This is a genomic window from Enterococcus sp. FZMF (genome assembly GCF_030263915.1).
Classification (GTDB): domain Bacteria; phylum Bacillota; class Bacilli; order Lactobacillales; family Enterococcaceae; genus Enterococcus_D; species Enterococcus_D casseliflavus.
This window is the reverse complement of the sequence record NZ_CP127160.1, coordinates 1557130-1670720: the sequence shown is the minus strand read 5'-3', so window position 1 is coordinate 1670720 and position 113591 is coordinate 1557130. Positions and strand designations below refer to the sequence as shown.

The following is a 113591-nucleotide window of genomic DNA, read 5'->3' as shown; positions in this document are numbered from 1 at the left end:
GCTTGATTGGGCACAATACAGACGGCATCGGCTTTATGCGAGCTCTTGAGGACATTCAAGTATCCATCATTGGCGACACCATGACGGTGATTGGAGCTGGCGGAGCGGCGACAGCGATCATTAGCCAAGCCGCACTAGACGGCGTCAAAACGATCCATGTCTTTAACCGCAAGGATGAGTTTTATCCAATCATCCAAGAAAAATTAACACAGATTGCACAAAAAACAGCTTGTGAAATTACCTTAACCGACTTAGAAGATCAGATGGCTTTAAAAACAGCCATCGATCAAAGCAGCTTATTGGTAAATGCCACGGGCGTGGGAATGAAACCAAATGATACCGTAAGTCCTCTGAAAGATAAAACACTCCTGCGGGAATCATTAGCTGTCTATGATGTCATCTATAATCCAAGAGAAACGCAGCTTTTGAAAGATGCGAAAGCAGTCGGCGCCAAAACTGCAAACGGCTTAAGCATGCTACTCTATCAAGGTGCAGCCGCATTTGAACTTTGGACTGGCAAAGCGATGCCTGTTGAAAAAGTCAAAGCACTCATCGAATCCATGTAAAAAATAAAAAACAGAAAAAAACGAAAGTAGGAAGAAAAAATGATCGTAATTATGAAACCAGGCGCTACGCCAGAACAAGTTGAAGTTGTTGTAACAAGAATCAAAAAAGAAGGCTTAGATGTTCAAGTCAACCAAGGAAAAGAACAGGTCGTTATCGGCTTAAAAGGGGATACCCGCCGCATCCAAGATGTTGCTTTTCGCAGCTACGAGGGTGTCGAAGATGCCATTCGGATCTCAAACACCTACAAATTGACCTCTCGTGAGTTCCATCCGCAAGATACGGTTGTGGATGTGGATGGCGTGAAAATCGGTGACGGCAACTTTGTTACGATGGCTGGTCCATGTTCGATTGAAGGCTTAGACCAAATTCGTGAATGTGCCCGAATCGCTAAAGCTGGTGGTGCACAAATCTTACGTGGTGGTGCCTTCAAACCACGCACGTCGCCATACGCATTCCAAGGGCTGGAAGAAGAAGGGCTAAAATACATTCGTCAAGCAGCGGATGAAACGGGCATGAAAGTCATCACAGAAGTCATGGACGAAGGACATATCGATATGGTTGCGGAATACAGTGATATTTTGCAGATTGGTGCTCGGAACATGCAAAACTTCAAATTGCTAGCTGCCGTTGGGAAAACTGGGAAACCAATTGGCCTTAAACGAGGCATCTCTGGCACGATCGACGAATGGTTGAATGCAGCGGAATACATCGCCGTTCAAGATAAAAGTGAAGTGATTTTCATTGAACGTGGGATCCGAACTTACGAAACAGCAACCCGTAATACCTTTGATCTAAGTGCGGTACCAATCATCAAAAAACTGAGCCACTTCCCAATCATCGTTGATCCTAGTCATGGAACAGGTATCTGGGATCTCGTACCGCCTATGGCTAGAGCGGGTGTTGCTGCTGGCTCCGATGGGATGATCGTTGAGATCCATCCAGATCCAGCCAATGCTTGGTCTGATGGTCCTCAATCACTTAATGAAAAAACGTACATGAACATGATGAAAGAAGTCCATATCATGGAAAAAGCGATGAAAGAAATCAAAGCGTTGCAAGACTAAGCGTCAAGACAACCAATAAAAGAGGTGCAAAAATCAATGTTACACATTCATTTAGAAGAACATTCCTATGATATCCTCATCAAACGAGGGGCGTTTCAAAACGTCGGAACCTGGGTGCAACAGTTGTGGGACAAACAGCGTATTGCCGTCATTACAGACAGCAACGTCGCACCCCTGTATGGCGGACAAATCGTCGATTCCTTAACCGCTGCAGGGTTTGAGGCAACACTGTTAGTCGTACCAGCTGGCGAAAAAAGCAAATCACTAGAGCAAGCAGCTAATTTATATGATGGTCTTGCCCAACTTGGAATGACCAGAAGCGATGGGATCATTGCCCTTGGTGGCGGTGTGATTGGTGATCTTGGAGGATTTGTTGCTTCTACTTATATGCGCGGCATTGATTTCTTGCAGATTCCAACGACGTTATTGGCACAGGTCGATTCAAGTATCGGCGGAAAAACAGCTGTAAATACTGGCAGTGCCAAGAATCTCGTCGGGACATTTGCACAACCAGCCGGTGTGATGATCGATCCAGATTTACTTACAAGTTTGCCCCTCAAACGCGTCCAAGAAGGCATTGCTGAAATCATCAAGTCGGCCGCTATTGCAGATCCTGAGCTTTGGGAAACGTTAGCAGGTTTGAAAGATGAAGTCGATCTTTTGGCACATGCTGAGAAAGTAATCACTGCTTCTTTAAAGGTAAAACAAAAAGTAGTAGAAGAAGATCCTTTTGATCATGGCAGTCGTCTGACACTGAACTTCGGTCATACGATCGGGCATGGCTTAGAAAGAACAGCTGCGTTTGACACCAGTCATGGCGAAGGGGTTGCAATGGGGATGATCATGATCACCCGTCATGCAGAAGCCATCGGATTAACACCAAAAGGTACGACCCAGCAGCTTACAGAAATGGTTGAGAAGTTTCATTTGCCGATCACACCAAGTGAAATAGATAAAGAGCAATTATACCAAGCAATTACTCATGATAAAAAAGCCCGCGGGCAACAATTGAAGATTATTCTATTAGAAGCGATCGGACAGGCGAAAATCGTGACGATCCCGACTGAAAAAATCAAAGACTACCTATTATAAGAAAGGAAGGTAACGGATCATGCGTTATATTACAGCAGGCGAATCACATGGACCAGAGTTGACCGCCATTATCGAAGGTTTACCGGCAGGATTGCCATTAACAGCAGAAGACATTAATTTTGAATTAGCGAGACGACAAACCGGCTATGGCCGTGGGGGACGGATGCTGATTGAAAAAGACCAAGTCCGTATCACTTCGGGTATCCGTCATGGAAAAACACTAGGCTCTCCTGTGACTTTAGTGGTTGAGAACAAAGATTGGAAAAACTGGACCAAGGTCATGGCGATCGAAGAGGTACCAGAAAAAGACCGCAAACTACGACGAGTGGCACGACCAAGACCTGGTCATGCTGACTTAGTCGGCGGCATGAAATACCATCATCAAGATTTACGAAACGTTTTGGAACGCTCATCTGCTCGTGAAACGACCATGCGGGTAGCCATCGGAGCAATCGCGAAGAAAATTTTAAAGGAGCTTGGCATCGATGTGGCGGGGCATGTAACAATGTTAGGCGGCATCAAAGCGGAAATTCCTGAAGGGTTGACCGTCAAAGAAATCGCAGAACGCTCTGAAGCTTCAGAAGTAAGGGTGTTAGATCCGTCAGTCGAAGAAGAAATCAAGCAGCTGATCGATCAAACGAAGAAAAATGGCGATACGATCGGCGGTGTAGTGGAAGTACTTGTTGGCGGCGTTCCTGCTGGTTTAGGCAGTTACGTGCAATGGGACAAAAAACTTGATGCGAAAATCGCCCAAGCCGTGGTCAGCATCAATGCCTTTAAAGGTGCTGAGTTCGGCGTTGGCTTTGAGGCTGGTGTTTTGCCAGGTTCCAAAGTCATGGATGAGATTTTATGGGACGAACAACGAGGCTATACCCGTCGAAGCAACAACCTTGGCGGGTTTGAAGGCGGCATGACGAACGGTGAACCAATCGTGGTTCGTGGTGTTATGAAGCCGATCCCGACCTTGTACAAGCCCTTGCAAAGTGTGGATATCGACAGCAAAGAACCGTATAAAGCAAGCGTCGAACGCTCAGATAGCACCGCTGTACCAGCAGCCAGTGTTGTTTGTGAGAGTGTGGTGGCGACAGTGGTGGCCAATGAACTATTAGAAAAGTTCCCAAGGGATTCATTCGCAGAATTGACCGCATCTGTTCAGGCGTATCGAGAATACTTGTTAACCTACTGATTAAAGAACTAGCCAAAATTCCAGTAGAAATGAGGATTCTTTTCATGAACCAAAATATCTTTGTCGCCGGTTTAGGATTGATCGGCGCTTCCTTAGCAAAATGTATCAAAAAGGCACATCCGCAAGTGCATTTGATGGGCTGGGATTGTCAGGAAACCAATGAGATCGCATTAGCAACAAGTTTAGTAGACGAAGTGCCCCCTTCATTTTCAGAAGGTGCTGTCCGTGCCGACGTGATTTTGTTGGCATTGCCGGTAGAGATCAACAAAAAATATCTTTCCGAACTGGGGGTACTTTCATTAAAGCCTTCGGTGCTAGTAACAGACACCGGCAGTACCAAAGCGGAAATCACCCAATTCGCCGAGTCCTTTTCCTTTGATTTTATTGGGGGCCATCCGATGGCTGGCTCTCATAAATCAGGGATCACAGCAGCCGATGAGAACCTTTTCGAGAATGCTTACTATATCTTCACACCGACGAAAAGTCAGCGGATGGAAGAGCTGCAAGAGCTTTTTCGCGGCACCAGAGCCAAATATGTGGCGCTTGCGCCAAAAGAGCATGATCAAATCACAGGGATGTTGAGCCATTTGCCCCATATTATTGCTTCTGGATTAGTCAATCAGGCAGACGCTTTCAACCAAGCCCACCCCAGAGCGCAACAACTTGCAGCAGGCGGTTTTCGCGATATCACTCGCATCGCTTCTTCAGATCCTCGCATGTGGACCGATATCTTATTGAGTAATCGACAGGAACTACTGCAGCTGATCGATGAGTGGCAAAAACAAATGACGACCATGGCTCACTGGTTGCAGGAAAAAGACGAACGGGCGATCTTTCGGTTCTTTGAATCCGCGAAGGAAACACGGGATCAATTGCCGGTTCATCAAAATGGCGCGATCCCGGCATTCTATGATCTATTCATCGATGTACCGGATCATCCCGGTGTTGTCGCTGAAGTGACGGGGCTATTGAGCGAACATCAGCTCTCTTTGATCAACTTAAAAATTCTTGAAACTCGAGAAGACATCATTGGTGTTTTACAGATTTCATTCAAAACGCAAAATGATTTGCTGCAAGCAGAGCAGCTGATCCAAAACAAGACGACCTATTCGTGTCGAAAAAAATAGGAGGCTGGGATGAAACTAAAAAAAGCAACACATTTAAAAGGGACGATGGCGGTCCCTGCTGACAAATCGATCTCGCATCGCAGTATCATGTTCGGGGCGTTAGCTGAAGGAACAACGACTGTCCGAAATTTCTTACGTGGAGAAGACTGCTATAGCACCCTTCATGCATTTCAATCATTAGGGGTTCCGATCCATGATGACGGTCAGACGATCACGATTGAAGGACAGGGCTTCAATAGCCTTAAGCCTGCCCACGAACCAATCGATATCGGTAATTCTGGTACAACGATTCGTCTAATGATGGGGATTTTGGCTGGACAGCCATTTACAACTACCTTATTCGGTGATGACTCATTGAATAGACGACCAATGAATCGCGTGATGCTGCCATTAAGAGAAATGGGTGCCAATGTGAGAGGGCATGAACAGACGGAGTTCCCACCGATCACCATCAATGGCACGGCTTCATTACATCCCATCAATTATCAGATGCCCGTAGCCAGTGCTCAAGTAAAATCAGCGCTGATTTTTGCGGCACTACAAGCACAAGGTACATCTACGATCATTGAAAAAGAAACAAGCCGCAACCACACCGAAGAAATGATCCGTCAATTCGGTGGTGTCATCACAACACAAGGCAAAATGATCACTGTGACGGGACCTCAAACACTCCAAGGACAAGAAGTAGTTGTTCCCGGTGATATTTCCTCCGCTGCCTTTTTCTTAACAGCCGGCGCGATTATGCCAGAAAGTGAGATCGTTTTAAAAAATGTCGGGATCAACCCCACTCGTACAGGAATTCTTGACGTGCTAGAGGAGATGGGTGCTTCGATTGCTTTTTCTAATCAAGACGATCAGAATCAATCAGCTGACCTTACCGTTCAAAGTTCTACCTTGCAGGCAGTAACCATCGCTGGCGATATTATCCCACGCTTGATCGATGAATTGCCGATCATTGCGTTGTTAGCCACGCAGGCGCATGGCAAAACGGTGATCAAAGATGCGGAAGAACTAAAAGTAAAAGAAACCAACCGAATCGATGCAACTGCCGAAGAGTTGACAAAACTAGGAGCGGACATCACTCCCACCGAGGACGGATTGATCATCAACGGTCCAACCCCTTTGCATGGCGGACGTGTGTCAAGTCGGGGGGACCATCGTATCGGCATGATGCTGCAAATTGCCGCCTTATTGACAGATGAAGAGGTAGAATTAGAAAAAGCCGAAGCCGTAGCAGTTTCTTATCCTGATTTTTTTGAGGATGTCGCACGTTTGGCTAAAGGAGGAAACAGCGAGTGAAAAAAGTGATATTAATTGGCTTTATGGGTGCTGGAAAAACCACGATTGGTCGTCTTTTGGCTGAAGAAACAAAACAGTCTCATGTGGATTTTGATGACTTGATCGTTGCTGAGATCGGCATGACCATTCAAGACTTTTTCGACCAACACGGTGAGGAAGCCTTTCGCAAAATCGAAACGGATATTTTAGCTAAAACTTTGGCGAAGGAACAAATTATTTCCACTGGTGGGGGCATCGTATTAAAAGAAGAAAATCGTCAGCTTTTAAAAGAGATGCCGCTCGTCGTGTATTTAAAAACAGATCCAGAGGAACTGATCCATCGCTTAAAGGCGGATACTGGCAGCATTCGCCCCTTAGTCGTCTCAAAATCACCAGAAGAAATATTGGCTGTTTACCGTCCTCGGATCCCTCTTTATGAAGAAACTGCTTCATTGATCGTTGAAACGACGAACAAAACACCAGAAGAAATCGTACAGGAAATTTTGATCAAAGCAGGTGCATAAAATGAAGATTGGTTATTTAGGACCGAAAAGTTCCTTTACGCATTTAGCTGCGCAAGAAGCGTATCCAGAAAATGCCTGTATCCCTTATGGATCGATTCCACTTTGTATTCAAGCGCTAGCTAACGGTGTGATCGATCGTGCGGTCGTTCCGAACGAGAACTCATTAGAAGGGTCCGTTCATGCCACTATTGATACACTGTTTCGTCAAAATCAATTGAGCATCGAACAGGAAATTATTTTACCGATCAATCATCAATTGTTAGTTTCTCAGCAAACAGCAAAAGACAACCGTCCCATCACTAAGATAATTTCTCATCCGCAAGCCTTGGCGCAATGTGCCGACTTCATCGAAGCCCGATTTGCTGGAGCTACTGTTGAGGCGGTTGCTTCCACAACGACTGCAGCAGCCTACGTAGCAAAACATCCAGAAGAAGCAGTTGCGGCGATTGCTTCCAAAGAAGCCGCTTTGGCTTATCAGTTATCGATCAAAGAAACCAATATTCAAGATGTTGCCTTTAATCAAACCCGTTTTTGGGCTTTGACGAAGAAAGCAGCAAACACCCAATTACCAGAGCAGACCGTCGAGAAAGCAACGATTTTTGTGACGCTGCCAGCAAATCGCCCGGGAATCTTGCACAAAATCTTAGCAACCTTTGGCTGGCGAGAAATTGATTTAAGCAAAATTGAATCGCGGCCGTCAAAAACCACCTTAGGGGAATACTTTTTCGTGATCGATCTGGTGATGGACAAGCCGTGGCAACTGATTGTAAATGCCTTTGAAGAGATTCAGTTGTTGGGTGGACACGTCCATCTTCTCGGCGTGTATTCGGTAAATGTTGTTGAGGAAGTGACAAAAAATGACTCAAGTCAAAATAAAAATTAGCCAAGATAAAACACTTTTAGCAACGTTTCATAAAGAGATCCAAACACAGCACCATCAATGGTACCCAACGATTTTTGAGCCCTTTGATCAGACAAGATTTGAACAAGCAATCACACAGCAGCTGCAAGAGCCAAGCCACCACTTTTTTATCGCTTGGTTGGCGGAACAGCCTTGTGGCTTTGTGCATCTTCAAGAGGTCTGTTTGCCACAAAATGCGATGATGCATGAACGAAAGTGGCTGGAAATTGCAGCGATCGCTGTTGACCCTCGGTACCAAGGGATGCATATTGGGAAACAATTGTTGGCATTTGCTGAAAATGTTGCGCTGGAAAAAGGCTTCGATAATCTCTCACTAAACTTTTGGTCGGCAAATCAAGTGAAATCATTTTATGAGCAAGCAGGATTTGTGAGCACACGACAAGGAGCATCAAAGCATCTAAGGTAAAAAAATGAAGAAATTTCCTAGAAAAAGGTTAAAATTTCAGAAAATAGCTTTCTTTCTATAAGGTCTAGGGTATCCTTATAGACAGAGAGCTATTTTTTAGTTGGAGGATCAGAAGCAATGAGCAGGATGGAAAAAAATAAAAAACTGCATGAACGGCTAGAAAAGGAATCCAGTCAGGCAGCCAAAGAAAGTATCTTTGCCCGCCGAGAAGCCAAAAGAAGAAACCAGCGCGTCAGACCAAGTGATTCTACTTCGTCTGCTGATGAGCCAGTAAGAGACATTTTGTCTCAAAACACCGAGCATCCTAGGGCAAGCGACCCTCGTGCGGCTCAAAGTTCCCGAGAACAGTCACAAGTAGGAATAAAAAAATCTGAGGGACGAAAAAGCGCAATCCCCCCGCTATCTGCTCAGGGACCTGCGATGCATCAAGGCCAGGAACAAAGCAAACAAAAACCGCAAAAGCTTAAGAAGACCAAGCAACCCAAACAAAAGAAAAAGCGGAAGCACCCAGTTCTACGTATTGTGGTCCGGGTACTATTGGTGCTTTTTGCCTATTCATTGATTGCGTTTCTTGTCGGTCAGCAAGTCGCAAGAAGTGACGCTGCTTTTGCTACGACTGATAAAGAGTCCTTTAATGGTACGGCCGCTGCAAATGGTGCTCGTAATATATTGCTCATTGGTAGTGATAGTCGTGAAGGAGAAGCTGGACGAGCAGACACTATTATGGTTTTGCAATTAGATGGTCCCAGTAAGCAACCGAAGCTGCTTTCCTTTATGCGGGATACTTTAGTTACGATTCCCGGTTATGGCGAAAACAAGATCAATGCGGCGTATGCCTTTGGTGGTGCTGATTTAGTCAGACAAACGTTAGCGGAAAACTTTGGGCTAGAAACCAACTATTATGCAAAAGTTGACTTTCGTTTCTTTGAAAAAGTGATCGACACACTGTTTCCCTCAGGTGTTGCTATCAATGCGGAAAAAGATATGAGTAAAAATCTTGAAGTTGCCATCAAACAAGGGCAACAACAAATGAATGGACTTGAGCTGTTGCAATACGCACGCTTTCGGATGGACGAAGAAGGTGACTTCGGTCGTGTAAGACGACAGCAGCAAGTAATGGATGCGATCTTTAGCGAAATGAAAAATCCTTTAGCTATTTTAAAATTGCCTTATGCAGCAGGAAAAGTCTTAGGCTATGCTTCCACCAACCTGCCAATGTCTTTCCTATTAAAAAATACCTTCTCGATTGCTCGAGGGGCGGGAGGAGTCGACAGCTTGACTGTCCCAGTCGCTGACTCTTGGCAATACGGTTCAAGTGCGAGTGCTGGAAGTGTGTTAGTCATCAATCTTGAAACCAATCAACAAGCGATCAGGAATTTTCTTAATGAGTAAGCAGAATGAAAAGTTCTGAAAACCATTTGAAAGTAAGTAAATTTATGCTATATTATTAATGACGTTTGAAATTTGTTGAAACGAGGAAAAAGAATGAAATTAGCCGTTGTTACTGACAGTACAGCTTATCTGCCGGAACGGATCAAAAACCATGAAGATTTGTTTATCATACCGATCCCTGTTATTTTAGATGGAAAAGTCTACAATGAGGGTATCGATATTGAAGCTGATGAGTATTACGCTTTGCTGAAAAACAGCAAAGAATTCCCAACCACTTCTCAACCGGTATTAGGAGAAGTGTTAGCCTTATATGAGTCATTGAAAGATCGCGGTTACGACACGATCATTAGTATACACTTATCAAGCGGGATCTCTGGATTTATCGGAACGCTTTATGGAATCACCGATGAAATCGAAGGCGTTCAAATCATTCCTTACGATTCGAAAATCACAAGTATGCCGATGGGTCACATGGTAGAAACCGCTCTTGATCTATCAAGTCAGGGCAAAACCGTCGAAGAGATCATTTCCCATCTGGACACTATCAGAGACAATACCTATGCCTATCTAATCGTGGACGACTTGAATAACTTGGTTCGCGGCGGTCGCTTAACCAATGGGGCAGCCTTGATTGGCGGATTATTAAAAATCAAACCGATCTTGACCTTTGATCAAGGAAAAATTGTGCTTTACGAGCGCATTCGTTCCAGTAAAAAAGCATTCAATCGCGCAGAAGATATCATTGGTCAACGGGAGCAAGAAATCGCATTGCCTGTTAAATTTTATGTAATCCACGCCAATAATTTAGAAGTAGCGAAAGAAGAAAAAGCGAAGCTACAAGCGAAATACCCAAATGCAGAAATTGAGATTGGTCACTTCGGACCAGTTATCGGCACGCATTTAGGCGAAAAAGCCATTGGGATCGCTATTTCAGCGCAATAATTTTTATTTTTTCTATGTTTATCACGCCATTATCTTTTCAAGACGATGGATGTATGTAAGAACCAGTTAGACGTTTGTCTAGCTGGTTCTTTTTTCTGCTTTTTTGAGATTCGCTTGTAAAAAATCACACAAACTCGTACAATAGGATCAAAATGAAGGACTGATAAAGGAGGAATTGCTATGAAGTGTTCCTTAAGAAGGTGGCAAATGAGCGATGCACAAGATTTAGCCCATGCGTTAAATAATCAAACCATCCACGATTATTTACGAGATGGGTTGCCATTCCCCTATACGGTCGCAGATACACAAGCCTATATTCGATCTGTGGAGGAAGCAGAATTTGCCTTTGCGATCACTGTGGATGACCGAGCAGTCGGCAGTATCCGTGCTGTTCGCAAAGAAAATATCCATTATAGAACGGATGAGATTGGCTACTCGATTGCACAAGAGTATTGGGGAAAAGGCTTGATGACCCAAGCTGTTCAGCAACTATGTGACTATGTATTTACTACATCAACTATTGTTCGTATTTCTGCTGAATCTTTTGCGAAGAATCATTCCTCTTGTCGTGTGTTGGAAAAGGCAGGTTTTACGTTAGAAGGCGTTTTGCGAAAGCATGCGGAGAAAAACCAGCAGCTGTTCGATATGAAGCTCTATGCGTTGATTCGTCAAGAGAAAGACGGGCAGAATGACCACAATCAAAAAGGAGAAACCTATGAATGAACTGCAAAAATTACCAAATGTAGGTCAGGTTTTAGCGGATCACCTGGTTCGTATCGGCATCAATACCCCTGAACAACTACGCACAAAAACGGCCGAAGAGGTTTTTCTAGCTATCCGCCACCAATGTGATGCGGACGCTTGCTTGCATATGCTCTACGGCATTGAAGGGGCGATCCAAGGCATTCCTAAAGCACAGCTTACATATCAGAGAAAACAAGCGTTGCGCCTTTTTTTCAATCAATTGAGTTAGTGAAGTAATGCGTCATAAAAAAGTACTTTTTAAGAGCGTTTGTTTTTAGATGCTTCTTATCAAGTGCTTTTTTACGACTTGTTTCCTCATTCAGCGAAGACACATTGGTCACATTGGTATTGGTTCCTGAAATCGCCGCAGTCATGGACAGAATCGTTTGCCACTGAAAATCAACTAAACATCTGTCCCTAGCTACTAGAAAAGACCTTTTGCTTGTTCCAAACCAGCTTCCTCATTATACTTACTCTATCTAGTAAATTACTAATTTACTAAACAAGGAGTGAGAATAATGAAAATACCAGAAAACTTGAAACATAAGCCCGTCATTAAAGTGGAAGACTATGATACTGTTGACGGAAAAAATGCGTTACATACAGATGCAAAAGGCCTTTCCCTCGGATTAGCACAATGGAATGATCGCGGAAAAGTCGATATCTCAGGCAAGGTTTGGCGCCATACAGGTGAAAAATGGTCTCGTCAGTCAGAAGAACTACCCCTCACTAGAATCTTAGATCTAGCAATCTTAGTGGCGCAATCTAGTTTGTATTTTCAAGAGGCCTATCGCCATGAAAAGTTTTACGATCCTGAAAATCCGTTGATCGAGATCATTGGCCTGCAAGGAAATCGTATGACCGTTGAAGTAGACACCGAAAATCCTAAAATCGACGAAGACATTCTGCTTTTTTATGATTCCTTGCAAAAAGATGGCGAGCTATACGGCGAACGCTTCAAAATCCTAAAGCGGCTTTTAGATGAGCTAGGTTATTAAGAAAAGGAGCAGATTGCCATGACAAAACATCAACCGTCTTTTGTCGTAACGAAAGGACGCGCTTTTAGCAAATTAGAACAAACCATGATTTGGAAAAAACCACAAAGTCATCAGACCAGTGCTGAAGAACTGCGAATTGCTTCAGAGATCGCGTTGAATTGGGCGGATCCAGAGATGAAGATCTTCAATGTGTTGCTGGAAGGCGATGCTGGGTCGGGTAAGACTCAGTTGGCAAAGGCACTTTCTGCCGACTTGCAACTGCCCTACACCAAAATCACCTGCTTTGCGGATATGGATAAGTCAGATGTATTTGGTGCTTTATTACCAGTGATCAACACCGACCAAGAAGAGGACAAGGACTTGCTGGATGCGATTTATCAAAGTGATTGTTTTGAAGATGTCTTGGCTTTGATCCAGCGGCATTTTTCCTTGACTCGTGAGCGGGCACGGGCGAAATTTGCGGAACTGATCGAACGGATTGAAACCAGTGATCAGCAACCGACGATTCAATACAAATTTTATCCCTCCGAAATCGTACGGGCGCTGGAAAAAGGCTATTTGCTTGAGATTCAAGAACCAACGGTCATTCGTGATGCTTCGGTACTAGTGGCACTAAACTCGGCCCTTGAACAAAACGGGATGCTAAATATCCCGACCGGTTTTGTTCGACGACACCCTGACTGTGTGGTGATCATCACAACGAATCGGAATTACCAAGGCAACCGCCCCTTGAACGAATCCTTGCGAGATCGGATGCAGCATGCTGAAAAAATGGATTTACCTGAGCTAGCAGTCATGGTGCAGCGAGGCATTGCCAAAACCAATTATCCGGACAAAACGACTGCAGAGAAAATGGCTGAAATCATACGATTACTAGACGTGACCGCCAAAGCCAACGCTATCAAAGGGGTGGCGGGCATGCGTTCTTATTTTTATTGGTTAAATGCAGTCAAACAAGGACAAGATCCCTTTACAGCAATTGATAGCAAAGTGCTCTACAAAATCACTACCGATCCAAATGAGCTTTCTCTGTTACAACAGGCGTTAGAAGCTTCAGGGTTATTGGCGCAATTGCGGCTTTTGTTTTCTGGACAACCGCTAAATGCCTTTAAAGAACAAATCAAAGGACGCCGAATCAGCAGTGAAGAGGCTGATCAACGCAATGTAGTGGAAGAAGGCACGCCCATCCTAAAAAATGAGCAAGTCCTTGAGACCGTCAATCAAGAAACTGAGGCGGAAACGATGGAAACCAGTGATTCTGAAAAACAAGAAGCGAAAAGCGCAGCAACTGAGGCGACGTTTTCAGAAGAACTAGAACGCAATAGTCATGATGGCCAAGCAAAAGCTGGGAGTGAGACACAAGAGGCAGCTCCTGCTTCTCATTCTTTGTCGATCGAAGCGTATGAAGCCCAGGAGAAAGAAAAGAAAACCACGGCATCAAAGGCAGCACGACAAGCATTGAAAGAATCGATCCATGCCAAAGAAGGGCTGATCGTTCATCGACCACCCGTCGATTTAGAAAAAGCGACTGAGGCCCAACAGCGTTTGCAGCCGTTGCTGCCGATCGTAGAGTCATTGATCAAGCAAACCCAAGAAGTATTGGAAAACGAACAAGCTTCGGCATACAGTAAAGGTAAGTACAGTGGTACACGCTTTGATGCCAGCAAGGTTGCGTATCAGGATTTCCGGACCTTTGACAAGAAGAATCCACCTCACGAACAGCCTTCCTTAGCTCTTGCTTTGCGCATCGATGAATCAGGTTCGATGATTCGAGAAGATCGGATATTGTATGCCCAACAGGCGGTCTTAGCGGTGAATACTTTTGCCGAACGTTTATCTTTACCATTGATGATCTATGGCGATACAGCGGACGTGACCGCTCGTGAAAAAACCTCGCTTTTTGCATACAAAGAATTTAATGAAGGCTTTGAATTTGTGCCAGAGAAACTCATGACAATGAAGCCTCGGCAAAATAACCGTGATGGAGCTGTCTTGCGCGTGCTAGCTGAAAAGCTCGCTCATCAGCCGGCAACCACTAAATTACTCTTGAATATCAGTGATGGCCAGCCAAAAGCTCTTCCTGATTATACAGGGGGAAAAGCCAAAGAAGATATTCAGCAGGTGATCGCTGACTATGAACGACAAGGGGTGCTGTTTCTTGCAGCTGCTATTGGGCAAGACAAAGAGGTGATCAAAGCGATTTATGGGGAAGAACGCTTTATTGATCTTTCCAATCTAACAGAATTTCCGCAGCGTTTGTTGCAGCTACTGACAAGGTATTTGTAAACGTCGATAGCGAAAGGGAAAAGAGTGTGGACTGCATGCCGCACTCTTTTTTTGATCATAATTATATTATGTAAACAAGATGATATTTGTCTAAATTTGGAAAGTTCTGTAAAATAGACGCCAAAAGGAGAGATATCATGAACAAATGGCGGTACTTCTACTATCCTTGCCAATTCGGCTGGCACGCGGCTCTTCGTAGGCGCAGTTTGCTGATGAGTGGTGTATTGGCGATTCTTCTACTGATCATCGCCATCTTTGCAGAGCATTGGCTAGTGTTTTTTCATCAATGGCTTCAATATGAAACAAATAGCAGTGAGAATCAGATGGATCTCACGTATGCCAGTTGGCTTTTCTTTTTGCAGTTACTACGCTTCGTACTAGGCGTTCTAACTGTAGGCTTGATCGCCGCCTTTTTATGGCACTGCAATCACATGTATCGTTTTCATTTGTTGGGAGAGGAGCAGCAATCTCTGAGTATTCGGTTGTTGTTAGGACAGTCTCCGTTGTTAATCACCTTAGAAGAACTTTTTTTGTAGGCATTCAAAGCATTGTTATTAGTTTGATAGGGCTTGTCAGCGGTTTGTGGCTTAGTCATAAAGCACTGCAGGATTTTTTCCATTTCTTTCATCTTCCCGCAGGCTTTACTTTTGAATTTCCCTTTAAAGGTCTATTAATCGCTCAACTTGGTGTGCTCTTGCTGCTTTTTTTGTTACGATTCCGCGGTACAAAGAGGACGGTTGAAGAGATTCTCGTTAACGGATACCCGAATGGGTGAGGGGATGATAGGCTGCTTTTATTTCCCTCTTCCAAAATGCGAACATATGTTTTATAATAGGTGAAACAAGACAAAGGTCGTGAATTTGTGAAGACATCCTTAACTTTAGAAATGGAAGAGGCACTTTATTATTATTGTCGTGAAAACAGTGATATTGTGGTAGAAGAGGTAGTCATGCCAGATGATCACGGCATCGTGGATACTTTGAGTTGTCGCTTGACGACTGAAACTACCTTTGAATGGCGTTGCTACGAACTCAAGGTTAGTTTGGCAGATTTTCGCTCAAAAGCAAAACTATCCTTTATTGGGAATTATAATTATTTTGTCTTACCCAAGGCATTGTATGAGAAAGTCAAAGATCAGATTGGACCTACAATTGGTGTTCTGGTCTATCATGCATTTCTTGAAAAAGAAACGGGCAGCAAAGGGTATTTCAGTGTCGAAAAGAAGCCCCAACGGCAAGAGCTGCAGGTTCCAGAAAATGCCTTATTGTTTCGGTTGATTTCGGCACAAGCGCGAGAAGTCGGCAAAGCAAAACAGACTGCTCGAGGATTGCGGGTATTTTCAACAGAACGTTTGTACCAAGAACTGAAGAAACGTCAGCCTGAGTATGACTTGTTCGGTGGTGGAGTCAATTACTATGATCGATTTATTGAAGATACTCAGCTGCAAGCGATCGAAGCCTTGAAAGAAGAATTGGCCGCTACGAGAGCAGCCTATGAAGCGCTGGAAAAACGTTTTTTATCAGGCGAGTAAGAAGGAGAGAAGAAGATGTACTTCCCGTATATTCGTGGAAAACAATTTGATTTATTGGCGTTGAAAGCACTGTTGGAACAAGATTGTTTGTCAGACGCGATCCAGCCGATCATTGAACCAGTCAAGCAATCAAAAACGTTTTGGACGACCATTGAGCTGTTTCAAAGGAAGCAGCATCCTTTTTATCTGGTTCGCAATCCACAGGCGGGGGCTTTTCTGACGGCAGAGGGATTAGCTGAGTTGCAAAATGTTGCTGCCCCTAAAGCAATGATCGTAGATCGTCCCATTGAAACAGTGGAAGAAAAGCCTGATCTTTGGATCATTCATCAAGCGGACCAAGCACTCGCTAGTGATTGGCGGGAAAATACGCTGCCGGTGCTGGTAAGCAAAGAGTTTCGTTTGTTAAATAAAATCAACGGCCCGAAACTACTGATGGAAGATCCGTTTACCCGTTTACCTAAAAATAGTTTTTATACAGAATGTCCAGACGAAGGATTTTCAAAAACCCATCATCTTTATCATAAATTGGGCTATGCGGGATTTAGTGATTTTTCTGTCGATAGCAAAATTTATTATGAGCACAGTTATCCCTCAAAACGGTTGGTTTTGCATTGGATCTATCCGACAGCAGAGCAAGACTTGCGAATCGTTCACTTATTTTCTGAGGAAGAATTACCAAGTCAGAAAGAAAAGTTTTTTGAAGTCATGGAAGCTTTGTTGCAGCATGAGGAAGAGTATCCTACACAAACAGCTGGGCTGCAGCTATTAGTTGCTGCTTATCAGCAAGGGGCGTTTCCTGGTATGGGCGTTATTCGGAAAGCCGCCGTTATGAATCACTTGGAACTCGTCAGTCGTCTTATTTAGTCGCTATACGCATACGATTGTAGGCTCTAACAAAATACTGCCATTTATTGTACAAAATACCTTGATTGCACCCATTGTTTTCAGGATAGTGATAAAATCAGGGAAAAGGAGTTGGCGCTCGTGGGAACAAAAGATAGAGAATATTATCGAAATGAAGGAAAAGAATTTGAAAAAAATAAGAAAAATCTGCTTATTCAACGTTTAAATCAACTAATCGTTGTCTTGGTCATTTTGATCATTGTCTTTTCAGCGATCCTGTATTACATAGTTTGAAACTTTTGTTGCTGCCAATAAAGTAATGACAGCAACAAAACGAAAATTGTACTTAGATGACTGTGAACCCTTGATTAGGACTCGCTATGGGAATCTGATCCGTTTAGGTGAAAACTGAACGCAACGAAACGTTTCTTGTTTATAGCGCTGCTGGTTTGCCTGTGATCAAGATTCCCATTAGGCTATTAGTTAGCACAAATTTGCTGGGTTAAGTGCGAATCATTACTGATAAGATCGTGAATAACGATACTTGACTGATTCATTGAGTTTGGCCAGCAGCTGCAAACAAAGCTTGAATTCAAAGATTCAAGAATCAACAAGATCAAATACAGACAAAGGTACAGCCATAATTTGTCAGTTGCATGTTGTTTCACTCGTAGAACCAACAAAAATCTAAAACTATCGCTCAAATGACCATTTTTTTGGATTATGCTGCCAATTAGGTGAATTTGAAGGAAATATTCCTAAATAAGAGGGAGGGGAGCCGTAAAATTATCCACTAAATACGGTGTTCGAAAAATTTTATATTTTAGTTTACATAATATATATTATACAAAGTTGTATTCGAAAGGCGAATGTTAAGATTAAGCGCAACTATACATTACTTTTATATAAATATAGTTCGTCTTTTGCTCTTTTAAACCCTGTCGGTAAACTTAAATTGATACGATTGTTCGACAAAAACATTTTATAACAAATGAAATAATCTCTTGAAAATATCATGTAATTCTCGCGTATTCTAGTTTAAACTTTTGAGCTGGTGTTTTCCAATTTAGAATTTTTCTTGGTCTAGTATTTAAGTTTTCTACAGCGTCATCGACGATACGTTGCGAGACATTCTTAAAATTAAACGGTTTAGGGAAATATTCTCTAAGTAATCCATTATGATTTTCGTTAGAACCACGTTCATGAGGTGCATACGGATTTGCATAGTAAATTTTGCACCCGAAGGTGTCTTCAATAAGACCGACTTGAAATTGATTTACAAATTCAGTTCCTCGATCACAAGTAATAGATTTTACCCCTTGAGGATACATTTCTATTAGTTTTTTAATCGCTGCCATCATAGCGCGGCCTGTTTTATTAGGGAGTTTAATTGCTACGTATTGTCGTGTCTTTCTTTCGATAAAAGTTGCTAGACAGGTTGATATGCCTCGTTTTGAAACTACTGTATCAGCTTCCCAATGACCAAATTCTGTACGAAGCTGAACAGCTTCTGGGCGCAAATCAATGGTTCTATTTTCAAAGAAAGCTCGATCAATGCGAATCTTCGATCCAGATGACTTTACTTTATATCTTTTTCCATGTCTCCTAAGCTTTTTGATGTTGAAATCAATGGTTTTTGAGTAAATCCAGTTATAGATCGTGGATGTACATACCTTTACGCTTTTAATGGAATGTGCAATTTGTTCTGGAGAATATTTTAGATTCAGATATTTTAAAATAGTTTTGGTATTGTGAATCGTGGCTTTTTTAGTAACTCCACAGTTTTTTTTCCGCAATTTAGCGATATTTTGTGCACTTGAAGCTTGATAAGGCAACCGTGCGATACTGTTGGCTTTTCTAGCTTCAGTCCCCCGTTGAATCTCCCGAGTGATTGTTGAACGATGGCGATCTAATCTACGTGCTATTTCAGCTGGTCGTAATCCTTCGTCAAGATAGGCTTCAATTTTTCCACGCTCTTCAGCGGTTAAATGTTTATATACCATGTATCAAACTAGCTCCCTTGCTCTATTAATTACTACGGCAACGAATGATTTGACAATGAACCTTCACAGATATGAGATCCGCTTCCAACTAGGAGCTAACTTAAGACAAGTCAGCTCAGCCGATACAAGGCTATCATATCTGTGTTCATAATCAAATCGTACTCCCTGCAGTATGCAGGCAAATCGTATCATATTAAATAACGAGCATCAATATAAGTTTGTGGAGGTTTGTTGCGCTTTATTTTACTATTCAGGAGTTGTATTCGAAAAAGAGTTCGTGATATTTTAGACAGTTCAAGTCAATTTTGCATCATTTTACCTCCCTCCGAATGACTTTTATCAGGAAATTGTCACTAATTCATCTAAAATTCAACTAAAGCTAAGAATTTCTTATTTTACAAGTTTCTTCAGATTCTTTTTTTATGATTTACTGATCAACAGATTGTTAACGGTCTTGTAGCAAGTTACATACGGATTCGTCTTTTTTATCTCAGCAAATACAGATTCAAGCTATCAGCCTTGATTCACGAACCAATCGGTTTGATTGTATGCTATAATCATTTTGAAAATCTTTGAGCTTTTTTACCTAGAACTTTATTCATATAGCAAATCCGTTTCAAAATTCTGACACAAGTAGTTAGACGTTGCAAATGCCAACAAATATCTATTACATGATTCGATAAAAAAGAACCCTAAAATCATGTAGATAACTTAGGGTATTTCGTTATTTAATATAATTGTAATGTTCATAGGTCGCCATAAACGTCCATATTTTGCTAAAAAAGTCTGAATAAAGCGCCGTTGATCATTCCTTGGAATACTAGAACCATGGCAAGTAAAATCAAACCAGCAGCTATCCATAAGCTTATTTTTCCTTTTCGGCGACTGCTGAACGGGTTTTGCTTCAAGTTGCCACTCGTCAGGATGAAATACATAATCATGCTGAATGATATGAGCAAAATAATTTCTATCCCTATACCTAACCATAATCGCTGATTGTTTATTATTGTCATTTTATCACCTCAACTCATTTTACCATTAATGAGGTGCAGACTACTGATTTGCCTGGTTTGCAGCTTGTTTTTTCCATTTGTGTAATTAACACCCGATAAAAGCAATTCCATCCGTATAAGCTGACAATTCTAAAAGGAGAATAAAAATGAAAAAGAAGAACCAATTAAAGCTAGTCTTTTTACCAAAAATCTGGGCGTCACTCCTCTACTTGCTTTTCGTGTTCATAGCCCTCTTCCTCTACTTATCAAAGTACTTGGACATTTCTTTCTTTACTTCGATGTATCCTGACTTTTATCTTCATATCTCCAATTTTTCGATTAGTTTGATTATTGGCTTACTGGGGTACTTTTGGCTTCTCGTAGGTGCGCCATTTAAAGCCGTCACACTATTGACCCTGCTCTTACTCATTGCCAATCTATTGAGCGAGACTATCTTTGGCTTCATGAACACCCCTGATCGAATCGATTTACTTTTTGGAATTACAGGAACGCTCGTCGCATATTTTACTTTGGCAATGATCAAAAGACACGGTTTAGTCAAGAATCAATCGGTTTGATTCAAACAGTCGTGACTTCTCCTTATATGATCCCTTTGCTACTTAGGTCCAACCCAATTTTTGGGAAAAGAAACATCTTGCTGCAGTGATTTAGCCGAAAAAAAGCACTCAATAAAGGGAGTGTTTTTTTTCGTTTCCATTGGCGATACTTTCGTATGGCTAGTCACTTGGTAGCCAATACAATGGACTTAGCTGTAGATTTTCCCAATACGGGTTGTGAAACCCTATCAAATAGTGCATAGCTAAATACCCGAAAATCATAAAGCCAAATGACAAAGTCACGATCCGTCCCCACCGTGGTATTTCTTTGATAAATAGACCTAGCATACATATCAATAAGGGGAACGAATAATTAAACAGTAAATCACTTCTAATATTTTGGTTCCTAGGATCCTTCATTATTTTGTCATTTAAGCCCCAACTTATGCCGACGATCACAAACATAAGCGCCAGAATAGTCAATCGTTTGCGATCAAAAAGCCACTGTTCTTTATCTTTCCTACTTGCAAAGTAGATCGTAAGCAGGACCACAATTAATCCAGACATACTATTCTCCTTTTTCGCCAGCTATTTTCTAAAACGTTCATGATTCCTTCAGGATAAATTATAACATATATAGTATAAAAAAACGATACCCGCCACTATCCCCTTGTTTGATGCACTTTTTAGATGTTTCATAGAAGAATCAGAAATTTAAAAATCTGTTCGCTTTACAAAAGAGAACGTATGTTTGTATTATATAGATAAGAGGTGATTGCTATGGGTATGCTGCAACCATATGAAGATCGGAAAAAGCTAAAGTGGCAAGGATTCTTTTTATCTGAGCATACAACTGAAATTGAAGAAGAGCCGACACGCACGTTTGATTGTCCGCCTAAGCCGTCACTCACAACGGAAGAAATCAATCAATGCTTATTCGAAGCGATGAAAAAGAACGTAACTGTGGCGATCCAACGAGAAGAAGTCAATGAAGAAGGCGGCTATCCCCCAGATATTGTCGGAAAAATCAGCGGATACGACACATTGGGCATTTATTTGACGGGAGAAACCACAGAAAAAATCCATTATGATGAGATTCGTCATGTTGCTTTTTATAAAGAGAAAAAATGGTTTGATCTCAACGAATGATCCGCTTTTTACTACTTACTAAAGGAGGAATACCTGATGCAAACACAAAAAGGCGCTGTCTCAAAAATAAGGATCGTCTCCTTTGCCCCCTCCCCTTTGGTCCGCTTTACACTAGGCACCACCAACTGTTTGATTGCGAAGCACAGTTTGAATTTTTTAGGGGATGTTGATGAGGGCATGTTTCTAACTGTGGGTGGCTATTGGAATAAGCGCCACCAATTCGTGGTGCAAAAGTATACGGTGTACGGCAAAACAAAAATCATGTTGGATATCGATGCCTATCGACAAAAAACAGTAAAGGCGGGTTCACTATGAGAGCAAGAGACCTCTTGACAGCACTGACAACGTCGTCGAGTGCAGCAGATTACCAAGGAATTTATTTAACTTACAAAGAAAACCTGATTCCTTTTACGACGATCGCACAAGATAGTCATAACCAATTGATTTTATTTTTCGAACCCAAAAAGCCTGCTCTGACTCTGAAAGAATTATATACACAGCTAATGCTGCATAAGAATTTGGACTTGCTCTATTGGGATGGCGAGTCACGACAAAAGGTATTGGGGTTTCGTGAACAAGAAGAAAAAATCATCCTTTAGTCCCCTCGCCTATTTTGGCACACAACAAACGTTGAAAATCTCGGCAAAAAGAAAAAAATGAAGTATACTTTGTGTAAAGACTAAAGGAGTTTATCATGAAAAATCAAAAGATTACCCAAATGAGTTTTGCGAAAGTCTATCCTCTGTATATTGCCAAAGCAGAACGGAAAAATCGGACAAAAGAAGAAGTAGATCAGATTATTACCTGGCTGACTGGGTATGACCAAGAAACACTCCAACAGATGGCTGATGATGTTTCTTTTGAACGCTTTTTTAAGCAAGCCCCTCAGCTCAATCCTGCACGAAAACAGATTACTGGTGTGATTTGCGGGATTCGGGTAGAAGAGATCGAAGAGCCAATAGTTCAAGAAATTCGTTACCTAGATAAACTGATCGATGAATTGGCGAAAGGAAAAGCCATGACGAAAATTCTGCGCTCTGCTGAATGAGGCGTTTTTTTCGAGTTGCTATTTAAGAATCAACGCTTTATACTAGAAATACCTTGGCAGGGGCAAATCATTGCTCAAAACACAGTGGGACAACACCCCACTGTGTTTTTTTATCCTGCTTTTCTTGACGACAGTTTGTAACCAGGCAGGCGATCTTAGTTTAGTTCAACCACTTAGCATGTAGTGCCCTTTGAAATTGGCCGCCTTTTCATGAAAACACAAGAACATTGGCTGCGGCTCTCCTCTTCTTTACTCAACAAGGCGCTCTTGACACGTACAAAAAAGCACTCCTCTTATAGAAAGGAGTGCTAACTATTACTTTTTCATTTCTTTGATCTGTTCTTTTCGTTTCAAATACGCCAGCTCTTTTTCCATTTTGCGATAGCGAGCGAAGGCTGCTTCTGAAAGCTCACCGGCAGCAATAGCTGCTTTTACCGCACATTTCGGTTCTGTTTCATGCTGACTGTCTCTGAAGAAACAACCTTCAGCATATTGACTGATCGCTTCAAAGGATTGCTCGATCGAAGCTGACCGAACGGTACTGATGCCAACTTCCCGCATGCCAGGAGTATCGATGATCATTGCGCCAGAGGGCAGTGTGAACAACTGGCGACTCGTCGTCGTGTGTCGTCCTCGACTATCCTCTCGTATGTCATTGGTTTTTTGAACGGCTTGTTCCATGAGCTGATTTAATAAGCTGGACTTCCCGACGCCTGACGAACCGATAAATGCACTGATTTTTCCGTCTGAAAAGTAGGCTTCTGTCAGCAATTCGTTCGGTTCATGAATAGAAGTAGCGAATGCTTTCACACCAAAAGCATCGTTTAATGCTTGCAGCAGCTCTGCTTTTTCATCAGCTGTGACTTGATCGGCTTTGGTCAAGAGAATCACTGGGTTAGCGCCACTGTCCCAAGCGATCGTGACAAAGCGCTCTAACCGAGCGAAATTAAATTCTTCATTGGCGCTAGTTGCAATAAAAACCGTGTCGATGTTCGCAGCGATCCCTTGTTCATCCGTCCGATTTCCGGCTACTTTCCGTTGTAAAAAACTCTTTCGTGGGAGCAAAGCATCAATCAAGAAATGATCTTGATCATACACCTGCCCTTGGACAAAATCGCCAACAATAGGATAATCCTTTGGCGCTCGTGCCTGTTGACGAAATTTTCCTGAAACGGTTGCTAAACATTCTTCTCCTGTAGTCAGGCGGACTTTTGCGATATCCTTAGCCTGAAAGACCACGATTCCTTGTTTTTCCATGATTTCCCTCCAGTTAATTAGGAGGCCGCACTTAAAAAGAGAAACCTCCGAGTTGATGTTGCTTCATTTGATTTGTCATAGGACATTTCCCCTTTCTATGTTGTGCTCATCATGTGATGTCGCTTTATTATACCACTGGAACGGACAGTATGCTAAAGCAAATGACCCAAAAGAACATTTACTGAAACGAAGTAGATAAACAAGCCAGCAATATCTTTGATCGAGGTGATGATCGGTGCCGAACCGGCTGCTTGGTCGATGTTTAGTTTAATAAGTACAAACGGGACTAAAAAGCCAAGTGCTGCGGCTAAGGTCATAGCAAAAACTAATGAAATCCCAACAGCGACCCCTAACATCGGGATCCCTTGCCAAAGTGAAGCAGCGGTTCCAGAGATGATCCCGACGATCAAGCCTAGACTCAAACCGATCCAAACTTCTTTAAAGAAATGTCTGGTGAAGGTTGAAAGATCAATATGCCCTAACGACATCCCCCGAACAAATACAGTAGAGGATTGTGTACCAACGTTTCCACCCATATCCATGATCAAAGGAATAAAAATCGCAACGGCTGCCACCGACTCTAACGTTTGTTCAAATTCATCAATGACGACCCCAGCTAAAAGTCCAGCCACTAAAGTGATCACTAAGAATGGCAAGCGGACTTTCCAGATTTGCCACAGGCTGCCATTGATCAAAACATTACTACGGTCTGCTTCGTTGGAGGCGACATCGACCAAACCAGCGGCATTAAACATGTCTTCCGTTGTTTCCAACTCGATGACATCGATCGCGTCATCGACGGTAATGATCCCAACGATTCTTGATTCCTTGTCTACGACTGGCAGCGCAATGATATCTAGTTCATTTAGCAAACGGGCTGCTTCTTCTTGGTCAGTGTCAGTGGTCACATAAATAACTTTTTGGGACATGATCTCACTGATGCGTTGATCCCCTTGTGCCATTAAGAGATCTTTCAGCGACAAAACACCTTCTAACGTTTTCGTTTGATCAGTAACATAAAGCGTATAGATTGTTTCTTTTTCTTTGGCTTGCATTCGCACTTTTTCCAATGCTTGATTGACTGTCATATCTTTTTTCAATGTAATGAATTCCGGTGTCATCAAGCGACCCGCAGTTTCAGCTTCATACCCTAGTAAGAGGTTTGTTGCAGCTCGTTCATCAGGCGCCAACGATTGTAAAAGTTTTTGTGTTACGGTCGCTGGCAACTCATCTAAAAGCCGTACACGAACATCTGGCGCCATCTCATTCACAAATTCGGTTGCTCGTTCATCGGTGAAAGAGCGTAATAAGTGTTGTTGGGTAGCTGGTGTCAAATCTTCAAACAGGATAAGGGCTTTGTCTTTCGGTAACAGTCGGAAAACGATCACTTTTTCATCCGCGGATAAGTTGCTGAATAATTGTAATAGCGGCAGCTCTTCCATTCCTGATACGAGTTCTTTTAACTTTTCAGAGTCTTTCTTATTTAAATAATGTAAGATGGTTTCTTGCTGGTTCATGGGATACACTCCTTCTCCTATAATTTTGGTCAAAGAAAGAAAGGCAATCGTTCAGAAAATTGTCCAGTTTTCTTTCGTTTGAACGTTGTCTGCTAGACAGCTGAAAGTTTGTTCCGCAGCTGGAGATGACTGTTATTAAAACAGGCATCAAAGGGATATAGCAGCAACTTTATTCATTATATCACATAGTTTTTTTAAAATATGAAAAATATCACTCGCAGACGAAAAATTCTTTTAAAGGACATCGCTTGTAAAGAAAATTGACTGAAGTTTGTCAAGAACAAAAGGCAAAAGAAGCTAGCAGACGCTGTAAAACATCCCCCGCAAATGGTATGATAAACTAGTTGTGATTTTTTTACTCACCGTTTATTCTAAACCTATATCAATGAAAAGAGAGGCAATAAAGAGATGGCAAAGAAAAAAACATTGATTGGATCGGTCACTGCGCTTCTCGCACTCGCAGCAGTTGGCTTTGGTTTCCTACAAAACAATGACCTATTTCCAAAGCAGGAAACGCAACAATCAGAGGTAAGCACCCCTTCTGCTAAAGATATTCGCGCAGACGAATTGGCACAGCTAACCTACCAAGGCACCCAAACAATTGAAGTCAATCAAAACATCCCTGAGTTTTCAGAAGACGACCTTTCACTTGAAAATGGTGCCTGGGAAGCATACGGCGACCTTGACCACCTCAATCGAGCTACTTCGGCTGAAGCAATGTTGAATCAATCCTTAATGCCTACGGAAAAACGTGGCGATATCGCCAGCGTGAAACCGACAGGCTGGCGTAATAAACAGCTCCCCAATGGGAAATATTTATATAATCGGACGCATTTGATTGGATTTGCTTTAGCTGCCGAAAATGCAAACTGGAAGAATTTGATCACGGGAACTAGTCAATTGAACAATCCAGAGATGTTGCGCTTAGAAATGGATATCAACTACTATCTCAAGCAAGACAAAAACCATTATGTTCGATATTCTGTCACTCCAATCTATCGTGATGACGAGCTGGTTGCCCGTGGGGTACAGATGCAAGCCCAATCTATTGGCGACGATACGATCCAATTTAACTATTATATCTTCAACATCCAAGATGGTGTCACGATCAACTATGCGGATGGCAGCAGCGAGATTTCAAACGAAGATATGACGCAACAGGAGAATGCTACAAGTAGTGAGAACAACACGACAACAGCCACTTCTCAAAACAGTGAAACAGAGGAGAAACAGAAAGAATATGTCGATCAACAAGGAAATGGTTTGATCAAAGGATCAAGAAGCGGCATCTATCATTTGCCAGGATCTAAATACTATGATGATACGACGAATCCGAAAGAATGGTTCAAAACGATCGCTGAAGCGGAAGCTGCTGGCTACCGTGCACCAAAATAAAAAAGCCTCTAGGCTTTTTTATTTTGGTGTTAAGCTATTCTTCATTGCCATGCGTTTGTTTTTCGTCTGCTAAAAGTGCTTGTCGCAACGCTTTGACATAGGCCTTCCCTTCGTCTGTAAAACGAACCGAACGTGACTTAAAGCGATAAGCTCGGTAAATTAGGCCTCTTTTTTCGAGACGCAGCAAATGACGATAAACCAAAGAGGTCGTTTTTATTTCTTCATTGGCACAGATTTCTCGTATGGTAGGTGCGCAACCTTGAGCTTGCATATATTCGTCAATGAAAAGTAAGATTCGATCTTTTCTAGGCATAAGTCCTCCTTTCCGCAAAACAGTCTTCACTGCTGCAAATTCGTAAAAACCTATAAACTGCTACCTGGTCTGCTTTTTGTCCGATCAATACACTGAAAATCTATTGATCTGTCTCTTTTCCCCTTCTTCCAACGAGTAAAAGTTCTTTTTATACGCTGAAATTTTCCCCTTAACGAGAAAAGCATCGGCTAGCAGCGCTCTTTGGTATTGATTTTATCAAATTTAGCAGCAAATAATAGCAAATTTCAAAATTATTTTCCTTTTTATTGACATAAAAATAAATAGAGATATTATTTTTTCTTAGAATTTGTTATTCTAAATTTAAGTAAAGGAGGATTTTATGTTAGGGATCGGTTTATTTTTTGTAGGAATTACTTTGATAATAAATGGCTGGGGCAGCTTACTTCACATTGACTACCGCTCACTTGCTTTGATCAATCTTTTTACAGGTACGTTATCTTTTATTATCAATCTAATCTATATGCTTCAAGGCGTTTATTATGAAGCAGGCACTGGCTTTCTCTTTGCCTTCACGTATTTGTTGGTAGGGATCATTTACCTTTTTGATTTAGATCTACGTATTTATGGGATTTTCGCACTATTCGTAGCCATCAATACCTTACCTTTTGCTTGGGTCTCTTGGCAATGGGAGCAAGATCCCCTCTTTGCATTGATTTGGTTAACATGGGGAGCGTTATGGTTTTGCGGCTTTTTGGATACGATCGTGAAGGTAAACTTCGGTCGTAAGATTCATTATTTTGCGATCGCTTGTGGTATCTTCACTACATGGGTCCCAGGCTTGCTGATGCTAGTAGATCTCTATTAAAAAAGAATGATTATCTCAATGATTATCGCTCTTTTTTAATATATATCGAGTCCATCCACTCGTTTCTTTCAAGTATACTAAAAGTAGGCACATGTAGGAGTAGTTTTTTGCAGACCTTCTCGTTCATCTTTTTACATTATTTAACTAAAAATTTGCTATAATAAAGAAAACCTTTCCAGGAGTAAACCAATGCAAAAAAAAATATCTTCCTTGCGGCTTAGTACATTATCAAGCGGGCTCATGCTCTTTGCTTTCTTTTTCTTGATTCAACAATTTTGGGAAATGGTTGTTTCTGACTTTGCACTTTTGCCTTCGCTGGCATTCATCCAAATTCTCTTGATGATCCTTTCAACCTTTCTCATTAGCAAGTTTGTTAAAAAACGCTCGTGGCGGCAAGTGCTTTTTGGTAGCTACCTATTCATCATCGGCTCGCTATTTTCTTTCTGGCTAGCAAATAATCCATTGGAGCTGCAAGCAGTCATTCTTTATATGATAGGCGCTTTTTTTGGCGGCATTCTTTGGGAGTATTTGGCCCAGCGCTTGGCAACAGATCTTCTGGCCAAAGAACATCAACCTCGTTAACAGAGGTTTTTTTCTTTTTCTGATAGAAAAGGCAAACATTCTTCGTATATAGTGTGAAGGGGTGAAAAAGGTGCAGGATGAAGAAATCATTGAACGAATCAAAAAGAAAGACTATGCCGGCTTAGAAGAACTGTTAGCTGTTTATGGTGATAGCATGCTGAGGACGATTCATAGTGTCCTCTCCCAACCGCATGAAGTGAGCGAGCGCCAAGATGTAGCGAACAAAGTTTTTTACGAGGTTTGGCAAAAGATTGCTGCGTACCAACCAGAAAGAAGCCGCTTGATTACTTGGCTGCTTTTGATCAGTCGTAGTCGTGCGATTGACCACAAGCGGAAGTTGAACAAGTGCTCACTGGAAGAAAAACCTGTTGATGAGCAGGAACTAGCTATTGAAGAATCACCTTTGACAAAGGAAAACTTTTTGGGTTTTATTGAAGACCTTGAATCCCTCGATCAAAGGATCTTTCTGCTCTACTATTTTTACCAAGAGTCACCCGAAACCATCGCAGAGCAGACGGACTTAAATGTCTCAGCGATCTACAATCGTCTTTCCCGTGGCCGCAAACGCTTAAAAGAAAGGATGACTATCGATGGATTTTAAACAGTTAGTCTTAAATGAAAACAATTCACTGACAAAAATATCTGAACAAGAAAAAGCAGCAACCTTCGAGCTGTCCAAACAATATGTTTTCTTGCAAGATCTATTAGAGGAGCTTCGGACGCTTTTAGCAAAAGACGAAACGATTCTTGGCTATCTGCCTTTGACGCCAGATGGAAACCTCGCCTTCGCCAATCAAGGACTTGGCGCCTATGCCTATGCAACAACCGAGAAAGCAAAAGCATACCGTGACATCTTTCATGATACCCGCGGCAATCGTTTGTTAGTTTTCACAGAAACCCGCATGCTTTTTCTGGTCATCATCGACTATTTAGAAAGTAACACCTATTTCAGTTACCCCTATGAGACCATCAAGGCGTTCACGATCAAGCCAAGAAAGCTGATGAAGCACGAATCACCAGAAGATAAAGAACAATTCCATTGGGGCTATTTCGACTTTCAGGCAGGGACGCACATTTTCTCAGAAGTACTGACGAAAAAAGACTACGAATTATTTACGTCCTATCATGAATCGATCCCTGCACTCAAGAAAATTCCGATTCAAAACAAAGTTTACCGAGCAGCGAAATATCAGTATTTCCTGAGTAATTGGCATTTCAGTTTTCGCTTGATGACCGCTTTCAACCTGGTTTTCCTGCTGCTGTTTGTATTAATGATTCTCGGATTTTTCTTACACATTGGCCCACTGAAAGGATTTTATTATAAGGATCTGTTGGACATAGGTATGGTCATTTCCCTTTTTTATAGTAAGAACATCTTGCCATAAAAAAGGACTGCTGCTCCTTCCTAAGCATTTCTTTGGTATCAATTGAATAAAGCACCAGATTTTCTACAAAAGAGTACCCCTTGCAGGATTCAAGTCAAAATGAATGCTGCAAGAGGTATTTTTCGTCTCGGACTATTGGGATATTCCTAACCGTTCGTTTTTTTCATTTCCTTTTGAAATTCTCAGATTTCTTGTGAACTTTTCAGAAGACTCCACTCATAATTTCATACATGCCTAATGGGATTATTTTTTCCTTCACGCTTGCTTTTTAGGAAGAAACGTTATGATGATTTTACTTGCTAGGAGGTGTGAAAAATCGAACTTATCGGACATTTGGTCTTTTGGATCCCGTTTTGTCTTTTTCTAGTGATTGGATCGTTTTTCATACAATGGCGGAAACGTTTCGTTTCAACCCTTATTGCAGCGATCCCATTTCTCTTTTTTATGGTAAAAATATTCAATTATCGGCATTATGAGCCAGATTCTGTTTTCATCATCTATTTGGTCGGGCTCTTCTTGTCGGCGATCTTACTGATTGCTGCTGTCCGTCGGCTGTCAAAAAAAGCCTAAACCTAGGGTTACTAGAAAACAAAGATATTGCTTAAATGAAACCCAGCCTAACTTTAAGGTTCATTTAAGGTTCACGGACTATAGTCAATACGGACATAATAATTTAGAGCCTGTGCTAGCGGAAACTAGCGCAGGCTTGTTTGATTATTTATAGAAAATAGGACAAATCGCTAGCAGGTGTTGGGTAGGCAAAAATCATTTGGGCCAGCGCTTCTTTCGATAGCTGATTCTCCAACACAAAAACGAAGTGGTTGATCAACTCATCGGCCAATGCAGAAACAATTGTGACAGCAACGATGGTATCAGATGTGTCATAAACCAATTTGATTTTTGCATCTTGATCATTGATTCGTCGATAGGTATACCAAGAAGAAAGATCCATCACCTCGCTATGATACTCTGAGGCATGATCGGCAATCTCTTGCTCACTGATCCCGATTCTTGCTAGTTTTTCCGCACCAAAAACCAGCGTAGGGATCAGCGGATAGCGGATAGGTGTTTTCTGGTCATCTATATGATCAACAAGATAGGCGGCTTCAAAGCTAGCAACAGGCGTCAGTTTGGGCTGCTTTTTCGCTAGCACATCCCCAATTGCATAGATGTGTCTTTGACTAGTCTGCAAAAACTCATTTATTACGATCCCTTGTTTTGACGTTTCTACCCCTGCCTTTTCCAGTTGCAGCTGATCGCTATTGGGTCTGCGTCCCGTGGCACCAATCACTGCTTCTACGGTTAGAGACAATGCTTGTGTCTGGATCGTATAGTGGTTTTGTTCTTTCGTGATTCGCTGCGTGCTCTGATTAAAGTGGAACGAAACGCCTTGGTCCTGCATTGAACGAACCATTTCTGCGGTCAATTCAGCATCAAATCCTTTTAGCGGCTGCTCATTATGATGGATCACATGAACTTCAGCACCTGCTGCTTGAGCGATCATCGCCAATTCGAAGGTAATATACCCAGCACCTATGAAAGCAATCGTTGCTGGCATCTTTTCAAAGGAAAGAAAATCAGTACTGCTTTGTAAATGCTCCTTGCCGACGATGGGCAGTACGGCTGGACGCTGTCCTGTCGCAATAATTATTTTTTCTGCTTGAATCTCTTCTGCGTCCACGACGACCGTATGGGTATCACGAAAAGCGGCTTGTCCGTAGTAAGTAGTGATGCCTTCTGCTAGTAACCCTTGTTTGGTTGACTCTGGCACCCGATCGGTATACGAGCGCTTAAACGCCATCAGTGACGGCCAATCAATGGCTACCTGTCCTTGAACACCATTGCCTTGCATACGTTTCGCCTCTGTTTTGGCTTCTACGCCTCGCATCAGTAGTTTTTTCGGATCACACCCGCGATTGGGACAAGTGCCACCCCATAAATCGGCTTCAACGATCGCGACTGTCTTACCTTTGGCTTTTAACCCGTAGGCAGCAGCCGTTCCAGCTGGACCCGCTCCGATAATCAGTACATCCACCTTTTTCATCTGTCTCCTCCTTCTCCTAAAAAAAATATTCCTGCGCTTTCTCTTCCCTTCAAGTATAGCGAATCACGGCCAGTCGACAAAACAATTCGCCTTTTGCGGATCCTGCGAAAGATCACAATCAGCCCTTGAAGTTGCGTTTGATGTGGTATACTTTTCTTGTCAGTTTAACGACAAAGGAGAATGAATGACTGTGAGTTTTAAACGTTTTTTTCAGCTCTTTCTTTTTTATTTTCTCTCGATTCTGGTGGCATATGGCCTAATTGCATTTCTAGCAGTAGATAACTTTTGGCTGGTGGTCTGTTTGATGACGATTGTCGGCTACCTCACCTTGGGTATCCCACTAACCTTATTGAGTTTAAAGAAGAAAAAATAAGACAACAGACAAAGACACCAGCAACTTTTCTAAGAAGCTGGTGTCTTTCCTCATTGATGCGATTATCCTAATACGATCTGGGCATCTGCCAATGCTTTTTCCACGACTTCCATCACCAGCTTGCTATGGGCAAGGCGTTCCTTGACAAAGGCCTGATCATTTTCGTGAATGGCTTGTGCAAAGCGGACAAATTCTTCAAACATACGATGTCCGTGAACGCTGCGATCCTGATGGCTTTTTGCCCCATGAACCGGCTCAACGTCATAACTGGCAAGCATATTCGTCGGCCCATTGACGATGATCGATCCTTTCGTCCCTTGGATCGTTGAACGAATCGTCGCTGTCGAATCTTTGGCACCGATACAAACGACTTTTGTTTGTTCATAGTCTAAAAACAGCATGCCAGAAGTATCGATCCCCTGTTCGACATTAGCAAAATAGCGGACACTTTTTGGTTTTCCTAAAAGCCCGACGACAAAATGAATATTATAGATATTGATATCCATCAATGCCCCACCACCCATTTTCGGGTTAAATGCAGGTAAAACGGTTCCCTCTTTGAATAAATCATAACGAGAAGAATACTGCGAATAGTTGCATTCAATCACTTTCAGCTCTCCCAATGTTTCAAGCTGCGCTTTTATTCCTTGATAGTTGGCTAAGTACTGATTTGTGATGGCTTCCATCAAAAGCACTTCGTGGGCAGCAGCTAATTCTGTTAATTCTACTAATTCTCGTGTCTGCAACGTAAATGGCTTTTCACAAATGACGTGTTTGCCAGCGAGGATTGCTTCTTTGGCAAAGGAATAATGCAAATGATTGGGCAATGCGACATACACGGTGTCAACGGATGGATCCGCCAAACATGCCCCTAACTCTGTGTAGACGGTTTGAATCTTGTATTGCTGTTTTAAGTGATTCATTTTTTCTAAATCACTTTCTGTCCCAAAAATAGCGGACAGTTCAAGCTGCGGGACATCCCCTGCCACCGTTAAAAAATCATGGACGATCATGCCTGCCCCTAAAATCGCTAAGTTCATCTTGCTTCCCCTTTTCTATCTTCTTAGATCATTTGTTTCAATACTTCGGTGATCACTTTATGATCCTCTAAATGAGCCAAACCTGACACACAGATAGCACCCGTGACTTTTCTGTCTTCGATAATTGGAAAACCACCACCACAAATTGCATAATGTTCGTCTTGTGCCCATTTAGCAAATTGTATATCTCGATCTTTTTGCGCATAGACGTATAGTGAACTATGCCCGCTTTCTAGTACCGTTCGTTCTTTTCTTTCAAGCCAAGGGCTTTCTTTTCGCCCTGCCATTAAAAATCGAATGATCGGCAAGCCCTGATGAACAACTTTGATCCCTACCGGCTTCGGATAGTTCCTTTTAACGTACTGATCGATGGCAATAACCAACCGCAATGCGAGGTCATTGTCAAAATGAGCAAACTGCAGCTGCTGTTCTTCTTGCAGGATTTCTGAAGGTTCGATTCGGATCTACTCCTTTACGTTGAGTCAGTTGATGCCTTTAGACGCTTTGTTTGTCAAAAGCCCCCTAATCACTCTGCCTTATGACTCAGTGATCACTTGATTGATGCCTGTTTCTAGCATTTCGATTTGTAAAATCGTTTCTTCGTCTTTCACGATTTTCTCTTTGCCATGGATGATCGTTTCATAGACGCCCTCATACACACGGCTATAATCACCAATTTCAGAGATGACTTTTTCTTCATGGTAGTTCCCGTTAGCATCCATATAAGTTAGTGTGCCATAGTGCTCTGGCAAATCGATCCCAAAATCGGCATGATCTGGGAGATAAAACTGTTTTAGATGCTCTTCTTGTCGATCCTTCGTTTGTTTTACAAAAACGCCGTTTTCGCCATAAACGACAAAACTAGGCCGCTCTTTTAATCGGAAGTAACTAGATTTGACTGAGACTTTCATTCGACCATAAAATAGATCCAAATCGAAGTAATCATTCATGCGATTTTTTCCAAGTAATTGCCGGACCTCATAATGGACATCGTCTGGCTGTCCAAAATACGAGATCACTTGGTCCAGTGTATGACAAGCGTGTCCGTACAAGTAGCTAGTATTCAATGAAAATTCGGTCACTGACCGTGGAATCTCTGGACGAAAATAATCATAATGCATCTCTACTTCTAAGAGATCTCCGAGCACGCCGCTTTCGATCACTTTTTGCGTGGTCAAAAAATCGGAATCAAAACGGCGATTTTGATAGCATTGCACAAACAAGCCTTTCTCTTGCGCCAGTGCGAACAATTCCTTTGCTTGTGCCGAAGTTTCTGTAAAAGGTTTTTCGATCAAGACATTTTTCCCATGAAGCAAGACATCCTTGCCTAATTCATAATGCAAATGACTGGGGGTCGTGACCACAACTAATTGAATTTCAGGATCACGGTAGATATCCTCTAAGTCAGAGGTGTAATGAACACCTTCTAGTGTTGGCCAGGTCAGCTTTCCGCTTGGTGAATAGATCGTCTTTACTTTGATCTTATCCTGCAGCTTGGTTGAAAAAGGCAGATGGTAGCGATTGGTGCTTTTTCCGTTTCCGAGATATGCGATAGTTAACATTATGACGCCTCCTATAAATTGATAGCTTGATTATTGCTGATATCCTTCGAAATGAGAAGTCTTTTGCCAAAAACAGGTTCTTTTGACCAGACTTTTTCGCAAACTGCTCAGTGGTTCTGAACATTTTTACCAAATTGACAAAAAGGTACAGTTTTTGCTTTTGATTTTCTTTGTCCTAGGCTATGATTAGAAAGAGGTGGTTTGATGTTATTAGGAGATAAATTACGGCTTCAAGAAGGATTGACCAATACGGAGAAACGGATTGCCGATTATATTTTGCAAAACATCAATGATGTGCCTTCGTTGACGATTGAAGTCATCGCCAAGCATACATACACATCCCACTCTTCCGTCATTCGTCTAGCCAAAAAGATGGGGTATGAAGGATTTAAAAGTTTTCGCTTAGGTCTGGCTGAAATTGCCCATAATCAGATGTTCAACCCAACCTTTGTTGACGCGAATTTTCCCTTTTCGCCTAAGGATCAAACACCTGATATTTTGAAAAAAATGGCCGATCTAACGATCAACTCGATCCACAAAACCCATGCTCAGGTCGCTCCAGAAATGATGGAAGCAGTAGTGCAATCGTTGGAAGCTGCGCAACGGATTTTCTTATTTTCTCGCGGCGATTCTCAGATCCGAGCAAGAAGTTTTCAAAATAAGTTGGTCAAAATCAATAAGTATCTGATCGTAGCTGATGAATATGGGGATGATGCGTGGAATGCATCGAACGTCACGCAAAATGATTGTGCCGTGTTTATTACCTATCGGGGGAAAAATACGCAATACGAAAAAATCATGCAGCACTTTCGTGATGTCGGCGTACCAGTGATCGTGATTTCTGGCAACGCCTATGCGAAAATTATCCCATTAGCGACCCATGCGATCATCGCTTCTCATGATGAACGTGATTTTCTCAAAGTCGGCACCTTTTCTTCACAGGTCGCCTTTGAGTATATTTTAGATTCACTGTTTGCATTGCTGTATGCCAAAGAATACCAAAAAAATATTGTCGAGTTAAGAAAAAAACAAACTGTTTTGGAATCAGGGATTCTCTCAGAATACCCGTCAACTGAAGAAAAGAGGGAAATGAAATGATCAATTGGGGAATTATTGGTGCCGGAAATATCGCCAATCGCTTTGCTGCAAGTTTAGAAAATTTTCAAGACGCCCAGCTTTATGGGGTTGCTTGTCGTACGATGGAAAAAGCGCAAGCGTTTCAAGCAAAATTTCCGTGTGACGCCGTCTTTGATGACTACCAAAACCTATTAGATGATCCAACTATCGATGTCGTTTATATTGCTTTGCCACATTTGTATCATTATGAATGGATCATCAAAGCCTTTCAAGCGAAAAAAGCTGTTTTATGTGAAAAACCAGCAACCTTGACTGCACAAGAAATGCGCGATGTACAAAAACAAGCGCAAGCACACGAAGTCTTCTTTATGGAAGCCATGAAGCCACGCTTCACCCCAGCGTATCGCAAACTAAAAGAACTTGTGGATGGTGGTCATATCGGTGAGCTAACAAGTGTCACGACTACTTTTCGCCGCCATTTACCAGTCGAAGGCAGTTCTTACCATTATATGCCAAAACAAGGGGGTGCTTTACTGGATATGGGGATCTATAACTTAGCCTTTATCCAAGATTTTTCACCAGAAAATTTAACTGCCGAATTGCTTGATTACAGCCTGTATGAAACTGGGGTTGATACCTATGTTGAAGCACGCTTTGTCAGTGAAGACTTTGTTGCAGTGATTGAGACTGGATTTGACCAAACAAAAGAGACGGTGGCGGAGTTACAAGGAACAAAAGGGAAAATCACGATCCCCAACTTCCATCGCCCCGCTTCTTTTACCGTGACGATTGACCAAGAAGACACGGTCTATGATATTGGGTACGAGATCGATGATTTCCATTCAGAGATTCAAGCAGTTCACACCGCTCTTGCACAAGGACAACTCGAAAATCCCCTGATGTCCTTAACGGATAGTATTGCCTGTATCGCTTTAGCAGATGAACTAAGAAGCTTACTAGATGCGGAAAAAAAAGACAATTAAGATCATGCCCCATCGTTTTTGAATAGAACTGACCAGTGGCTACCACTCGGTCAGTTTTTTGTATCAAAAATTGAGCGCTTTCTTTGACGGTAGCGAAATGGTTATATTATATTTATTGAGTATATTTTTATACAAATAAAAAAAGAAAGGAAAACGCTTATGACTCCAGAAATTATAACGTATCTTATTTGTTTATTGACCTTCGCTTATCTAGCTGTGACGGTTTTTACTTTTGTAAAAAATCGTCGGACAGGTGACGGCTATCGCCTCCGTATTTTTTACGTGTTGGCAGCAGCACTCGTCTTTTTGCTTTCCGTTTATGCAATCGCTACCGGTCAAACCTATGACGACTTAGTGACATCGATAAATGATCTTTTTCAATAAAACAACGACGGCACGAACCCCTGCGGATCTCTTCGTTTGTGAACCTGTGGTTGAGGGAAGGATCAAAACAGAAACGAGCCAATGAAAGACTGCTAATCGATGGCTTTTCCATCAGGATCTGCTAAGCCGAATCAATGTCTTTCAATAAATGATGTCTGATTTTTTATGGAGGTGTGCATGCTCATTCAGCTTAAAGAAGCGAAGCTTTCCGATCTGCTTTCAATCTACTTGATACAAAAAGCGGCCTTCAAATCCCTCTTTCTCCGTTATCAAGACAAAGAAACTTCTCCCTATTTACAAAGTTTCGAGAAGCTAAACGCAAAGTTTTCTGCGTTGAATACCACTTATTATTTAATCATGACCGCTCAGAAAACCGTGGGCTTTATAAAACTGACGGTTGAGCAGGAACATACGACGAAGCTATCTTCCATCGCCCTTCTTCCCTCCTACGAGAACCGCGGGATTGGTAGACAAGCAATGATCTTGATTGAAAGGAACATACAAACAGATACGATTCGTTTGAATACGATCCTGCAAGAACCCAAGCTGGTTCACTTTTATCATTCTTTGGGGTATTTCCCAACTGGCAGGTTTCAAAGCCCCTCTTCAGCAATCTGCTTTGTCTCCTTTACGAAAAAAATTGCTGCGAAATAAAAAAGCCATCTCGCCTTTCATCGGCAGAGATGGTTTTTTCTATCAATTGCCATCCTTTACAGCAATCATTTTTATTGGTCCTGCAAGGTGTCATCGGTTTTTTTACGCAATCGCGGAATCTCTTTCACATTCATTAAATCTAAAAAGAAAGTGAACAATGGGATCCCGATGATCAAGCCCCACAAGCCAAAGAGATGTTCGCTAAGATACAGGAGAATAAACGTGTAAAACATCGGGATCTCTGTTTTATTAGCCATCAAGCGGGGATTTAAGATATAGGATTCCAACGCATGAACAAACACTATGATCAATAGAATGTAGATCACGTCATTAAATCCGCCGATAGAATAGGCAATAAACGTCAATGGAATACACGAGATGATCACACCAGCAACAGGAATCAAGCTGAGAAAGAAAATCATCAACGCCAAACTCAACAGCTGTGGAAAGCCCATCACCGCTAACGCGAAAACAGTGATCGCTGTATTGACTAAGGCGATCACCAACTGCGTCTCGATCACATTTCCGAAAGCCCGCGTGAACTTAGCCCCTAAATAGTAAACATCTTCAAAGAACCACGCCCCTCGCCCTTGCAAAAATAGCCGAGAAAACGCAACGGTCTTTTTGTTATCGATCATAAAGAAGAAACTAAGCAGAAAGGAGATCAGCACAGTCAACGCCAACTCACCGAAATTATACAGATAATTGATCACGACTAGAACGCCGCTTTGTAATTTCTGGATGTATTCGCTGGTCTGCAATAAATTCAAGACATATTCGATCAATTCATTATTGGAGTCTGTCCGTTGGTAGAAATCAGCAACGGAATTGACTAATTGGACGGATTGTTTGATGATGATGGGTACATAATTTGTTGCTACTAAATAAAGAATAAAAACAATCAAGCTGTAAGTCAGGATGCTCGTAAGCTTGATGGGCAGATGACTTTTTCGATGGAGCAAAAGAACCAGCCGATAAATCAGATACGTAAAGATAAAGGTCAGCAAAAGAATGGTCATCATACTGCGAAACAAAAAAAGAATGCCCGCAAGCATAAACAGGACCGTCCAGCGCCGCAACACAAGATTTTGAAGAAAAGCATTATAGTATTTCATCTGTAACTCCTTTATTCGTTGCAATGGAGCAACGAAGCATTTCAGTAGTGCCTAAGAATTATCTAATCATTAAACTATGCAAATAGCAAGAGATTTTATTTTTCTTAATCGAGCGAAAAAATGAAACAAAAAATCCTTAGAAGAATCGTTGCCTTTCTTCTAAGGAAAAGAGTTATTGGTAAACGGTCTTTCCTTCGTTTACGGGTAAAACCGAGTTGATGGACAATAAAAAGAAGCTGGCAGCCAACAGATCAGCACTGCCGCCGGGAGACACATTTTCTGACTGGCAGAAGGCTGCTAGTGCATGAAATGCTGGGTTCGGCAACGCTTGCTGATTGGCTTTTTGTGCGAGTTGCTGAACTAGTGCCAGTACCTCTTGATTGCTGCGGTATAAAATACACGTATCGTCCAGCGTAGCGATGATCGCCAACAGCATGTGGAGTCTTTTTTTGGTCTCATTGGAACAATCCCGAGAAAAATAATCTGCTAGAGCGATTTGAACATGAGGGAACCCAGCAGCAGCTTCCCCATACGCACCGAGATGTCCATATTTGGCTTGAACCGTTTTGCCATGACTTTCTGTTTGTTGAGTCAGTGCACGATCAGGAAATGCAGTGAGAAGCTGGATGTCAGAAAAGACTTCTGGTAAAAAAATCCGTTGTTTGCGACTAAGTTGGCTACTGACGGCGCTGATGAGCAAGCCTAATGCCCAGATGGCTCCTTTATGGGTGTTGATGCCACCAGTGGCTGCCAACATCGCCTGTTCTGCCTTCCGACCGATTGCAGCGATTGCTTCCCGCAACTCTTGAGACATGCTGCTGCCCCAAGACACCAAGGCCATTTCTTCAAAGTATGGCGTCAATGCTCGAGCTGATCGTAGAAAGAGTGCTTTATCCATATCGTGATGGGCACCTGAATCAATGGCATCCACTAACCCAGGTTTTGGGGACAATGTCACTTCTGCAATCAAGGCTTCTTCTACCAATTGGGCGAGTCGTCGACAATTTTCTTCTACAGCTAATGCAAACATCCAACTCCTCCTCTAGTTTTTGATTTGACCTTTGATCGTTACCCATAAAACATGCAAAACATAGCTTGTTAAAAAACCACAGCTGGCAGTTGCCAAATAAGCGACGATGATCATGATGCCCATTGGCAGTTTCAGCAACAAATCTTTGAAGCATAGCAACAAGACTTGAAAGACAAAAACATTGGCAAAATAGGTTCGATACGCATAAGTAGACAGCCACTTAAACGTCCCTAACTGTGGGGCATTGTTTTTGATCATGGTTGATCCAAACATAAAGACTGCAAAAATCAATACTAAGCTATATAAGCTTTGCAATGTATTTAAATACGGTGCATGAGCGAAACTTAGATCACCTGCATAATGTAGCAGATGATTGGCAGATAATAGCCCTAATGCGAAGCCCACTGGCAAGAAAGCGTAGCGAATCTTGTATAGGAAGCGATAGACGGTTTCGTGATAAATCAAAGCGGCTTCGCCATAGATCCCATAGATCACAAAGCTAAAGACAAACCGATCCAATAAATACCAGCTTTCATGATGCGGTCCTTCAAAAACTTGGCGATCGTAAAACACATACCAAACGACATACAAAGCAGTTGCGACGATCAATACTGGCCAAACAGCTTTTTTCTTCGTCAACACTTTGTAGCCTAACCAGACGAAAAACGGCATCAACAATTGGATCTGCAGCATCATGATCGTATACCATAAGTGTGGCGCCGCATCCCCCGTCACATATTTCAGTAAAAACGTTGCTGTGTCAGTATAAGGTTTTCCTTGTTGGACAGCGGGAAACAGCCATAAATAAGCCGTCGTCCAAAGCACATATGGCACGACAAGTTCAAAAAACTTTTCTTTCAAAAATTCTAGATAAGACAGATGTTGACTTGTCTTAACCATGTTATAAACAATAGCAAAAATAAACAGGGTTGCGGTAAATTTCACCAAGACATAAAAGGTACCGATGAATGCTGCAGTCTTTTCATCTTGGGTATTGGATAAGGCAAAAGTCAAAATCGTTTGCATCATTACTGCTGTCACGGCAAATACTTTTTGGAAATCACTGATGTTGATTTTTAAATCGTTGTTCTCAAACATGTTTTTCGCTCACTTTTCTAATAATTACCAAATCTCAGTGGTGAGTTTTGGCCCTTCGTCTGTTTTTACTAAGATTTTTTTTGATGGATGTTCCAAATACTCCTTTAAGGCAAACCCGCCTTGTTTTGTGATAACTTGAACATCGATCTGTTGAAAAAAGGCTGCCTGCTTTTCCAATAGTTCCAGTGGCAGCTTTTCTTTCGTGTCGGCATAAAGCAACAGATCTAAATCACTTGTCGGCTTGATTGCTGCCTGTTTTGCAGCCAATTCAAAACCCAAGCTGCCACCGATTCCCCAAGAATAGTGCTTCAATAAAAGTCGTGCTTGTTGATAGCTGCGGTAAACTGGATAATTGGCTACTTCATTGAATCGGAAGCTCTCACGAGTGATCAATTCCCAAGGATGGATCGTTCGTTTGATCATGTTGCAGGGTGCCTCAAAGGCAAACCGTTCTTGCCGCTTTTCCCCGCGCAACCCCACTGGTAAATAGCTGGGGTTACGGGGTTTCCCATGACGGACGGTCGCAAAAAGCTGTTCTTTTTCAGAAAACCATTTGGGAATATCAATCATATCAAGAACATCTTTATCTAATTGAACGATATCGTGGGCACGGTTCATTCGTTACTCATTCCATTCTGCATTCATTTTTTCAAATACGTTATTCGTTTCCAGCCGGCCGCTCTTTTTAGCGATCGGATTGGTGTAGCGACTGGTCAACATCGTGTCATTCGTTTTACGCACATCATCAAACGCCTCATTGATCGCTTCAATTACAGTCGCTTTGCTTTCAGAGGTGACAGACTGATCCGTAATGGAGGATAAGAAAGTGAAGATTGCCCCAAGTTTCGTATAATTTTTGATATCATAAGCAATACTTGGTACTTTTTCCGCCGCGGCTTCAATCGCTGCAATCGACCGTTTGGTGACTCGACTTGCACTTTCTTTTGACATTGCTTGAACAGTGATCTTTTCACTATTTAATGCGATCAGACGACTTGATTGCAAGCCATGCGCTAAGAAAGCCCCAGAGATCGCATTACCAGCGATAAAACCGATCACTGGATGACCCGCTTGGCGTAGTTTGGCATAAGCTGCCGCACTATTTGCTAAAGCTGCATGAATACCAATCAATTCTTCATTGTAGCCATACGCTTGGCTAGGGACATCGATGACCGCAACGATTGGCCGTTTGATTGCTTTCTCTTTGTCTTCTTGATAAACAGTTTCTAACAGATGGCCCATCTCGTACCCTTCGACTAAACCAACTTCTCCATTGCGTACCCGATACATCGGATTATTTGCGTTTGGCACGATCGCTGTAACAACGACTTCTTCAGTAAAAAGGTCAGATGCAGCTGCACAGACTGTTGCACTAGTTGAGGTTGGGAACTGCAGATTCGTCAATGCTGAAAACCAATGATAACCGATACTGTCAGCAGCAGCTTCTTGGCCTTCTGTTACAGTAATAGGTGCCACTTCAGTTGCTTTATGCGTTGCAAGAGCCTTATTGTATGCCTCGATAGTCAGCGGCTTTGATAGATCAAGTTCGTTTAAAAGAGAAAGATAAAAACCACTTTTTCCGCTGCGATGACTGTCTTTCTTTTCAACCATCGCCGCAATCACTGCTTCTTGGATCGATTCGACACTGTCAGTCACTAGTTCATCGATCATTTGTGCTTCCAAACGTTGTTTGGCGCCAATGGTATTCCAAATCAAATCTTTATCACTGGAATCAAATTCTCTCACGCCAGCTTCTTGTTCGATGACTTCAGGACCGTTCAAACCGATACGGGCTTTCTTCGTCGCTATCAAGTAACTCATAAGTGCTGAGGTAATCGACATACCGCCAAAAGAACCCACCCGACCTGGCACTAAGCCAATCACTGGCACATACGATTTTATTGCAACGATCAAATTGCCGATTTCTGCGATCAACAATAAGCCGTAATTCGCTTCTTGGAGGCGTACCCCACCAGTATCGAGGATGATGATCGGTGTGATCGGATTGCCCTTTTGGTTTTCTTCCAACACATGCGTCAATGCAGCGATGATTTTAGCACCAGAAACTTCACCGATACCGCCACCTTGGAATTTCCCTTCCATAGCGATCACGACCACGTTTTCTCCAGAAATCGTTCCACGACAAACAACGATCCCATCATCGCTTTGTGGCACGATGTCTTGAGCCACCAGATTGGGTGCGATCATTTGGTCGAATGGATCGATCAATTCACGACCGCTCTTGGCATCCAATAAGGCGTGCACCCGTTCTCGAGCATTTAATTCTACAAAACTATTCTTCATCTGCTAGTTCCTCCATTGCTTGGGTTAATCGTAGGTAAACCACACCGGGAGTGGCGCCAAAGTCGTTGATCACTATTTGCGCACTGATTGGATAGCGCTCAAAAAAACGCGTCAAGACATTTTGCCACACATCGCCAAAGCCGTCACTTCCTGTACAAACTGAAACGGTGGTTTCTTGTTTGTCTGTTGGAAAAAGCAGAATTTCCAAGTCACCAGAACCCACCACGCCAACATGGACTTTTTTGGTGACTGGTTTCGTTGTTTGATACGTATAAGCTAATTTTTCCATCTCTTCTTCTCTCCTCTTGCTCTTATTAAGACCACGTTCTGAATTTCATTGGCGGTTCGTACAACCCATCGGACCATTCGATCAAATCATCAACGGTTTGAGCTGCTAGCAATGATCGTTTGGCATCACTGCGTTTGATCCCTAAGTCTTCTGGTAATTTCACGATCCCCGCTTTGCGCAAGGCATCCAGAGAAGCTTTTGTGCTGGTCATTCCTAGTGGGGTTACACCACCGATGGCTGCGATGGCTGCTTGTTTTTCCTCTTTTGAATTTGCTTTATAAAGATAAGCGATGCCTTCTTCTGTCACGATATGCGTCGTATCTTCGCTATAGATCATAATTGGGGCATTGGCTAAACCAGCTTGCTTTTGGACAGCCAACGCATCTAACGTTTCTACAAAAACAGGTTTTTTATTGGACCCATACGTTTCAACCATTTGAACGACTAATTTTTGTCCTTTTGCTAAAGGATCTGTTTCATCCCGCAAGGATTGCCAAGCTGGAGTCGAATGCCGACGGCCCCCCGGATTATGCCCCATATTTGGTGCACCACCAAACCCAGATAAGCGGCCTTTCGTCACTGTAGAAGAATTTCCTTGATAATCTAGTTGTAAGGTCGAACCGATAAACATATCGATGGCATATTGACCTGCAGTTTGGGATAATGCTCGATTGCTGCGCATCGTGCCGTCTTTTCCGACAAAGAATACATCGGGTCGAGCGGCAATATATTTTTCCATACCAACTTCCCCACCAAAACTGTGGATGCTTTCGACCCAACCAGATTCGATAGCTGGAATCATCGTTGGATGAGGATTCAAAACCCAGTTTTTCGCTACTTTTCCTTTGATTCCAAGCGTTTCTCCATAGGTTGGTAAAAGTAACTCGATCGCAGCGGTGTTAAAACCGATCCCATGATTCAACGATTGTACTTCATGTTCTGCATAGATTCCTTTTAATGCCATCATCGCCATCAAAATTTGTAATTCCGTAATGTTTTGTGGATCTCTCGTAAAGAGGGCTTCTAATTGATACGGTTGGTCTGCTACCACGACGACATCGATCCAATCGCTGGGAATGTCGACCCGCGGCAAACGATCGACCACTTCATTAACTTGGACGATCACAATCCCATCTTTAAAGGCTGCTGCTTCGACGATCGTTGGCGTTTCTTCCGTATTGTAACCTGTATAAAGATTTCCTTGGCGATCGGCTTTGTCCGCCGCCACAAGGACCACATTCGGAATCAAGTCGATAAATAAGCGACCATATAATTCCAAATACGTATGAATGTCCCCTAATTTCATAGTTTTGTCTTCAATCATTTGGGCAACGCGCGTACTTTGTGCGCCTGCATAAGAAAAATCGATTTTCGCTGCAATGCCTTTTTCAAATATCGTCAAATGTTCTGGACGGGAGATACTCGACATGATCATATGCAAATTGTTGACTCTTTGAGCATCGACTTGTTCTAAGCTTTTTGATAGGAAGCTTGCTTGTTTTTGATTGTCGCCTTCAAGGACCACTTTGTCTCCCGGACGGATCAACTGTTCTAAGACTTCAATGATCTCTTCCGTTGGGACATATTTTCCATCGAGAAGATGCTCGATTTTTTTCATGGTTTGGGCCTTCTTTTCACGTTTACTTGCCCAGTTTCTTGCAGGTTTTTCCATTCTATTCATCTCCATTTTTGATATAGGAATAAAGCATCATCCAAGCCATGTTGATCCAAATTGATCACACGGATCGCTTTGTTTTCACCAAATTTTGCTTGGATCAGTTTTGTTAGGGTATTGCCAGGAGGAAATTCAAGAGCCAAATCAAGTCCTGCTTCGTAGGCAACATCCATGATCTTGTTCCACTGCACCGGATAAGCAATATTTTGCAGCAAATCACGGCGGATCTCTTCAGGGTTCATGGTCATCCGACCATCCGTATTTTTGAGGTACGGACAGATAGGCACATCAAGGGATACCGTGTTCATAAATGGCGCAAACCGTTTCACGGGTTCTGCCATCAACACACAATGGGACGGGACAGGCACTGCTAAAAGTTTGGCGGTTTGCGCATGATAATCTTTCGCTTGAGCTAGCGTCTTGCGCAAGCCTTTGATATGACCAGAGATCGTATGCTGCATGGGGCAATTTTCATTTGATAAATAGACGGGAGCAGCAGGATCAAATGTTTTTGCCACGAGCGCTTCTGCTTCACTTCTCGTTACACCAACCAGTACCCCCATGGCATAATCAGTCGGATAGGCTTCTTTCATCAATGTCGCCCGATGATAGACCAAGCTAGCGGCATTTTCGAAACTCAAGCTTTCACAAGCTAACGCAGCGGAAAAAGCGCCAATCGAATGCCCCGCCACAAGCTGAGGTTGCACACCAGATGCTTTCATCTGGTCCGTGTAAAAAGCCACTTTTACTAAAAGGGCCAACTGAATAGAGACGGTATCTTGTTTGAGATCCCCCAATACAGGGTGTAAATCAAAGCCTGTCGCCTGTTCTAGCCGATGGAAATAACTGGCAGGCACGTCCTCAAGCATCTTGCTGGTCTGACTGCCTTGTCCTGGGTATAAGAAACCTGTACTCATGAAACACCTCCTAAACAATTTCTCTTTCCTGTGTCATAATAACGGAAGTTTGTTATAATAAAAAATACCAGTTTCGTGAATATCCATAACCAAAAGGTATGGAAAGAGGAGTATCTGATGAACCTTGATCATTTACGCTACTTTAAAAAAGTAGCCGAATCGAAAAATATTACCCAATCTGCACAAGAATTATACATCTCACAACCTGCCTTAAGCCGTGCCATGAAACACCTAGAAAGTGAACTAGGCGTTCCTTTGTTCTATCATGCCGGTCGGCATATCGAGTTGACGATGTATGCTGAAGAATTTTATCCCTATGTCGTTGAGACGTTAGCACGTTTCGACGAAGGAATGAGTGCGATCCAAGCCTTAAATGGAGAAATGGTCCCTGCAGTGACGATTTACTCTGAAGTCGCTTCTGTTTCCTTGCCCAACTTGGTGGCGACATTCGTTGAAAAGCACCCTGAGATCCAACTTTCGATCAAGCAGCACGGCAGTAAGGAGACCAACAAAGAACAAGCCTTCTACATTACCTCTGAGCCAAAGAACGGCTTGACCAATCTGCCAATATTCACGGAACCCATCTTACTGGCGATCCCCAAAAAGCATCCCTTGGCAGAAAAAAAAGATTTGCAAGTTGCCGATATCCAACACGTGCCTTTGCTGATGCTGGTTGAAAACAGCCCGCTGCGTAGAACCATCGACGAAGCTTTTGAAGCAAAAAAAATCAGTTTGGCTATCGGTTCAACGACGGACGATCCGGCGACGTTGCGCTCCCTTATCAATCAAGGACTAGGAATCACGTTCTTTCCTAAAATTACTTGGGGCTATGAAGATGAGGCACCTTTCGTTTTACGTGAACTAGCAGATTTCCCCTTATCAAGGACGATCTATTTAGCATCAAGCTTTACTAAAGGTCATCCCATGACAAAACTAATTGCAAAAACGTTGATTGAATTTTATCTTGGCTAAACAAAAAGAAGCGTCCATTCGCACGTTAGCTGTGCAAGTGGACGCTTCTTTTTTCTCTCTTATTTACATAGGTTGAATCATCGGCTCGACCGTACATTCATTCACATTGATCACTCCGATCTCTTTTGACTCGCCACACTATTGGCTGCCCCAATCAGGTGAGACCCCATAAGATTTGTTACACGCCTTCCAGTACGGCTGCCTTATCATCGCTTATGCATCGGGCAATTGATCGTATTCTTCATCACTGACTGCTTCTAACCATTCTGAAGCACCAGCAGTAATCGCTACATGGGCAAACCAACTATTTTTTGCTGCACCATGCCAATGTTTGACCCCTTCCTTGATGACTACGACATCACCAACAGTAAGTTTTTGCGGTTTCTTGCCTGCTTCTTGGTACCAGCCTTCTCCTGAAGTCACCAACAACAATTGATACCCACCATCGATATGCCGATGCCAATTGTTGCGGCAACCTGGTTCAAAGGTCACATTGCCAACGTTGACTGGAATCGCTGGATCAGCTACTAAAGGATTCAAGTAACTCTGACCGCTAAAATATTGTGCATAGGCGTCATTTGTGTTGCCAAATGAAAAGATTCCAGCTTCTTTTGCTGCATCGAGTTTTGACATTTATTTTTCCTCCATTTCAGCTAGCTCTTCTTGATAAACCGTTTTGGCGATGTTAAAAGCAGACCAAGCTTTGGGCCAGCCAACATAGAAAGCCAGATGAGTGATTACTTCTGCAATTTCTTCTACTGTGATCCCGTTTTCTTTGCCAATCGTCAGATGGGCAGTCAATTGTTCAAAATTGCCACCCGAAATCAAGGCAGATATCGTTAATAAACTTCTTGTATGAGGAGCCAATTCTTCCTCACGTGACCAAACTTCACCAAATAACACATCATCATTTAATTGCGCAAATTTCGGCGCAAATGTCCCTAGTTTATCTCTTCCTGCAGTTTGTTTCTTTACCATATCGATCGACTCCTTCTTCTATTGTGATGAAATGCGGGTTCAGCCAATTTTGAATGGCAGTATCCGCCTTATTCACTCGTGACCCACGGATGGCTAATCCAGGATAAATGAGGGGTTCAGAACAAGTTTTTTTAAAGTCTTCAAGGCTAGAGCCGAATCCTGAGCCTTCATGGGTACAAAAGGGAAAAATAATCTTCCCATCGAAATGATGGTCTTTTAAAAAACTCACCACGATCCTCGGATAGCTCCCCCACCAGTTGGGAAATCCAACAAATAGTACCCGTTCTTTAAAAAACGCAGACGGTACTGTTTGATAACGGGGAAAATCATTAGTAGCTTTTTCTTTTTGTGCTTGTTCGACCATCGCCTGATAGCTTTCAGGATAAGGTTCCACAGGGGCAAGGGTATAAAGGGGGCATTGCAGCTGCTCTGACAGTTTCTCTGCTAGAATCTGCGTATTTCCTAAGCCCAGTTTTTTTAGCTGTCCCTCAATCAGATTTTCACCAGCTCGTGAACAAACAAGTATTGCCGCCATTGTGTCACCTCCTACTCTTTGTTTCCTGATAGATTTAATGGTAAGCCAATCGAGTTGGATTAGCTAATGCTTTTTCACACAAGACCTTATGCTTACAAAGCATAGCTGGTTTCGATATACAAAAAAGAAGCGGATATCACCGCTTCTTTTGATGTTTACACTGAGACTATTGAAAGGAATCGCGAAATCGCCGAATAAACTCGATAACGACTGGTGACAGCACACGATTCTTTTTCCAGACCAATACACAGCTGGTCTCGATTTGTGGTACTAAAGGTAGAAACTTGATTGCCTCATTCCTTCGTTCTCCGACTGCTCCGCTGATGGTCAATGCCGAACCAACATGGTTTTCTACTAAGGAAAAGACATTGAATATTAAATTGTAGGTGCCCACGATCGGCAACTCTTCCACTGGTGTCTTCGACCATTGACTGAACATTTGCTGTACTTCTGGACGCTTGGAGATCAATAAAGGCACACCTTTGATGTCTTCGGGTGTTATTTCTTCTTTATGCGCAAGAAAAGAATCAGCCGATGTCAAAAAGCCCCATGTTTCTTTTCGTGGAAGAACGATTTTTTCGTACTTCTCGATTTCAATCGGTTCGATCAAGATCGCTAGATCCAACAAGCCTTTCTCCAGGCGATCGCTGATGTCATCTCCCGTACCACTATGAATATGAAAGCGAACATCAGGATAGTCATTGATAAATTCTTCCAACATCAAGGAAAGCGTATCGGAATTATCTGCTTCCACACAACCAATCGTGAAGTGACCGCTAAATAAATGTTTTTTACGATCTTCAAACGCTTGCATTGTCTGGTCTGTCAAACTCAAAATCTCTTCTGCACGGCTTTTTAAAAAACGCCCCGCTTCCGTTAAAACCATTTTACGATTATCACGAGTGAATAGTGCCGTCCCTAACTCGTCTTCTAATTCTTTTAATTGTCGACTCAATGTCGGTTGTGTGATGTGGAGCACTTCTGCAGCTTGAGAAATCGTCCCTTCCTCCGCAATCGTGTAGAAATATTTTAATAACCGAATTTCCACAAAATCACCTCCTCATTTTTTTCTTTTGCATTCAAGGTGTTCGAAACAAAAGAGAACCTCCCTCTCCAGTCTCCTTATCAATTCTTATGATAACAAAGAATCACTGTTCCAGCGAATCTAGCTAAAAAAGCGTAGGAAATTGCAGAATTGTAAAAAGATTCGTCAACGACATGTAAAAACTGTTCGCTTAAACGAACAGTTTTGTCAGCTGCTTGCTTTTTACGGCTTTTGGCGTAGGATATATGAGTATCTTGGTATGAGTTCTCATACAATGATTTGGAGGAATACAATGTTAAATTTATCAATTCTTTTATTTTGTGTAGCGATCGCTTTACTCGGACTTGCAGGATTCATCTTTAGAGTGCGCGTGTTGCTGAACAAACGTCCGTGGAATGATCCAGTGTTGCCATTGTCGGTTATTGGTGTGATTCTTTTGATCGTCTCTTTGGTCATGATCTACCTTTCTTATCCGAAATAACAGAATTGTAGTCAACCTAGAACGAATAAATCGGAAAAACTGACTATTCTCGGGAATAAGTAGAAGCTCTTGCTCCTAATCCATCAGCGCATCCCCAAATGATTCATAAATCAACTGCATTAGTTTACCATAATTATATTATGATTATTTCGGTTTGTGGTACATCATGAACATTTAGCGAATCGAGAAACATCTACTCAATAAGAATGTTACTCATATCCTAGTTCATCGAGCCAATTCAACAGATTCGGTTCAGCGTCTTCAACACTTCCCGCTCTTGCTGCAAAGCCTTCAAGAAAATCATACGCTGGATACAACGTTTGAAGTTCGTTTTGACTATTGGTCAGTCCACTTCCCCCATGGGTTGCAAAAGGAATGATTTGTTTATCCGTAAGATCATAGGTTTCAAGAAATGATAAAACGGCTCTTGGGGCACGGTTCCACCAAACGGGAAAGCCGATAAAGAGAACATCCACTTCAGTCATTTCGGCAACGTCAGTCATCAACGTTGGTCGGGCATCTTCTTCCACCTCTCTAGTCGCAAAAGCTGTATGTTCATCGTAAACGTTAGGGTAACCTACTTCTGTTTGAATCGAGAACAACGCACCGCCGGTCTGTTCAGCAATCATTTCTGCTATCACCTGGACATCTCCTACCAAGGTGTCATCGATTACATTAAAACTACTTCCAGAAACTGCTTCGACCGCTGGTTCATGCTCTAAATTTTCTGGTCTTGTGAAATAGGCAATCAAAATATCGGCCTGTCCATCAATCCCTGTTTCTCTCATTTGTTGCGTAACGGTGTCACTAGTACTTGTTTCCGTTGTACCAATGTCTGGCTCGTCATTCATTGAATCACTGCTGCATCCTGCTAGAAAAATCATTGTCAGAAAAAGTCCTTTTGTCCATTTGTTCATTGAATTGCTCCTTTCTTTTCCCATCAAAAATGGTAGTTCCAGTATAATTCTTGAAGTGGACTTTAAGGCAAGGCTCTTGAGCAAACCTTCCCCTATTTTTTACATCTTTCTCACAACTTCCTCACAAAAAAATTTCCTTCCCAGCATACTGAAAAAAGCCGTAAACAAAGCTTTGTTTTACGACTTCTTCATTTAGTTATCGATTTTTCTCAAACTGGCAGCGACAAAATGATTTGTTCCTACCTGAACCCAATCCGGGTCCGCTGTTTCTTCTGTTTTAAATGTGGTGAAATCAAAGACATTGTTTTCCTTACTGTAAAAATCATCAGGCGCTGTTTTCTTGTTTCGAATGTCGGTTCTTAAAAACGCAGCAAGTAAGCGCCTTGTGTACGGATGGTAAGCATTTTTGAATATCTCATTGATTGGGGCACTCTCGACGATTTTTCCCCCATGCATCACGATCACATCATCGGCCATTTTACTAATGACACCCAAATCATGGGTAATAAATAAAATACTTGTATCCAGATTGTCTTTTAACTCATTCATTAACTTAAGGATTTCTGCTTGGATGATCACATCGAGTGCGGTAGTCGGTTCATCGGCAATCAAAAGCTTCGGATTGCAGGCTAATGCCATTGCGATCATTACCCGCTGACTCATTCCTCCAGATAACTGATGAGGATATTGCTTGGCTACTCGTTTAGGATCTGTGATCTTGACAGCTTCTAACAGCTCATATGCCCGTAAAGTCGCCGTCTTATTGTCGACGTGCTGATGAAGTTTCAAGGCTTCTTTCAGTTGTGCTTTGATTGTAAATACCGGATTCAAACTTGTCATAGGCTCTTGAAAGATCATTGAAATATCATTTCCACGAATTTTCAAAAGATCTTTTTTGCTTAATTCGAGGATATTTTTTCCATCAAAACGGATCTGCCCTTCCGCTATATATTGATTTCTCTGAAAAAGTTGAAGGATCGACATGGCTGTTTGACTTTTGCCACTCCCACTTTCTCCAACGATTCCTAATGTCTTCCCTCTTTTTAATGAAAAAGTAACGCCTTTGACAGCTTTGACAGTGCCCCGTTTCGTATCAAAATACGTATGCAGATTATCAACTTCTAGTAAATCCATCTGGACCTCCTTTTGATTTTTTCCCATTAAACCAATCGTATCATGCTTATGGTTCGATTGATTGACTCATCAACCATGTTTCAATTTCTATGTTCTAAAAAAACTATTTTCGCGTACACTTCACAAAATGATTCGGCTCGACTTCTACCCAATCTGGATCAGCATCGGTTTCTTTTGAATAGTTGAATGCCAAATCAGGATGGGTTTCATCAATAGGCCATGGGCGATACTCTTCGTCTAGCGTTGGAATGGCATTTAATAATTGCCGTGTGTACGGATGGATCGGGTTAGAAAAAATCGTCTCAGCTGAAGCTAATTCTACAAGATGCCCAAAATACATCACACCGATCCGATCAGAAATAAATTTTACGACTCCAAGATCATGGGTGATAAACAAGTAAGTCAAATTGAGTTCTTCCCGCAAATCATGAAGCAAATTGATGATCTGTGACTGAATCGAAACATCTAACGCTGAAACAGCTTCATCGCAAACAATGAATTTGGGCTTTAAAGCTAAGGCACGAGCAATCCCGATTCGTTGTCGTTGTCCACCAGAAAATTGATGCGGATAGCGATGAATAAATTCTTTCTTTAACCCACATTTTTCCATGATATCAAGAATATAGGTTTCATAGTTTGGGTCCTTTTTACTAGCAAAAAATTTGTGTATCAACAAACCTTCTCCAATAATATCACCCACTGTTAACCGTGGATCTAGTGAGGAGTAAGGGTCCTGAAAGATAATTTGCAGGTCTTTTCGTAAAACTCTTGATTCCTTTTGAGTCAAAGCAGCTAGATCGATGCCAGAATCAAGCTGCTCTTCATAGTATGAAAAATCTTTTTGGTTCATGACATCTTTTTTTAGTTGTGCGACTTGCTTATCAATAGCTGCTAAGTCATTTTGTTGTTCAGCGATCGTTTTTTCCAAATTTATGAGCTCTGATTGATCCACTGCCCCATTCATCGCTTGTTTTTGCTGATTAAATGTTAACGCTCGCTTGCTAGCGGCAACTTTTGCTGCAGCTTCGTAACGAGACGAAAGAAGCTTACTGACCTTTTGTAGATCATCATGCAAAATCAAGCCTCCGACTAATCGTAGGGTATTGCCATATTCATTTTCAAAAGCGATTTTCTTTAGACTCAACCGTTCCGTTGTTGCTTCTACATCAGCAGCTGAATCAGTAGCGTGTTTTGATTCGATCGACTGGAGCTCATTGACAGAATCAGTAAACTGTTTCATCTTCTGTGGCAGTTGTTGATAGACTTTTTTTACGTAACGAGGCATGAAATCTTCGATCGTCTCTCCATAGTAAAGGGTCGAGCCTCCGGTTTGTCGCTGGAGCTGAATAATCGTGCGTCCAAAGGTCGATTTTCCACAGCCACTTTCACCGACGATGCCTAATGTTTCTCCTTCATAGATATCGATCGTAAGATCTTTATTTGCTTTCACATAGTCTTTTCCCACCCCAAAAAAGTTTTTCTTCTTCACAGGAAAATACTTTTGTAGATTCTTGACGCGCATGATCGTGTCCATAACTGCTTACCTCTCTCTCATCTTCGGATCGATGGCATCTCGGATTCCGTCACCGATCAAATTGAAGGATAAAATGGTCAACATGATCGCGATCCCTGGATAAATCGTCAGGTAGGGATGTGTTCGGATATAGCCTCGTCCAAAATTTAACATCGTTCCCCATTCCGCAACGGAAGCCTCCATACCTAAGCCAATAAATCCTAAGCCAACAGCAGATAAAATTGCTGTGGCAACGCCCATTGATGAATGCACGATGACTGGTGAAAGGATATTTGGCAAGATGTGTTTAAAAATCAGCAATCCATTATTTGCGCCCAGCGCTTTTCCAGCTTCAATAAATTGCTTCTCTTTGACCGCCATCACACTTGCCCGAATAATACGAGCAAAAATGGGGATATTCGCCAACCCGATCGCCAAGATCATGTTCGGCAGACTGGATCCCAAAGAAGCCACGATGGCGATTGCCAACAAAATGGAAGGGATGGATAGTAAGATGTCACAAAAACGCATAATCAGCGTATCGATCCACCCTCTGAAATAACCGGATAAGACACCTAAGATGCCACCAAAAAAGAGTGCCAGTAACACCGCACAAACGCCTACAGTCAGCGATATTCTCGTGCCGTAAATCAAACGAGACAATACGTCACGTCCCAAGTCATCTGTCCCAAACCAATGAGAACGACTTGGAAATTGCAATGCATTGGCTAGATTTTGCTCCCGCATACCATAGGGAGCTATAAAGTCTGCAAAAATCGCAGTAATCGTCAGTAACGTGATAAATAGTAACCCAAACATTGCTCGGCGATTTGCTTTTAAGGAAAGCCAAATCTCTTGTTTCGATCCTTCTGGTACGCCTGCAAGTGCTTGCGTTTTCGCAATGGCCTTTTTTCTAGAAAACATGAGTTCCTCCCTTAATCATATGAGGTTTTAATTCGCGGATCGATATATGCATAGAGAATATCGACACATAGATTAACCATCGTAAAAATAAATGCAATAAATAAAACGCCGCCTTGGACGATCATTGTGTCTCTTGTACGGATCGCATTCACCATCAATGTCCCGATCCCATTGATACTAAAAACAGTCTCGGTCAATACAGCCCCACCTAATAAAGCCCCAAACTGCAAACCAATGACTGTCACTACGGGAATCAAGGCATTTCTTAAAGCATGATGGAACGTCACCTTTGAACCATTTACTCCTTTGGCTTTTGCCGTGCGAATATAATCTTGGTCTAAAACGTCCATCATACTCGACCTTGTGATCCGGGCGATCGTGCCAATTGACGAGGAAGCCAATGCAAATACTGGCATGATCATTTGCTGCCAAGTATCAAAACCAGATGCTGGCAACCAGCCCAGGGTAGAAGTAAAAAGAATAATTAAAAGGAGTGCCTGCCAAAAGGTTGGCATAGAAACCCTAACTAGTGAAAGAAACATCACGAAATTATCAACCTTGGAATAAGGTCTCGAAGCAGAGATCACTCCCAGTGGAATACCAATCAGCGAGGCAAATAACACACTCCATACTGATAATTTGATTGTGTTGGGCAAACGGACTAGGATTTTCATCCATGACCACCCGGCCAGAAAAATACGATCTCCCAAGATCAAATTCGACAACAACATTTTTTATATAATGAAAAAATTGTTCGATAAAACTACGGTCAAGCCCCATTTGCACACGCATGGCCTCATATTGTTCAGGAGTCGCTCCTTCCCCCAACACCATCGTTACAGGGTCTCCAGGTGATAGATACATAATCGTAAATACAATAAAAGAGACGCCTATCAGGATAGGAAACAACCACAGAATTCGTTTTACAATATATTGGAACATCTATTCATCTCCTCAAAATAAAGAGCCATTGCGGCTCTTTATTTTATACTCTCAATCCAATTTAGTTTTTTGACACCGTATCTAAGAAGTAACTTCCAGTTGGATGATGTTCGAACCCTTGCACCCAGTTGCGGATACCTGAAACATTTTCTCTGGTTTGTAAGTAAACCCATGGCATCTCATCATTGATAATCTCTTGCGCCTCGTGATAATAGGCCAAGCGTTCCTCTTGGTCAGAAGTGCTACGAGCTGCATCAAGTAATTCATCTACCCGTTCATTATGATAGAACGTACGATTTCCAGCTTCGCCAAAGCTACTTGAATGGAACAGTGGATACAATCCATAGTCAGCATCTGTTGTGATCGTTGTCCAACCTAGTAAGAACATATCTGGTTCACCAGCTGCTGCAGCATCTAAAAATGCTCCCCACTCCATTTGGTTGACCTCAACAGTGATACCTAATTCTTCTAAAGCAGCGGAAACAACCTGCGAGACACGGATTCGTTCTTGATTGTTATCACCGACATACAACGAAAGGGAGAACCCGCCATCTGGATAACCAGCTTCTGCTAATAGTTCTTTTGCTAATTCAACGTCATAAGGAGTAGCTTCCAAGTTTTCATTATATCCAAAAACCAATTCGTTGATCGGTCCACTCATTTGAGTCCCGATCCCCATATGAACCGTTTGGATAATCGATTCGACATCGATAGCATGGGCAATCGCGCGACGTACCCCTACTTCTTGCAATGGTGTATCATTTCGAACGTTGAAACCTAAGTATTCCGTTCCTAAATTTTCTGTCGCTAATAAAGTCAATTCATCGTTTTCTTCAACCTTTTCATTATCAGAAGGAGCGATATCATAAACAATATCGACGGTTCCTGACTCTAGTTCAATCAAACGAACACTTGAATCTGTAATTGTCCGAAACTCAATTCTTTCCATTCCCGCTGGCTCATCCCAGTGATCGTCAAATCGATCTAACGTCACGTGACTACCGGTTGCCCATTCAACAAATTCAAAGGGACCCGTTCCCACAACGCTGTTGATACCATAATCTTCACCAGCTTCTTCCACAGCTTTCTCACTCAAAATTCCAACCGCAGGATGTGCTAAATGAGTCAAGAAAGGCCCGAAGGCACCATTTGTCCCGATATGTATCGTATGATCATCGATCACTTCGATCGTATCAGGATCGATCGAACCAATGATATGACTGATCGAAGGTGAGTCAACCGCCCGTCGAAGGGTGTAGGCAACATCAGAAGCTGTCATCGCTTCCCCATTATGAAAGACAACATCTTCTCGCAACTTGAACTCATAAAGGTTCTCTTCAATTTCTTCCCACTCTGTTGCTAACCCTGGCACTAACTCAAGATCGTTGGTCTGTTTGATCAGTGTTTCGTAAATCTGTCTTGCTACCCTGGTAGTTGCTTGGTCGTTCGTTTGATGGATATCTAATGTCACTGGATCCGCACCTGATGCGACCACTAATACATTAGGATCAGAACTAGCTCCCCCTGTCACATTCCCTCCCGAACTATCTGTTGGGTCTTGGCCTCCACTACCACAAGCACCTAATACCATCAGACTTGTTAACAATACGAGAGCCCAGCTTGTTTTCCTTTTTTTCATGTTATCCTCCATTTCGTCCCCTGTAACTTAAGGATTTTTTTTTGCGCTCTTCTTCATACCAGCAAATATAGAAATTAGACGCATTGGCGTGTAACTTGGATCGAAAACACATACGCTCGTCCTGTTTTCTATCAACTAACTATAAAAAATTTGCTCATAATGAAGAAGCTTTTATCTGAATGATGAAAATTTTCAGATAATAGCAAACTTTAGCTTGGAAATGTGATAGATTTGTGATGAATACCTAATAAAATTGTCATTTTGTTAGAATAAAATGAAGAATTGCGATTTATTATCATTAATTTGACTTTTTCTTATAAGAATCCATTCAGTTAACAACTACTAATTCTTATTTTTGTTTCATTTGCTTGAAAGTGTGACAACGATTCTGTACTAGGAATTTTTAAGTCTCTAAATTTTTATCGTTATCAAATATAAACGTCATATATCATTATGTGATAAACTATTTTTGAATAAAGATGGGAGTGATTGAATGAACGTTTTCTTCAGACCACCACAAGAAGAAGATATCGATCGAATCATGCAGATTGAAAATGCAGGATTTACAGCTGATGAAGCAGCATCTAAAACTGCGATGATGAATCGAATACATACAATAAGTGATAGTTTTATTGTTGCAGTAAATGAAAAGGATTGTCCGATTGGCTACGTTGTAGGGCCCATTATTTCTAAACGTTATCTCTCTGACGATCTCTTTGAAAGTACTTGTCCTAATCAGCCTTTTGGTGGCTACCAAAGTATTCTGAGCTTAGCTGTCGCTCCTGATTATAGAAACTGTCAGATTGGTAGTAAACTACTGTCAGTCCTCGAAGAACAATGTCGTCTTCAAAACAGAAAAGGAATCACCTTAACTTGTTTAAAATCATTGATTCCATATTACAAAAAGCATGGCTATCAACTAGAAGGACTGTCAGATTCCCAACATGCAAATGTTGCTTGGTATAATATGGTGCTGGAATTGGACGATACGCCTAGTGAATTCTAATAAAAACTGCATACTAGATGAAACACCATTCAAAAGTAAGATATTTAGTCTTACTTTTGAATGGCGTTTCATCTCAATTTAATATTAATTAGGAACTTTTCTAAAACTTACTCTGATTTTTCTTGCTAACTTTTCATCCGTCAACGCTTTTTTAGTATTTGAAAGCAACATAACTCTTGATTCAGTGGGATCCATAATATATTTTCTCTCCCACTGATCTTGATCTGGACCATCGCCAATGATGCGAATGTAAGACAACAGACTTTTGATCATCTCTTTTGACAATGTTAGATTAGTATAGCCGTCGTTTTCATAAAAATCATACCATGTATCACTTGGATTTTCCTTCAGTATTTGAATTAGTTGATGGATTTCTTCTAACGCATCGAAAACTTTTACAAATACAAAGACCATTTCTTCCCGATCAAAGACCTGATAAGCGTCTAACAAATGGAGCAGTGCTTTTAACGTTTTGCATTGAACGGCTACTGAGAGATAAATATCATTAAAAAAGCGAGCATTTTGCGAATTTTTATCCTGAAGGGATAATGTAATCTGCTGGCATCTCAGCAATAGATTCTCCCAGGCTGCTATCTTTTCTCCTACCATAGAGAAAATTTCTGTGACTTGCTCCTTGATTTTTTTATCACCCGTCAACCATTCTATCCTCGGAATTTTTGTTTCTTGCTTGAGCCATGATTGGATAATTTTTCGAATCAAATAACAGGCAAACTCGTCCCCAGCGGTTTGATCCTCATGTGTTCCATAGCGGATAACCGCTTCAAAGTAAGCTTCATAGACAGCTTGGATCTCTTCTTGCTGATTTTGATAATATTGTGTTACATGCTCTGAAATTATCTCTTGATTGGTTCGTAACTGATAATCTGCTCGCCAGAAATTCGCTATTTCTTGTAAAAACAAAATATGCGGTTTTATGTTGCCTGTATTGACTAAGACAAACTTATCCATCTTGACTTCTCTAACCGCCATTAACTCTCTAGAAACAAATTCTGGGCTATTAGGCAAGATCGTCAAGAAATTAGATGCTTGTAAATCATGAAAGGCAACATGATAATAGATTCCTCTTGATTGATTTGGTTTTGATGTGTTTGTTAGCACCTCATCTCGTGGATCGTGATTTTCTTGTCTACGAGAAACCATTTTGCCATAACCATTATCCGCCCAAATCTCAATCACATCATCCGGAAGCTCAAGTAAGCCAAGATTAAATAATTCCGTCATCTCCCCATAAATGTTCATTGAACATACTGCATGAGGATCGACTTATGATATTGCAGATGGACGATTTCGTTGATCACTGCTGCTTTTTCCGCTGCTGACCACTGTCGATCAAGATCTTCTGCCCAAAAAGGACAATCCCCTTGTCCACGAAAACCGAGTGTGTAAATAACGTTGGTACCCTTTTGCTCGTGTAAGGCTTTTTTCCATAATTCCTGAAATAACTCAAAATGTTCCTCGTATGAAGCCTTCAAACCAGGATACCTTCTAGCAAACATCTCTGCGCCTAGTGGCTCGGCATGATGATGTGTATAGATCAACCCCATCGCTTGCGCACTTTCTCGATGTCTATGACTGTTCTTATCTTTTCCAGGGATGATGACATTTCCGCCTAAACGTAACAATGTTTCATAAATACGTTCCCATACGTATTCATTCGAACCATTATCTTCCCATTGATCCATCAGCAACTCATCATTGACAAACCAGCCCCGATAATCCGTTGCAAAATCAGTCAATGTTAAGTCAAAATCTGTCCATTCAATAAATGGCTTTTTTATTGGAGGAATCTCCATGAAATACCAAAAAGGTTGAACATCTAAAATTTTATGAGAGATTTCAAGAACCCCATACATTAATCCTAACGGCGTTTCAGCACACACTTTTACTTTATCTGGCGATACGAAAAGTATATGAAAAGCATCCGTTTCATTTTTTTCATCAAGTAAAACCAATTCAATTTCATTTGCCTTCCTCGTGTCTGTCACAACGGTTAAAATGTCACGCTGCAAGATCTCGCAAGCATGTCCAATCACTTCATTTTCCAACTGTTTTGACGTGACAGAAGTATTTTTCGAAATGAAAAATGTTGTTTCCATGTAATCACCCGTTTCATCTATATAGTTTATTATTTTATCTTCAATAAAGAACTTTCTACTATGTTGTAATAGACAATCGAATTGCTCATCAGCCATAAACCTCTCGTCACTATTTTCTGCAAAGATGTTTTTCAGATGGTCTAAACGTTTTGTTAACTGTTTACTATGATACCGCTCATAAATTTAGAATAAGCGAAAAGCTTGTCTAAAAAAATAGAGAAAGTCGATGAAAAATACGAAAAAACAGACTTTCTTTGTTTTTGGATTTTTCTCCGTCCCCCTTTAACTAATGTTTTATCTAGTCGTTGTAGAACATGATCTTCCATGCCTATTCAGCTTAGGGTGGTTAATCCTATGTACAGCAAACAAGCCCACACTCATACGAGCATGGGCTTATTGAGATCATTGTCAATTCAATATCTTCAATTGAAATCTGGCTTTTATCAGTTCAGATTTCAATTGCTGAATAATGTTGACAACTTCTTATTTTTCATCAATTACATATACTTCTCAACTTCATCAATTTCTTTTTGTAGTGCTTTTTCATCGTACTTTTCATACTTACCGGCTTCGTGTGCGATCTTTTTGATTTCATGAATCGCTTTTTTCTCAACGATCCATTTCTTCATACTATGTTTTTTTGCGTCTGCATCTAGTGTGTCTAATTCAGCTAAATTCTCATCTAACTTATCAAGAACCTCTGCAATCTTTACCAATGCTTTTGCTTCCTTTTCTTCATAGTTTGTCATAGATATCACTCCTTAAGTATTTGATATATTTATCTTACTGCTGTAATTAAATATTTTCAAATTAAATGTACTGTTTATCACAAAGTTTTATCTTATTCTCACTGAATAGATAGAAACTATAATTTTTTTGCAATATTCTATTCAATTTACATTTATTTTTATCCTTAAAGATGTATCATAAGAGAACTATCGATTATATAAAAAAATGCCTTAGTGAAACATCAAACATTCGGTGTATCGTTTGCAATAAAATCATTTAGTTTTGTTACTTTCTTATGGTTGCAAAAGAATTTTCCCGACACTTTTTCCAGATTCTAAATAATCATGGGCAGCTTTTCCGTCAGCTAATGAAAAAATGGTTGGTTGACTGATTTTCATTTGATCCTTGCTAAAGTAGTCAAACAATCGAGAGCTTCTTCTCTCCCGCTCTTGAAAACTTGTCAAGTAATCCCACAGATCTCCTGTCAAAATACTTTTTGATTTAGACAGCAAGGGAATGAAGTCGATCGCTGGCGGATTTCCGCCGGCCATGCCAAAAAAGACAACCTTCCCTCTATTTTTGAGCAAGTCGACACTTTCGGCTAATGTATGCCCAATGCCATCATAAACGGTATCAAAGAAAGAAGTATAGGTATCTTGCCATTTTGTATTTCTTAAAAAGACTTGTTTTGCTCCTTGGTCTAAAGCCAGTTGTCGCTTTTCTTCCGTAGAAGTGACGCCATAAACTTCTAGACCATCAGCCGTCAATAGTTGCGATAAAATTTGTCCGACGCCACCACTTATTCCATGGACGAAGACCTTACTATGATTCACATTATTGCCAAGATCATGAGCTAAAAAATCAGCTGTCAACCCTTGCAGACCAATACTGGCTGCTAATTTAGGTGGTATACCTGATGGGATACGGATGGCATTTTCCTCAGGAACAGCCACCAATTCTGCATTAGCAAAAGGAACATCCACAAAAAGAATCGTTTCCCCTAGCTGAAACTTGGAGACAGATGTTCCTTTTTGAATAATCCTCCCTACCCCTTCATAGCCATTAATAAGAGGGTCTCGGGATTCAATATGATAGCTGCCCTTTCTTCGATAAATATCTGCAAAATTCAACCCAATATACATCATCTCTACCAATAGCTCATTTTCATGAATGATGGGATCAGGCAAATCCCCATATGTTAAAACAGTTGAATCACCAAATTCATTAAAATACAACGCCTTCATGCGCAAATCATCTCCGATCTTCAATCTATCAAAAGCCACGCATCAATCGATTGAAACTATCTACTAAACAACCAGTGTATGTCCCTTCGGTCATTTTATATTTTTCCTTTTATTAAAAAAAGCACCTTCTCTCGAAGGTACTTTCATTTTATTCCTCTTACTGACATCCGTCAAAACAGATTATTTCTTCGGTTCGTCCTCATCCATTTTCAGAACGGCCATGAAGGCTTCTTATATCATTCTGATATTTAATAGTATTTATACGTCCTCCTTATTCCTTGTTCGTCCTTGATATAATTATATTCATCAATCCCTTATATTCTAAACAATGCCTATACTGCATTAAGAATGTTTATCGATACTTGTCAGATGGGCGGAATATTGGCGAAGAAAATGAAAAATGCTTTCAAATATCTGAATTTTATAATTCTGTTCGCTTTACAAAGAGAACAAACGTTCGTATACTTTTTTCATAAGGAGTGATAATTATGGGAATGATTAAACCCTATGAGGATCGTAAAAAATTAAAGTGGATAGGATTCTTCTTGTCTGAACATACAACCGATATTGATAGAGTTGACAAAGAGTTAGCTTATGTATGCCCTCCTAAACCAGAAATGGATGAAGAAGAAATAGGAAAGTTTCTTCAAGAAGCGCTTATGAAACACAAAAAGTTAGCGGTACAACTAAATTACACTCTGTTAGGGAAATTTATGCCTGATATAGCTGGATTTCTGTCTGGTCATAATGATTTGGGAATCTATATCGGATCTACCCTCATAGAATATGGTGAAATTCGAAATATAGATTTCTATTATGAGAAAAAGTGGTTTGATGTGTGATGAATATCATCAGCCAATACGAGCAAGGCTATTTATCCTATTCCGAGTTTATAAATGAATTTCCTGACTCTATTTCTGAATCACAGGAAGCATTATTCGGCGGAAAATGTGTCGAGTTTTATGTTGCTGTCACTTTAGGCAAAACAGATTGTTACTATTATGTACAACGCTATGGAGGCGATTGTTATGAAATCGATGAAAGGTTATGTATCAAAGATACGTATATTGGAGATGAGCAAGACCCCTTTGGTGCGATTCTCGCTTGATGGAGTGAACTGCTTAATTGTTGCACATAGTTTGAACTTTTTAGCAGATGTCGATGAAGATATGAGAATTGTCGTTGCTGGTGAATATAATTGTAGGAAACAGTTTGTAGTCCGTAAGTATTCGGTGATTGGTAAGACAAAAATCATGATAGAATTTGAATCACTAAATAATAACTCGGTGGTCGGGCCTAGCTCTTCAAAATAATTGACTACCTTATATCGTGCAAGAACAGTATAGCCACCACAGAAAAAAAGTTCTATCTTATGATAGGGCTTTTTTGATACAATAGAATAAAAATATGAAAAGAGGTTAAAAAATGAAAGTAGGTCTTAGAAAATCGAGTGTTAAGAAAAGTTTTAAGGCTAGAACTACTGGGAAAGCAAAACGGAAAATCAAAAAAGCGGTAATCCCCGGTTATGGAAAGAAAGGTATGGGATTTGCTAAATCACCTATAAAATCAACAAAAGCAAAGATTTATAGAAAAACAACGTTTAGTATATGGGATATTTTCAAATAGGTTTAGGGGGATAAACATGAAAAAGATTAGTTTAGGTGTTTTTGCTTTAATTGCTATTTTCTTTCTCGTCGCTTGTGAAAAAAAGATTACAACAGAAGATTTGAAAGCAAATGATTGGATTGCAGAATCTTCAAGCGAAGATGAACCAAATATGCTTTTATCTTTCTCTGAGCATGTAATGTCGGTATCCATCGATACTGACAGTATGACATCTAGTGCAAAAGATGAATGGGAGCAATTAGGTGAAGATATAGCAAAACAACTCATAGATCAAATGAGCTATAAACTTGAGTATGTTTTAGATAAAGATTCGATCAAGATTCAAGATACAGATGATGAAGATGCTTATGTTTATTACACTGTTTCAAAAGAAGATGATAACATAGTCTTCACACCGGATGAAAAAAAGAATAAAGACGATTCCGATGCGGAAAAGCTTGTTTTGAAACCTTACACGAAAAAGAAAGAAGTTGAATCAAGCTCATCATCTACAGAACAGACTACTGTATCATCAGAATCAGCTGCTGCAAATCTAGACGATATAATTGAGGCATTCTCGCAGCAATCGCTTGTGGTCTACAATCCACGGGATATGACGAAGGACGACTTTGGTATTGCGCCTATGTCGGCCACGAGTGCAAAGATATTTTCATTAGTTGAAACCGACAACGAAGATGATCAACGTAATGCTCGCTTGCTGACTTTTGATAATTTGGATGACTTAAGAGCGACTAAACAGTATTATGATGATCTTGGAAAAGATTCAGCAATGCTATTCTCCTATACCGCCGTTAATGAGGATGATTTGGTACTGATGCAGTTCAATGGCCAGCTCTCTCAAGACCTGGTTGAAAAATACGCGAAGGCAGCTTCTATGGAATTAACTGAATCACCTTTCGCTTCTAATTCTACAGAATCCGAAGCATATTCATCCGAAAGTGTGGCTGCTTATTCAGAAGAAAGTACCCAGCCTGTTGAGGTTCCTGCAAGCTCTGAAGAAACAGTGCCCGAAAGCAGCGTTCAAACTCAACCTGTTGAAGATTATACGACCGTTCAAAAAGGCGAAGGCCCTCCAGATATAGCTGCGCGGGTTGGGATTTCTGTCGAAGAGCTTTATGAACTAAACGGAATGGATCCAAATAATTTTATGCTTTATCCTGGTGATACTTTGAGGGTGAAATAATGGTTAACTATCAAACTCATCTCGATAAAATATTATCATCATCTACTGAAATTAACATTTGGAGAGACGGAGTAATATCTGAAAAACATTATTTTTCCGAAGATAATACAATTAAGATTTTATTCATTCTTCGTGAACCGGTAGATCTTTATAATCGTGAAGATATACTTTTAAACTATCTCAGAGACGGTGGTTACTATCGAGGTACCGCTCCTATGATTACAAGATTAACTCAATTAATCTACAAATGGAATGATGACCAACAAATCAACTTGAGTCTTATAAACGGTCAAAAACACAACCGAATTGCTTATCTAAACAAAATTGCATGGGTCAATTTAAAGAAGTCTCCTAATACAAAAAGTATTTATACTGATTGGAATAATTTTGAACAGATTGCTATAGATAATGCTGAGTTAATTAGAAAGCAAATTGAACTATGTAGTCCTGATATAATTGTTTGTGGCGGAAACTACGGTATATTAACGAATTATGTTCTTGAAGACGATTTTAAAAATAATGAAGTGATTGTTCAAAATGGGTTTAATTATTCTATTTCACATGATATCCCTATTATAGATTGCTACCACCCTTCGAGCAGAAAACCAAAAGAATTCATGACTAAGTTCTTATTTACATTAAACAGTATAAAACCTTTTAAAACTAACCCCTTTATGTAAGCGATAAAAAAAGCCCCCTACTCAAAACGATTAAGAGGATTTTACTATGTACCTTATAGGATTCGAACCTACGACCGGACGGTTATGAGCCGTCTGCTCTAACCAACTGAGCTAAAGGTACAAAACAACCCACCCTTGGAGAGAGTGGGCTTGAAACAGGGTTAAAAATGTCAGGATATTAGCCCCGGTTAAGGCTATTATCATTCTACAAGGTATCTTATTTAAATTCAACAAAAATCCACCCTACTATTCATAGAGCGGAAGTTTCGAAAGAGCAATTACAATAAAATGGATTAGTTGGTATAAATCCATGATACACTTTAGCTTTTTTTAATTCAAGAGATTTCAAGCAGAAATATTATTGAATTTTAGAGAGACAAACTTTTCTATTTTGTCATGAATTTACAATTATAATATGCTGAAAAACATAAAAATATTTTAGATGATATTCTGAAAAATAATATCTATTAAATAAAAATAATGATAAAATAAACATGAAGAGTATTAGGCACACTTCCCCAAGCTACCATCGCCTAACTACTCTTCATAAAGTATTGCACGCACCTACTAATTTATAGTATAAACTTATTTACTGCAAGTAAAATGAATATGATCTATGTACAAGCCCGCCAAAGCGGGCTATTTGTTTACCACGGAAGCTTGTTGTTGTTCAACGCTACTTGCAATGCTTTGACCATGTTAGATACAGGGCTGATAATACCGTCTTGCGTGGTACCCAAAGCTTTTTGCATTGCCTTAATTGTGTTCTTTCCGCACAATCCATCAACTGCACCATTGTAGTAACCTTTTGCTTTCAATCGTTTCTGCCATGTTCGAATCAACGTTGATCCTTTTAGCGTATTATCGAATTGCGCTGCATAAAGGTTCTTGTTGCACGCTTGCCGATACTGATGGCTGATTTCGTCATCTGGTGTGATACCTTCGTACTTCATGGCTTTATTGGCAGTACTTGGTCCAAACATTCCGTCTTCTTGGATTTTATTGGTATTTGGTTTTACAGTAGGTATGCTAGGTTTAGCTGCTGAATTAGAACCGCTAGTCTTGCCAAACACCGCATCTTTGAATCGTTCTAGCTCACTTGGTTTAGCTACCCATGGAGCTGGGCAATTCTTTCCAGTAACATCATAATGTCGCCAGATCTTATTACGAGTAATATTTGGATATTTTGCGATCAGTTCTTTGACAGCTTTAACGGTATTTTGGAATGTTTTTTCAGTGATATTCCCATTTTTATCCAAACACATCTCCACACCAATAGCACCATAATTAGCATTTCCGATTTGTGAATACAAAGGCTTGTAGATAGATCCATCAGAATTGTATCTAACCGTATCATTTGCATGGTAAGCGACTTCGTCTAATGGAATGATGCAAATAGCTTCATTGTCATCTACAAACAAATGAGCGGAAGCATAAACACCATTTAGATTATTGAAGTAGTCTTTGTGGTTTCGGGCAGTGCCGCCATTGTTTGCCGTGTAATGCATGATAATCCCTTTGACGCCATAGTTCTTGATTCCTGGACGAGAAAACTTGTTGATTCTGATATATTCGTATTTGATGAAACTCATTTATATCATCCTTTCTAAATTAAAAAAAGAGCAGCCAGTGGCTAATCCTTCTTTTCTGTAAACTCTTGTCCGTCACCGTAATCTGGTTTCGATTTGTTGCCTTTAATAAATCCAGCGCCTAAGTCATAGAAACCGCCTGCGGCTAAACCTGACAAGAATCCTGCCCAACCAAACACAATGAGTTGATCTGGTACCATTGTTGCGGCGTAAACAACCCCAACCGTAGTTCCTAGCAAAATATTGATTACTGGCAATAACTTATTGTTTGGGATCATTTGTTTCACTAGCCCCGTAACCGCCATAACCACCCCTACAATTACTGTTGCTGCTGTTAAAATATGTTCCATGTTAAATTCCACCTTTCAATATTGCATTTTCATTTTTCAACTCTTCGTTCTCGTCTTCTAGCTCTTCAACCAGTTTTTGATAGTAAGCAATTTCCTTCTCATACTTATTTTTGATATCTGAAATTTCTGCTTCGAGTTTATCGACTTTCTTTTCCAGCTTATCCACCATCTCCTGATACTTCCTGTAGAGAACGTCGGCGTTTTCGGTATTAGTCTTTTCAAGATTTGCTTTGTTAGAATATTTAGTTCCTAGATAGGTAATAAACCCACCACCAAGCGCCACAATGATCGTAGTCAAGTTGATGTCTTCCACAGTATCAGTCCTCCTTGATGGCAATCCCCATCGCAAGGAATGCCATTGCCAAGGATAAAATGCCGATTGTATTTGGTGGTGCAGATAACACAAAAGACACTCCGAAAAGTGTCCAAAAGAATGTTAGTAGTACTAGCACTGTATGCTTTAATTTCTTGTTATTGATCACAATTCCCAATATTTTGAGAAAACCCAGTATCATAAACACTGCGCTGATTGCTCGATAATCGAACAGCTCGTCAACCAACTGATATACTCTGTATTCCTGTAAGATTGAGGGATGCAAAAGCAACTGCAAACCGTATAAAACCGACACGATACTGAGAACTAAACTATCCCATTTGAGGATAATTATATTTTTCATATGCCACCTACTTTCCTAAAATAAAAAGCACACTCGATTGAGTATGCTTAATTTACTACTTATCAAAATCTTCGGGTGTAAGTACTAGATAATTAATTTTTTCAGAATCCTCTATAGTACTCATGTCAAATATATCTTCAAGCTCAACTTTCTGATCAAACCTCTTTAGAATTTTAAGATCAATCAGTTTAATTTTTTCTTCATCGCTATAATTCCAAAAATTATGGACTAACTCTTCAATTATTACAGCAATTCTAGCGCTCTCATTTCTAACATTTGCTAATTTAGAGTAATCTATGACAGAAAAACGAATGTAATTACCTATACTACTCATTTTCAACTTAACTTCTCCTGAAGCAAGGATGATTAAGTTCGTACCCTTTAGTTTTTCAATATTGATTCCTTGCGACTCCATTTCTAACTCTACAAGTTTTATGGCCATTAGTATTTCCATGTTTAATTTTTCTGGCATCTCAAAATCTGCGCTTATAGAAATTCTATTTCCTAATGGAGTGTCTAATGTTTTTATCATTTGTTCTTTCATCCCTAAAATTTCCATCATTATCTCCTTTGGTTTTTACAACAATGATATCATTTTTAAAGGATTCAATAAATTTCTTTATTATCTTTTTCTTCTCAATATTATCTTCTCTAAACGCTTCAGTTGATAAGTTTTCAACTTTCATCATTCATCACCTACTTTCCTAAAATATAATCCACAACACGATTAGCCAAAAAAGCAGACAACCAAGAATGATTGTCCGCCAGATCTGATATTTTTCTAATAATCAAACTGTCTATTTTCTCCTGCACCAAAACGTTTAATTTCTGCGTGTCGATTTTCTAAATCGATACAAAAAATATCCCACGCGTCTTCTGTGATTGTCCCTAATGTTCGTTCTAAAATCTCACTAGTTGTAGCAGATGTCTTTTGAGCTATTGTTTGGCTACAAGTTGTTGATATTTGATAGAACCCAAGTTCTTCATCTAGATACAAATTGTCCGCATGCACATGACCACAAAGTGTCGCAATCAAGATATGCGTTTTCGCATAGTCTACATCTATACCCAACGTTTCATTTGTGTAACTCGATCCTTCTTTAAAAGCTTTTAAAATACCTAATAATATATCGCCGTTTTTAGCAAAAGTCGCATCAACAGATAGAGCAGTGGATAAGTTGTGGTGTGAGATAACCAACACTTGCCATTCTTGTTCATTATTTTGCTTTTGGGTTAAATCAAGTGCGTTTTCGGCTATCCATTTTAATTGTTGCATGTCAATTCCCCATCGTTTTGAATTACCACTCGCCTCACTACAACTGTTGACGACAACAAGTCTCACCTTATGTTTATCATCATCCACGTAATAATACCCTAGTGTTTCGTCATCCGGGAAAACTACATTTGTATTTTGTTTTTGACTTAGAATAAACCTATTAGCAAACTCGCTTTTAGGTAATGTTCCGACATCATTCCCACCTGTACCTGCCTGATCGTGATTGCCCTGAGCAACATAAACCGGCACTTTTATTTTCTCTAATGCAAGTTGACATTGATTATAGTAATTGCGCACCTTTTTTTTATCAGATTCTGTTAAATTTATATCACCCGCATGCACATAAAAGTCGCAGACGCCAAATTTACTTGAATAAACCAAACTATTTAAATGCCGCGAATCTCCGTGAGTGTCTGATATCAATCCAAAAGTAAGCAATTTTTTGTTTTTGGTCTCCGAAATTTCGTCCACTATATCATCGACACGCGCGATAGCATAGTTAGGCACACCATCAACCGAGCTCGATAAAAATCCATTTATCGTATACTCGTAGGGCGTTTGTACAGATCCTGTATTAGCATTTAGATACAACAAAAAAGTAATGTCTCCTGTAAGTGCTGGGTCTCCCAACGGTACGACAGAAATAGCTCTAGTGGAATGCCTAAAATATACCACTTGTTCGCCACTCAACATATTTAAGCTAAACAACGAAGGTTGTACATTAGTTGATCCATCGATAACTCTAGTGAATCGAGGAATTATAATTTTCTTACTAATAAAATCAATATTCACAGGGTCAACAGTTGTTGATAACATGCGATTTTGATATAAATCCCCATTTTTTACAGCGACACCATCTACAACTAAAGGGACTGTCAAATTACCCAGACCTGTTGCCAAATCGAATACACCAAAGTTGACATAATTTTCATCCATTGCGTTGTACATAGTGATGGATTTAACTGTAAATTTTCTTGTAGCAATATCCAACAATAATGTCAATTTATTGCTCATTCCTGTTTCAAAAGCTTCCGCAACGTCAGTAGAATGATTGGCAATGTTATAACGTGTTAACCCTTGAAAAACATCCCCTGCACCAACTGTCAGCGTTTTTAAAGTTGTATCTAGATTTAGCGTTCGATTTAAAACCGATGGCAAGTAAAAACCAGGTTTTGAAATCCCGGTTAAATTGCTGTTTGTAACTTCTCCGTCTGTTATTCTTTCATTCCTGATCTTCTGACCATTCAACGAAAAGGGAATCCTTACGTTTCCTGCTAATGTATCTATTCTGAAAAAGCCACAAAAAACAACGTTTTGGTCAGTTAAGGCGATATAATCAGCACGAGACAACAAGTCGAAAGTAGAACTCGATCTAACAAAAATCAAAAACAAGTATGTCTGATTAGTTAGCAAATTAGACTTATCTTGCGTTCCGGAAGCGGTGACATACGGTTTATTGGCAAAGAAAAATTGTCCAGAAGGCGTGGTCAAAACACCGCTTGTCGTGTCAAAATTAACTTTTGCTCGCCAATCATTCGGAATAAAATAGCCACTTTGTACAAGTGGGGTTACTTTATTTGTATTTACCGATGAATCTACTATGTTATCTGTAGAAACAGAATTTTTTCCTACTACAGCAGGTTGATTAGTGATGTTCTCTCTAGCGTCTTGAGCAATCATCCCCCACGTAACTTGACCAGCTCCGTTTTTATCGACCTTTCCAGCGGCAAGGCTGTCTACTTTCTGGTTTGTGGTACTTAAGCTCGTTTTGTCTGCTTTATTTGTATCTAAAGCGTCGATATCTGTACGGAATTTATTAGAATCAGCCAGTACAGCAACCAATGCACTAAATTCTGCCTTTTCAACAATCCCTACAGGTTGCCCAGCTAATTCTTGGACAGTCAATTCAAATTGTTTTAAATTTGTTACTTTTCCATCTTGAATTATTTGAATGCTTGCAATAACTCTCCCGGGTGTCATCATGTGCTGCGGGTATTCGATTCGGTAAATACTATTGGCTTTATCTAAAACAGAAAAAGCCGACAAATCTGTCAATCCGCTTGCTTCATTATGCCAATTAAGATTTAACATCAATCCCGGAACTTCTCCGACAACGCCTTTGTTAGTCACCAGAACAGTAAGTGTTCGCCCCTTGTAATCTCCTTGCGAAACGAATTGCTTTTCTATAAACGTATAGTTCGCATAATCAATCACTAAATCGACATCTCTAAATTGATCTAGTTCCAAATCCATCACTCCTAAAAATTAATATAATTGCGCGGATTGATAAAATCATCCGAACTTGGCCAAGGCCCATTTGTAAAAAATTGAAAATGAAGATGCGGGCCAGTACTTGGACCAGTTGTTCCCATATTGCCTATTTTCTGCCCTTGGTTAACTGTATCACCTTGGCTAACATTTAGTTGGCTCAAATGTGCATATCCTGTGTAAAGTCCGTCAGAGTGCTTAATAACAACATAGTTTCCATACCAATCGGGGTAACTTCCTGCTATAACCACTTCGCCAGCAGCAGATGCATATATAGGCGTGGTAGCATTTCCGTTTACAAGGTCAATTCCATTGTGAAGCTCATATGATCCAGTAATTGGATGGTATCTATAGCCAAACTCACTAGTCACTGTAACTGGTTTACTAATAGGAACTACATACCCTACACTTTCGTTTACTTTTACATACTGTCGGATCATCGCAGCATAGTGGAAGTTACCACCATTTACATACAGATAAGTTCTGCCATCTGCTTGAGATACTGCATTCACATATGGATATGTTGCACCAGTTGTATTTCCTAGGGATGGCGCAACAACAGTTCTTGAATAAACCTCAGCCAAATCGGTGGTATTTACTCCACCTCTGTTTGAGAGCCAAGGGATATAGGCACTTCCGAAGTTGTAACCTTGCATTACACCCCATATGTCTACGTTTTGATCGTGACCGTTTTTAATCTGTTGTGCTAAATGCTTACAGCCTTGCTTTACTGAAGATTCACCTGTAAGATAACCGGGACCAGGATAACCTGCTGATTCAGAAGACTGCATGATATCATCTGTGCCGTCTGTACCGGGATTTTCTACCATTATCAGAGCATAAGCTAAGCCAATATAATCCGAGATACCGTATAGTTTTGTATACTTTTCAAGCCAAGCAACGATATTCACATTGCCGGTTATGTTGCTACCGATATTAATTGGATCGTACGTTGATCCACTAGGGCCAACACCGCCACCAGATCCACCAGGATATACTTGCTGTCCATTTATTTTTAAATCTCCACGAACATCAAAGTTTCCAGACAAAGTTATATCTCCGATAATTCGAATATTATCATCAATTAGGTACAATCCTTTGCCATTTCCTAAAATGATCCCTGTGCCAGTTTTTGCAGATAGTGCAATATAATCATTATCCGCATCACCACGAATCATCAAGGCTTTCCCGTCCATCAAAACAGGTCCATCTTGATCCACCAAGTCCGGAAAAGGTTCGCCAGCAGTACCGATAGTTCCTAATGACTTATCTCCACTCCAAAATTGCAATCCCTTCTTGGTCAGCTCCATAATTTTGAGTTCACCATTCCATAGTTGCAACGTTCCAGATACCATTCGTAATAAATCACCCATGCCGTTGAATGAGACTTCCATAATATTCGTACGAATCTTCCCTGCTCGAATAAAGTCGGCATTAAGAGTGCCATCAATCCCCCAAGCATTTACAAATGGTCCTAACCATCCAGTTCGTGAAAATCCAAGTCCTTGATTATTAATAGCTATAACGTCCTTTGCAGTGTCCCGTGAATCAGTATCCATATAATATGTGGTATGTGGCTTATTCTTGGGGTATTGCAACACGCTACCGCCCTCAACACCATTGATTAGGTTAGTTACATAATCGACAAATTCAGACATGTAACCTTTCTTTGTCAAGGTTTTGATAGTCTCTTGTAGCTCATAATTTTGTTTGGTGTAAAAAGCCATCTGGGCGTCGCCTGCATAGATTTTTTTGTTTTTCTCAGTTAAAGAATCGTACACAACACTCGTGATTTTTGTGTCAATGTGGATGTCATAGAGCCTGTGGTAAACCGAAAAAGTATCAAACAATCCATAATTTTTGATTTTAGCAAATTCTTTTGCTTCTTCGGAATCAGTCAGTTTTTCAATTTCTAACTCAATGCTGATTTTCGGCTTGTCTGAACCCGGATTGATAGACCTAAAATAATTTGCAGCAACTCGATTTAAACTAGCTAAATCTTTTACCCCTTGTTCTTCTGTAAATTGAATATGTTTAGCGTAAATATCCGGATAATTGGTTGCTAATTCTGACATAACTGCATTTCCATAAATCCGTTTAGTCGTTCCATCCTCGCTATTTTGCAAGTCAGCATATGGTAGCACCTTTGTTACGATACTTGACCAATCAAACTTGATTTTCAATCCATTTAAATCTTTTCCGTATCGAACAGTACCGACATTATCTCGGCCTCGTCTTCTCAACAGAGAAAGTTTGAACGGTTCTCGTTTGATCTCTCCGCCCCAATATTGAACCATACTTCCTTGTTCTCCTGAAATACAGCTCAACACATTACGGGCTTCAAAAACTGTGCTGGAAGTAGTTTGAATATCAGAAAATAGTTTCACATCACTGGGTTCATCCATTCCATTTTCAATAGCAACCATTGCTTCTGCGCCATTTTTTGAATCGATTTCAACATGACGCACTTCACGATTTCCAATTTTATACGTACGTGACTGCCCATAAATCAGTATGGTGTTACTTATGGTGTCTTTATAGGTATTCTTGATCTCAAAGATATGATAGTCCTCTTGATCATTGGGTTTTGCTTTGATTTGGTACCCATTTTCAAAATACTCCGAAAATCTGCTGATTAATGGATGCTCAATTTCCACTTCATATTTCCCATTTGCTTCTTCAGTAACATCACAACGACTTGTATCAATCATAATCCCTAACCCATTATGACTGAAATCCTTCTCAAGTGGATCATATATTCTAGGTTTCAAACTTTTGTCCACCACCTTGGCATCAAATTAAACTCCTGTACATTTCCTTGCCACTTTATAGTTGTCATACCTTTAGGCAAACTTGGAAAATCAATAAACTTGGTTTTGTTATCTTGGCTCTCAAAAATCCCATCAACAATGTGATAAGATTCTTCTAGTTGAGAATCGATGATTATTTCATTTCCAATATTTGTTAATTCAAACTTGTTATTGTTAATCCAAAAAGAAATATCCCCCGAGCCTAAAATTTGAATTTTAGGCTTCGAAGGATAATGTTCGTTATTGTGTATTTTCGTTTCATTGCTCAACCATTTAAGTCCTGTTCTTGACTGCTTGAAAGGACGTAAGCTGATTGTGAACTCAAATGGTATCCAATTGGCGTCTTTATGTGTACCCGTAAACACAGGAGGACTTACTACAATCGCTTGGTAGATATACTGCGTATCAAAACTGTAGGTGAAATCAGAGTAATTTGACATATCTAACCAAGACCGAATACGGTCCTCTAAATGCGATACATCATCTACATTATCCGCTTGTGCATTGCAAAGGATTTTCCATTCTACGTTTTTGTAGTAAGCAAAATCTACAACAATCGAATCATTGCCTGGCCTTGGCTTGAGTTCTATAACACGTCCTGCAGAAAGGCGTTGTGGTCTAGAACGTAAGTAAGTATTGAACCCTTCGCTATCCAAGCCATTGATTTTAAACTGTCCTGGTCTAAATACCATTCAATACGCCTCCTTTAGGTGCATCTTCTCTATCCTTCAATTCCTTGATGAATTTTACAAGTTTTTTAGCCATATCCATCAATTGGAAATCTGTCAATTCACCTAGCGCTTGCAAAGTGATATTAAAGTTGTCGCCTGATTTACCCTTTTCTTTTCCACTTGTAAAGTCATCCGAAATATCTTCTGTGTTCAAGGCGTTCGGATTAATTTGGCTCAAATCGACATTTGCTCCTAAACTGCTTGTGTCAAAGGTTAGTTTATTCGCTGCTTCAGTCAGTGCGTCTTGCATAGTGTAAGCATCTTGCTCAATTCCGCCTGCAATACCACGAGGAATCCATTTACCAACAGCGTCTCGTCCCCATCGTGAAGGAGAGTGAATACCAAAGAAACCAAGAACATTATCTTTGAATCCGCCAAGAACCCCTTTGGCTGCATCCCAAAGACCACCAGCAGCATTACTTATCCCTTGACCAATCCCCCTGATAATATTCATACCGACTTCACCCCAATCCACAGAAGTGAATTCATCGATGAAGCCTGTAATTAATTTCCACCCTACATTTCCTAATTCAGAAAGGTAGCTTAGAAAGCCGTCAATAACCGCTATCATAATTTGTGGTATTGCCGCCACAATTGCAATGATAATCTGTGGTAAATTCTCCACCAATGCGATAAATAGCGTAACGCCTGCATTAATTAATTCTGGAGTTGCATCACTAAACGCACGAACCACTGAGGTTATAATTTGAGGAATGGCTTTAACAATCGCTTGAATGATCGTTGGTAACGCCTCTACCAAAGCAACTAATAATTGTATACCTGCTTCAATGATCATTGGAATCGAACCAATAAAGAAACTTACCAAACTATTAATAATAGTCGGTAATGCTTGAATCAACATAGGTAACGCTGTAATTAGTCCTTGCGCTAAACCTACAATCAATTGCAACGCCGCATCCAACAGCATAGGCAAGTTATTGATCAGTCCTTGCACGATTGTTATCAATGCTTGAACTGCTGCCGGTATCAAGGTTGGTAAAGCTTGCGCGATACCTGTAACCAACGCTGTAATAATTTGCATAGCTACATCAATAAACAATGGTAGATTGTCAACAATCGTCTGCACAAGGCTCAATAAAGCATCAATTACAACAGGAATCAATCCCGGTAGTAGTGTTAACAATGTTTGCAATACTTGATTAAACAGATCGGTAACCGCCGATAGTAAAGTTGGCAACAAATCAGCAACCGCCGTGAGTAATCCATTCAAAAGCCCAGGTAAAGCAGATACAATATTTCCCAGAACTGGCGTAATATTTTTTACAACATAACCGAACTGTTCAACTAGATTATCAACCAGTTTACCTACGTCAGCGTCCGCATTACCCATTCCAGCTAGGAGATTTTGCCACGCTGATCCCATACCAGCGAGCGATCCGCTGATAGTTTCTGTTGCTTCTTGTGCTGTAGTCCCTGTGATTCCCATTTCTGTTTGCATCACGTGGATGGCTTCTGTGACATCAGCAAAACTAGAAATGTCATATTTAATGCCAGAAATCTTTTCAGCGTCAGCTAAGAGGCGTTTCATTTCTTCTTGAGTACCACCATATCCGAGCTTTAGGTTATCAAGCATCGTATAGTTTTGCTTAGCGAACCCTTGGTAAGCATTTTGGATACTGCCTATGTCTGAACCCATTTTATTGGCGTTATCGGACATATCAGTTACAGCTTGATTCGCCACATCTGCTGCTTTTGAGGTGTCTCCACCTAGGGATTGTAGCAAACTGGCACTAAAGCCTGTGACGGTTTCCATATACTCATTTGCTGATAGACCGGCTGTTAGAAATGCATCATCGGCGAATTGCTGCACCTTTTTAGATGCATCACCAAACAGCGTATCTACCCCACCTACAAGCTGTTCGTAATCAGCGTAAGCGGATATGACTTTTTGACTTAGGCCGACTGCAGCCGCTCCTGCTACACCAGCTGCAACCGCCATACCTGTACCGATTACTTTCAGACCGCCGCCAATTTTACTAAACATGGAGGTTGATTTTTCGGCTTTGCCTGTTGTTTCGTCAATGGCATCATTTGCTTTTTGGTTATCAGCATCAATGGTCCCAAACATTTCAAAGACATTAAACGCCAAAGCCATCACCTCCCATGTCTTCTAGCATTGCTAATGCATTTTTAGCGGCTTTTTGAGCCTCTGTTTCTACCTGCTCTTTTGGTTTAGCACTTTCAATGATTTTTTGTTTAAAATCACCAAATGAATCAGTACGAAACGGATTAGATAGATAGATTTGCCACAGTTGATCATCAAATTCACCATCGAATAGCACGGATAGAAATTCGGGCAAGTCTTTCCACTTGATCGTGGACAACAAAAAAGAGACATCGTTATATCTTTTGAATAACGTGTCCCTAAACTTATGCATGCCACCATGATTTTGAATTAAAAGAGCAATTCTAATGCTTCTCGTAATTCCGGCTTTAAGAAAAAATCCTTCACCAGCAATCCGTAGGTAACAATATTTGTTTTTCCAATTTCTTCAGGTGTTTTCCCAGTCAAATCTGCTAAAAGGCCATTTAGCTCTACTTTGATCTCGCTAGAATGTCCCAGGATGAATTTTGCAGCCTTAGCTACCAAGTCAAAGCTTTGAGCTGAGATATCTGCTTGGATATCTTTCACTTGTTTTGTAAACGACTCTTGTTCGCTCTCAGATTTTTTGCTGGCCACCAGTGCCAAACCTTGTGCTTTTTGAGTTTGAATTTTAGCGGCATCTTTTTGTTTTAAAAAGTCAGTGACTAATTCAGTGACATTCAAAATTTGTACAATTTCGATCACTTTAAATAAATCATCAGCTTGGAGTTCCCGCATGGAATACCCCAACAGCCGTTCTTTGATTTTATTGTTCTTTTCAGCCGCTTTGACCTCAGCAGCTTTTTTCGCGGCTTCAATCTGTTCAACGCTTAATTGATCATTTGCTTCACTCATTTAGCTTTTTCCTCCTCTGGCGCACCATCTACTATTTTTGTTGTTTCAACTGTCGCTTTTTTTGATCCGTCGGCATCGATTGGTTCAATCAAAACTCTTTTCAGTTTGTTATTCTCAGTAGATAGTTCTTTGATTCGTTTTTTGTCTTTATTGGTATAAATATCACCTGACCAATATTTAACCCCTTTTTCAATAAATGGATAAACTACTTTATATTTCAAATGTACTCATCCTTTCTATGCCTCTAATTCAGGCTCTTTGGGCATTAGGATCTTGACTGGTAAAGAGGTAGTAGTCACATCGTCCATTGGCGTACGAGCAGCAAATGTCAGAGGATAAATCGCTTCTGCTTTGTCTTTCGCTTCAAATTCCAATCCAGAAGTGCAGATAGCAAAATCCATGATGATAATAACTGGCTTATCCGATCCGCTAATTGTGCCGATATAACCAAGATTTTCAATGTAATCTGACTCTTCAATTTTCTGCTTAGGAGTGATCACATCGTATCCGGCTGGATATTTTGTGTCATCCGATTCTTCTACATCAGCAAAAAGGGCCATCTTGACATTGTCACGAGTGTGCTCAATGACATTCACTTCAAAGGTCCCTTCGCTCGATTCGATCATGTCACCGCCTACAGGTGTGGTGAATACACCATCAACTTCCACTTGGCGTAGATTATTTTTTAGTGACAACTTAGATCCGCCGCTTGTTGCACCAAGGAGATCATAGGTCCACTTTTTAGCCGTAGCATCCCAGGTTAAGTTCCGAACTAACGCACCTGCATTTAAAAGGTAGCGCTTAGGTGTATCAGCAGTATAGCCGCTTTTAGGTAAAGTCTCGCTAGTAATTGCCATTCTAAATCCTCCAATCAAATTTGGCATAAAGCCTTATATTCCGACGTTGCAAAGTATCTGATCCAGTTGGCACATCGTTGTCTGCATCATACTGTATCTGCACCAAAAATTTATCTGTCACTTGATAGAACGGCTCATTGTTAAATGCTTCCATCATTACTGACAATGCTTTTTCGATTGCTACGTCGCTCTTGTTGTTATCAAACAGATCAATATCAATGTAAAATCCTTGCCCTGCAAAATGAGTAGGTTCACCAGTCAGAGAAAAGGTTTGATAAGGATACACAACAGTTTTATTTTTGTTCTTTAGGTAATGTGTTTCGGGGACAATTTCACTGAAAAGCCCCGTTAAATAGTTGATTACATCAATACGTTGGCTCATCAGCTAAATTCCTCCGAATATTTCTTTTGCTAACGCTTCTATTTGTGATTTGTTTTTACGAAAAGCTGGGCGTAAATAGGGTTGGGGTTCTTGCCCCCAAGTGAAGAACCATTCCCCACTAGGATCTTGATACACCCAACCACCTTTACGCCCCATTCCATTTTCAGCAAATTCACCAGTGCCCATTTCTACATAAATGGCATACTCAACGTTTGTTCCTACATAACCGATCAATTCCGCCTCATCAACAACATAATCAATGGAATTCCTTAGTCTAGATGTATGAACAGCCGCTAATGCTACGGCTTGACCTTCAACTAGCATGCATGCTTGAAACAGCCATTGGATTGTTGCTTGTTTCAAAACTTCTTTGGCTTCATCGGAGTGATCAAGAAATTTCATCAAGCCCACCTCTTGCAATAAATCTCAAGGTGATCAGATAACTCCATCACATCATCGACATAGGTTATTTCGTATTCAATGCCTGATCTTGGGTTGAGGATGCGGTCGGTAGATAAGATTTCAAAGCTTGTATCTTCCGTTAAAAATATATGGCTAGACGTTGCCAGAAGGCTATTCTGATATGTCTGTTCATCAGAACCAGTGATCATATCCAACCAACCTAAAAGCTTGTGTACCGTCTGCCATTCAACGATAGGCTGATTCAATTCATCTTTTTCACCAGTTTCCTGTTCACGTCTGATTTCAAAGGGAAACATTGAATCACCTACCATTTCAACAGCTTATATTTGTTAATGAACGACATTAAAGCAGCTGGATATCCATTGACTGACTCTCCGCTGTTCTGATCATAGTAAGTCTCAGACATTCGAGAAACAGTCTTGGATTTCAATCCAACTTTATCGCGCATTTTAGCATCATAGGTCAAGAGTTTTCTAACCCCTGACAATATATCTGCCGGATACTCAACTTTGGTCAAAAACGCATCTGGATCTGTCCCCGTGAACAACCTAGGGTTTCCTTCTAGATTAATAAGTTGCCCATCAATATTGCTCACAACATACAGGCCATCGTTCCACTTACTACCTGAAACTTGAATAGTATCCTCTGCCCTAAGGCCTTGGATATCACCCAATACGGCAATAGTTGTTTCATTTTCAAATCGTATTTGTTTAAAACGAACCTTCCGATTCTGAAAAGGATTATTAGTCAGCATGCGAATTGATTTTTCGATACCATCTAGATCCTCTTGAGTCGCATCAGGATAAATCTTCTTTGCATCATCCAAGGATATGATCATAAGTCTGTCTCCTCTCTAAAGGAAAGAGGTCAGCTTATTTGCCATCCTCTTTTTTTGCAGCAGCATCAGTTGCATCTTTTTTTGATTCTTTGACCTGCTTTTTCAATGCTTTGTTTTCAGCTTCCAGTTTGGCGATTTGCTTTTCCAGATCAGCTGTATTAACTTCCTCAGGCTCTTCTTCAACGATGAAGCCTTTTTCTTTGAATCTAGAAATCAACCACGGATCATCAGTTTTGCCGATGCCATGTTGAAACATGACACCAAAAGATTCACCAGTATAGGATTTATTAGGCGCTTTGATTTGCATGATTTATCCTCCTATCTAACCTTCAAGTTACGCAACACGCCAGCTTTTCGTGTTTGCTTCAGTGCTACACCAGCAACCATTTCTACTTCGCCTTTTTTAACTGCACCAGGCGTTGTGAAATTAGGCATATAGGCTGTAATACCAGCACTTCCAAGTGGTGTAACACCGTGGAAACCATCTAAACCTAATGATACGGCATATAGGTCAGTCAAGCCGCCAACTGTATCTTCGCCAATCGTGCGCTCAACGATTTCCACGATAGGATCCGTTTTCTTGGTAGTGGCATTGTAGAAATACCCTAAGTCAACTAATGGGATATTGTCATATCCGCCAACTTTGTTACCAAAAGCATCTTCAGTGCGTGTGAAATAGCCCGCTTGACGTGCAACAGACTGAATCATGTTGATCAATTTGTTATTTCCAAGCAACATTGTTGGTTTGCCATCTAATTCTGACAAGAAATCATCCAATGTTTCCAAGATTTTGTATTTAGTCATAGAGACATCTGTTAAATCAGTAACTGTATCAGTTCCCAATTCTGTAGAAGAACCTGTCAACATTTTGTCTAAACCGTCAAAGCTATCCGCATCAACTGCAGAGTCACCGTTGATTGCAGTGTAGTGGAATAGGTTTGCAGCACCTCTAATTTTTTGTTCCATTTGGAAGGCTGATTCATTTAATTGACCAGATGTGTTTTGAATCACACGGTCAACTTCATACGATCCGCCAAAGATTTTCAATTTAACAGATTTGTCTTGTCGATCTGCTTCATTTGGTGTGTACTCCGTATTAATTTTACGGAAGCCGGCAGTTGATGGTGTTTTCAATTGAGTGTATCCATAAACCAGTGTAGATCCACCAGTACCAGGGGATACAGCGTCATCGAACGTCAATTGATCTAACAAAAATGAACTGCGACGAAATTCGTCAATTGCTGATTGGATAATTTTGTCTTGCATGGTTGCTTTTGCTTGTTCTAATGTAACTGGCATAATGTATGCCCTCCCTTAATTAGTTTTGTTGTTCTTCCATTGTTTGTGCCATTGCTTCACGAATAGATGTAGGTTCATTTTTAGATTGATGACCGTCTCCCGGTTTTGCATCAATCCGTTGGAACCCGCCTAGTTTGTCCTTAGCAGCATCTTTATCTTTGTCATCAGACTTGGCTTGAAAGTAGTCAGGCATAGATTTTTGTAAATCTTTCACTCGACTATCTAGATCTTTGACCTTGCCATCTTTGTCTAATTCCAAGGAGCCTAATTTAAATTTGGCATAGTCTAAATCCTTAGTACCAGCAGAACGTAGTGCAGATTCCACTTGAGAATCAATTTTCAGTTGGTTATTTTCAGCTTCAAGCGTTTGCGCCTTTGTTTTGTAAGTATCAAGCTCTTTCTGGATATCCGGATTATCCTTTGTTTTGTCTTCCAAACTTTTGATTGTGTCTTTGGCTGTCTTCAAACTGTCAGAAAGATTGTTGTATTGATCTTTAGGAACAGCATTCTTGGGAAATTCTTGATCAATTTCCTTGTTAGCCGCGTCCAAATCAACAGTGCCATCTTCCTTACGATGCTTTTCTAAAATACTTTTGATCCATTCCATGTTCTTTTCCTCCCATACCATTTATATAGCGGTCGGTTCCGCTTAGGATTTTCGGATATACTGCCGAATACAGTGTGAACCAGTTTATAGCGTCATGATTCAGGACAAAATAAAAAGGCCTAATCAATAATCAGGTCCCTAGTCTTCAGATGACATAATTTTGTCTAATTTACCGCTTTGAGCAAACTCAATCAGTTTTTCCAATGTTTGTACATCTACTTTGTGTTTTCCGATAATTATAGTTGGTTCACATGGTTGCCCTGCTATAATAGGTGTGCCATTAATAAAAAGACTTGGTTTCTTATCTTTTGTGCCAGCCTCTGTTTGATTCATTTTTCTTCCTCCCAGCTCTTATAAACTACAGTAGCTCCGTTGGTTTCATACCATTTAACTGATTGCTGTAAATTGGGTAATGTGTGGCTGATCATAGCAATTTTCAAAGTCGATTCAGGTTCCTGTACAGATTCGACAATATCCACACTCACATGATTACCATTCCATACAGGTTTGATTTCCGATAGCGTGGCCTTGCCATTTGAATCTTTCAGTTCATTTTTTACAAAATATCGACTATTTTCATCTTCTATAGCCTTTTTGTACGCACCTGCGAGGCTTGTTGGTACTTTTAAAGTTAAAACAGCTTCATGAAAGTCCTTCATGCTTATCCCTCCCTCTTACTATTTATCCATTCTTGATAATTCTTATAAGCCGAAACTTCGCCAGTTTCATTGTCACGCCTCAGTTTTGGCTCATATCCTCTAATCACATTGACTGTACGGCATCGACAGTTGCAATCCTCACTGGCAATACCGAACATATGTGGTTGCAAAGTTTTCATTCCAGCAATCTCAAAATAATCATCGATATCGCGGATTTGGCCATCAAGTTGTCTGTGAGTGTTCCTGGTGTCACCATCTAGTGTTGATATCCATTTCTTTTGCGCCTTGATACCAAGATCTTTGGCATGCTGTTGTGACTGCTGACGAGTGACACTTGTGACACGCCCTGATTCCGTTCGAGCGATATTCATGGCTCTTCGATAATTGGCACCACCGATTTCAGCTATTTGAGCAGCCATTTTCTGAGTTGACCACCCTTTGCTAAAGCCCCTTGTAAGCACTCTGTTAAGGTTTTTCTTCATCTTGGAAGAATTCCCCTTTAGACGAGTTGAAAGCTTCCTGCCTGCAACTGGTGTATTGATTATGGTAGCTATTTGCTTATCGGTCAGCAAAGCAAAGGAAAGAGGTATTTCCTCACTCATTTCAAACTCATAAAAGAGTTCGTTATATGCGGTACTAGCGTTGTGTTTTAAAAAATCATACATTATTTGTCGCTGGTTTTCTTCAAGTTGATTGGCTTTGGCATACATTTGACTACGAATGAACTCTAGGAGCTCCTTTTGAAGCTTTTTACTAAAATTATCATCTTTTTCAATCTGATCATTCAGTTCAATGATTTCCTTTGTCATTTCGTTTGCCAACTCTTTATACAATGCTTGCAGCTCCTGATTGATATTTGATTCGGACTTATTGAGTAGAGATTCTATTTCCTTCTGGTACTTCGACATCAGGAATCACATCCTCTTCATAGTCTTGTTCATCCATCAGCTTCTTGATCTCTTCATAATCAAGATCAAAGACTTCGCAAATGTATTTGAGTACTGTTTCATCATCCAAGCGGACTGCAGCATTCAAGATATTGTCAATTTCGATCTGCTTGCGCTCTGCCTTGGTCTTCTCACGTTCCTCGACTTCTGTTTCATCGATCATAGTGTCACGAGTTATTATGATTTCAAGGTCAGATGTATCATAAGCAGTATTGTTACGTTGATTAATATCCGCAACGATCATTTCAAGCATTTGTTTGATGATCTTACGCAATCGGATTTCTGCTTTATTACATTTCAGATCTAACAAGGTGTATCTGGACTGGATAACCACATTGGTCACATTGCCATCACCGACTTGCGAGGAATCAAATCCCATGCCGAATTTGTAGATACCCTCTTTATCAACCGTCAGTTTAGCTTTGCGGGCCTCCACTGGTATATTGACAGTATGGACATCAAGACCGCCGTTATCGCCAACACCAACTGCTCCACGAGAGCGCAGGTTATTAATCAATTGTTCATAGCCGTCACCATTAAAGCCTTTTACCGCAAAAAACGGCTGATCAAAGTCCTGTAGATTATTGGACAATGCGCAGGCCATTAAATCGTAGTCATCAATCAGTGGTTTGATTGGATCTAAATCAGTAGTTTGGTATTTATTGTTGTCATACCGTAGAAAGGGAATAAAATCAGCAACTCCAAGAGCATTACCAATCGATCGCCCATATGCTTCTTTGGTTTCAGGGTTCAATCTTGTGTCATGGTACAAAGGATTGACCTCTACCTTAGGATCAAGCTTGAAACTTTGCAGATAGCCGCCCTCACTGATGAAGTACCAGACTTTCTCGCTATCCCAAAGCTCCGATCGAGTAACACGCACCGTCTTGCCATCTTGATAGATGTCGGTATCATAGTAGCGGATAATAGCAATCAAATTGTAATCTGCATCATAGATTTCAATTACTTTTAGACTATCAGCCACTTGAAAAGACAAGCGATCCTCGCCTAGTTTCGTATAAACGAACTCATAGCCTTTTTGACTACCGCCTTCCACGAGTTCTTGTAGCATCAATTGAAAGTCCTCATCAATGTACTGATCAAGTAATTCTTGCAGCCCTTTTTGCTCTGTCTTTATTTCAACAGGATTTGACAACAAGTACTGGACCTTTTGATCAATAAGCTCTGTCAAATAGCCATGCGGTATTTTGATATTGCTTCTTGATGTTTCTTCATGTACTTTCCCTTCATTGTCCATATAGAACAATCGGAAGTGTAAAATGTCATGTTTGTATTGGTAATAATCGACACCTTTACGCATTTTTCGCTTATAGCTTGCTGTACGATCTGAATTCACTGCTTGTTGCACTGCATATGCTAACGTCTTGGGTTCCTGAGATAAAAAATATTTTGGATCCAATGAAGAATCACTCCTTTCCTCTAATATAACCAGCCATCTGGTTTGAGTACCGTATAGCAGAAATACCTAACAGCATCCATAGCATGGTCATTTTGCTTGGTAGGTTTATCTTCCCCACGATTAACAGCCTTCACATCCCAAATATAGGCACTAAACTCTTTCAGAGTGTTAATACAATTCGGTGCGAAAGCTATTTTATCTTCATTCAAAAGAGAACCAACGAATCTTATTCCGTCAAGAACATCGTTATTGGCTTTTCTGATGAAGTATCCATATTTTCTTAATTCAGCAATAAAGGAAGCCGCTGATGGGTCAATAATGATTGCTTTTGGCTTTATGCCACCAAGAAACTCAACTAAATCAGCAGCAAACTCACTATCAGTTTTTTGTTTCTTCTTATCTCTACCAGAATAGTAGTATTCTTTGACACATACCCATTTTCCGTCTTTGCTTTTTTGCCACATTAAAAAGACAGTGGCATTTTGCGTACCATAGTCAACACTGACATAGGTTTCACCAGTCGCAAGGTCAATAATTTTTTGATATACATGTTTTGCTTGATCAAACATATCGTAAATAATGCCTTCAGCGACCGTCCAAAGACCTAAAATATATCGTTGGTAAAATACACCAGAATACATATTTCGATATCTTTGCTTAATTGTTTCATCCAAACTAAGGTTGTCATCCATGGTGAAATGGAGATATACCAGATTCTTTTCTTTGAGCTTATCGATCCAATTCAGTTTGAACCAATGATATGGACCATCTGGGTTGCAGTTAAACCAAAACTTGGAACCTTTCTCGGAACAACGCCCAGTCGCTTGGTTTACAAATGATTCTGGCATAAGTGCTACTTCATCAAAAAACATACCAGCTAATGTAATACCTTGAATCAAGTCTTGCGATCGTTCATCTTTACCACCGAAAATATAGAAGTAATTTGTCTTACCTTTTTTTGTGACTTCTAACATATTGTCAGCACGATGGTCTTTGTAACGATAACCTCTCGATAGAAGCATTAGCTTTAGCCAAAAAAGCACGTTTCTTCTAAATGATCCGATAGTTTTCCCAGCCATTCCAAGGTTTTTGCTGTCAAATGTTGACATAGCCCACATGACATAAGATAAACACATTGAAATAGTTTTGCCTGAACGAATAGCGCCATCGGCTATGATTCCATCTTTATCTTTGACAGCAGACTTCTTGGTCCACCATGTAAGAATCATCTTCTGCTTTTTACTGAAAGGTTTGAATTTAAATACTGCCTGTTTTACTCTTCTGGCCATAGTTCTTCACCTTCAGCTTCCAATGCTGCCAAGAAACCATCATCTTCCATTTCAAACTCTTCGATGTCATCCTTATTCTTAGCAATAGCTGCAGCAATCTGCGCTTCTCGCAACCGATCACCGCCAAGATATTTCATGAGTTCTGACATTGCTTTTTGCTTGTCATAGAGTTTGACAGAAACACCGTCTTTCCCTTTTTTAACCTCTTGGATGAGTGTGCCATCGACTTCTTCACTGTTTTTCAATGAAACTTGGGATGACTTGTATGTTTCCAATTCACCAGTGAACTCGTTAAATACCTCACGCTTCTCACCAGCATCATCATACTCATACAGCTTATGTTCTGTTGATGAGAACTCAACAAAATCGGTGATATCAGCAAACACCTGCTTTGCATACTCTCGTATCAAGTCTTTTACATCAAGAAACACATCTTGCTGTAGTTCTGCCTTCAACCGTTTCAACTCAATCTTTATGCTATCTTTTGCTATCAATCTTATGCTATTAGCCCTAGCGGAATTGTAATCGCATTGGTATGCTTTCTGATAAGCCTTAGTGGCATTGAAACACTCTAGATAATAAAGACAAAACAGTTTTTGTTGTTCTGTTAGATCATCATTATCTATTACTGGTTGCACCTCTTTTTTGTGTGCAACCTTTTCTTTCTTGGTTGCACCCTTTTTTTCAGGAGGTGCATTCCACTTTCTAGACTTCCAAGATTTAACTGTATTGATAGATACATCATGTTTAGCGGCTATGTCTTTGTACTTCATGCCGTTTTGATAATCTATGTATGCTAACTCCCATTTCTGCACATCAACGCCACCGCCTCCGTAATGTTTTAACCACAAAAAAACGGCCCATAACCGGACCGCTTTCTTTTCATCTATACTTTAGTAGGAAGTATCAAAGATCATGTGAGTAATCTAATCGACAACTCCCAATCAGGAATGTAGGATTTGAACCTACGACCTCTACTGCCCAAGAGTAGCACTCTACCAAACTGAGCCAATTCCTGTCTTAAGACGGCTAGCGAATGAAGATAAGGAGTGTGTTCAACTCCATTCATAATAGATTTTTGGTCGCCGTCTTAATTAAATACAGGGCGCTGGGAATAATTTTCAGAAAGGAAGTCTGCCGACGTATCTTAAAGGAGTGCGCCCTGTTATTTACAATAATTGATAATACTATCTTACTATGGATTATTGGTACTAAACCGCCATTATACCGCCAAAAAACCGCCATTTTTCAGCGATAAGCGACAAGCTTGCCACGACGATAACTTTCAGCAAATTCAACCAATGCATCTGATTTCATTCGCTCAATTTGCCGAACTGAATAGCCCATCTCATCTGCGATCCGTAGATTAGAATATTGATCTTGTAAGCAGAAGCTATAATGAAGTATCTGTCTGCTTGTTAGCTTCAAAGCCATAAGCGCCACAATGATTGCATCTCTTTCTGTTTCTGCATCCAATCTTTGAATAAAAGCATCCTCAGACTTGTTTCCATTACTAGGTGTTCTAGGCATATCAGTAATAATCGGTGAGCGGACATCGATCTTTGAACGACCTGCAATCCGCTCCAACCGACGGTAGTTCTTCAAAACATATCGTGCATTCTTTCTCGTTTGAGAGAAATCAACTTCTCTTAGTAATAGCATCATTGCTCAATCGCCCCTTTATTTGGTATAATGAAATTACCTTGGCGGGGACAAAATCATTATTTTGGGGGCATTGGGCGATTGCTTAATGCTTTTTATTTTGCTTTACTTTCGATCTCTTTTAACTGCTCTGTGACGATCACTTCGATGATCAAAGCCATCTTGTTCCATAAAATAGCTTCCTCCATAATCTTGCTCCTTTTTGTCAGTAGCCTTGCCTATCACAACACATAGAAACATAATCACGACAAAAGCCGTTGTACCTAGTACTGCAAAAGTCATCTTCATCCTCCCGCTTCCATCGCATCCCTAACTAACGGATCATTGATAATAGTTTTGTACTTCATTTGTTCATGCTGAAGCTGTTCTTGTAACTGCTCAATTTGTTCCTGTTGGTCCACTATTGTATAGGATAGCCAACTAAAAATAATCACACCTATAATAAGTAACGAGATTATCTTTATCAATTTCTTCAAATAAGAAAACTGACAGTTATAAAATTTTGAATTCATAGATTTTCACCTTCTTTGTTGATATAATTTTCTAAAAAAGGAAGTGCTCAAATGTCAGAAGAAAAAAGCTCTCTAATTAATATTGAACTTATCCCAAAAGAGCTGATAACCAACGTCTTTGGTCCTGCTTCAAAATCTATAGGAGAAGGTTTAGGAGGCATTGCCAACTATGTGATGGGTCCTTTACGTAGACTCAATATCACAAGCGAAAAATCATATCAAGATTTTGTAAAAAAAATTAATACAAAAACCGATGAGATTCCACCAGAAAATCGAGATATATCAAAACTAGGACTATCCTTAAAAACTATGGAAGATTCTAGATATCAGCTTGAAGATGAAGAAATGCGTGAATATTTCGCAAATCTTTTAGCGGGATTAGTTGATAACAGGAAAAATCAAAAAGCATCTCCAAGATTCTCAACAATCTTATCTGAATTAACTACAAAGGAAGCTAATTTATTATCCAAAATTTATAAATTAGGTGCTGTACCTACAACTAATATTAGAGTTCAACGACCTAATGACGATGGGATTGATGTTATTAAAAACTTGCTTTTAGTTAGCGAAAGCGAATTTATTGATCCTAGTTCCTCCTTAAAAACACTAGAATCTTATGGATTAATTGAAGTTAGCAGTTTACAAAGTTTAAAAAGTGAAAATAAAGAAGCAATATACAATGCTTTTGACAATTCCTCTTACTTTGAAAGTTTGAAAGAGAAATATATGGATCTTTTTGAAGGCATGCCTTTTTTCATCGATAACGACTATACAGTTGTAAGTAATCGTGGATCATTAATTATATCCGATCTTGGCAAAGAATTTTGTTCAATGATTTTCCCTTTTCAAAAAGAGTAGCTTTTTGTCTACTCTTTTTTCCATTTCCTCTAGATTCTTCGCAATTTCACTGGTATACCAACGATAGAAAAAAATGTTGGTTAAACAAGTGATGATAAACGCCCCTATTAGATACATAAAGTTCCTCCATTCATTTATCGCTGACGATTGCGGAATTATCAATCACTTTAAACTGGTCACACACTGGGCAGTACCAAACGTCTTCGGTCTCATCTGGTTCAGGCTCTTGCTTTTGCATTGTGTACAAATCACACCGTTCGCAATAATCGGGTTCATTCATCACTATTCCTCCTGTTCCTGCGCCCAAGCAATCAATGTACTAAGAACTTGATAAAACTCTTCGTCATTTTTCAAATGATCCTTGTAATACCCAGTTGCGTAGGTGGTAAAGGCTAAATGAATTGCATTGAACTTCGGAATACCATAATTTTCATGATACTGCTTAACATCATTAACCACAATCTGCTGATTCTCGTTGAGTTGCGGTTGATCTAATTGATACACGTCGCATTTATCAAGATCTAGCACATCAATATGATTACCGAAATGCACGGCGAAACCATTTTTCGGCTCAAACTCGTATTCCCCAAACGTTCTTCGGCCAGACAATTTAACTTTCAGAAATACTTCTGTATCGTTTTTAGCAATTTCATCTAACTTGCTACTGTATCCAGTTGTTTCAAGTTTCTTTAATTCACTCACATTCATTCCTCGCTTTCTGCTATATCGTCGGATAGCTAACTAACTGCCACTAACGTATTTCCTTAAACTATGCAACCCTTTTCCGCGTCTTTTCGTTTTACGATCTATCCAAGTACCAGTTGTTCCCCAATAATCAATCATGCCTTTTGGCGTATTGATCGCAAATTGATGATTATTTGGATATTGGGTAAACTCAAAACCTAAAGCAGCAACATTTTTCAATGCTGAGTTACCCATACGATTAACGTGTTGGGCCCTTCGTTCCTTCAGATACGGTTTCACATCTTTCCAATATTCGCCCATATCTCCATAAAATACCTTCTTTCTTCCGATTCTTAACTAACAAATTTCTGATGCGACAACTTGAGTTCCTCGTCGCCGATCATTGAATATTTCAACGTTGTATCGATTGATTCATGGCCCAAGAAATTCATCACTAATTCGATCGGCATCCCGTGCCTTCTTGCCAAGGTGGCTGCAGTACGTCTGAATCTATGCGGATGGACATTTGCCACACCTGCTCGTTCACCTAAACGCTTAACAAGCTTCTGAACCCCTGCAGATGTCATTTCCTTGCCCAATGTCTGTCCAAAGAACAATGGTCCAGTGATATGTGGCACGTCTTTCAGATAATGATTTAACGCCATCTTAGCTTTTGCATTCAGGTATAGCGTTCGCTGCTTATTACCTTTACCGATGACATTGATAGAATCATTTTCTTGATCATAATCCCGAAAATTGAGTGAAACTAATTCGGAAACACGACACCCGGTACTTAGCAGCAATTCTATTACTAACGCTTCCTTGGAATTTGCTGTTGCTGATCGCAACCTTTCAACTTCTAATTCGCTGAACTCCTGTTTTCTTCGCTTTGGCACTTTGATATTCTCTACTCTGGTCCCAAGATCTTTTGCAATATATTCTTCGTTGCATAACCACTTGAAGAATCGAACAATACAACCTCGTTCTCTTGCGAGTGTGCCTTTGCTTACGTTGTCAATCATTTCTCGGTTTGCAATAAACAATCGAATGTCGTTGGTAGTAACATCACTGAATGGCTTCCTAACGCTTCTCATGAAGAGATTGATTGTCTGCATATAAATATTCAAAGTTCCGCTTGAAAGCCCCTGTATCTTCTTTGAAACGAAGAATTGCTTGTATGCAGCAACATCAGATGTTTCATCGTAAATTACAACTTCGTTTTTCTGTTCAGTGATCATATAATTCGCACATTCTACCGTTAGAACATCTTTTAGCTTTTTCAACTGATCTCCGCTTAACAGGTCCTGAAGTTCGAGTAATGTCCTATTGATCAATTTTTCTTGCAAGTAAGTCCACCTCGCTTCTAGCAGACTTCGTGGATTTTCTTAAGACTTACTACAGTCACATCGTTAAGATTTCATTGTATTTCATCATCTTTTTCTTCAATGCAGCTGAGGATCCTTACTCGTGCTGAATTCTTGTAGATACGACTTACTTGCGCTCTTATCTGACCTGAAAAAGGTCTTCCCGGAGTGCAGATGTAGCTTTCACCAACTTTTACAGATCCTTTTTCTTGAACATTTGCTGATTCATATTCTCCAAAATCTTCGAATGGCGCTTTAATGCTTCTGCTTCTCATTGATGGTCCCTCCTAAAGTGGATTAATTTCAATTTCTGTTCGAGGATTGAAGCTGTAAACTTTACGGCAGATGCTAACTGCTATCTGGCCATCGTCTTTATACAAAATGCCGTTTACCGCATCCGTCACTGCTTTGAAATAATTATCAATGTCTGGCTTTTTATCGCAGTACATTGTCTCGTCCTCAAGCAAAGTCCTGTTTTTCTTTACTTTTGAGATATAAGCTGGTGGATATACGAAGAAGCAGACATCAACAATTACTGGTCCTTTTTCAATTAACAGCGGCCTTATTGACATAGCATGGTATTTGACTGCATTTTTGTATGCTTTCATCGCTGATTCCTCATAGGGAGTCTTACGATACTTGGTGAACCTCGGCCTTGATTGCGGTTTTGGTGTGATCGGTATGACGATTTTCAAGCCATCTGCTCCTTTCAATGCTTCGTTTTGTTTAGATATGCTGCTAGTTTTGCATCAAGCTCTGCTTGGCGCTCAGGCGACAACTGTTCTTCCCCCTGTTCGTTTACAGCCCAATCAGGTAGTTTTTCCTCACGTATTGGCTTTTGATTATAGCCTTGTTTCTTAGCGCCTCTAGTTCGTTGATAATCCCTCGCTTGATCGATCGTTTTAACGTTAGCATCTGCCCATTCCTGCAAAGATGCCGTTAAAAAGCTAATAGCTCTATTCTTAGGGACGTCTTTACTCCCAGCAAGTTTAATGGCAGCTTCTACAAGTTCATCGCCATAGATATTCACCAGATTAAGCAGATCTTCAACCTGTACAACATTTGGAAAAAGCCATAATTTTTGGAAAGTTTCAAGGGACGCACTCTCGCCCGCAGTAGCATCTTCTTTTATTTCCTTTTCTTTACTTTCCTTTACTTTACTTTGTTGATTATTCCCCTGATTAACTGAGTTATTCCGCCCATTAATCGAGATATTCGACCGATTAACTTCATTTGTCAGCAAATACTTAAATTCAAGCTCAACTTTTTTACGTTCCTTAGTGGCTAGAATGTATCTGTTTTGAATTCCTTTAGAAGTTAATACGGAGTATTTATCAAAAATATCTTTATCAAAGAATTTTACTTGCACGGCTTTTCTAACCAGTTCTTCAACTGTGCCCTCCTTCGTACCAACTTCGTCAGCCACTAAGAACGCAAGGTCGTCATCCCACAAAACGTAATACCCCTCATCACGATAAATATTAGCCAGCAGGGCGACCAGTATATGAACGGCTTCTTTACCGCATGCTTTAATAATTCTTCGAACTTTTAAATCTGATAAAAAATCGACATCCAGAGGAAAATAATCAAGACCTTTCTTCGTTGGTCTTACCACGCTTATTCCTCCTAATCAGAGGGAGTTTAACTCCCTCATTGTTTTTCTAACGGTGGATTAGATGTATCGAACAAAGTATCAATGCTTCCAGTGTCCTCAACTCGTTCAGCTTCTTTTCGTTCTTGCGGCAATGGCTCCATATCTGATAGGTCAGTTTCTTCAATCAGATCACTGTCTTCATCAACACGGAAAACTTTTTCGTCAGAAGTGATTGCTGTTTGCATTTCAACTGAAAGTAATCCCCATTTTGATAAAAGATTTCGCAGTACAGTCTTAATGGCCATTGAATCGTAATTATCAACCCATGCCCCGCTTAATTTTTCTTTGTCCTTATTTTTTGAATTCTTAATACGATGACTCTCAATTTCTTGCTTGGTCCAGTAAACTGTCTTTTTAAATCCGTTCAGTAATTCAAAGAATCCTACATAACCTATAACTTCATCGGATACCTTACCTTTATAATCAAAGGTAAATTCTTCGGTCAGCGGATTCCAGTCAATTAGTTGACCTTCATAAATTGCCAAAGCATTCAATGCTTTGTATTGCCCACTTCTTTGTGCTAGCTGAATATATCCTTTGTATCCAAGAATGAATTGGGCTTCGTTGTGCGTGATCCAATTCTTACCTTTTTTCTCATAGCGATTAAACGGAACTACATATGCATAACCAAGGTTCTTATCAATCGGCAGGTCCATGGTAGCTGCCTTTAGCGCTGATGCAATAATTGTCATTGGTTCCGCTTGAGAGAGATAATTATCACCACCAACAAGTGTCATGAGTGATCCCATGAATGAATCTGATTTTTCGTGAAGGATATCTGTAAACTTCTTCTTCATTTGAGGCGTGCTCATCAGTGCTTTGAATCCTAATTTCGAAGGATCGACTAACTGGGTGTTTTTCTCTGCTAACTGATTCTTTAAAGTATCATTAGTTGCCATATTATTTGATCTCCTTTTCTGTAAGTCTTCGAGATTCAGTAACATTGTAAATTTCTTCATCATTGGCTACTTCAGGGTATTTCTCAGCAAGTTTTTTGCTGTTCATACGTCGTGTAGATACCAATTTCCAAGATATAATATTTTTCTGTGCGATACCGATACTAGCTTTCCGCTTGCCCAACTCGCTTATAATCTCGTTATCAAGCTGTCTAATTGAAGTTTCGATATCTTTCTTTGCTTTTTTTAATTCACGTTTTTGACTAACAAGATCATCAAACGTAGATGGTAAGGTCGTTTCTACTTCCTCTAACTCTGAATAACGATCTTTTAAAAATTCTTGAGTGGCTTCGCTGCCATCTATCAATGGTTCCTTACCTTTTACAACGTTATTTTCCCAAAAATCTACTAACAGTTCAGTAATGGTATCGATCAGTTCCTGGTCACGATCAACTCGTTTCCAAATGAATTTCTGACCACCGACAAGGACCGCAATGTAACAATATTCCTTGTTTAAGACATTCATATAATGCTGTACTTGACAAAGGTAACTAAGAGGTACTTCATCGCCTTCCCACTCTTTACCCAAGAACGCATTTGCAGTCTTACATTCTAACAGTGCATTTTCTCCTACGACCTCACGATCAATGTTTGCTCGCAGGAACGGATGTAGCGGATGTTCAAATACTTGATTTCTCCGACGCACTTTTTTTCCTGTCCGCTCTTGAAATTCTTTAGCAACAACTTCCTCTAAGACGTTGCCCCAATATGCAGGTTCGCTCTCAGTTTGTTCTAAATCGATTTGACCGGTCTTTTCTAACCATAATTGATATGGTGACTTCCATTTATTTAGACCAAGGATAGTAGCAACATCTGATCCCCCTATCCCTCTCATACGATCTTGTAGCCATTCTTCATGAGTCATTTCAAGAGTTGATTTACTCATCATCTGTCATCTCCTCATTTGAAACTGGTTGGCCCCATCCAGGAGTGGTCAAATACTCATCTAATGATTGTTCGAAAGAATTCATTGTCATTTCCCCTTTTCTGTTTTAAAATGGAGACAAAGATATTTACCAGAATATTTGATGGACTTGCTATTGCTTTGGTCGGCTAGCAAGTCTTTTTTCTTTGTCTTGATAATCTTTAGCAGCAACATCATAGACAACATTTGCAAAGGCCCATAAGAAAACTAATGCCAAACCTGCTGCAATGTGAATAGCTGAGAATGCTACTACAAATAGTAATAAAGTTGTTACGATTATTGTGTCTTTGATCGATCGTTTCATGTTTATGCCTCCTTGATATTGAATACATTGCTAATTTTTTCCAAGTTTTTTCGTTTCTTGGCTTCCTTAATAACTTGATCAAACTGCTTTCCAGCACTTTCCCTTAAAAACCTTTCAGCTTCATATATGCTGACCACTTTATTTGTACTAAACTGAATACTTTGAATTGCACCGAGATTTACTAAAGCGTATATATTATCTTTGCTAGTCTTAAACTCAGCGGCTAGTTCTGGTAATGTGTAAACCAACATTTTTAATCATTCCTTTCTCTTGTTTCTGACTGCCTAGTCATATCTCGCATATCCCAACCAAATCTATTGCACATTGATGATAAAACAGATAATTCCAATCTAACTTCATCACTAAGCTCAAACCAATATAGTTTCAGATGATCGATCTCAATATCTGAAAGTTCATCCGGTTCGATAGTAAGCAAATCCCAAACTTCAAATTTTTTCTCAACTTCAATTCGTTCCATTTCTTCCTTGTCTTGCCCAACCATTTTGGATAAAGGGTGATTATCTCTTCTTTTTCTGTTTAATGGTTTAGGTGTGTGGAATAGCGTTGCTGCAACCTCAAAGTCAACATTTGGATCTTGTAAGTATTCAGCAATATCTACAACCTTCTCAATCCCCATGGATCTACGTCCATTCAAAACATGACTCAGTAATTGTGGAGAAATATTTATATCCTGAGCCATCATCCTTTGATTAAGAGCTTGCTTGTCTACCTCCTTTCGATAGATAGCCGCAATGTTCTGTTCAATGGCATTTACGCTCATATCTTCATCTCCTTTGTATTTAATTATTTATTTTCGTAGCAGTTGAACTGCCATAAAATGTACTTAAGCAACAAGTTCTGGTGTTGAGGCGAACTGCCATTTTTCGTCAATATAGGAATAAATGTCCTGTGCTACTTCATCGGTAGCTAAAAAACGAATGATGATTTCTTCGACACCGCCAGGGTTTATGAACAGTTCGCCTTCAATACCAATTGAAATGCTAAACTTGCGTTTAATTGCAGGAATAATCATTTCTACATAGCGTGGTAGAAATCCCGAGTCGACATTCGCTTTTATCATTTGTGGTTTGTCTTTCATTTCGCCACCTCTTCTAACTCATTTTTGTAGTTAAACGCCATAAAAAAAATTTCTTCTTTTGGTGTATTGAAAATATCCTCAATATGTTGCATTTGAGAAGGCTTTGGGCTAGTTCTGCCAATTTCCCATGAACTAATTGTTTTTTGCGATACTTTCAGTAATTCAGCAAGTTTTCCTTGTGACATATATTGACTTGATCTTATTTCCGCAAGTTTGTTTTCCATGATTTCACCCCCATTACTATCTTATGTAGTAATAATATACTACAAAAAGTAGTATGTCAAACATTTTTACTACATTTTTTTGTAAAGGTATTTATTTGCTTTCTCTACTACGGTATGTAGTATATAATTTTATTGGAGGAGGGTTCATATGTTTAAAAGTCGATTAAAAGAATTAAGAGCAAGCAGAAAATGGACACAATCAGACTTAGCAAAGAAACTGAATGTTTCTCAGCAAACAATCGGCAGTTGGGAAGTTGGTCGAGCGGAGCCTAATTCTGATGCTTTGGCTAAAATCGCAGCCCTCTTTGGAACTTCTGTAGACTATCTGTTAGGAATTGATGATGAAAAGCTGCCTAATAAACCTTCAAATAAAATCGACACCATTGCTGCACATATAGATGACAATGTTACTGATCAACAAATGGATGAAATTTTAAACTTCATTGAATTTGTTAAAAATCGGGACCATAAAAAGTAGGTGATCGATTGCAATTGTCCGAAGAACTTATGACAATGTTTCCTGACCTTACATATAAGATAGAATCAACAATGCCCGATTCCCAAAAAGGGCTATTAATTAACGATGTGATCTATCTCAATCCCAACCAGGAACGTTATGAAATGAATAGCACCTTGGCAGAGGAACTAGGTCACTACCTCACCTCTTACGGGAATATTGTATTACAGGATACAAATGAAAAACGAAAACAAGAACGTCGAGCCAGAGATATTGGGGCTACTTTGGTTGTGACACCCTACGACATAATCAATTGTTTCGAAGATGGTTGCAGAACCGTGTTAGATTGTGCAGTCTACTTGGAAATCAGCGAAGAAACATTTAAAGACGCTGTTAAATATTATGCTCGTAGATTCACAGGCATTAAAACAGAAAACAACTACACTCTCCTATTCCAACCAGATGGGACCGTAGCAGTTTTGAAGTCTATAAATAATTTTTAGGAGTTGGGAAAATGAAAAAAGTATTTATATTTGGGTTAGCTTTATTTTCAACAATTTTATTAGCAGCATGTGGAAATAGCAATGAAGAATCTTCTGCATCATCAAAAAGTACAACAGAAACTACGATTAGCGTGCCTGATTCAGAAGAACAAGCTGATGTATATTTTGATGGAGAAACTTTAAAAATTAATATGGCTACTGTAAAAATCATTTCGTCAGAAGTTCTAACTCCTGACGAATCTGTATACAGAGATAACAATCAACTAGCTTTTGTTTATGAAGTAACTAATGACGATGAAGAACCGCTGGACGGTTCTATGGCTTGGATTGCATGCATGAACGCGTACCAAGAAACTGAAAATACAGTTGGAAAGTTGGATGTGGGCGCAACTCCACAAGACGAAAAATTTGCAGAATATCGTGAAGGCGAGTTTGATGAGTTGAAACCCGGTGGAACAAAAAAATACGTGATCGCGTATGACCTAAATGACACCACTACCCCAGTAGTTCTTAAAGCTACCCAAGGTGTTTCGGGTGATGAGCTTGGCGAGAAAACATTTAATTTGAAATAACTAGAAAATGAATAGAAGATTTTTATTTTTTTTATAAAGGAGGATTTATGGAACTTGTTGATGAAATTAAAAGAATCAATAAAGAAGTGGGGTCAATTCTTTCTGATTATGTAGTTGGTCACGAAACAGTTGCAACGCTGGAGAAAAAAAAGGATTTGCTCTTAGATCTTGCGAAGTTATCTTATCAATTCTATCTAAATAAGCTTGAAATTGAAGATATAAATGAAGATTTTTTTGCATGGAAAAACTCAAATGTACTCATCACCTTAGTTTTATTATCTGATTTCGAACTAGGATATCGAACAACTATTGGTTTTGCAGAGACATCCGAAGAGAATGAAATCAAAATTGTTGATGCTACCAATTTTGATTTACCATATTCCTTTTATAAAAAATTTAAAGGTACAGAAAAAATATCTTATTTACATCAAAAATCTATTATTTCAATTGATCCCGAAAAAATTATAATATCTTCATTAAAAAATGATATAAAATTTATAGATTTTTGGGCTAAAAGATGGGTACTTAAAGAATTTGAAAATATAGATACATTCATTATGCCTTCAATTGAGCTTTTAAATTTTAACGAATCAATTATCAGAGCAAAAAGATATAACTTTGAAGAAATGCTAACCGAAATAAATAACGAACAATTCACAATTGAATTTGATGAATGTCTTTATGCGTATAATAATGAAAAATGGTTTGTATGTGCAGCAGGTTTGGGTGGCATTTTAGAACATCTTCTATATCTTATTTTGGAAAAAAACAATATGATAGATAATAATTTTCCAGACGATGCTACTGCTAAAGTATATATTGAATATCTGAGTCGAAAACCTATCAATTTACGAAAAAGAGAGAAAACTCATTTAAGAAGTTTATTTTTAATAAGGAATTCTGTTTCACACTATAATCAAGGATTCACTTCTAAGGATCAATGCATGAGTTTACTAAATGGTATCAAAAACGTCTTCAATAATTATTATAGGAAAGATTTTAATTTATAAAACAATTGATTAATCTCATTTATTTTTAATGGTGCATATGAATCATAAGAAATATTACCACCTCTATATTCAAATGGGTTACCATCATCATCATATTGTATTTCATTTAATTGAGGATGTTGATAAAGAAATTCGGCGACTAACTCTTCAAATAAGACAATATCTTTTTTATTCAATTTCATGGAAACACCTCATTTTTTTAATACAAATTATATCACACATGAATAGCCTTCGGGCTTTTCTTTTTCAATACAAAAGAACATACGTTTGTATATTTCTAGCGTATTTATATACAAAACAGGTTTTAAGGAGGGATTGTCATGAATGGACATGTGCGGAAAATTGGCGGTAAATGGCATTACGTAATCGAAATGGCAAAGGTTGGGGGCAAACGCCAACGTATACAAAAAGGCGGTTGGAATACAAAAACAGAGGCACAAGAAAAACTAAGAGAGGCCTTAAGTCTTTATAAAGATGGAGGAAAAGTTGATATTAAGGAAATGAGTGTTTCTGATTACTTTGACTACTGGATGGAAAACTATGTTGAAAAGAAGTTAAAATACAACACTCAGAAAAATTATCAAAATGCGGTTAACAAATACATAAAACCAGAAATTGGCAAATACTATCTCAGCTCTATTGGGCCAGCAAGATTACAAGAATTGGTAAATAAATTACCTAATGGGTTTAATACCCCACTATCTAAACATTCAGTTGAAATTATCTTTACTGTTTTAAAAGGTGCATTCAAAAGAGCAGTCTATCCTTGGCAAGCAATCAATAACAATCCAATGATCTATGTAGAAATGCCAGCTTTTGAAAATAAACCTAAGCAAAATCGGGATGATATGAAAATAATAACCATGGAGCAGTATCAGGCTATATTGGATAGCAATCCACCTTCTAGCCCCTTTCATCTACCATTAATGATCGGGTTTCATACTGGTTTACGCCGTGGTGAGGTTTGCGGTCTCCAATGGTCCGATATTTCATTTGAGGATCAAACATTAACTGTGGATCGCATCATGCTTCAAGATAAACATGGCATACAGTTAGGAACACCAAAAACCCAATCTAGTTTTCGAACAATAGCAATAGATGATATTTTGCTCCAAGAATTAAAGAGAGTTCGCAAGCTCCAGTCTGAGAATAAACTCCGTCATGGGAAATACTATTTTGATAGTCAATTTGTTTGCACTAAAGAAAACGGTGAACCTGTCACACCGAATTCAATCAAATGGCATAGTGGAAAAGTAAAAAAAGAATTAGGGTTCGATTTTAACTTTCACTCCCTTAGACACACACATGCCACTATGCTTTTGGAGGATGGTGTAAAGCCTAAAATTGTACAAGAAAGACTTGGCCATTCCAGAATTTCAACTACAATGGATAAATACGTCCATGTAACGAAAAAAATGAGAACAGAAGCTGTCGATATATTCGCCCAAAGACTAAGAAAATCATCAAATTAGAATTTATTTTTCATAAAAAATGTCGCCCTAAAATAAATTAGGGCGACAAATGGGCGAATAAAATATGAAAATTAGATTTTTTTATCAAATATTTTCAAACAAACCCTTATTACTTCTTAGGTTCATCCTCATCCATTTTCAGAACGGCCATGAAGGCTTCTTGCGGTACTTCGACGGAGCCGATTTGTTTCATCCGCTTCTTCCCTTCTTTTTGTTTCTCTAGGAGTTTGCGTTTTCGAGAAACGTCACCGCCGTAACATTTCGCCAATACGTTTTTACGCAAGGCTTTGATGTCGGAACGCGCAACGATTTTTTGTCCGATGGCTGCTTGGATCGGTACTTCAAATTGTTGTCGTGGGATCAGTTTTTTCAGTTTTTCAACGATGGCTTTACCGCGTTCATAAGCAAAGTCACGGTGAACGATAAAGCTTAACGCATCGACTTTTTCAGTATTCAGCAAGATGTCCATCTTCACTAGCTTGCTAGTTCGGTAACCAGACATTTCATAATCCAGTGATGCGTAGCCTTTGGTGCTGGATTTCAATTTATCAAAGAAATCAAAGACGATTTCCGATAATGGGATCTCATAAACGACGTTCACTCGATAATCATCCAAGTAATCCATCGTGACAAAGTCTCCCCGTTTGCGTTGGGACAATTCCATTACAGCACCGACGTAATCATTAGGCACCATGATTTGTGCTTTGACGTAAGGTTCTTGTACGTTGTCGATCGTGACTGGTTCAGGAAATTCTGCTGGGTTATCAACGACGACCATTGAGCCATCTGTCTTGTTGACATGATAAATTACGGATGGTGCAGTCGTAATCAACTCAAGGTTAAATTCACGTTCTAGCCGTTCTTGCACGACATCCATATGTAATAGGCCTAAGAAGCCGCAACGGAACCCAAATCCTAATGCTTGAGAGGTTTCTGGTTCAAATTGCAATGCTGCATCATTCAATTGTAATTTTTCCAATGCTTCTCGAAGGTCGTTGTAGCGTGAAGTATCGATTGGGTACAATCCGCAATAAACCATCGGATTCATTTGACGATAACCAGCTAAGGCTTCTTCTGCTGGATTGTTGGCTAATGTCACCGTATCCCCGACTTGGGTATCTTTAACGGTCTTGATGGCAGCAGTGATATACCCAACATCGCCCACCATCAACGCATCTCGTTGAATGGCTTTTGGTGAAAAGACACCAACTTCCGTAACATCAAAGGTCTTGCCATTGCTCATCATTTTGATTTTATCTCCAGGTTTGACCATCCCGTCCATGATACGGACGTTTAAGACCACCCCACGATAGGAATCGTACACGGAGTCAAAGATCAACGCTTTTAGCGGTGCTTCAATATCACCTGCTGGAGCTGGGACATACTCAACAATTTGTTCCAAAATGTCTTCGATCCCAATACCTGCTTTGGCACTTGCTAAAACAGCTTCACTGGCATCGATACCGATCACATCTTCGATCTCTGTTCGTACTCGCTCAGGATCGGCAGCTGGCAAGTCTATTTTATTAATGACTGGTAGAATCTCTAAATCATTGTCTAACGCCAAGTAGACGTTTGCCAATGTCTGTGCTTCGATCCCTTGAGCCGCATCAACGACGAGCACGGCGCCTTCACAAGCGGCCAAACTGCGGGAAACTTCATAGGTGAAATCGACGTGCCCTGGGGTGTCGATCAAATGGAAGATGTAGGTTTCGCCGTCTTTGGCGGTATAGTTAAGTTCCACGGCATTTAATTTGATCGTGATTCCTCGTTCACGTTCAAGATCCATGGAGTCTAATAATTGATTTTGCATTTCCCGTGACGTTACCGTATGGGTTTGTTCCAAAATACGGTCCGCCAGTGTTGATTTCCCATGGTCGATATGGGCGATAATGGAGAAATTACGAATCTTCTCCTGTCGTTTTTTCATTTCTTCTATGTTCATGGATACGTTCCTCATTTCTTTTAGTCAGCTTTTCTATTATACCAACGAAACGCCAATAGATAAAGTATTTTTCTTAACCGTTATTTAGACATATTCATTCAGGTTTTGCTATACTAGAGCTAGCAAATAAATTGGAGTTGAAAGAATGGACAATAATTTTCATCAAAATCTACATATTCGAGCGGTGGAAGAAAAAGACGTTGATCAGTTCAACGAACTGTTAAGCTATGTTTTTCAGATCACTGAATCGGATATTGAAGAAAGCGGCTATGAGAGCAAACGGGAAATGATCAAATCTAAGCGCCCGATCTTAGAGCTTTCCAAGGTCTTTGGCTGGTTCAATGAAGACAAGTTGATCTCGCAAATCGCCGTTTATCCTTGTGAAGTCAATATACACGGCAAATTGATCAAAATGGGCGGAGTGACCGGTGTTGGGACCTACCCTGAGTATGCCGGGCATGGCCTGATGAAAGACTTGATCAAGCTTGCCTTAAAAACGATGCGGGAAGACCAGCAATGGATCTCCTACCTTTACCCTTATAATGTGCCCTACTATCGTCGCAAGGGCTGGGAGATCATGTCCGACAAGCTGACCTTTAAAATTCGTGATACCCAGCTTCCGAAAACCAAAGAAGTCCCTGGGATCGTAGAGCGCAAAGAAGTGGATGATGCTGATGTCTTTACTGTCTACAACCAATTCTCCCGCGACAACCATGGTGCCTTGCAGCGGACCTCTTTTCACTGGGAAGAGTATTGGCGCTATGAAAATGAAGAAGAGCGCACCGCGGCTGTTTATTACAATGCCAGTGGTCATCCGACTGGTGTACTTTTTTATTGGGTAGCCGAAGAAGTCTTCCATGTAAAGGAAATGTTCTACTTGAATCAAGAAGCCCGCAATGGTCTTTGGAATTTTATCTCTGCCCATTTCTCAATGGTTTATTGGGTCAAAGGAGACATTTATTCAAATGAACCCCTGTCCTTCTACTTGGACGATAGCCAAATCAAAGAAACCATCGAGCCTTATTACATGGCGCGGATCGTCGATGTTGAACAGTTTTTGAAAAACTTCCCATTTGAAGCCTTCCAAACACCCTTTCACTTTGTTGTTTCCGACCCAGTTGCCGATTGGAACAACGGGATCTTCGGTGTCCAATACAATCACGGGGAGATCGTGGTTTCAAGAGAAGCCATCGGAAAAGCGGTCCAGCTGGATATTCAGACATTGTCTTGTCTGTTGATGAATTACCGCCGCCCAGCTTACTTAGAGCGTGTGGAACGGCTAAATACCGATTCAGAAACACTGGCATTACTGGAATCGATCATCCCTGATATGGAAGCCTATTTCAGCGATTATTTCTAAACAACGAATCAACAAAATGTACAACTATGAATGATTAAGGAGTGTTTTTGAATGAAACTATATTTTGCTGCTCCCCTGTTTGCTGCTAGTGACCTGCGCTACAACGCCGAACTTGTTGCGTCGATTCGTCAGCAGTATCCGCAGCTGGAGATTTATTTACCTCAAGAAAATGCCGCGATCAATGATAAATCCGCCTATGCGGATAGCAAAATGATCGCTTTGGCAGATACCGAAAAAGTGCTGGAAAGTGATTTGATGATCGCATTGCTGGATGGTTTGACCATCGATGCTGGGGTTGCCTCTGAGATCGGTGTCGCCTATGCAAAAGGCATTCCTGTTTTAGGGCTTTATACGGATAGTCGCCAACAAGGTGCCGACAATCAGCAAAAGCTGGCAGCATTACAAACCGTTGCGGAAAATCAGTTCCACTATGTTAATCTTTATACGGTGGGGTTGATCAAGCTAAACGGGGAAATTTATTCCTCTGAAGCAGCCCTTTTAGCTGGCTTAGCCGACTATCTTTCGGAGGACAATTAAATGGGGCAAAATTATCAGCGACTGCAAAAGGTATTCACTATTTTCGGTATTCTCGTGTTTTGTTTTTCTTTGTGGGAATTTTTCCGTGGGGTCTACCCGCAAACACAAGGATTGATTTTCCTCGCCCAAGCCTTGCTTGGGATTTTATTGATCTTCGTCCCAGAAATGAGTAAAAAGTTCTTGAAAATCCAGCTACCAAACGCCACCGTCTACTTTTATTGGTTTTTCTTGCTGATCTCTGTATTTATGGGGACGATCTTACATTTGATCGAAACCATTTCTTTCTGGGATAAAATTCTGCATGCGGTAAGTCCAATGGTCTTGACGGCTGTCGGCTATGGATTGATCTGTCTGCTGCTGAAAGAAGTCAAAGTTTCAAACGTCTCTCCCTGGTTATTCTTACTGATGGGCTTTGCTTTTGCTGGCTTGTGTGGTATCTTCTGGGAGTTTTGGGAGTTTATCTGCGATTCTGTTGGTGGAATGAACCTCCAACGTTATGCAACCTTAGATGGTACTCCGTTTATCGGTCGTGAAGCATTGATGGATACGATGGGTGATTTACTGACCAACACGATTGGTGCTGCCTTAATGGGCGTGATCGCGTATGTGCAAGGTCGAGGCAAACCTGATTACTTTGAAAGTTATCGGATTAAAAAATTATCATAAACGACCTTTAAAAGCTTGTTGAAATCATCGTTTTTCAACAAGCTTTTTTCTTTTGTTCTTTTATTCATAAAGAAAAATTTACAAAAATACTTAAATAACACATCTTATTTTTATAGATTCGCTGTCTATCAAGGTTTGACCTTTCTTAAACTTCCCTATAAAACGATTACATCCACAAAAAAATTCCCTCGTTTAATCATTTTTATTTCCCCAAAAAACCATGGTCTGTTATAATTACATTATTCATTTGACGTTGCGTCAGTAAAGGAGAGGCTTATGGTTCTAACAGTGTTTTTTATTTTATGCTGCTTGATTTTTTCATCGATCACCTATGCGTTCTCTAAAGATGCTCGAAAATTTGTCCAACCTTTATCAATCAAAATTATTTTTATTGCATCAGCTATTATTGCGGTTTGGACAATGTTCTTTTCAATGGTTGCATTTGTCGCTTGGGTCATCTAAAAAACATTCTTGTCAGTTGCGATCGTTTTCGCTGCACTGGCAAGAATGTTTTTTCTTTTGATTAAAATAGTTTGATTTGATTCAATGGCCAAAAGCGCAGCAGCACTTTCCCTTCCATTTGATCTTCCGTTACAACCCCGAAACTGCGACTGTCTCTAGAGATCAAACGATTGTCTCCCATCACAAAATAGCTGCCTTCAGGCACCGTTACTGAGAAATCTTCCGTAAACTGTTCCGCACCAGCGGCGATTTGCTGAAACATTTCGCGATAAGAATATTCGTCTTGTAATTGATCGTCTGCAAATTTCTCTTTAAACTCATCTAAATAGGGTTCTTCGTATACTTCTCCATTGATCGTTAGGACATCATCTTTCATCTCGATGGTATCACCGGGTAAACCAATCAACCGCTTGACAGCGATTTTACTTGGATCATCTGGTTCAACACATATCACGATGTCTTGTCGGTCATAGGAGGAGATTTTTGATGCAATCAAACGCTGTTTATCTGCCAACGTTGGGTCCATAGAATGGCCACTGACTTGAACTGGGGTCAGGACAAACAGACGGATGAGAACCACGGCGACGATAAAGAAAAGCAGTAACCAATTTTCTTTGAGGATTTTTACCATAGCTGCTCTTTCGCTCCTTTACTGCATCTTTTGTCATCGGCGAAAGCTTGTTCTGCCATTTTGACAAAAGATATCTTCCTCAATCTTACGTGGAATTTTTGCTTTGAGCAAGAGAAATCATCGATTTTAAAAAATTTATGATATTTCTCGTTGCGAAAAGAATCGTTTACGTTCGATCACGACTCAAGAAAGCAAACACATCTTTTCGACGTAGACTCCCTATCAGTTGGTGATTTTCTTCGATCATCAACGTCTCATGACTCGCAAATAAAGTATACAACTCATTTAATGGCGTAGATGCTGCAATTTTCGGGTCAGCTTGATTGATGTCATTGCTGAAAAAGTTCATCCGTATCAAATCTCCTGCTGTGACCAGTTTCGCTTCATCTTCCCCGGTTTCTTCAAAGAAGCTTTTCACAAAAGCGGTTTTCGGTTGTGAAACAATGACTTCTGGTGTATCGCATTGAACGATCTTCCCTTGATTCATCACAGCGATGCGCGTCCCTAACTTTACCGCTTCTTTCATGTTATGCGTGACAAAAATAATCGTTGTCCCAAGCTCTTGGTGTAGATCGAGGACTAGCTCCTGTAAGGAATTACGAGAAATTGGATCAAGGGCACTAAAGGGTTCGTCCATCAGAATGATTTCGGGATTGGCAGCTAACGCGCGCAAGATCCCGATCCGTTGCTGTTCTCCACCAGACAATTCTTTCGGCATTCGATGACGGTACTGCTCTGGGTCAAGTTTGACCTGTGTCAGCAAACGATCCACGGCTTCTGAGCGATCTTTTTTTGACCACCCTAACATCTCTGGGATCACTTCGATATTTTGTTTGACATCCATCGTCGGAAACAGAGCGATTTGTTGGAGAACATACCCCATTTGCCAACGCATCTTTTGAATATTGTATTCTTTGATGCGTTTTTCTTTGAAGTAAATATCACCATCTGTCGGTTCTGACAACGCGTTGATCATCTTCAAAGTCGTCGTTTTCCCACTTCCAGAAGGACCGACCAAAACAAAGATTTCTCCTTTATTGATACTCAGATCTAATTGATCGATCACTAGTTTTTGATCAAACTTTTTACTGACGTTTTTAAATTCAATAATTGGTGTCATTCTTGTCCCTCCTTAATTAATCCTTCGTCTATCAGGAAGGTACGTGCGACTTCTGCTGGATTTTTTCCTTCGACATTGACCTGATAATTCATTTCACTCATTTGTTCTTCGGTGATTTTCCCTGCCAACTTTTCCAATGCACGGACGACTTCTGGATGTTCCTCGGCAAAGGCTTCTTTCATCAAAGGAGCTCCTTGATAAGGTGGAAATAGTTCCTGATCGTCTTCTAGAATAACTAAGCCATATTGACGCAATTCACTGTCCGTGGAATAGGCATCCAGTAGATTGATATCACCATTATTGATGGCTTGGTAACGCAATGCTGGTTCCATACTTTGGACACTTGGAAAATCTAGCCCATAAAGTTCTTGGATCCCCGCATATCCGTCCGTCCGATCAATGAATTCGAGAGTGAAGCCAGCTTTGATTTGATTTTCGATTTTCTTCAAATCAGAGATCGTGGTTAGTCCATTTTCCTCAGCAAATTCTTTTTTGACAGCCAACGCATAGGTATTTTGATACGCCATCGGCTGAAGCAAGGTCATCTCAAACTGATCCTTCAATAGATTGACTGCTTCGGTATAGGTTTCGTCGGAGTCAAGTTTTTGACTCGCAAGCTCTTCTGGTACTTCAACTAAGCTCTCCAACACGGTACCAGTAAACTCTGGATATATATCAACTTGACCATTGTCCAATGCGCTGAATAAGAAAGAGGTTTTTCCAAAATTTGGCTCTAGTTCAACTTGAGCATCAGGGTCTTCTTGTTCAATCAATTCTTTGTACATGTTGATCAAGATATCAGGTTCAGATCCTAGTTTCCCTGCGATGGTAATGGTTTTGGGAGCGAAAAATCCGCTTTGTGAAAAGGAAACCCCACCAATCAGCAAGATGATCGCTGCCAACGTGATCAAGGTATAGCGCGGTTTTAAATGTTGCAGGTAACGAATCAGGGTGCTGAAAACAATCGCCAACAAGGCAGACCCGATCGCACCAATCAACGTTAACTCAGGCGCATTTCGATCGATCCCTAACAAAATAAAGGAACCTAACCCGCCAGCGCCAATCAAAGCGGCTAGGGTTGCTGTTCCGATGATCAAGACCAGCGCCGTGCGAATCCCAGAAATTATGACAGGCAAAGCAATCGGCAATTCGACTTTGATCAATCGGCGCATCCGAGACATACCAAATGCCGCAGCAGCTTCTTCGATTGATGGATCGATCTCCGAAAGGCCAATATAGGTATTTTGAAAGATCGGCAATAACGCATAAATAACTAGTGCGATCAATGCAGGTGGCGTTCCGATCCCCACGAATGGAATCAATAAACCTAACAGTGCCAGTGATGGAATCGTCTGTAACACACTCGTTATTTGTAGGCCGACTTCCGCTGCCCGTTTATGATTAACCAGCCAAATAGCTAAAGGAACAGCAATAACGATCGCCACGAGCAGCGCAATGATCGACAATGACAAATGTTCAAAGACAGCTGTCAGCAATTCCCCTTTTCGCTCATTCAACGTTTCAAAAAAAGTATTCATCTTTTCATTCCTCTCCTACTCCATAAGAACAGTATAATCGAAGTGCGAATTTCCTCCAAACAACAAGCAAGGAGAACTTTTTTGTCATATGTTGAGCGACAAAAAAAGATGGCTGCCAATGAGATGGCAACCATCTTTTTCATTTATCCATTTGTTCTCTTTTTATTATGGCTCTATAATTTATGGGACTGATGAATCAGAATTGATTCTTCAGCCCCATTTTCATTTTAGGTATTAAAAAACATATCGTTCTCTAGTATGATTAAATCACCACAAAATAAACAACTGAGAGGACGATATGCTATATGAATGATTCTATCAAAAAAATGCTGAGAATAATAGAGAAAGATTTGATGATTACAGAGGTCTCTTACGAGACCCTTCAGAAGAAAAAGACGTTGGTCGTCGATGCTGTTCTCTCGCCTACTCCTCGTGCTTGTAGAAGTTGTGGTTCTACTGTGGTAGATGGAAACGGGAAAGCAATTATAGTGAAAAATGGGAAGAAGGAAACGATTGTCCGTTTTGAACAATACAATCATATGCCTTTGGTTATGCGCCTAAAAAAGCAGCGCTATACCTGTAAAAACTGCCGAACCCATTGGACGGCTCAAAGTTATTTTGTCCAACCCAGACATTCAATCGCAAATCATGTTAGATATAAAATTGCTTCTTTACTGACTGAAAAAGTATCTTTATCTTTTATTGCGAAAAGCTGTCAGGTATCTTTGACCACCGTTATTCGTACATTGAAAGAGTTTAAAAGCTATTTACCAAAGCAATCTAAGAAGATTCTCCCCAGAGTATTGATGGTTGATGAATTTCGTTCGCATGCTTCTATAGAAGATAAAATGAGCTTTATTTGTGCAGATGGCGAAACAGGAAAATTAATAGATGTTTTGCCTACGCGTAAATTACCTCGATTAACAAGCTATTTCTTAGGTTGTACCAATCCAGAAGAAGTAGAATTCTTGGTGACAGACATGAACGCCGCCTACTTCCAGCTCACCAAACGTGTTCTGCCAAATGCGAAAGTCGTGATTGATCGGTTTCATATTGTCAAACACATGAATCAAGCGTTCAATGAGTTGCGTATCCGTGAAATGAATGAACTTCGTAAAGCCGGACAGAAAAGCCAGGCAGAAAAACTGAAAAAGAACTGGCGCTTTTTGCTAAAAAATCGTGCAAACATCAACCATTATGAATACAAAACATGGAAAAATTTCCGAGCACCAAAATACCCATTTCTTACTGAAGCAATGATGATTGATCGATTGCTTGAGTTTTCTCCGCCCCTAAAGGAGGCGTATCCCTTTTTTCATGAATTAGTTGAAGCCTTTCGAGACAAAGACCCTGACTTATTTTTCTCCTTATTGGCAGAACTTCCCGAAACGTTAGATGACAGCTTTCGGGAAAAGCTTCAAAACCTTCTGACCTATGAAGAAGGCATCACCAACGCAATGATCTATCCTTATTCCAATGGAAAAATAGAAGCGAAGAATACCCACATAAAGACAATGAAACGAGTATCCTACGGATTTAAATCATTTGAGAACATGAGAATTAGAATCTTTTTGATCAATCAATTAATCAATGTAAGATAACAAAAAATCTGAGCCAGAATGTGGTTCATTCTGACCCAGATTTGATTTTGCACAACTCATCAGTCCTTATTGACAAAGAGCCTTTATTATTCGGTCATTGGCGTATTTTCAAAAACCAGCTGATCGTTCAATAATTCGATCGTGACTTGGGTCTTTGGTAAGACTCTGCCAGCAACGATTTCTTTTGCCAATGGGGTTTCGACTTCTCTTGTGATAAACCGACGGAGAGGTCGCGCACCATACGCTGGCTCATAAGCATTTTCAGCGATCCAGCGTTTGGCTTCTTCAGTGATCGTCAACAGTATATCTTGGACTTCCAGTCGTTGTGAAAGCTGTGCGATGATCTTGTCGACGATGCCTGTCACATCGCTTAGACTAAGCGGTGTGAATAAAATCGTATCGTCGATCCGATTTAAGAATTCTGGTTTGAAATGGCCTCTCAAGAGATTACGGACAGTTTCTGCGACAGTTTCTGGGATCGTCCCTTCTGCAGTCACGCCATCTAGCAAGACTTGAGAGCCGATGTTGCTGGTCATGATCAAGACGGTATTTTTGAAATCAACGACGCGTCCTTTTGAGTCTGTCAAACGGCCATCATCAAGCACTTGCAATAAGATATTGAAGACATCTGGATGGGCTTTTTCGATCTCATCCAATAAGACGATCGTGTATGGATTGCGTCGAACGGCTTCGGTCAATTGTCCGCCTTCTTCAAATCCAACATAGCCTGGAGGGGCACCGACCAAACGAGACACCGAATGTTTTTCCATGTATTCGCTCATATCGATCCGAACCATATGCTCTTCAGAGTCAAAGAGGTTGACCGCTAACGCTTTCGCTAATTCGGTCTTACCGACGCCGGTCGGTCCTAAGAACAAGAAGGAACCTAATGGTCGATTTGGATCTTGCAGACCAGCTCGGGAACGAATGACTGCATCACTGACGGCATCGACTGCCTCGTCTTGTCCAATCACTCGTTGATGCAAGGTCTCATTTAATTTCAACAGTTTTTCTCGTTCGCCCTCCACTAATTTCGCAACAGGGATTCCTGTCAAGCGGCCCACGACTAAGGCGATCTCATTTTCTGTCACTGACTCTTGAACCATTCGAATGCCTTCGTCTTGGTTTTTTTCTTCCAATTCAGCGAGTTCTTTTTCCAGTTGGGGAATCGTCCCATGACGAAGAACAGCTGCCCGTTCCAAATCATAGTTATTTTCAGCATCTTCCAACTCATGCTTGGCTTTATCGATCTCTGCCCGTTTATTGGAAACTGCATTGACTTCTTCTTTTTCCGTTTCCCACTGCATTTTCATGGTATTGACTTCTTCACGCAATTCCGCCAATTCTTCTTGTAAAATGCCTAAACGTTTTTTCGATGCATCATCAGATTCTTTTTTCAGTGCGGCTTCTTCGATCTCCAGTTGCATCAAACGTCGAGTGACCTGATCGAGCTCGGTAGGCATCGAATTCATTTCCACCCGAATCGTGGCACTTGCTTCGTCGATCAAATCGATGGCTTTGTCTGGTAAAAAGCGGTCCGTGATATACCGATCAGATAAGGTCGCAGCAGCAACAAGCGCATTGTCATGGATATTGACGCCATGATGGATCTCAAACCGTTCTTTCAAGCCACGTAAAATCGAAATCGTATCTTGAACGGTTGGTTCCTGTACCAGCACTTTTTGGAAACGACGTTCCAAGGCTTTGTCCTTTTCCATGTATTGACGGTATTCATCAAGTGTGGTTGCGCCAATCGTATGCAATTCTCCCCGTGCCAGCATTGGTTTAAGTAAGTTTCCAGCATCCATGCTACCTTCCGTCTTACCAGCACCTACAATATTGTGGATCTCATCAATAAAGAGAATGATCCGTCCATCGGCTTTTTTCACTTCTTGTAAGACGGCTTTCAAACGCTCTTCAAATTCACCACGGAACTTGGCACCTGCGATCAAGGCACC

Annotated in this window: 134 protein-coding genes and 2 tRNA genes (2 of these 136 only partly in view); 53 read left to right on the top strand and 83 right to left on the bottom strand. The window is 40.4% G+C overall.

Annotated elements, in window-relative coordinates; genetic code table 11:
• The 19 genes from QN079_RS08125 to QN079_RS08035 all read left to right on the top strand — a co-directional run.
• Positions 1-566, top strand: partial view of a shikimate dehydrogenase gene (locus QN079_RS08125; protein ID WP_015509715.1) — the 3' portion only. The gene continues 304 nt to the left of window position 1, outside the view; the window shows 566 of its 870 coding nt (coding positions 305-870); its start codon lies beyond the left edge, outside the window; the stop codon is at positions 564-566.
• Positions 567-605: 39 nt separating this feature from the next.
• On the top strand, positions 606-1631 hold the full coding sequence (gene aroF / locus QN079_RS08120; RefSeq protein WP_289230702.1) for a 3-deoxy-7-phosphoheptulonate synthase: 1026 nt from the start codon (positions 606-608) through the stop codon (positions 1629-1631).
• A 36-nt stretch (positions 1632-1667) separates the two neighbouring features.
• Positions 1668-2723, top strand: coding sequence for a 3-dehydroquinate synthase (aroB, locus tag QN079_RS08115; RefSeq protein WP_289230701.1), 1056 nt, complete (start codon positions 1668-1670; stop codon positions 2721-2723).
• Positions 2724-2742: 19 nt separating this feature from the next.
• Positions 2743-3909 (top strand): chorismate synthase, encoded by a 1167-nt coding sequence (aroC, locus tag QN079_RS08110; RefSeq protein ID WP_289230700.1) that lies wholly within the window; start codon positions 2743-2745, stop codon positions 3907-3909.
• Positions 3910-3953: 44 nt separating this feature from the next.
• Positions 3954-5036, top strand: a complete 1083-nt coding sequence (locus QN079_RS08105; RefSeq protein WP_289230699.1) for a prephenate dehydrogenase — start codon at positions 3954-3956, stop codon at positions 5034-5036.
• Between the two features lie 9 nt (positions 5037-5045).
• Positions 5046-6335 carry a 3-phosphoshikimate 1-carboxyvinyltransferase gene (gene aroA / locus QN079_RS08100; protein WP_289230698.1) on the top strand — a complete coding sequence of 430 codons (1290 nt, stop codon included), beginning with the start codon at positions 5046-5048 and terminating at the stop codon, positions 6333-6335.
• Complete coding sequence (locus tag QN079_RS08095; protein ID WP_005226095.1) at positions 6332-6838, top strand: shikimate kinase; 507 nt, start codon at positions 6332-6334, stop codon at positions 6836-6838. The genes aroA and QN079_RS08095 overlap by 4 nt, the downstream gene beginning before the upstream one ends.
• A 1-nt stretch (position 6839) precedes the next feature.
• Positions 6840-7721, top strand: coding sequence for a prephenate dehydratase (gene pheA / locus QN079_RS08090; RefSeq protein WP_289230697.1), 882 nt, complete (start codon positions 6840-6842; stop codon positions 7719-7721).
• Positions 7696-8166 (top strand): GNAT family N-acetyltransferase, encoded by a 471-nt coding sequence (locus QN079_RS08085; RefSeq protein ID WP_289230696.1) that lies wholly within the window; start codon positions 7696-7698, stop codon positions 8164-8166. Before pheA ends, QN079_RS08085 begins: the two co-directional genes overlap by 26 nt.
• Positions 8167-8283: 117 nt before the next feature.
• Positions 8284-9558: an LCP family protein gene (locus QN079_RS08080; protein WP_289230695.1), complete on the top strand. Its 1275-nt coding sequence runs from the start codon at positions 8284-8286 to the stop codon at positions 9556-9558.
• A gap of 93 nt (positions 9559-9651) precedes the next feature.
• Positions 9652-10500 (top strand): DegV family protein, encoded by an 849-nt coding sequence (locus tag QN079_RS08075; protein ID WP_005235946.1) that lies wholly within the window; start codon positions 9652-9654, stop codon positions 10498-10500.
• 180 nt (positions 10501-10680) lie between these two features.
• Positions 10681-11223, top strand: a complete 543-nt coding sequence (locus QN079_RS08070) for a GNAT family N-acetyltransferase (RefSeq protein WP_289230694.1) — start codon at positions 10681-10683, stop codon at positions 11221-11223.
• Positions 11216-11473, top strand: coding sequence for a TfoX/Sxy family protein (locus QN079_RS08065; protein ID WP_060791929.1), 258 nt, complete (start codon positions 11216-11218; stop codon positions 11471-11473). Before QN079_RS08070 ends, QN079_RS08065 begins: the two co-directional genes overlap by 8 nt.
• Before the next feature lie 289 nt (positions 11474-11762).
• Positions 11763-12242 (top strand): DUF6530 family protein, encoded by a 480-nt coding sequence (locus QN079_RS08060; protein ID WP_005235941.1) that lies wholly within the window; start codon positions 11763-11765, stop codon positions 12240-12242.
• An 18-nt stretch (positions 12243-12260) separates the two neighbouring features.
• Positions 12261-14528, top strand: coding sequence for an AAA family ATPase (locus tag QN079_RS08055; RefSeq protein ID WP_289230693.1), 2268 nt, complete (start codon positions 12261-12263; stop codon positions 14526-14528).
• 137 nt (positions 14529-14665) lie between these two features.
• Positions 14666-15064 (top strand): hypothetical protein, encoded by a 399-nt coding sequence (locus tag QN079_RS08050; protein WP_289230692.1) that lies wholly within the window; start codon positions 14666-14668, stop codon positions 15062-15064.
• A gap of 326 nt (positions 15065-15390) precedes the next feature.
• The gene (locus tag QN079_RS08045; RefSeq protein WP_289230691.1) at positions 15391-16059 is read left to right on the top strand and encodes a hypothetical protein; all 669 of its coding nucleotides are present in this window, start codon (positions 15391-15393) and stop codon (positions 16057-16059) included.
• Between the two features lie 15 nt (positions 16060-16074).
• Positions 16075-16923, top strand: a complete 849-nt coding sequence (locus QN079_RS08040; RefSeq protein WP_289230690.1) for a sce7725 family protein — start codon at positions 16075-16077, stop codon at positions 16921-16923.
• 120 nt (positions 16924-17043) lie between these two features.
• Positions 17044-17196 carry a hypothetical protein gene (locus QN079_RS08035; RefSeq protein WP_170927527.1) on the top strand — a complete coding sequence of 51 codons (153 nt, stop codon included), beginning with the start codon at positions 17044-17046 and terminating at the stop codon, positions 17194-17196.
• Positions 17197-17915: 719 nt separating this feature from the next.
• Here the strand turns inward: QN079_RS08035 and QN079_RS08030 are convergent.
• Positions 17916-18905 (bottom strand): IS30 family transposase, encoded by a 990-nt coding sequence (locus QN079_RS08030; RefSeq protein WP_002337512.1) that lies wholly within the window; start codon positions 18903-18905, stop codon positions 17916-17918.
• A 1159-nt stretch (positions 18906-20064) separates the two neighbouring features.
• Here QN079_RS08030 and QN079_RS08025 point away from each other — a divergent pair.
• A complete protein-coding gene (locus QN079_RS08025) occupies positions 20065-20475 on the top strand; it encodes a hypothetical protein (protein WP_289230689.1) in 411 nt (136 codons plus the stop codon).
• Positions 20476-20634: 159 nt separating this feature from the next.
• Here the strand turns inward: QN079_RS08025 and QN079_RS08020 are convergent, their stop codons facing one another.
• A complete protein-coding gene (locus QN079_RS08020) occupies positions 20635-21021 on the bottom strand; it encodes a hypothetical protein (protein ID WP_195960693.1) in 387 nt (128 codons plus the stop codon).
• Between the two features lie 213 nt (positions 21022-21234).
• Here QN079_RS08020 and QN079_RS08015 point away from each other — a divergent pair, with 213 nt between their 5' ends.
• From QN079_RS08015 to QN079_RS08000, 4 genes are all read left to right on the top strand, one after another.
• Complete coding sequence (locus tag QN079_RS08015; RefSeq protein WP_289230688.1) at positions 21235-21603, top strand: hypothetical protein; 369 nt, start codon at positions 21235-21237, stop codon at positions 21601-21603.
• A 36-nt stretch (positions 21604-21639) separates the two neighbouring features.
• Positions 21640-21918, top strand: a complete 279-nt coding sequence (locus QN079_RS08010) for a hypothetical protein (RefSeq protein WP_010748343.1) — start codon at positions 21640-21642, stop codon at positions 21916-21918.
• Positions 21915-22202, top strand: a complete 288-nt coding sequence (locus tag QN079_RS08005) for a hypothetical protein (protein WP_005226077.1) — start codon at positions 21915-21917, stop codon at positions 22200-22202. The genes QN079_RS08010 and QN079_RS08005 overlap by 4 nt, the downstream gene beginning before the upstream one ends.
• Positions 22203-22297: 95 nt before the next feature.
• Complete coding sequence (locus tag QN079_RS08000; protein ID WP_015509694.1) at positions 22298-22651, top strand: DUF2200 domain-containing protein; 354 nt, start codon at positions 22298-22300, stop codon at positions 22649-22651.
• A 315-nt stretch (positions 22652-22966) separates the two neighbouring features.
• On the opposite strand, the gene rsgA is transcribed toward QN079_RS08000, so the two are convergent.
• Both rsgA and mgtE read right to left on the bottom strand, forming a co-directional pair.
• Positions 22967-23908 (bottom strand): ribosome small subunit-dependent GTPase A, encoded by a 942-nt coding sequence (rsgA, locus tag QN079_RS07995; RefSeq protein WP_289230687.1) that lies wholly within the window; start codon positions 23906-23908, stop codon positions 22967-22969.
• A gap of 152 nt (positions 23909-24060) precedes the next feature.
• The gene (gene mgtE, locus QN079_RS07990) at positions 24061-25425 is read right to left on the bottom strand and encodes a magnesium transporter (protein WP_015509692.1); all 1365 of its coding nucleotides are present in this window, start codon (positions 25423-25425) and stop codon (positions 24061-24063) included.
• Between the two features lie 408 nt (positions 25426-25833).
• Here mgtE and QN079_RS07985 point away from each other — a divergent pair, with 408 nt between their 5' ends.
• Complete coding sequence (locus QN079_RS07985) at positions 25834-26820, top strand: DNA/RNA non-specific endonuclease (RefSeq protein WP_289230686.1); 987 nt, start codon at positions 25834-25836, stop codon at positions 26818-26820.
• 34 nt (positions 26821-26854) lie between these two features.
• Here the strand turns inward: QN079_RS07985 and QN079_RS07980 are convergent, their stop codons facing one another.
• A complete protein-coding gene (locus QN079_RS07980; RefSeq protein WP_005226072.1) occupies positions 26855-27133 on the bottom strand; it encodes a LexA family protein in 279 nt (92 codons plus the stop codon).
• A 340-nt stretch (positions 27134-27473) separates the two neighbouring features.
• On the opposite strand from QN079_RS07980, the gene QN079_RS07975 reads away from it, so the two are divergent.
• The 4 genes from QN079_RS07975 to QN079_RS07960 all read left to right on the top strand — a co-directional run bounded on the left by QN079_RS07975 (position 27474) and on the right by QN079_RS07960 (position 29926).
• Entirely contained in the window at positions 27474-27959 is a 486-nt protein-coding gene (locus QN079_RS07975; RefSeq protein WP_289230685.1) for an AmiS/UreI family transporter, read from the top strand.
• 189 nt (positions 27960-28148) lie between these two features.
• Positions 28149-28541: a hypothetical protein gene (locus QN079_RS07970; RefSeq protein WP_289230684.1), complete on the top strand. Its 393-nt coding sequence runs from the start codon at positions 28149-28151 to the stop codon at positions 28539-28541.
• Positions 28542-28602: 61 nt separating this feature from the next.
• Complete coding sequence (locus tag QN079_RS07965) at positions 28603-29142, top strand: sigma-70 family RNA polymerase sigma factor (RefSeq protein ID WP_353957177.1); 540 nt, start codon at positions 28603-28605, stop codon at positions 29140-29142.
• Positions 29132-29926, top strand: a complete 795-nt coding sequence (locus QN079_RS07960; RefSeq protein WP_289230682.1) for a hypothetical protein — start codon at positions 29132-29134, stop codon at positions 29924-29926. The genes QN079_RS07965 and QN079_RS07960 overlap by 11 nt, the downstream gene beginning before the upstream one ends.
• A gap of 718 nt (positions 29927-30644) precedes the next feature.
• Here the strand turns inward: QN079_RS07960 and QN079_RS07955 are convergent.
• From QN079_RS07955 to QN079_RS07940, 4 genes are all read right to left on the bottom strand, one after another.
• The gene (locus tag QN079_RS07955) at positions 30645-31970 is read right to left on the bottom strand and encodes a dihydrolipoyl dehydrogenase family protein (RefSeq protein WP_289230681.1); all 1326 of its coding nucleotides are present in this window, start codon (positions 31968-31970) and stop codon (positions 30645-30647) included.
• Positions 31971-32405: 435 nt separating this feature from the next.
• Complete coding sequence (locus tag QN079_RS07950; RefSeq protein ID WP_289230680.1) at positions 32406-33383, bottom strand: Gfo/Idh/MocA family protein; 978 nt, start codon at positions 33381-33383, stop codon at positions 32406-32408.
• A gap of 23 nt (positions 33384-33406) precedes the next feature.
• Positions 33407-33805, bottom strand: a complete 399-nt coding sequence (locus tag QN079_RS07945; protein WP_080542651.1) for a heme-binding protein — start codon at positions 33803-33805, stop codon at positions 33407-33409.
• 114 nt (positions 33806-33919) lie between these two features.
• Entirely contained in the window at positions 33920-34945 is a 1026-nt protein-coding gene (locus QN079_RS07940) for a Gfo/Idh/MocA family oxidoreductase (RefSeq protein ID WP_005226060.1), read from the bottom strand.
• A gap of 204 nt (positions 34946-35149) precedes the next feature.
• Between QN079_RS07940 and QN079_RS07935 the strand changes: the two genes are divergently transcribed.
• From QN079_RS07935 to QN079_RS07920, 4 genes are all read left to right on the top strand, one after another.
• Positions 35150-36043 carry a MurR/RpiR family transcriptional regulator gene (locus QN079_RS07935; RefSeq protein WP_289230679.1) on the top strand — a complete coding sequence of 298 codons (894 nt, stop codon included), beginning with the start codon at positions 35150-35152 and terminating at the stop codon, positions 36041-36043.
• Positions 36040-37005, top strand: coding sequence for a Gfo/Idh/MocA family protein (locus QN079_RS07930; protein ID WP_289230678.1), 966 nt, complete (start codon positions 36040-36042; stop codon positions 37003-37005). Before QN079_RS07935 ends, QN079_RS07930 begins: the two co-directional genes overlap by 4 nt.
• Positions 37006-37164: 159 nt before the next feature.
• On the top strand, positions 37165-37389 hold the full coding sequence (locus QN079_RS07925) for a hypothetical protein (RefSeq protein WP_005226057.1): 225 nt from the start codon (positions 37165-37167) through the stop codon (positions 37387-37389).
• A gap of 177 nt (positions 37390-37566) precedes the next feature.
• Entirely contained in the window at positions 37567-38043 is a 477-nt protein-coding gene (locus QN079_RS07920) for a GNAT family N-acetyltransferase (protein ID WP_289230677.1), read from the top strand.
• Between the two features lie 71 nt (positions 38044-38114).
• Here QN079_RS07920 and QN079_RS07915 read toward each other — a convergent pair whose 3' ends face one another.
• The 8 genes from QN079_RS07915 to QN079_RS07880 form a co-directional block, all read right to left on the bottom strand.
• Positions 38115-39158 carry an AI-2E family transporter gene (locus QN079_RS07915; protein WP_008379977.1) on the bottom strand — a complete coding sequence of 348 codons (1044 nt, stop codon included), beginning with the start codon at positions 39156-39158 and terminating at the stop codon, positions 38115-38117.
• A gap of 172 nt (positions 39159-39330) precedes the next feature.
• Complete coding sequence (locus tag QN079_RS07910; RefSeq protein WP_289230676.1) at positions 39331-40188, bottom strand: triphosphoribosyl-dephospho-CoA synthase; 858 nt, start codon at positions 40186-40188, stop codon at positions 39331-39333.
• A 12-nt stretch (positions 40189-40200) separates the two neighbouring features.
• The gene (locus QN079_RS07905) at positions 40201-41286 is read right to left on the bottom strand and encodes an acyltransferase family protein (RefSeq protein ID WP_289230675.1); all 1086 of its coding nucleotides are present in this window, start codon (positions 41284-41286) and stop codon (positions 40201-40203) included.
• A gap of 24 nt (positions 41287-41310) precedes the next feature.
• Positions 41311-41904, bottom strand: coding sequence for a malonate decarboxylase holo-ACP synthase (locus tag QN079_RS07900; protein WP_289230674.1), 594 nt, complete (start codon positions 41902-41904; stop codon positions 41311-41313).
• A 3-nt stretch (positions 41905-41907) separates the two neighbouring features.
• Positions 41908-43590 carry a biotin-independent malonate decarboxylase subunit beta gene (gene mdcD, locus QN079_RS07895; protein ID WP_289230673.1) on the bottom strand — a complete coding sequence of 561 codons (1683 nt, stop codon included), beginning with the start codon at positions 43588-43590 and terminating at the stop codon, positions 41908-41910.
• Complete coding sequence (locus tag QN079_RS07890; protein ID WP_005226050.1) at positions 43580-43879, bottom strand: malonate decarboxylase subunit delta; 300 nt, start codon at positions 43877-43879, stop codon at positions 43580-43582. Before QN079_RS07890 ends, mdcD begins: the two co-directional genes overlap by 11 nt.
• A gap of 25 nt (positions 43880-43904) precedes the next feature.
• Positions 43905-45551 carry a malonate decarboxylase subunit alpha gene (gene mdcA, locus QN079_RS07885; protein ID WP_289230672.1) on the bottom strand — a complete coding sequence of 549 codons (1647 nt, stop codon included), beginning with the start codon at positions 45549-45551 and terminating at the stop codon, positions 43905-43907.
• Positions 45552-45556: 5 nt separating this feature from the next.
• The gene (locus tag QN079_RS07880; protein ID WP_289230671.1) at positions 45557-46471 is read right to left on the bottom strand and encodes an ACP S-malonyltransferase; all 915 of its coding nucleotides are present in this window, start codon (positions 46469-46471) and stop codon (positions 45557-45559) included.
• Positions 46472-46588: 117 nt separating this feature from the next.
• Between QN079_RS07880 and QN079_RS07875 the strand changes: the two genes are divergently transcribed.
• Complete coding sequence (locus QN079_RS07875; RefSeq protein ID WP_010748320.1) at positions 46589-47443, top strand: LysR family transcriptional regulator; 855 nt, start codon at positions 46589-46591, stop codon at positions 47441-47443.
• A gap of 213 nt (positions 47444-47656) precedes the next feature.
• Here the strand turns inward: QN079_RS07875 and QN079_RS07870 are convergent, their stop codons facing one another.
• From QN079_RS07870 to QN079_RS07855, 4 genes are all read right to left on the bottom strand, one after another.
• A complete protein-coding gene (locus QN079_RS07870; RefSeq protein WP_289230670.1) occupies positions 47657-48076 on the bottom strand; it encodes a cupin domain-containing protein in 420 nt (139 codons plus the stop codon).
• A complete protein-coding gene (locus QN079_RS07865; RefSeq protein ID WP_289230669.1) occupies positions 48077-48421 on the bottom strand; it encodes a carboxymuconolactone decarboxylase family protein in 345 nt (114 codons plus the stop codon). It lies immediately after the preceding gene.
• Entirely contained in the window at positions 48390-48956 is a 567-nt protein-coding gene (locus QN079_RS07860) for a flavodoxin (RefSeq protein ID WP_289230668.1), read from the bottom strand. The genes QN079_RS07865 and QN079_RS07860 overlap by 32 nt, the downstream gene beginning before the upstream one ends.
• 166 nt (positions 48957-49122) lie before the next feature.
• The gene (locus QN079_RS07855; protein ID WP_118215231.1) at positions 49123-50004 is read right to left on the bottom strand and encodes a LysR family transcriptional regulator; all 882 of its coding nucleotides are present in this window, start codon (positions 50002-50004) and stop codon (positions 49123-49125) included.
• Positions 50005-50293: 289 nt separating this feature from the next.
• Between QN079_RS07855 and QN079_RS07850 the strand changes: the two genes are divergently transcribed.
• Positions 50294-50482 carry a hypothetical protein gene (locus QN079_RS07850; protein ID WP_289230667.1) on the top strand — a complete coding sequence of 63 codons (189 nt, stop codon included), beginning with the start codon at positions 50294-50296 and terminating at the stop codon, positions 50480-50482.
• A gap of 209 nt (positions 50483-50691) precedes the next feature.
• On the opposite strand, the gene QN079_RS07845 is transcribed toward QN079_RS07850, so the two are convergent.
• The 7 genes from QN079_RS07845 to QN079_RS07815 all read right to left on the bottom strand — a co-directional run bounded on the left by QN079_RS07845 (position 50692) and on the right by QN079_RS07815 (position 57551).
• On the bottom strand, positions 50692-51399 hold the full coding sequence (locus QN079_RS07845; RefSeq protein ID WP_289230666.1) for a flavodoxin: 708 nt from the start codon (positions 51397-51399) through the stop codon (positions 50692-50694).
• Positions 51400-51591: 192 nt separating this feature from the next.
• On the bottom strand, positions 51592-52533 hold the full coding sequence (locus tag QN079_RS07840) for an ABC transporter ATP-binding protein (protein WP_289230665.1): 942 nt from the start codon (positions 52531-52533) through the stop codon (positions 51592-51594).
• Positions 52534-52636: 103 nt separating this feature from the next.
• Positions 52637-54067, bottom strand: a complete 1431-nt coding sequence (locus QN079_RS07835; protein ID WP_289230664.1) for an ATP-binding cassette domain-containing protein — start codon at positions 54065-54067, stop codon at positions 52637-52639.
• 6 nt (positions 54068-54073) lie between these two features.
• Complete coding sequence (locus tag QN079_RS07830) at positions 54074-54970, bottom strand: ABC transporter permease (RefSeq protein WP_060791898.1); 897 nt, start codon at positions 54968-54970, stop codon at positions 54074-54076.
• Between the two features lie 11 nt (positions 54971-54981).
• Positions 54982-55512, bottom strand: coding sequence for an ABC transporter permease (locus QN079_RS07825; protein WP_289230663.1), 531 nt, complete (start codon positions 55510-55512; stop codon positions 54982-54984).
• A 10-nt stretch (positions 55513-55522) separates the two neighbouring features.
• Complete coding sequence (locus QN079_RS07820; protein WP_289230662.1) at positions 55523-55912, bottom strand: ABC transporter permease family protein; 390 nt, start codon at positions 55910-55912, stop codon at positions 55523-55525.
• Between the two features lie 61 nt (positions 55913-55973).
• Positions 55974-57551 carry an ABC transporter substrate-binding protein gene (locus QN079_RS07815; protein ID WP_289230661.1) on the bottom strand — a complete coding sequence of 526 codons (1578 nt, stop codon included), beginning with the start codon at positions 57549-57551 and terminating at the stop codon, positions 55974-55976.
• A gap of 493 nt (positions 57552-58044) precedes the next feature.
• Here QN079_RS07815 and QN079_RS07810 point away from each other — a divergent pair, with 493 nt between their 5' ends.
• A complete protein-coding gene (locus QN079_RS07810; protein ID WP_289230660.1) occupies positions 58045-58557 on the top strand; it encodes a GNAT family N-acetyltransferase in 513 nt (170 codons plus the stop codon).
• Between the two features lie 84 nt (positions 58558-58641).
• Here the strand turns inward: QN079_RS07810 and QN079_RS07805 are convergent, their stop codons facing one another.
• From QN079_RS07805 to QN079_RS07790, 4 genes are all read right to left on the bottom strand, one after another.
• A complete protein-coding gene (locus QN079_RS07805; protein ID WP_289230659.1) occupies positions 58642-59817 on the bottom strand; it encodes a glycosyl hydrolase 115 family protein in 1176 nt (391 codons plus the stop codon).
• Complete coding sequence (locus QN079_RS07800; protein ID WP_289230658.1) at positions 59814-60674, bottom strand: glycosyl hydrolase 115 family protein; 861 nt, start codon at positions 60672-60674, stop codon at positions 59814-59816. The genes QN079_RS07805 and QN079_RS07800 overlap by 4 nt, the downstream gene beginning before the upstream one ends.
• 497 nt (positions 60675-61171) lie before the next feature.
• Positions 61172-61423 (bottom strand): hypothetical protein, encoded by a 252-nt coding sequence (locus QN079_RS07795; RefSeq protein ID WP_015509648.1) that lies wholly within the window; start codon positions 61421-61423, stop codon positions 61172-61174.
• 273 nt (positions 61424-61696) lie between these two features.
• Entirely contained in the window at positions 61697-62647 is a 951-nt protein-coding gene (locus QN079_RS07790; RefSeq protein ID WP_289230657.1) for a zinc-binding dehydrogenase, read from the bottom strand.
• Between the two features lie 488 nt (positions 62648-63135).
• Between QN079_RS07790 and QN079_RS07785 the strand changes: the two genes are divergently transcribed.
• From QN079_RS07785 to QN079_RS07760, 6 genes are all read left to right on the top strand, one after another.
• Positions 63136-63489, top strand: coding sequence for a hypothetical protein (locus tag QN079_RS07785; protein ID WP_289230656.1), 354 nt, complete (start codon positions 63136-63138; stop codon positions 63487-63489).
• A complete protein-coding gene (locus QN079_RS07780; RefSeq protein WP_289230731.1) occupies positions 63489-63755 on the top strand; it encodes a hypothetical protein in 267 nt (88 codons plus the stop codon). Before QN079_RS07785 ends, QN079_RS07780 begins: the two co-directional genes overlap by 1 nt.
• Entirely contained in the window at positions 63676-63960 is a 285-nt protein-coding gene (locus QN079_RS07775) for a hypothetical protein (protein ID WP_270792283.1), read from the top strand. The genes QN079_RS07780 and QN079_RS07775 overlap by 80 nt, the downstream gene beginning before the upstream one ends.
• A 112-nt stretch (positions 63961-64072) precedes the next feature.
• A complete protein-coding gene (locus QN079_RS07770) occupies positions 64073-64273 on the top strand; it encodes a hypothetical protein (protein WP_289230655.1) in 201 nt (66 codons plus the stop codon).
• 16 nt (positions 64274-64289) lie between these two features.
• Complete coding sequence (locus QN079_RS07765) at positions 64290-65456, top strand: LysM peptidoglycan-binding domain-containing protein (RefSeq protein WP_289230654.1); 1167 nt, start codon at positions 64290-64292, stop codon at positions 65454-65456.
• A complete protein-coding gene (locus QN079_RS07760) occupies positions 65456-66136 on the top strand; it encodes a hypothetical protein (protein ID WP_289230653.1) in 681 nt (226 codons plus the stop codon). Before QN079_RS07765 ends, QN079_RS07760 begins: the two co-directional genes overlap by 1 nt.
• Positions 66137-66183: 47 nt before the next feature.
• Here QN079_RS07760 and QN079_RS07755 read toward each other — a convergent pair.
• The 31 genes from QN079_RS07755 to QN079_RS07605 form a co-directional block, all read right to left on the bottom strand.
• A tRNA-Ile gene (locus tag QN079_RS07755) sits at positions 66184-66257 on the bottom strand.
• Between the two features lie 526 nt (positions 66258-66783).
• A complete protein-coding gene (locus QN079_RS07750; protein ID WP_289230652.1) occupies positions 66784-67728 on the bottom strand; it encodes a peptidoglycan recognition protein family protein in 945 nt (314 codons plus the stop codon).
• A gap of 41 nt (positions 67729-67769) precedes the next feature.
• Positions 67770-68075 carry a hypothetical protein gene (locus tag QN079_RS07745; RefSeq protein ID WP_289230651.1) on the bottom strand — a complete coding sequence of 102 codons (306 nt, stop codon included), beginning with the start codon at positions 68073-68075 and terminating at the stop codon, positions 67770-67772.
• A gap of 1 nt (position 68076) precedes the next feature.
• The gene (locus tag QN079_RS07740; protein WP_016608614.1) at positions 68077-68388 is read right to left on the bottom strand and encodes a DUF4337 family protein; all 312 of its coding nucleotides are present in this window, start codon (positions 68386-68388) and stop codon (positions 68077-68079) included.
• A 4-nt stretch (positions 68389-68392) separates the two neighbouring features.
• A complete protein-coding gene (locus QN079_RS07735; RefSeq protein ID WP_081116211.1) occupies positions 68393-68752 on the bottom strand; it encodes a hypothetical protein in 360 nt (119 codons plus the stop codon).
• 55 nt (positions 68753-68807) lie between these two features.
• The gene (locus QN079_RS07730; RefSeq protein WP_289230650.1) at positions 68808-69284 is read right to left on the bottom strand and encodes a hypothetical protein; all 477 of its coding nucleotides are present in this window, start codon (positions 69282-69284) and stop codon (positions 68808-68810) included.
• The gene (locus QN079_RS07725) at positions 69250-69441 is read right to left on the bottom strand and encodes a hypothetical protein (RefSeq protein ID WP_289229643.1); all 192 of its coding nucleotides are present in this window, start codon (positions 69439-69441) and stop codon (positions 69250-69252) included. The genes QN079_RS07730 and QN079_RS07725 overlap by 35 nt, the downstream gene beginning before the upstream one ends.
• Before the next feature lie 92 nt (positions 69442-69533).
• Positions 69534-72275: a metallophosphoesterase family protein gene (locus QN079_RS07720; RefSeq protein WP_289230649.1), complete on the bottom strand. Its 2742-nt coding sequence runs from the start codon at positions 72273-72275 to the stop codon at positions 69534-69536.
• A gap of 11 nt (positions 72276-72286) precedes the next feature.
• Positions 72287-75082, bottom strand: a complete 2796-nt coding sequence (locus QN079_RS07715) for a phage tail spike protein (protein WP_289230648.1) — start codon at positions 75080-75082, stop codon at positions 72287-72289.
• Positions 75064-75798, bottom strand: coding sequence for a phage tail protein (locus tag QN079_RS07710; protein ID WP_289230647.1), 735 nt, complete (start codon positions 75796-75798; stop codon positions 75064-75066). Before QN079_RS07710 ends, QN079_RS07715 begins: the two co-directional genes overlap by 19 nt.
• Positions 75788-77926, bottom strand: coding sequence for a phage tail protein (locus QN079_RS07705; RefSeq protein ID WP_502875152.1), 2139 nt, complete (start codon positions 77924-77926; stop codon positions 75788-75790). The genes QN079_RS07710 and QN079_RS07705 overlap by 11 nt, the downstream gene beginning before the upstream one ends.
• Positions 77927-77936: 10 nt before the next feature.
• Entirely contained in the window at positions 77937-78236 is a 300-nt protein-coding gene (locus QN079_RS07700) for a hypothetical protein (RefSeq protein ID WP_016608621.1), read from the bottom strand.
• Between the two features lie 17 nt (positions 78237-78253).
• A complete protein-coding gene (locus QN079_RS07695; RefSeq protein ID WP_289230645.1) occupies positions 78254-78796 on the bottom strand; it encodes a hypothetical protein in 543 nt (180 codons plus the stop codon).
• Positions 78793-79017 (bottom strand): hypothetical protein, encoded by a 225-nt coding sequence (locus QN079_RS07690; protein WP_289230644.1) that lies wholly within the window; start codon positions 79015-79017, stop codon positions 78793-78795. Before QN079_RS07690 ends, QN079_RS07695 begins: the two co-directional genes overlap by 4 nt.
• Before the next feature lie 15 nt (positions 79018-79032).
• Positions 79033-79653, bottom strand: coding sequence for a hypothetical protein (locus QN079_RS07685; protein ID WP_289230643.1), 621 nt, complete (start codon positions 79651-79653; stop codon positions 79033-79035).
• A 1-nt stretch (position 79654) separates the two neighbouring features.
• Positions 79655-80035, bottom strand: coding sequence for a hypothetical protein (locus QN079_RS07680; RefSeq protein WP_029487082.1), 381 nt, complete (start codon positions 80033-80035; stop codon positions 79655-79657).
• Between the two features lie 3 nt (positions 80036-80038).
• Positions 80039-80437, bottom strand: coding sequence for an HK97-gp10 family putative phage morphogenesis protein (locus QN079_RS07675; RefSeq protein WP_029487083.1), 399 nt, complete (start codon positions 80435-80437; stop codon positions 80039-80041).
• On the bottom strand, positions 80437-80754 hold the full coding sequence (locus QN079_RS07670) for a head-tail adaptor protein (protein WP_266166669.1): 318 nt from the start codon (positions 80752-80754) through the stop codon (positions 80437-80439). Before QN079_RS07670 ends, QN079_RS07675 begins: the two co-directional genes overlap by 1 nt.
• Before the next feature lie 8 nt (positions 80755-80762).
• On the bottom strand, positions 80763-81296 hold the full coding sequence (locus tag QN079_RS07665; RefSeq protein WP_289230642.1) for a hypothetical protein: 534 nt from the start codon (positions 81294-81296) through the stop codon (positions 80763-80765).
• Between the two features lie 34 nt (positions 81297-81330).
• Positions 81331-81603, bottom strand: a complete 273-nt coding sequence (locus tag QN079_RS07660) for a hypothetical protein (protein ID WP_289230641.1) — start codon at positions 81601-81603, stop codon at positions 81331-81333.
• Between the two features lie 11 nt (positions 81604-81614).
• Complete coding sequence (locus QN079_RS07655) at positions 81615-82595, bottom strand: major capsid protein (protein ID WP_289230640.1); 981 nt, start codon at positions 82593-82595, stop codon at positions 81615-81617.
• Positions 82596-82614: 19 nt separating this feature from the next.
• Positions 82615-83202 carry a phage scaffolding protein gene (locus QN079_RS07650; RefSeq protein WP_289230639.1) on the bottom strand — a complete coding sequence of 196 codons (588 nt, stop codon included), beginning with the start codon at positions 83200-83202 and terminating at the stop codon, positions 82615-82617.
• A gap of 138 nt (positions 83203-83340) precedes the next feature.
• Positions 83341-83535, bottom strand: coding sequence for a hypothetical protein (locus tag QN079_RS07645; protein WP_221686101.1), 195 nt, complete (start codon positions 83533-83535; stop codon positions 83341-83343).
• Positions 83532-83861, bottom strand: a complete 330-nt coding sequence (locus QN079_RS07640; protein WP_270273710.1) for a hypothetical protein — start codon at positions 83859-83861, stop codon at positions 83532-83534. The genes QN079_RS07645 and QN079_RS07640 overlap by 4 nt, the downstream gene beginning before the upstream one ends.
• Before the next feature lie 2 nt (positions 83862-83863).
• A complete protein-coding gene (locus tag QN079_RS07635) occupies positions 83864-84769 on the bottom strand; it encodes a phage head morphogenesis protein (protein ID WP_289230638.1) in 906 nt (301 codons plus the stop codon).
• Positions 84729-86228, bottom strand: coding sequence for a phage portal protein (locus QN079_RS07630; RefSeq protein WP_289230637.1), 1500 nt, complete (start codon positions 86226-86228; stop codon positions 84729-84731). Before QN079_RS07630 ends, QN079_RS07635 begins: the two co-directional genes overlap by 41 nt.
• A 20-nt stretch (positions 86229-86248) precedes the next feature.
• On the bottom strand, positions 86249-87517 hold the full coding sequence (locus QN079_RS07625) for a PBSX family phage terminase large subunit (protein ID WP_289230636.1): 1269 nt from the start codon (positions 87515-87517) through the stop codon (positions 86249-86251).
• Positions 87502-88332, bottom strand: a complete 831-nt coding sequence (locus QN079_RS07620; RefSeq protein WP_289230635.1) for a terminase small subunit — start codon at positions 88330-88332, stop codon at positions 87502-87504. Before QN079_RS07620 ends, QN079_RS07625 begins: the two co-directional genes overlap by 16 nt.
• A 129-nt stretch (positions 88333-88461) precedes the next feature.
• Positions 88462-88535: transfer RNA gene (locus QN079_RS07615), tRNA-Pro, on the bottom strand.
• 230 nt (positions 88536-88765) lie between these two features.
• Positions 88766-89182: an ArpU family phage packaging/lysis transcriptional regulator gene (locus QN079_RS07610; protein WP_016608639.1), complete on the bottom strand. Its 417-nt coding sequence runs from the start codon at positions 89180-89182 to the stop codon at positions 88766-88768.
• A gap of 281 nt (positions 89183-89463) precedes the next feature.
• Positions 89464-89691 (bottom strand): hypothetical protein, encoded by a 228-nt coding sequence (locus QN079_RS07605; RefSeq protein WP_289230634.1) that lies wholly within the window; start codon positions 89689-89691, stop codon positions 89464-89466.
• A 51-nt stretch (positions 89692-89742) separates the two neighbouring features.
• On the opposite strand from QN079_RS07605, the gene QN079_RS07600 reads away from it, so the two are divergent.
• The gene (locus QN079_RS07600) at positions 89743-90549 is read left to right on the top strand and encodes a DUF4393 domain-containing protein (RefSeq protein ID WP_289230633.1); all 807 of its coding nucleotides are present in this window, start codon (positions 89743-89745) and stop codon (positions 90547-90549) included.
• 130 nt (positions 90550-90679) lie between these two features.
• On the opposite strand, the gene QN079_RS07595 is transcribed toward QN079_RS07600, so the two are convergent.
• The 14 genes from QN079_RS07595 to QN079_RS07530 form a co-directional block, all read right to left on the bottom strand.
• The gene (locus tag QN079_RS07595; RefSeq protein ID WP_289230632.1) at positions 90680-90829 is read right to left on the bottom strand and encodes a hypothetical protein; all 150 of its coding nucleotides are present in this window, start codon (positions 90827-90829) and stop codon (positions 90680-90682) included.
• Between the two features lie 2 nt (positions 90830-90831).
• Positions 90832-91251 (bottom strand): hypothetical protein, encoded by a 420-nt coding sequence (locus tag QN079_RS07590; RefSeq protein ID WP_289230631.1) that lies wholly within the window; start codon positions 91249-91251, stop codon positions 90832-90834.
• 39 nt (positions 91252-91290) lie between these two features.
• Positions 91291-91554, bottom strand: a complete 264-nt coding sequence (locus tag QN079_RS07585) for a hypothetical protein (protein WP_289230630.1) — start codon at positions 91552-91554, stop codon at positions 91291-91293.
• 32 nt (positions 91555-91586) lie between these two features.
• Positions 91587-92579 carry a tyrosine-type recombinase/integrase gene (locus tag QN079_RS07580; RefSeq protein WP_289230629.1) on the bottom strand — a complete coding sequence of 331 codons (993 nt, stop codon included), beginning with the start codon at positions 92577-92579 and terminating at the stop codon, positions 91587-91589.
• 71 nt (positions 92580-92650) lie between these two features.
• Positions 92651-92872, bottom strand: a complete 222-nt coding sequence (locus QN079_RS07575) for a hypothetical protein (RefSeq protein WP_289230628.1) — start codon at positions 92870-92872, stop codon at positions 92651-92653.
• Between the two features lie 12 nt (positions 92873-92884).
• Complete coding sequence (locus QN079_RS07570; protein WP_289230627.1) at positions 92885-93292, bottom strand: RusA family crossover junction endodeoxyribonuclease; 408 nt, start codon at positions 93290-93292, stop codon at positions 92885-92887.
• A gap of 14 nt (positions 93293-93306) precedes the next feature.
• Positions 93307-94212: a Lin1244/Lin1753 domain-containing protein gene (locus tag QN079_RS07565; RefSeq protein WP_289230626.1), complete on the bottom strand. Its 906-nt coding sequence runs from the start codon at positions 94210-94212 to the stop codon at positions 93307-93309.
• 35 nt (positions 94213-94247) lie between these two features.
• A complete protein-coding gene (locus tag QN079_RS07560; protein ID WP_289230625.1) occupies positions 94248-95150 on the bottom strand; it encodes a recombinase RecT in 903 nt (300 codons plus the stop codon).
• A gap of 1 nt (position 95151) precedes the next feature.
• Positions 95152-96093, bottom strand: coding sequence for a YqaJ viral recombinase family nuclease (locus QN079_RS07555; RefSeq protein ID WP_289230730.1), 942 nt, complete (start codon positions 96091-96093; stop codon positions 95152-95154).
• A gap of 151 nt (positions 96094-96244) precedes the next feature.
• Positions 96245-96436: a hypothetical protein gene (locus QN079_RS07550; RefSeq protein ID WP_289230624.1), complete on the bottom strand. Its 192-nt coding sequence runs from the start codon at positions 96434-96436 to the stop codon at positions 96245-96247.
• A 2-nt stretch (positions 96437-96438) separates the two neighbouring features.
• Positions 96439-96687: a hypothetical protein gene (locus tag QN079_RS07545; protein WP_192416066.1), complete on the bottom strand. Its 249-nt coding sequence runs from the start codon at positions 96685-96687 to the stop codon at positions 96439-96441.
• A gap of 2 nt (positions 96688-96689) precedes the next feature.
• Positions 96690-97217, bottom strand: a complete 528-nt coding sequence (locus QN079_RS07540; protein WP_060792030.1) for a helix-turn-helix domain-containing protein — start codon at positions 97215-97217, stop codon at positions 96690-96692.
• 63 nt (positions 97218-97280) lie between these two features.
• Positions 97281-97535, bottom strand: coding sequence for a hypothetical protein (locus tag QN079_RS07535; RefSeq protein WP_121261465.1), 255 nt, complete (start codon positions 97533-97535; stop codon positions 97281-97283).
• Positions 97532-97759, bottom strand: a complete 228-nt coding sequence (locus QN079_RS07530; protein WP_081119415.1) for a helix-turn-helix transcriptional regulator — start codon at positions 97757-97759, stop codon at positions 97532-97534. The genes QN079_RS07535 and QN079_RS07530 overlap by 4 nt, the downstream gene beginning before the upstream one ends.
• 148 nt (positions 97760-97907) lie before the next feature.
• Between QN079_RS07530 and QN079_RS07525 the strand changes: the two genes are divergently transcribed.
• Genes QN079_RS07525 through QN079_RS07510 form a run of 4 tightly spaced genes read left to right on the top strand, consistent with a single transcriptional unit; the run spans position 97908 to position 100301 of the window.
• On the top strand, positions 97908-98237 hold the full coding sequence (locus QN079_RS07525; protein ID WP_121261467.1) for a helix-turn-helix transcriptional regulator: 330 nt from the start codon (positions 97908-97910) through the stop codon (positions 98235-98237).
• Between the two features lie 8 nt (positions 98238-98245).
• Complete coding sequence (locus QN079_RS07520) at positions 98246-98719, top strand: ImmA/IrrE family metallo-endopeptidase (RefSeq protein ID WP_289230623.1); 474 nt, start codon at positions 98246-98248, stop codon at positions 98717-98719.
• Between the two features lie 11 nt (positions 98720-98730).
• Positions 98731-99291: a DUF5067 domain-containing protein gene (locus QN079_RS07515; RefSeq protein WP_289230622.1), complete on the top strand. Its 561-nt coding sequence runs from the start codon at positions 98731-98733 to the stop codon at positions 99289-99291.
• Between the two features lie 47 nt (positions 99292-99338).
• The gene (locus QN079_RS07510) at positions 99339-100301 is read left to right on the top strand and encodes a hypothetical protein (protein WP_289230621.1); all 963 of its coding nucleotides are present in this window, start codon (positions 99339-99341) and stop codon (positions 100299-100301) included.
• Here the strand turns inward: QN079_RS07510 and QN079_RS07505 are convergent.
• Positions 100277-100483, bottom strand: a complete 207-nt coding sequence (locus QN079_RS07505) for a hypothetical protein (RefSeq protein ID WP_289230620.1) — start codon at positions 100481-100483, stop codon at positions 100277-100279. The genes QN079_RS07510 and QN079_RS07505 overlap by 25 nt on opposite strands.
• A gap of 138 nt (positions 100484-100621) precedes the next feature.
• On the opposite strand from QN079_RS07505, the gene QN079_RS07500 reads away from it, so the two are divergent.
• Positions 100622-101773 (top strand): site-specific integrase, encoded by a 1152-nt coding sequence (locus QN079_RS07500; RefSeq protein WP_289230619.1) that lies wholly within the window; start codon positions 100622-100624, stop codon positions 101771-101773.
• Between the two features lie 109 nt (positions 101774-101882).
• Here the strand turns inward: QN079_RS07500 and lepA are convergent, their stop codons facing one another.
• Positions 101883-103718 carry a translation elongation factor 4 gene (gene lepA / locus QN079_RS07495; RefSeq protein ID WP_074535928.1) on the bottom strand — a complete coding sequence of 612 codons (1836 nt, stop codon included), beginning with the start codon at positions 103716-103718 and terminating at the stop codon, positions 101883-101885.
• A 145-nt stretch (positions 103719-103863) separates the two neighbouring features.
• Between lepA and QN079_RS07490 the strand changes: the two genes are divergently transcribed.
• The 4 genes from QN079_RS07490 (at position 103864) to QN079_RS07475 (ending at position 106743) form a co-directional block, all read left to right on the top strand.
• Positions 103864-105078, top strand: a complete 1215-nt coding sequence (locus QN079_RS07490; RefSeq protein ID WP_289230618.1) for a GNAT family N-acetyltransferase — start codon at positions 103864-103866, stop codon at positions 105076-105078.
• A 51-nt stretch (positions 105079-105129) separates the two neighbouring features.
• Positions 105130-105615, top strand: a complete 486-nt coding sequence (locus QN079_RS07485) for a nucleoside 2-deoxyribosyltransferase (RefSeq protein ID WP_010748216.1) — start codon at positions 105130-105132, stop codon at positions 105613-105615.
• Positions 105616-106281 (top strand): DUF2238 domain-containing protein, encoded by a 666-nt coding sequence (locus tag QN079_RS07480; RefSeq protein WP_167821853.1) that lies wholly within the window; start codon positions 105616-105618, stop codon positions 106279-106281.
• 276 nt (positions 106282-106557) lie between these two features.
• Positions 106558-106743: a hypothetical protein gene (locus QN079_RS07475; RefSeq protein WP_005226019.1), complete on the top strand. Its 186-nt coding sequence runs from the start codon at positions 106558-106560 to the stop codon at positions 106741-106743.
• Positions 106744-106804: 61 nt separating this feature from the next.
• Here QN079_RS07475 and lepB read toward each other — a convergent pair whose 3' ends face one another.
• The 3 genes from lepB to QN079_RS07460 form a co-directional block, all read right to left on the bottom strand.
• Positions 106805-107374, bottom strand: a complete 570-nt coding sequence (lepB, locus tag QN079_RS07470) for a signal peptidase I (protein WP_081117043.1) — start codon at positions 107372-107374, stop codon at positions 106805-106807.
• A gap of 166 nt (positions 107375-107540) precedes the next feature.
• Positions 107541-108494 carry an ABC transporter ATP-binding protein gene (locus QN079_RS07465; RefSeq protein WP_289230617.1) on the bottom strand — a complete coding sequence of 318 codons (954 nt, stop codon included), beginning with the start codon at positions 108492-108494 and terminating at the stop codon, positions 107541-107543.
• Positions 108491-110032, bottom strand: coding sequence for an ABC transporter permease/substrate-binding protein (locus tag QN079_RS07460; protein ID WP_289230616.1), 1542 nt, complete (start codon positions 110030-110032; stop codon positions 108491-108493). The genes QN079_RS07465 and QN079_RS07460 overlap by 4 nt, the downstream gene beginning before the upstream one ends.
• A gap of 305 nt (positions 110033-110337) precedes the next feature.
• Between QN079_RS07460 and QN079_RS07455 the strand changes: the two genes are divergently transcribed.
• Positions 110338-111633, top strand: a complete 1296-nt coding sequence (locus tag QN079_RS07455) for an ISL3-like element ISEfa11 family transposase (protein ID WP_289229717.1) — start codon at positions 110338-110340, stop codon at positions 111631-111633.
• Positions 111634-111719: 86 nt separating this feature from the next.
• Here the strand turns inward: QN079_RS07455 and clpB are convergent, their stop codons facing one another.
• Positions 111720-113591 carry the 3' portion of an ATP-dependent chaperone ClpB gene (clpB, locus tag QN079_RS07450; RefSeq protein ID WP_005226015.1) on the bottom strand. Its footprint extends 732 nt past the window's final position, so only the last 1872 of its 2604 coding nucleotides appear in the window; its start codon lies beyond the right edge, outside the window; it ends in the stop codon at positions 111720-111722.

Excerpts from the sequence above, each read along its gene's own strand:
- aroF (WP_289230702.1), top strand. The coding sequence starts at position 606 with ATGATCGTAATTATGAAACCAGGCGCTACGCCAGAACAAGTTGAAGTT.
- aroB (WP_289230701.1), top strand. The coding sequence starts at position 1,668 with ATGTTACACATTCATTTAGAAGAACATTCCTATGATATCCTCATCAAA.
- aroC (WP_289230700.1), top strand. The coding sequence starts at position 2,743 with ATGCGTTATATTACAGCAGGCGAATCACATGGACCAGAGTTGACCGCC.
- QN079_RS08105 (WP_289230699.1), top strand. The coding sequence starts at position 3,954 with ATGAACCAAAATATCTTTGTCGCCGGTTTAGGATTGATCGGCGCTTCC.
- aroA (WP_289230698.1), top strand. The coding sequence starts at position 5,046 with ATGAAACTAAAAAAAGCAACACATTTAAAAGGGACGATGGCGGTCCCT.
- pheA (WP_289230697.1), top strand. The coding sequence starts at position 6,840 with ATGAAGATTGGTTATTTAGGACCGAAAAGTTCCTTTACGCATTTAGCT.
- QN079_RS08085 (WP_289230696.1), top strand. The coding sequence starts at position 7,696 with ATGACTCAAGTCAAAATAAAAATTAGCCAAGATAAAACACTTTTAGCA.
- QN079_RS08080 (WP_289230695.1), top strand. The coding sequence starts at position 8,284 with ATGAGCAGGATGGAAAAAAATAAAAAACTGCATGAACGGCTAGAAAAG.
- QN079_RS08075 (WP_005235946.1), top strand. The coding sequence starts at position 9,652 with ATGAAATTAGCCGTTGTTACTGACAGTACAGCTTATCTGCCGGAACGG.
- QN079_RS08070 (WP_289230694.1), top strand. The coding sequence starts at position 10,681 with ATGAAGTGTTCCTTAAGAAGGTGGCAAATGAGCGATGCACAAGATTTA.
- QN079_RS08065 (WP_060791929.1), top strand. The coding sequence starts at position 11,216 with ATGAATGAACTGCAAAAATTACCAAATGTAGGTCAGGTTTTAGCGGAT.
- QN079_RS08060 (WP_005235941.1), top strand. The coding sequence starts at position 11,763 with ATGAAAATACCAGAAAACTTGAAACATAAGCCCGTCATTAAAGTGGAA.
- QN079_RS08055 (WP_289230693.1), top strand. The coding sequence starts at position 12,261 with ATGACAAAACATCAACCGTCTTTTGTCGTAACGAAAGGACGCGCTTTT.
- QN079_RS08050 (WP_289230692.1), top strand. The coding sequence starts at position 14,666 with ATGAACAAATGGCGGTACTTCTACTATCCTTGCCAATTCGGCTGGCAC.
- QN079_RS08040 (WP_289230690.1), top strand. The coding sequence starts at position 16,075 with ATGTACTTCCCGTATATTCGTGGAAAACAATTTGATTTATTGGCGTTG.
- QN079_RS08030 (WP_002337512.1), bottom strand. The coding sequence starts at position 18,905 with ATGGTATATAAACATTTAACCGCTGAAGAGCGTGGAAAAATTGAAGCC.
- QN079_RS08025 (WP_289230689.1), top strand. The coding sequence starts at position 20,065 with ATGAAAAAGAAGAACCAATTAAAGCTAGTCTTTTTACCAAAAATCTGG.
- QN079_RS08020 (WP_195960693.1), bottom strand. The coding sequence starts at position 21,021 with ATGTCTGGATTAATTGTGGTCCTGCTTACGATCTACTTTGCAAGTAGG.
- QN079_RS08015 (WP_289230688.1), top strand. The coding sequence starts at position 21,235 with ATGGGTATGCTGCAACCATATGAAGATCGGAAAAAGCTAAAGTGGCAA.
- QN079_RS08010 (WP_010748343.1), top strand. The coding sequence starts at position 21,640 with ATGCAAACACAAAAAGGCGCTGTCTCAAAAATAAGGATCGTCTCCTTT.
- QN079_RS08005 (WP_005226077.1), top strand. The coding sequence starts at position 21,915 with ATGAGAGCAAGAGACCTCTTGACAGCACTGACAACGTCGTCGAGTGCA.
- QN079_RS08000 (WP_015509694.1), top strand. The coding sequence starts at position 22,298 with ATGAAAAATCAAAAGATTACCCAAATGAGTTTTGCGAAAGTCTATCCT.
- rsgA (WP_289230687.1), bottom strand. The coding sequence starts at position 23,908 with ATGGAAAAACAAGGAATCGTGGTCTTTCAGGCTAAGGATATCGCAAAA.
- mgtE (WP_015509692.1), bottom strand. The coding sequence starts at position 25,425 with ATGAACCAGCAAGAAACCATCTTACATTATTTAAATAAGAAAGACTCT.
- QN079_RS07985 (WP_289230686.1), top strand. The coding sequence starts at position 25,834 with ATGGCAAAGAAAAAAACATTGATTGGATCGGTCACTGCGCTTCTCGCA.
- QN079_RS07980 (WP_005226072.1), bottom strand. The coding sequence starts at position 27,133 with ATGCCTAGAAAAGATCGAATCTTACTTTTCATTGACGAATATATGCAA.
- QN079_RS07975 (WP_289230685.1), top strand. The coding sequence starts at position 27,474 with ATGTTAGGGATCGGTTTATTTTTTGTAGGAATTACTTTGATAATAAAT.
- QN079_RS07970 (WP_289230684.1), top strand. The coding sequence starts at position 28,149 with ATGCAAAAAAAAATATCTTCCTTGCGGCTTAGTACATTATCAAGCGGG.
- QN079_RS07960 (WP_289230682.1), top strand. The coding sequence starts at position 29,132 with ATGGATTTTAAACAGTTAGTCTTAAATGAAAACAATTCACTGACAAAA.
- QN079_RS07955 (WP_289230681.1), bottom strand. The coding sequence starts at position 31,970 with ATGAAAAAGGTGGATGTACTGATTATCGGAGCGGGTCCAGCTGGAACG.
- QN079_RS07950 (WP_289230680.1), bottom strand. The coding sequence starts at position 33,383 with ATGAACTTAGCGATTTTAGGGGCAGGCATGATCGTCCATGATTTTTTA.
- QN079_RS07940 (WP_005226060.1), bottom strand. The coding sequence starts at position 34,945 with ATGTTAACTATCGCATATCTCGGAAACGGAAAAAGCACCAATCGCTAC.
- QN079_RS07935 (WP_289230679.1), top strand. The coding sequence starts at position 35,150 with ATGTTATTAGGAGATAAATTACGGCTTCAAGAAGGATTGACCAATACG.
- QN079_RS07930 (WP_289230678.1), top strand. The coding sequence starts at position 36,040 with ATGATCAATTGGGGAATTATTGGTGCCGGAAATATCGCCAATCGCTTT.
- QN079_RS07925 (WP_005226057.1), top strand. The coding sequence starts at position 37,165 with ATGACTCCAGAAATTATAACGTATCTTATTTGTTTATTGACCTTCGCT.
- QN079_RS07920 (WP_289230677.1), top strand. The coding sequence starts at position 37,567 with ATGCTCATTCAGCTTAAAGAAGCGAAGCTTTCCGATCTGCTTTCAATC.
- QN079_RS07915 (WP_008379977.1), bottom strand. The coding sequence starts at position 39,158 with ATGAAATACTATAATGCTTTTCTTCAAAATCTTGTGTTGCGGCGCTGG.
- QN079_RS07910 (WP_289230676.1), bottom strand. The coding sequence starts at position 40,188 with ATGTTTGCATTAGCTGTAGAAGAAAATTGTCGACGACTCGCCCAATTG.
- QN079_RS07905 (WP_289230675.1), bottom strand. The coding sequence starts at position 41,286 with ATGTTTGAGAACAACGATTTAAAAATCAACATCAGTGATTTCCAAAAA.
- QN079_RS07900 (WP_289230674.1), bottom strand. The coding sequence starts at position 41,904 with ATGAACCGTGCCCACGATATCGTTCAATTAGATAAAGATGTTCTTGAT.
- mdcD (WP_289230673.1), bottom strand. The coding sequence starts at position 43,590 with ATGAAGAATAGTTTTGTAGAATTAAATGCTCGAGAACGGGTGCACGCC.
- QN079_RS07890 (WP_005226050.1), bottom strand. The coding sequence starts at position 43,879 with ATGGAAAAATTAGCTTATACGTATCAAACAACGAAACCAGTCACCAAA.
- mdcA (WP_289230672.1), bottom strand. The coding sequence starts at position 45,551 with ATGGAAAAACCTGCAAGAAACTGGGCAAGTAAACGTGAAAAGAAGGCC.
- QN079_RS07880 (WP_289230671.1), bottom strand. The coding sequence starts at position 46,471 with ATGAGTACAGGTTTCTTATACCCAGGACAAGGCAGTCAGACCAGCAAG.
- QN079_RS07875 (WP_010748320.1), top strand. The coding sequence starts at position 46,589 with ATGAACCTTGATCATTTACGCTACTTTAAAAAAGTAGCCGAATCGAAA.
- QN079_RS07870 (WP_289230670.1), bottom strand. The coding sequence starts at position 48,076 with ATGTCAAAACTCGATGCAGCAAAAGAAGCTGGAATCTTTTCATTTGGC.
- QN079_RS07865 (WP_289230669.1), bottom strand. The coding sequence starts at position 48,421 with ATGGTAAAGAAACAAACTGCAGGAAGAGATAAACTAGGGACATTTGCG.
- QN079_RS07860 (WP_289230668.1), bottom strand. The coding sequence starts at position 48,956 with ATGGCGGCAATACTTGTTTGTTCACGAGCTGGTGAAAATCTGATTGAG.
- QN079_RS07850 (WP_289230667.1), top strand. The coding sequence starts at position 50,294 with ATGTTAAATTTATCAATTCTTTTATTTTGTGTAGCGATCGCTTTACTC.
- QN079_RS07845 (WP_289230666.1), bottom strand. The coding sequence starts at position 51,399 with ATGAACAAATGGACAAAAGGACTTTTTCTGACAATGATTTTTCTAGCA.
- QN079_RS07840 (WP_289230665.1), bottom strand. The coding sequence starts at position 52,533 with ATGGATTTACTAGAAGTTGATAATCTGCATACGTATTTTGATACGAAA.
- QN079_RS07835 (WP_289230664.1), bottom strand. The coding sequence starts at position 54,067 with ATGGACACGATCATGCGCGTCAAGAATCTACAAAAGTATTTTCCTGTG.
- QN079_RS07830 (WP_060791898.1), bottom strand. The coding sequence starts at position 54,970 with ATGTTTTCTAGAAAAAAGGCCATTGCGAAAACGCAAGCACTTGCAGGC.
- QN079_RS07825 (WP_289230663.1), bottom strand. The coding sequence starts at position 55,512 with ATGTTTCTTTCACTAGTTAGGGTTTCTATGCCAACCTTTTGGCAGGCA.
- QN079_RS07820 (WP_289230662.1), bottom strand. The coding sequence starts at position 55,912 with ATGTTCCAATATATTGTAAAACGAATTCTGTGGTTGTTTCCTATCCTG.
- QN079_RS07815 (WP_289230661.1), bottom strand. The coding sequence starts at position 57,551 with ATGAAAAAAAGGAAAACAAGCTGGGCTCTCGTATTGTTAACAAGTCTG.
- QN079_RS07810 (WP_289230660.1), top strand. The coding sequence starts at position 58,045 with ATGAACGTTTTCTTCAGACCACCACAAGAAGAAGATATCGATCGAATC.
- QN079_RS07805 (WP_289230659.1), bottom strand. The coding sequence starts at position 59,817 with ATGAACATTTATGGGGAGATGACGGAATTATTTAATCTTGGCTTACTT.
- QN079_RS07800 (WP_289230658.1), bottom strand. The coding sequence starts at position 60,674 with ATGGAAACAACATTTTTCATTTCGAAAAATACTTCTGTCACGTCAAAA.
- QN079_RS07795 (WP_015509648.1), bottom strand. The coding sequence starts at position 61,423 with ATGACAAACTATGAAGAAAAGGAAGCAAAAGCATTGGTAAAGATTGCA.
- QN079_RS07790 (WP_289230657.1), bottom strand. The coding sequence starts at position 62,647 with ATGAAGGCGTTGTATTTTAATGAATTTGGTGATTCAACTGTTTTAACA.
- QN079_RS07785 (WP_289230656.1), top strand. The coding sequence starts at position 63,136 with ATGGGAATGATTAAACCCTATGAGGATCGTAAAAAATTAAAGTGGATA.
- QN079_RS07780 (WP_289230731.1), top strand. The coding sequence starts at position 63,489 with ATGAATATCATCAGCCAATACGAGCAAGGCTATTTATCCTATTCCGAG.
- QN079_RS07775 (WP_270792283.1), top strand. The coding sequence starts at position 63,676 with ATGAAATCGATGAAAGGTTATGTATCAAAGATACGTATATTGGAGATG.
- QN079_RS07770 (WP_289230655.1), top strand. The coding sequence starts at position 64,073 with ATGAAAGTAGGTCTTAGAAAATCGAGTGTTAAGAAAAGTTTTAAGGCT.
- QN079_RS07765 (WP_289230654.1), top strand. The coding sequence starts at position 64,290 with ATGAAAAAGATTAGTTTAGGTGTTTTTGCTTTAATTGCTATTTTCTTT.
- QN079_RS07760 (WP_289230653.1), top strand. The coding sequence starts at position 65,456 with ATGGTTAACTATCAAACTCATCTCGATAAAATATTATCATCATCTACT.
- QN079_RS07750 (WP_289230652.1), bottom strand. The coding sequence starts at position 67,728 with ATGAGTTTCATCAAATACGAATATATCAGAATCAACAAGTTTTCTCGT.
- QN079_RS07745 (WP_289230651.1), bottom strand. The coding sequence starts at position 68,075 with ATGGAACATATTTTAACAGCAGCAACAGTAATTGTAGGGGTGGTTATG.
- QN079_RS07735 (WP_081116211.1), bottom strand. The coding sequence starts at position 68,752 with ATGAAAAATATAATTATCCTCAAATGGGATAGTTTAGTTCTCAGTATC.
- QN079_RS07730 (WP_289230650.1), bottom strand. The coding sequence starts at position 69,284 with ATGATAAAAACATTAGACACTCCATTAGGAAATAGAATTTCTATAAGC.
- QN079_RS07725 (WP_289229643.1), bottom strand. The coding sequence starts at position 69,441 with ATGATGAAAGTTGAAAACTTATCAACTGAAGCGTTTAGAGAAGATAAT.
- QN079_RS07710 (WP_289230647.1), bottom strand. The coding sequence starts at position 75,798 with ATGGTATTTAGACCAGGACAGTTTAAAATCAATGGCTTGGATAGCGAA.
- QN079_RS07705 (WP_502875152.1), bottom strand. The coding sequence starts at position 77,926 with ATGTTTGGGACCATTGATGCTGATAACCAAAAAGCAAATGATGCCATT.
- QN079_RS07700 (WP_016608621.1), bottom strand. The coding sequence starts at position 78,236 with ATGCATAAGTTTAGGGACACGTTATTCAAAAGATATAACGATGTCTCT.
- QN079_RS07695 (WP_289230645.1), bottom strand. The coding sequence starts at position 78,796 with ATGAGTGAAGCAAATGATCAATTAAGCGTTGAACAGATTGAAGCCGCG.
- QN079_RS07685 (WP_289230643.1), bottom strand. The coding sequence starts at position 79,653 with ATGGCAATTACTAGCGAGACTTTACCTAAAAGCGGCTATACTGCTGAT.
- QN079_RS07680 (WP_029487082.1), bottom strand. The coding sequence starts at position 80,035 with ATGAGCCAACGTATTGATGTAATCAACTATTTAACGGGGCTTTTCAGT.
- QN079_RS07675 (WP_029487083.1), bottom strand. The coding sequence starts at position 80,437 with ATGAAATTTCTTGATCACTCCGATGAAGCCAAAGAAGTTTTGAAACAA.
- QN079_RS07670 (WP_266166669.1), bottom strand. The coding sequence starts at position 80,754 with ATGTTTCCCTTTGAAATCAGACGTGAACAGGAAACTGGTGAAAAAGAT.
- QN079_RS07665 (WP_289230642.1), bottom strand. The coding sequence starts at position 81,296 with ATGATCATATCCTTGGATGATGCAAAGAAGATTTATCCTGATGCGACT.
- QN079_RS07660 (WP_289230641.1), bottom strand. The coding sequence starts at position 81,603 with ATGCAAATCAAAGCGCCTAATAAATCCTATACTGGTGAATCTTTTGGT.
- QN079_RS07655 (WP_289230640.1), bottom strand. The coding sequence starts at position 82,595 with ATGCCAGTTACATTAGAACAAGCAAAAGCAACCATGCAAGACAAAATT.
- QN079_RS07650 (WP_289230639.1), bottom strand. The coding sequence starts at position 83,202 with ATGGAATGGATCAAAAGTATTTTAGAAAAGCATCGTAAGGAAGATGGC.
- QN079_RS07645 (WP_221686101.1), bottom strand. The coding sequence starts at position 83,535 with ATGAATCAAACAGAGGCTGGCACAAAAGATAAGAAACCAAGTCTTTTT.
- QN079_RS07640 (WP_270273710.1), bottom strand. The coding sequence starts at position 83,861 with ATGAAGGACTTTCATGAAGCTGTTTTAACTTTAAAAGTACCAACAAGC.
- QN079_RS07635 (WP_289230638.1), bottom strand. The coding sequence starts at position 84,769 with ATGTCGAAGTACCAGAAGGAAATAGAATCTCTACTCAATAAGTCCGAA.
- QN079_RS07625 (WP_289230636.1), bottom strand. The coding sequence starts at position 87,517 with ATGGCCAGAAGAGTAAAACAGGCAGTATTTAAATTCAAACCTTTCAGT.
- QN079_RS07610 (WP_016608639.1), bottom strand. The coding sequence starts at position 89,182 with ATGATGCTATTACTAAGAGAAGTTGATTTCTCTCAAACGAGAAAGAAT.
- QN079_RS07605 (WP_289230634.1), bottom strand. The coding sequence starts at position 89,691 with ATGAATTCAAAATTTTATAACTGTCAGTTTTCTTATTTGAAGAAATTG.
- QN079_RS07600 (WP_289230633.1), top strand. The coding sequence starts at position 89,743 with ATGTCAGAAGAAAAAAGCTCTCTAATTAATATTGAACTTATCCCAAAA.
- QN079_RS07595 (WP_289230632.1), bottom strand. The coding sequence starts at position 90,829 with ATGAATGAACCCGATTATTGCGAACGGTGTGATTTGTACACAATGCAA.
- QN079_RS07585 (WP_289230630.1), bottom strand. The coding sequence starts at position 91,554 with ATGGGCGAATATTGGAAAGATGTGAAACCGTATCTGAAGGAACGAAGG.
- QN079_RS07575 (WP_289230628.1), bottom strand. The coding sequence starts at position 92,872 with ATGAGAAGCAGAAGCATTAAAGCGCCATTCGAAGATTTTGGAGAATAT.
- QN079_RS07560 (WP_289230625.1), bottom strand. The coding sequence starts at position 95,150 with ATGGCAACTAATGATACTTTAAAGAATCAGTTAGCAGAGAAAAACACC.
- QN079_RS07555 (WP_289230730.1), bottom strand. The coding sequence starts at position 96,093 with ATGAGTAAATCAACTCTTGAAATGACTCATGAAGAATGGCTACAAGAT.
- QN079_RS07550 (WP_289230624.1), bottom strand. The coding sequence starts at position 96,436 with ATGAAACGATCGATCAAAGACACAATAATCGTAACAACTTTATTACTA.
- QN079_RS07545 (WP_192416066.1), bottom strand. The coding sequence starts at position 96,687 with ATGTTGGTTTACACATTACCAGAACTAGCCGCTGAGTTTAAGACTAGC.
- QN079_RS07540 (WP_060792030.1), bottom strand. The coding sequence starts at position 97,217 with ATGAGCGTAAATGCCATTGAACAGAACATTGCGGCTATCTATCGAAAG.
- QN079_RS07535 (WP_121261465.1), bottom strand. The coding sequence starts at position 97,535 with ATGAAAGACAAACCACAAATGATAAAAGCGAATGTCGACTCGGGATTT.
- QN079_RS07530 (WP_081119415.1), bottom strand. The coding sequence starts at position 97,759 with ATGGAAAACAAACTTGCGGAAATAAGATCAAGTCAATATATGTCACAA.
- QN079_RS07525 (WP_121261467.1), top strand. The coding sequence starts at position 97,908 with ATGTTTAAAAGTCGATTAAAAGAATTAAGAGCAAGCAGAAAATGGACA.
- QN079_RS07515 (WP_289230622.1), top strand. The coding sequence starts at position 98,731 with ATGAAAAAAGTATTTATATTTGGGTTAGCTTTATTTTCAACAATTTTA.
- QN079_RS07510 (WP_289230621.1), top strand. The coding sequence starts at position 99,339 with ATGGAACTTGTTGATGAAATTAAAAGAATCAATAAAGAAGTGGGGTCA.
- QN079_RS07505 (WP_289230620.1), bottom strand. The coding sequence starts at position 100,483 with ATGAAATTGAATAAAAAAGATATTGTCTTATTTGAAGAGTTAGTCGCC.
- QN079_RS07500 (WP_289230619.1), top strand. The coding sequence starts at position 100,622 with ATGAATGGACATGTGCGGAAAATTGGCGGTAAATGGCATTACGTAATC.
- lepA (WP_074535928.1), bottom strand. The coding sequence starts at position 103,718 with ATGAACATAGAAGAAATGAAAAAACGACAGGAGAAGATTCGTAATTTC.
- QN079_RS07490 (WP_289230618.1), top strand. The coding sequence starts at position 103,864 with ATGGACAATAATTTTCATCAAAATCTACATATTCGAGCGGTGGAAGAA.
- QN079_RS07485 (WP_010748216.1), top strand. The coding sequence starts at position 105,130 with ATGAAACTATATTTTGCTGCTCCCCTGTTTGCTGCTAGTGACCTGCGC.
- QN079_RS07480 (WP_167821853.1), top strand. The coding sequence starts at position 105,616 with ATGGGGCAAAATTATCAGCGACTGCAAAAGGTATTCACTATTTTCGGT.
- QN079_RS07475 (WP_005226019.1), top strand. The coding sequence starts at position 106,558 with ATGGTTCTAACAGTGTTTTTTATTTTATGCTGCTTGATTTTTTCATCG.
- lepB (WP_081117043.1), bottom strand. The coding sequence starts at position 107,374 with ATGGTAAAAATCCTCAAAGAAAATTGGTTACTGCTTTTCTTTATCGTC.
- QN079_RS07465 (WP_289230617.1), bottom strand. The coding sequence starts at position 108,494 with ATGACACCAATTATTGAATTTAAAAACGTCAGTAAAAAGTTTGATCAA.
- QN079_RS07460 (WP_289230616.1), bottom strand. The coding sequence starts at position 110,032 with ATGAATACTTTTTTTGAAACGTTGAATGAGCGAAAAGGGGAATTGCTG.
- QN079_RS07455 (WP_289229717.1), top strand. The coding sequence starts at position 110,338 with ATGAATGATTCTATCAAAAAAATGCTGAGAATAATAGAGAAAGATTTG.